Genomic DNA, 115,343 nt, shown 5'->3' with positions numbered 1-115,343 from the left:
TTTTCAGGGGATCCGGCAGGCAGAGGGCGGGAAAATCCCGCCCTGCACACCTCTGGGCTTAAGCTTTGCGGACGAATTCCGACTTCAGGTTCATCGCACCGATGCCATCAATCCTGCAGGAGATATTATGACCGTCGGCAGCCTCGGTCAGGCGGATGCCTTTCACCTTGGTGCCGCCCTTGACCACCAGCGACGATCCCTTGACTTTCAGATCCTTAATCACGATCACGCTGTCGCCGTCGGCCAGCACATTGCCATTGGCATCACGGATCGCGGAGTCTTCGGTCGCAGCGGCGGCATCGTTGCCGGTCCATTCATGGGCACAGTCAGGGCAGTTCCACAGCGACCCGTCGTGATAGGCATTTTCCGACCCGCACTGCGGGCATGTCATTTCGGCATCCATCTTTGTGACTTTCAGCGTATGGTTCGTGGGCGGAACCGTGAGGCAGACTGCCCGGTTCCTGCGGTATCCCTGCGTAAAACATGGTTTCCGCCGCCACGTCCAGCCTTAAAATCACAACAGGCCGTCAGCGCAGGCGCCCAAGCGCCCGTGCCTCCCGCGGGCTGATCCCGAACTGGGCCTTATAGGCCCGGCTGAACTGGGCCTGATCGCTGAACCCCCAGCGGTAGGCAATATCAGCGATCGTCTGATGATTGGCCGGATTGCGCAGGGCTTCATTGCAGGCGTGCAGCCGCTGTTCACGGATCCATTGGGTCACGGTCTGCTCACTGCGGTGAAACAGCTGGTGCAGATAGCGGACGGAGATCCCGCAGGCATCCGCAATCGCCTGCGGGTTAAGATCCGGGTCATGCAGCTGGCGGCGGATATAACTCTCAATCCGTCGCAGATGAGCAGTCCGGACACAGGACTGATTGCTTTTCAGCGCCCGGTCATCCGCCTCAATCGCCAGTGCCAGCAAATCAACCAGCTGTTGCCCGATGGCAGCACGGCCATCCTCGTTCAGCTCGGTCAGCCGGGACGGCACCAGCCGCAGAAAATCGACGAACAGCGCCCCGACCCCTTTGCTGGCGTCAAACCCAAGGGCACAGAAGCGGTCAGGCTCGCGGATGTGGGCGCGCAGCACCGGTGCGGGCACCTTTAGCACCAGCAGACTGTTATCACCGCGATGGCTGAACTCGTAGGGTTCATGACTGCGCTGCAGGATAAAGCCGGACGGCGTACAGTGTACGTCATGCCCCCCTTGCGAGAAGTCAATCTCGCCGGTTTCCGGCACCGTGACCAGAAACTGCTCATCCCGTTCCTTAATCAGATGGCGACGGTCCCGGGCATAGCGGATTGCCGAGGACTGATGCCGCGACAGTGACAGACTGCCAAGGGAATCCACCGCCAGACTGGCGTTGAAACGCTCCGGCAGCGGAATATCCAGTTTCAGCGGAAAATAGGTCAGGGCAATGACCTGCTCCCAATAACGGCCACGGGCATAGCCCGGGCTTTCCGCGGTACTATGGCGTATTGACATGACTGTGTGCCTCCCCAGGCAAACCCACCCCCCGTCTTTTTCCGGCGGACGTTTCCGGACTCCCCCTGTGGGCCACTTATGAACTGCAGCCTCTGTAACAGGGTTCCTCGACCGTTTCCGGACAGCGTGCGCCAGCATGCACGTTCCAGACAAGGGTAAATCAGAAAAAGCGCATCCACGGTCCGGAAGACCCCTCCGCCGGACCGTGGATTGCACGCTGCCTGTTATGCCAGAACAGCGTCTGCCTGCTGGGCCCGCGCGGCCGCAGCACTCCCCATACGGGTCAGTAGATAGGTGCCGGAGACATGCAGCGTCGCCTGCCAGCCGGGCAACAGAACCACGTTGGTGGTTGCTTCCTCGATAATCGCCGGACCGGCGACATGGTTGCCACCAAGCATCTTCGCCCCGTCATACACCGGGGTTGCCTGCCAGTCGCCGTCACCGCCGAACAGGGCCGGACGCCTGCCGGTCAGGGCGGCCCCGGCATCGCTGCCGCCGACCGCCAGATCGGGCAGGCGCGGCTTGGAGACGTGACCGATGGCCGTGACCTCAAGGTTGACCAGTTCCACCGGGCTATGCGGTTCGCTGTAGGTGTACAGATCCTCATACCGGCGGTGGAAGGCTGCCAGAATGGCCTGTACCCGCTCCCGGTTCAGCGGCCCGGATGGCACCTCAACCGTGCATTCATGCACCTGCCCGAGGTAACGCAGCTCAACACTGCGGCGGAACTCGATTTCCCCTTCGCTGAAACCATCAGACATCAGGGCGGTCCGGCCCTGCTCCTCCAGCTCCTCAAAGCGGGCAGTCAGGCGGGCCAACACTTCGGCCTGTTCCCCGTACACACCATCCAGACGCAGCGGCAGCGAGGCCAGATAGGTGTACTTCATATCCGAGATAATCTGCCCGAAGGCGCACAGCCCGGAGGCAACCTTCGGCACCAGTACGGTGTCGATGCCCATTTCATCCGCCAGCGCGCAGATATGCATCCCGGCGGCCCCACCGGCGCAGATCAGGGCGAAATCGCGCGGGTCATAGCCCCGCTCAATCGACACCCGGCGGATCCCGTTGACCATATTGATGTTAACGATGGTGGACATGCCATGGGCCGCTTTTTCCACCGAAATACCGAGCGGGTCGGCCACATCACGGCGGATCGCCTCAATCGCCGCCTCGCGGTTGAGGCGGATGCTGCCGCCAAGGATGCGGTCAGGGTTGAGGTAGCCCAGCACCAGATTGGCATCGGTGACGGTCGGCTTGACCCCGCCCTTGCCGTAGCACACCGGCCCCGGCATCGCCCCGGCACTTTCCGGCCCGACTTCCAGCATGCCGAGATCATTGATGCGGGCGATGGAACCGCCCCCCGCGCCCAGTGTCTCCACCTGAATCATCGGCACACCGATACGGTAGCGCAGGAAATCGACGTTTTTGTTCAGGTTGGTCTGGCCGTTCCGGGTCAGGGTGATGTCAAACGACGTGCCGCCCATGTCAACGGTGATGACATTGTCGATCCCGAACGGCCGGGCGACGAACAACCCCGCCTGCGGGGCCGATGCCGGGCCGGAGTTGATGGCGTTGACCGCCCGGGTGCGCATGGTGCCGCCCACCGCCAGCCCGCCGTTGGACTGGAAGTACCGCACCGGGTGCCGGGCCCCGATCTTCTCAAAATATTCGTCGATATGGGACACATAGCGCCCCATCACCGGCGACAGATAAGCATTGACCACAGTGGTGGAGGTACGGGTGTATTCCCGGATCTGCGGATAAACTTCGCAGCCGGTGCAGATGAACACATCCGGCAGCATCTCACGCAGGATTTCCGCCGCCCGCAGTTCGTGGGCCGGATTGGCCACCGACCACAGGAAGGAGACGGCGACGCTCTCCACGCCCTCACGGCGGAACAGCTCTGCCGCCGCGCGGATCTCCGCCTCGTTCATCGCCTGCCGGACCGAGCCGTCAGACAGCACACGCTCGTTCACCGGCACCCGCAGACGGCGCGGCACCAGCATGAAGGCCGGGGGATAATCCGCATCATACCGGAAGCCTTCTTCCTTATGACCAAGGCGGATTTCCATGCTGTCTTCATGACCGGCGGTGCACAGCAGACCAACCTTGACGCCCTTCTTTTCGATCAGGGCATTCAGGGCGACAGTGGTGCCGTTGATGTACAGATCGGCCTCACCGATGATGGTTTCCACCGGCACCCCCAGCGCGGCGCTGATCTGAGCCAGACCGTTGCTGATGGCGATGGTGCCGTCCTGCGGCGACGACGGCGCCTTGAACAGATGAATCTTGCCCGGATATTCGGCAAGGATGAAGTCGGTGAAGGTGCCGCCGGCATCAATGCCCAGACGATATTTACCCTGCATGATCAAATTCCTTTTTAAGACTGGGCGGTCGGTCAGGCGGCGGCGCGCAGCGCCTGCGTGGCCAGAACATCGACGGCAAACGTCACCGGATCCAACACCACCCCGTATTCCAGACGGGCGGCCTCAACCGTCACCAGACCATCCCGGACATCGAGCGCGACGGCATCGGCCGGACGGGTGAACGGATTGCCATAGCCGCCGCCGCCCGGGTTGCGGTTACGGACCCGCTCGCCGGGGCGGATAGTGGTGATCAGGTTTTTGATATGCTCCTCCCGGGTGCCGTCCGCCCGGGTGATGGTGATGCGTCCCAGCTTGGGATCCAGCAGCGCATTGCGGGCCCCGGCCGTGCCCTGGGTCGGGATCTGGCGGCCTTCACCGAAAGCCACCACGGTCATGTCATGGCCGATCGGCTCCACTTCCCAGTCGGTGCCGCTGCCGCCCCGGTAGCGCCCGGCCCCGCCGCTGTCGGGGATCAGGCCGTAGCGGTGAACGATGATCGGGTAAGAATGCTCCAGCAGCTCAACATCGCCTGAGGTCAGCGCCCCGAAGCAGCACAGCGGCCCGCGCGAATGCCAGCCGTCCATCGCCTGCGTCGCACCGGCACCGGAAATGATCGAGGCCAGCACCATCGTCACATACTCATCCCCGGTGCGCGGATCCCGCCCGGCGATATTGATGCCCGAGGCATGGCCCCACGAGGCGGACACCCGTTCCGGGGCGGCCTTTTCAAAAGCCAGACGCACCGCATCGGTCAGTGTTTCCATCGGTGTGGTGGTGCAGTTGACGTGCGGGGCCGGTTCCTTGGCGTTGCACAGGGTGCCATGCTCGCCCAGATCAACGGTGACACAGCGGTACAGCCCTTCGTTATAGGGCGGCGGCAGCTGGGCAAACATCATCAGGCCGAGGTAGATCCCCGACATCGAGTTCCCGGCGTAGGAATTGATGAAATAGGGGATCTGCGGCGGGCTCTTGATGGCAATGTGGCAGGTGTCAGCCTTGATGGTGATGGTGGCGGAGATTTCCATCTCGCCAAACCCATGCCCGGCATCTTCCAGAACCGCCGTGCCGGTGTAGAGGCCGTCCGGGACAGAAGAGATCAGGCTGCGCATCTGGCGGTCCGCCATCGACTTCAGCTCTTCAATGCAGGCCCGCACGGTTTCGATGCCATATTTATCGAGCAGGGCAATCAGGTTGCGCTCTCCGACCCGGCAGGCCCCGAACTGGGCGTTCAGGTCGCCTTCCTGATCGCGGCGGGCCCGCATGTTGGTCAGCAGAAGGTTGATGACGTCTTCCCGGCGGCGGCCACGGTCCCACAGCTTGACCGGGGGAATACGCAGGCCTTCGGCATAGATTTCGGTGGCATTGGGGTTGTACCCGGCGGGGACCGGACCACCGATATCGGTGAGATGGCCTTTGCACACCGTCCAGAAGACCAGCTCACCCTGATAGAACACCGGCTTGTACATGCAGCAGTCAATGATGTGGCTGCCAGCATAGGCCGGGTCGTTGTGATAGATCACATCGCCGTCGTGGATGTCATCGCCAAAAAAGGCCGATACCGCCTTCATCGCCGGAATCAGTGAGCCCATGTGGATCGGAATGTCCTGCCCCTGCAGGATCATTTCCGGGTTGGCATCAAACAGGGCGTTGGAATAATCATGGGCCAGATTGAACACGCTCGACCGGCCGGTCTTTTCCAGCGTGACGGTCATTTCGCGCTGCGCGGTTTCCAGCGCGCCGCGTACCACGGCAAGGGTGATCGGGTCCACCGAACCCCGGGTCTTCGGAGCAGTTGACATAAAAGCCTCCTGAAGGGCTGATTTTTTTGTTTGGAATAGAACGATGCTAATGGGTCTGCGGCGGGTTCTCTTGCCGCCCAGCGCATGGCGATTTGTTCACCAGCGCGTTCAGCGGCTGCCCCGGAAGCGGTCAAGTGCCACGGCGGCCACCACCACCACCCCCAGCACAATCATCTGTACGTTGCCATCCACCCGGGTCAGGTTCATGCCGTTGGACAGGGCGGTGACAAACACCGCCCCCAGCACCGCCCCGGTGACACCCCCGGCCCCGCCGCGCAGACTGACCCCGCCGATCACCGCAGCGGCAATCGATTCCAGTGTCAGCGATCCGCCAAGGCTGGGTTCACCAGATCCGGTGCGGGCCGTCAGCATCACCGCCCCCAGCCCGGCCAGCAGGGCACACAGGGTATAGGCCCCGATCAGGGTTAACCGCACCCGCACCCCGGCGACTTCCGCCGCCCGGGGGTTCCCGCCGGTCAGGTACAGCGAGCGGCCAAACACCGTCCGGTGCAGCAGCAGGGCCAGCCCGCCGGTACACAGGGCCGCGATCAACACCGGGGCCGGAACCCCCAGCACCGCCCCGCTGTAAAACAGGGTGGTCAGACCATCCGGAACCCCGGTGACCGGACGCCCCCCCGACAGGGTCGAGGACAGACCGAGACAGATGTTCAGCATGCCGAGCGTGGCAACGAACGGATTAACCCGCAGTAGGGCCACCACCGCCCCGTTGACCAGCCCGATTCCCCCGGCCAGCAGCAGGGCAACGGCAACACCCGCCCCACCCCCAAAACTGACAGCGGCCAGCGCCGCCGCCACACTGACCGCCGAAGCGGCCATGCCGACCGACAGATCAAAGCCCCGGGTCAGCAGCACCACCGTCTGCGCCAGCGTGAAAACAATCAGATAGCTCGACTGTTCCAGCACATTCAGCAGATTGCCCGCCGACAGGCTGCGCGGCTCGACGGCCGAAAAACCGGCCAGCATCACCGCCAGCGCCAGCGGCAGGGCCAGATGCGGGATCATCCCGCGCAGAGAAAGCTGATCAGACACGGACCCGTCTCCGTTTGCCAAGTTCGTCCAGAGCGACGGCTGCGATCAGGATCACCCCGAGCACCACCAGCTGCGCCTTGCTGTCGACCCGCGACAGGTTCATGGCATTGCTGATAACGGCCAGAAACACCGCCCCCAGCGCCACCATCTCCACCCGCCCGGCCCCGCCGCGCAGGGACACCCCGGCAATCACCGCCGTGGCGATGCTTTCCATGGTCATGTTAAGGCCGCCAAGACTGGCCTGACCGGACCCGATCCGCGCCGTCAGCAACAGCCCGGTCAACGAGGCCAGCACCGCGCAGCCGACATAGGCCGCGACCGTCCAGCCCCGCACCGCCACACCGCTGACCCGGGCCGCCTGCAGATTGCCGCCGACCGCCCGCAGGGCCGGACCGGCCAGCGTATGGCGCTGCATCACCGCCACCGCTCCCAGCAGGACCACGCTGACCACCAGCGCTGACGGCAGCCCCAGCCACACCGCCCGGCCAAAACCGGACACAAACCCATCCGGCAGCCCATAGACCGGGATCCCGTTGGTCAGCAGCAAGGCCACCCCGGACGCCGCCGACATGGTGCCCAGCGTGACCATAAACGGCGACACCTTCAGCACGGCGACGCACAGGCCATTGACCAGACCGACCACTGCCCCGGCCCCCAGACCCGCAGCACACCCGGCTGTCACCGCCAGCGCCGGGGATGCCCCCGAAGCCGCCACCCCGGCCATCGCCGTCGCCCCGACGGTGGACGACAGGGCCACCACCGCACCGACGGACAGGTCAAAGCCGCCAACGATCAGAACCAGCATCTGACCGGAGGCCACCACGGCAAGCACCGAAGCCGTACGCAGAATATTGAGAAGATTGACCGCCCCCAGAAAACGCGGCTCGGTCAGTGCCAGCACGGCAACCAGCGCCACCAGCAACAGCGGCAGCAGACCGATCCCGGCCACGGCCAGCATCAGACGGTCAGAAAACTGCTGCGGCTGGGGATGGTGGGAAGGCAGATGCACGCTCATGCCACATCCTCCTGAAAGAAACAGGCCAGAACCTGAGCTTCGGTGATATCCGCGCCGGTCAGCTCGGCGGCGATATGGCCGCGGTGCATGACGTAGAGGCGGTTGGACAGGTGCAGCACCTCCGGCAGGTCAGAAGACACCAGCACGACCGCCGCCCCATCACGGACCAGATCCCGCAGGAAGTCATAGACCTCAGCCTTGGCGCCGACGTCGATCCCGACGGTCGGTTCGTCAAACAGAAACACCTGTGTCGGACGGGTCAGCCCCCGGGCCAGCATCACCTTCTGGCGGTTGCCCCCCGACAGAGTGCCGACCGCCCGTTCGATGTTCGCAGGGCGCAGCCGCAGCCGGTCCATCGTCGCCTTAATAAACGACCGCTCCTGCCCGCGGCGGACCACCCCCCTCTGACGGTCCAGCGCCGCCATCGAGGCATTTTCACGGATCGGACGGCCCAGCGCCAAACCTTCCGCCACCCGGTCAGAGGGGAAGTAACACACCCCCGCCGTCAGGGCCCGGGCCGGGCCGGACGGACTGTAAGCCTGCCCTTTCAGACGGATTGATCCGCTGCTGACCGTCTCCAGACCATAAACGGCGCGGATCACCTCACTTTTGCCACAGCCGACCAGCCCGGCGATGCCGGTGATCTCACCGGCACGGGCGATCAGCGAGACATCCTCGACCGTGCGGTTGGCCAGCGTCAGGCCGGACAGCTCCAGCAGGGCATCGCCGGGGGCATGGGGGATCTGCGGATACAGAGCCTCCATCTTCCGGCCGGTCATCAGCTCAACCAGACCGTCTTCCGTCACCCCGGCGGCATCAATGCTGGTGACGGTGCAGCCGTCACGCAACACGGTGATGCGGTCCGCAAGCCGGATGATTTCCCGCAGACGGTGCGAGACATAGATGATGCCCACCCCCTCCGCCCGCAGGCGGTCAACCAGAGCAAAAAGACGCTCGGTTTCCGCCTCGGTCAGCGAAGCGGTCGGCTCATCAAGGATCAGCACCTTAACCGGGTCCATCAGCGCCTTGGCGATTTCCACCATCTGCTGATGTGCCCGCGACAGATCGCCGGTCCGCTGGCGGGGGCTGATGTCAAAGCCCAGATCGTCCAGCACCGCCTGCGCCCGCAGCCGCATCGCCCGGCGGTCGAGAACACCAAGGCGATGCCGTTCCCGCCCAAGAAACAGGTTTTCTTCCACCGTCAGATTGGGGGCGAGCGAAAACTCCTGAAATACCGCGCTGATTCCGGCCTGCCGCGCCCGCTGCGGGGTCAGGCCGCGCACCGGCTGACCATCAAGGCAATAGGTGCCGCCATCGGGGCCAAAGCTGCCGGCAATGATGTTGATCAGGGTCGACTTGCCCGCCCCGTTCTCGCCGAGCAGCACATGCACGCTGCCCGCCGTCAGGGTCAGGCTGGCATTCCCCAGCGCCCGCACCCCGCCGAACCGCTTGCCGATGCCGGAGAGCATCAGCAGCGGCGGGGCTTCCGCCCCCGGCCCGTCCGGACCGGGGGTGAAGCCGCCGTTATGACTGTCAGCCATGACCTTACTGGGTGGCTTTGACGGAGAACACCGGGCGCCACGACGCCGGGGCCAGCACCAGCCCCATGTCGATCGCCTTCATGGTATCCTGAGTGATCACCGCCGGAACCGGCTGGGCAAAAGCCATCACCGGCTGTTTCTGCAGCGCCCTGACCGCCATATCAATCCCGACCCGGCCCTGAAGCACCGGATACTGGGTGGCGAACCCGATGATTTTTCCGGCATTCAGGGCATCAAGCATCGCCTGATTTTCGTAGGTGGACAGGATCATCACATCCTTTTCCCGCCCGACTTCGGCAACTGCCCCGATCGCAGCCTCGGCGGTCGGGGCGGTGCCCCACAGTACGGTCAGATCGGGATAGGCCTGCAGGGCATCCTGCACCAGCTGTAGCTGGGCATTGACGCCGGTATCCCCGAAACGGGTATCCAGCACCTCAACCTTGCTATCCTTCAGGCTGTCCTTGAAGCCCTGCGCATAGGCCTCGGCCCAGCCCGACCCGGCAGGCCCCGGGAAAGCGACGACCTTGGCCCCATCCGCAGCCTTACGGGCCAGATAGCGTCCGGTCTGGCCGCTCATGGTCGGAAAATCGACAAACATCTTACCGGTTGTCTCGGCATTCTGGATCGGGTTGACGGTGCCGATCACCGGGATCCCCTTCTTCCGCGCCTCGGCGATTTTCTGGGCCAGACCCGCTTCAGAAATGGCGCCGACCACAATGGCATCCGCCTTGGCCGCCACGCAGTCATCAAACTGCGACAGCTGGCGCGGCAGGTTGGAATAGCCACCCGCCTCATACAGGGTCATCGAAACATTCTGGCGCTCAGCCTCGGAGGCCACACCATACGCCACCGCCACCCAGAAGCTGTCCTTCAGGTGCGGAAACAGCACGCAGATGTTCCACGGCTTTTCAGCCCGGGCAAGGGGCTCATACTTCGCCAGACGGCGGCTGGGGCCAGAGGCATCGACCACCTCAGCCGACCATCCCTGAGTATTTTTCTGCCCCGGAGTTCCGGTCTGCGCCTGCGCGGCAGCGGGCACCGCTGCCAGAAGGGCAGCCGCCATAAAAAGAGTCTTGTGCATCGGAACCAAATCCCTGTCTGGCTGGCGCTTGGCGGTCTCTGCCTGCGCCAGCTCGGTGATATTTTGAAGAAATGCGGGCCCCTCCCGGCCCGCCACCGGACCTGAGACAGGAGCAACGGCGGGAGACATCGCCGCGTCCGGCGGGTGGTTCAGGCCCGGGAGAGACCACGCATCAGGGTCAGCATGCGGCCCCGGCCCGACAGCGGTCTTGTTTGTCAGAGAACAGACTGTTGTGCCCGGAGGCATGGCCGGGAAAAGCGGGCTGGCACGCACTTTTCCGGGGCCCCTGTCAACTGTGGAAACAGCGGATGCCTCTTGCGGCTATCATCCATTCTCGTTTCAGATGTATCAGGGTATTCTACTGCCGGGGACAGAACAGGATAAGCGGGGGGGCACCCTTGGGAATGGACTTTAACCGCACCGCCATCAGCGCCGTGCGGGCCGGATCATCCGTACTGCGGCAGATGGTGGCCGGACTGACCGTGACGCTGCCCCTGCTGGTGGCTGGCCTGACCGGCACCGCCGGACAGGCCGCCGAGCCGGCACCACAGCCGGTGAAGATCGTCTATATCTCCAACATGCCGGAGATTTTCCCGGCTCAGGGGGAGCCGGGGCTGATCCGTGCCGCCGCCGTCCTGTCCGCACTGCGGCGCGGGCCGGTGCCGGTGCATTTCATTCACGGCGGCGATTCGCTTGCCCCCAGCGCGCTGGCGGCATTCGATTACGGCGCTCATATGATCGACATCCTGAACGCGATGGAACCGACGGCGATGGCCATCGGTAAACGGGAATATTCCTTCGGGATGGACGAGCTGATTCTCCGCTCGGGGGAAGCCAACTTCCCGATGATCGCCTCCAACGTTATCGACAGCCGGTTCGGGCGGCGGCCGGAAGGGCTGGCGGAAACCCTGCTGCTTGATCTGGGGGGGTATACACTCGGCATTCTCGCCACCGTCAACCCCAGCGTGACCTACAAATACAACATGCCGCTACTGAAGGTGGAGCCGGTGCCCGACGCCATCCGGCGGCAGGCTGCCGATCTGCGGCGGCGGGGGGCCGACATCGTGCTCGCCCTCAGCGAAAGCCGGATTGAGACCAGCGGCAACGACAATCCCGACGAGGAACTGGTGCGCGACGGCTCGGTCGATGTGCTGATCGAAGCGGTGATCGACGAAAACAGCGCCACTCCCCTCGGCAACGGTCTGCTGGTGCGCAACGGTGGCGATACCAGCCCGCTGGCGGTAATGACCGTTCAGCCCCGGCGCGGCGCGGATGGCAAAGTCCGCGGCTGCCTCTGCAGCGTCGAAATGGTGCCGCTGGACGGCGTGACCCCGGACCCCGAGATCCAGCGGCTGGTGGCGTCCTACACCGGGCGCCTCGCCACCCTGCTGGATACCCCGGTCGGCGTCTCCTCCACCCCGCTTGATACCCGGCGAGATCTGGTCCGCAGCCGGGAAACCGCCTTCGGCAATCTGGTCGCCGACGGCATGCGGCAGGTGCTGGGGGCAGAAATCGCCCTTGCGAATGGCGGCTCGATCCGTGGGGACCGCCAGTATCCGGCGGGGGTAGAACTGTCGCGCCGCCACATTCAGGCTGAGTTGCCGTTCCGGGAGCATGTCGGCCTCTACGGGGTGACCGGGGCGCAGATTCTGGGCGCGCTGGAAAATGGCCTGAGCAAGATTGAGGACCGCTCCGGGCGGTTCCTGCATGTCTCAAATATGGTGGTGCGCTTCAACAGTACCAGTCCGCCGGGAAAACGGGTGGTCTCGGTCGAGGTGATGGGCCAGCCGCTGGACCCGCAGCGGACCTATAAAGTCGCCCTGACCCGCTTTGTCGCCGATGGCGGTGACCAGTTCAGCACGCTGGCCGGGGCCCCGCGCCTGACCCATGACGTCAACCGCCGCCTGCAATGGGAAGTCCTGTCAGAATACATCAGCAACCGGAAAACCGTCGCCCCCGCCGTGGAAGGCAGACTGATTGACCTTGCGCCCCCTGCCGCCCGAAAAACGGACTGATCCATGTCAGCAGTGCCGCCGCCTTCCGTTCCCCCGCTCTCCCCGCCGGAACGCCCCACCCGCCGGGTGTCCCGCCGGGTGGTACAGGGCCTGCTGTCGATGGGGGTGTTCCTGATCGCGGTCTCCGGACTGGCACTGTATGACCTCGGGCGCTTCCACCGTGAGCTGACCAGCCTCGCCCATTCCGCCCTGCCGCAGATGACCATCGCGTCAGAGCTGTCCTCGCAACTGCAGCTGCTGGTCAATCAGGTCGAACGCCTGTCAGCCGCCGATACACACCCGGCACGGCGGATCGCGCGCGAGGACATCGACCTGAAGTTTCACCGGATCAAGGAATATGTGACGCAGGTCGAAACGGTGGAAGGGGCGCAGACCCTTGCCAACCTGCTGACCAGTCTGGAACAGACAGTCGCGGATCTTGATGCGCAGGTCGCCCGGCGGATTGATGTGGCCGCCGGGGTTGACCGGGCTCAGACCACAGTCTCGGGCCTGTCAGACTCCCTGAAAGGCCTGACGGAAGACACCCTGTCCTTTCCCCCGGCGGGAGGCCCCGCGCCGGGGCCGGAATCCCTGCGCAGTCTGGTGATCTGGATCAGCACACTCGACGGAGTCAGCGGGCAGGCGGTGCGGGCCAGCCGGATGCAGCGGCTGGTCGATATCCGCCAGTCAGAACAGCAGGTCCGGCAGACCCTGAACGGGCTGGACCAGTACCACCAACAGGTTCCTCCGGCGATTGCCGCCCGCCTTGGCGGGATCGAAGAACAGATGGAAGACGCCCTGTTTGCTGACGGCGGCCTCTATCCGGCACTGGTCGAAAGGGTCCGGGTCAGCAGCCGGGCCGCCGGGCTGGGCAGCCAGACCCGGCTGCTGGTGGAAGAGGTCAGCAAACTGTCCCGCGATATGTTCGCCACCATCACCGCCCGTGCCTCGGCCAATGCCACCAGCCTGTGGAATGAAGTGGAACGGCAGGCGGTGATCCTGACCATTCTGGCCATTGTCGCCGTCGGGGCTGCTGTCGGGGTTTATTTCTATTTCCGTCATTTTCTGACCAACCGTCTGTCGGCCCTGAATGACGGGGTTCTGGGCCGGATCGCCGGGCGGACCACCCGCATTGATGACGGCGGTCAGGATGAAATCTCGGCCATTGCCCGCTCAATCACCTACTTCCTGTCGGAAATCAGCCGCCGTCAGGAGGATGTGGAAACGCGGGAACGGCAGTTCCGCTCGATGGTGCAGGGGTCGGTACAGGCGGTTCTGGTGCTGTCGGCGGACCGGGTGCTGTTCGCCAATCCGGCCTTTTCGCAGATGTTCGCCCTGCCGGACCCCGCCGAGGCGGTACCGGTGCGCGACCTGCTGCCCGACGCGGTGTGGCCGCTGGTCAATGCCCCGGCGGATGCGTTCGCTCAGGGGGCACAGATTCTGGACCGCCTGCCCGCCCGCCGGGATGACGGCAGCAGCCTGTGGGTGACCATTGCCGTCAGCCCGATCCACTGGCAGGGGCAGGAGGTCCGGCAGATCACTGTGCTGGATGTCACCCAGCCGGTTCTGGCAGAAGCAACCCTGAAGGAAGCCCGCGACCGCGCTGAAGAAGCCGCCCGCATCAAATCCCGCTTCATGGCGACCATGAGTCATGAAATCCGCACCCCGATGAATGCCATTCTGGGCCTGTCCCACCTGACCCTGAAGACCAGCCTGACCGCCCAGCAGCGCAACTATCTGAACAAACTCCATTCCTCCGCCGGGGTTCTGCTGGCGATCCTGAATGACATCCTCGACTTCTCCAAGATCGAGGCCGGAAAGATGGAACTGGAAAACAAACCGTTCGATCTGTCGCGGGTGCTGGATACCCTGTCGACCATCGTTGCCCTGCATGCCGCTGATAAATCGCTGGAGTTCCTCTACGATATCCCCGCTGATGTCCCGTATCATCTGCGCGGTGACGCCCTGCGGCTGGAACAGATCCTGCTCAATCTGACCAACAACGCGGTCAAATTCACCGATCAGGGGGAAGTGGTGCTGGCAATCCGGGTCATCCACCGCCACGAGAACCGGGTTGAGCTCAGCTTTGCCGTCCGCGATACCGGCATCGGCATCCATGACAGCCAGCGTGACCGCCTGTTTGCCGCCTTCGCGCAGGCCGACAGCTCCGCCACCCGCCGCTTCGGCGGAACCGGACTGGGACTGGCGATTTCCCGGCAGCTGGCGGAGATAATGGGCGGCAGCATCACCGTCACCAGCACCTACGGCGCAGGATCAGTGTTCACCCTGACCCTGCCGCTGGAGCTGGCGGAACCCCCGGTGAGCGAAGAGACAGCCCCCCTGCCGCCGGATCTGCCGGTGCTGGTGGCGGAAGACAACCCGACCGCCTGCGCCCTTCTGGTCTCTCTGCTGACCGACCTTGGCGTACGGGCCCTGCCTGCCGGAACCCCGGCTGAAGCCCTGCAGCAGCTTCCGGCAGCCGCAGGCGGGATCATACTGGTCGATAAAGGGATGACGGACTCCTCCGGCACGCAGCCGCTGAGCCGGACCCTGCAACAGCACAGTCAGTCCATGACCAGTCCGCCCCCTCTGATTCTGCTGGGCTATCATGGCCACGATGCAGACGAAGAGCAGCCGGAGACGCTGGCCCGGGCCGGTATCCGCATGGCCCTGCACAAACCGCTGGACCGCAGCACACTCCGTCTGGCCCTGCACGCCGCCCTCACCGGGGGAGCCGGTGCCCTGCCCCCTGTGCTGCCGCAGGATGCCGATCCCGGCCCGCTGCTGTTACAGGGGGTCCATGTCCTGCTGGCCGAAGACACGGAAATCAATCAGCTTGTCGCGCGGGAACTGCTGGAATCCGCCGGGGCCACGGTTGATGTCGTCACCACCGGGCTGGCCGCTGTTGAACGGGTCCTGCATAGCCCGCAGCCGCCGGATGTGGTGCTGATGGACGTGCAGATGCCGGAAATGGACGGCGTGGAAGCCACACGCCGGATCCGCCGTGTCCTGCCGTCCGCCGTCCTGCCGATTCTCGCCATCACCGCCCATACCGCCGATCTCGAATATGCCCGCTGCGTTGAAGCCGGGGTCGATGACTATCTGATGAAGCCGGTGGCCCCTGACCGTCTGATCGCGGCGGTCCACGCAGCCCTGCGTCAGCGCCCCGCACAGGCAGCCCCCGCAGACCGCGCACCGCTGCCGTCACCGACAGCCCCGCCAGTGTTGCCTGAGAGCATCGGACCATTTGACCTGACCGCAGCCCGCCTGTTCACCGACGGACGGGAAGATCTTCTGACACGGCTTCTGCTCTCATTCCGTGACCGTTTCACGCCGCTTCTGACACGGCTGACCGCTGCAGATCCGGGGGACCGAGACAGTCTGATCCGGGATGTTCATTCCCTGAAGTCTGCGGCACGCACCCTCGGCAATACCGCCCTGGGGGATGCCGCCGCCATTCTGGAAGACACCCTGCAACAGCAGGATGGCGGAGATGGGGCGGCGGCTGACCACTGTCATGCACATCTGAAACAGGCCCTTACGGCCCTGAGCGCCCCCCTGCCCCCGGCACCGGTTGCTGCTGCCCGGAGTGAAAGTTCCGGGCAGCAGCCCCTCTCCGGCACCCTGCCCGACAGCGTCATCGAACAGCTGACCGGCCTGCGTCACCAGATCAGCAGCAACCGCCTGACCGCGCGCAGCACCTTTGCCGATCTGCGCCCGGTTCTGTCCGCTGCCGGACTGGCGGATGAAGACCTCGACGGCATTCACGCCGCGCTGGACAGCCTTGATTTCAGCGCTGCCACCACCCTCCTTGACCGCCTGATGCCCCCGAAGAAAGTTGCCTCATGACCCTTCCGACCGTGCTGATCGTCGATGACGAGCCCCACATCATTGATATCGCCAGCGGGGTCCTGTCGGCAGACTACGACCTTCTGTTCGCCCTGAACGGCGACCGGGCCATTGAGCTGGCAACCGGCCAAAGCCCGGATCTGATCCTGCTGGATGTCACGATGCCGGGGCGGGATGGTTTTGATGTGTGCCGGGCCCTGAAGCAGCACCCGGACACCGCCTCCATTCCGGTGATCTTTGTCACCGGGCGGATTGACCCCGAAGACGAAACCCGGGGCCTCGAAATCGGGGCGGTGGATTACGTCAGCAAACCGATCACTCCGGCAATCCTGCGGGCCCGGGTCCGGAACCATCTGGAGCTGAAGCAGATCCGCGACCATCTGGCCCGTCTGGCCATGCGGGACGGCCTGACCGGGCTGTTCAACCGCCGTCATCTTGACCAGACCCTGCAGCAGGAATGCGAGCGGGTCGGCCGTGGGGGAAAAGACCTGAGCCTGCTGATGATCGATGTTGATCACTTCAAACGCTATAATGACAGCATGGGCCATCAGGCCGGTGATGACTGCCTGCGCCATGTCGGCGCGGCCCTGCAACGCCCGCTGCACCGGAAGACCGATCTTGCCGCCCGTTATGGCGGCGAGGAATTTGTCGCGGTTCTGCCTGCCACTTCTGCCGGGGAAGCCTTCCGCATGGCCGAGGCGATCCGCCTCAGCGTCTGGGATGCTGCCCTGCCACACCCGGACAGCCCCTTTGGCCGGGTCAGCCTGTCTGTCGGGGTCGCCACCGTCAGCGGTGGCACCCGGGTTACCCCGGATGGTCTGCTCGGCAGGGCCGATGCCGCCCTCTACCGCGCCAAAGCCGAAGGCCGGAACCGGAGCGTTGCCGCCTGAGACAAAAAAGCCCGTCCCGTCAACGGCGGCAGGAACCGCTGACGGAACGGGTACAGGAGGAAACAACGACCCGGAGCGACGGCCGGGGAAGAACGGCGTCCGGTCACAGACCCTTGAATACCCGGAACAGGCCGCCCGGACCTTGCCGCCGGATAAGTCCGGCAATCCGCCGGTCTTGTCGCAGGGTAAACTCTGCCCCTCGCTCATGGTGTACGTCACAGTACGCCCCAGAATTGAAAATCAGCGGCGATCCGAACACCCTTGACGATGGTCAAGTGATTTACCCGGGATTAGGCGGATGCTGGCGTCAGCACCTTCCCCGGAGCCGACCAGCATGGGCATCAATCTCGATCTGTTATCGGAACAGGCAATCCTCGGCGCGGCCCTGACCCGGCTCAGCCCGCTGGGCACAGCCCAGATGGCCGATGAAGACACCGTCCTGTACCGCGAAGGCGAGCCCCTCGACACCCTTTATCTGGTGCAGGACGGATCGGTGATGACCGAAGTGGCCCTGATCGCCGGATGCCCCGGCACCGCCACCCCGGTGGATATTGCCGGGCGCGGCGCGGTCCTTGGGCTGTCTGATCTCGGTGACGGTCTGCATGGCGAAACCGCCCGGACCCTCTCCCCCTGTCGTCTGATCCGCCTGAGCCCGGCACAGGTCAACACATTGGCCGGATCCTCCGCCGAAACCGCCCTGCTGCTGGTCGGGCTGCTGTCTGTCGGGCTGCGCCACCGTATCCGTGCCATCTCCGATCAGCGCAGCCTGAGCGCGCGGGGGCGGCTGATGGCGTTTCTGCTGTCGCTGATGCCCGGTCGCCGGGGCGGGGCCGTCACCGTCCGCCTGCCGGTCAGTAAAACCACACTGGCCGCCCATCTCGGCATCACCCCGCAAAGCCTCAGCCGGTCCCTGCGCAGTCTGCGCGATGACGGTGTCACCGTACGCGGCCCGCTGGTGACAGTCGCCGATCCGGGCGGCCTGCGGCTGGCAATGGAGGCTGAACGCGATGTCGCCTGAAATCAGGCCGCCTGCTGCCATGCCTGCCGAAGACAGCTGCTCGATGGGGGGCCTGTTTGAGACCGATGTGCTGGACATCCTGATGGACCGGTCCCGCCGTCTGCGCCTGATCCCCGGCGACTCGCTGTTTTCGCAGGGGGATCCGGCGGACAGGTTTTTTCTGATCCGCGACGGCAAGGTCCGGCTTTACACGCTGGAGTCCGGCGGCGGCGAGGTCACGCTGCATGTGTTCGGCCCCGGCGACTTCTTCGGGCTTCCGGCCATGCTGGGGCTGCGCCATTACCCGGTGAACGGTGACGCGGTGACAGCAGCGGTGGTTGATGTCATCACCCGCAGCACCCTGTTCGCCCGGCTGGAGGAAGATGGCGGCCGTCTGGCCCCCCTGCTGGTCAGCCTTGGGCGCCGTCACCGCACCATGACCCGCGCACTGGCCGAACTGAAGGGGATCAGCGCCTTCCGCCGGGTCTGCCTGTGGCTGTGGCGCGAGCTGGAAAAAGCCATGCCGGAGGCCGGGCAGCACCCCCCGGGCACCCCGGCGGCGATCCGCCTGCAGGTCCCGCATTATGTCATCGCCGGGGCGGTCGGCCTGACCCCGGAGAATTTTTCCCGCGCTCTGCGCCGTCTGGAAAAGCTGGGCATCCACCTGCACCGGGGCCACCTGACCATCACCGACACCACTGCCCTGAAACATCTGGCTGAAACCGAAGCCCCATCCTGAAATCCCGGCACCCGGAAGCGGTGCCCGGCCATTTACCATCCATCATGGAGGGGTTTTGGCGAAGGGAACAGGGTGATGCCGTTAAGCCCACACAGACAGGGGATTATGATGACCATGTTTACAGGTTTAAAAGGGGCGGCAGCGTCGCGATCATGGGGGGTGTTCGGGTCCGTCGCCGTTGCGGCACTGCTGGCCTTCGCCCCCGCCGCCTCTGCCCAGACCGCCCCCGCCGCCCCGGCTGAAGCGGCCCCGGTGCCGACGATGACCCCGGAAGAGTTCGCGCAGGCCAAAGACATCTTCTTCCAGCGCTGCGCCGGCTGTCATGGCGTGCTGCGCAAAGGGGCGACCGGCCCCAATCTGGAACCGGCCCGCACCCGCACCCTGGGCCTTGAACATCTGGAAGCCTTTATCAATTTCGGCAGCCCCGCCGGGATGCCCAACTGGGGGACATCCGGCGAGCTGAGCAAAGAGCAGGTCAATCTGATGGCCCGCTACGTCATGCAGGACCCGCCGCAACCGCCGGAATGGGGCATGAAGGAGATGAAGGCCTCGTGGGAAGTGCTGGTAAAACCCGCTGACCGCGTGAAAAAGAAGGAAAGCACCCTCGATATCGAGAATCTGTTCTCCGTCACCCTGCGCGACGCCGGTCAGGTTGCCCTGATCAACGGCAGTACCCACCAGATCGAAAAGATCATCCCGACCGGCTACGCCGTTCATATTTCCCGCATTTCCGCCTCGGGCCGCTATGTCTTCGTCATTGGCCGTGACGCGCGTATCGACATGATCGACCTGTGGCCGAAAGAACCGACCAAGGTCGCCAGCCTGAAGGTCGGGCTGGAAGCGCGCTCGGTTGAAACCTCCAAGTTCAAGGGCTGGGAAGACAAATACGCCATCGCCGGCACCTACTGGCCGCCGCAGTACGTGATCATGGACGGCGAAACGCTGGAACCGCTGAAGATCTCCTCGACCCGCGGCATGATCTACGACGAGCAGAGCTATCACCCGGAACCGCGCGTTGCCTCGATCCTTGGGTCTCACTACCGGCCTGAGTTCATCGTCAACGTCAAGGAAACCGGCAAGGTGATGATGGTCGATTATTCCGACCTGAAGAACCTGAAGACCACGGAAATCGAAGCGGAACGCTTCCTGCATGACGGCGGCCTCGACAGCTCTGGCCGGTACTTCATGGTGGCGGCCAACGCCCGCAACAAGGTGTCAGTGATCGACACCAAGGACGGCAAACTGGTCGCCAACGTCGAAACCGGGGCAACCCCGCATCCGGGGCGCGGTGCCAACTTCGTCCATCCGAAGTTTGGTCCGGTCTGGGCCACCAGTCATCTGGGCGATGACGGTATTTCGCTGATCGGCACCGATCCGAAAGGCCATCCGAAGCAGGCGTGGAAAGTGGTGGAAACCCTGAACGGTCAGGGCGGCGGATCGCTGTTCATCAAGACCCATCCGAAATCCGGCAACCTGTGGGTTGATACCCCGCTGAACCCGGACGAAAAGGTCTCGCAGTCGGTTGCCGTGTTTGACATCCGCAGCCTCGATAAGGGGTTTGAAGTGCTGCCGATCGCCGAATGGGCCGATCTGGGCGAAGGGGCCAAACGTGTCGTCCAGCCGGAATACAACAAGGCAGGCGACGAGGTGTGGTTCTCGGTCTGGAACGGCAAGACCCAGAAATCGGCAATCGTGGTCGTTGATGACAAGACCCGCAAGCTGAAGACGGTGATCAAGGATGACCGGCTGGTCACCCCGACCGGCAAGTTCAACGTCTTCAACACCCAGCACGACATTTATTAAGGGCCAGACAGACTGCCGGGGGGCGGTTTGCCCCGCCCCCCGGACTTCTTTCCGCTGATTTTCCGTGATTTCTCTGATGGGGGACCTGACAGATGCATGGCTTTCCTGCGCATGATTTTGGCGTGGTGTATCTGGTCGGGGCCGGTCCCGGCGACCCCGATCTGCTGACCGTGCGGGCGGCCCGCCTGCTGGAGACAGCCGATGCGGTGGCCCATGACCGTCTGGTCTCTGACGGGGTTCTGTCGCTGCTGTCCCCCACCGCTGAACGGGTGTTTGTCGGCAAACGCCCGGGACGGCACCACTGTACGCAGGACCGTATCAACACGGTGCTGCTTGATCTTGCCGCCCGCCATAAAACCGTGGTCCGCCTGAAAGGCGGGGACCCGTTCGTTTTCGGGCGCGGGGGCGAGGAAGCTGAATTTCTGGCCGCGCACGGCGTGGAAGTGCGGGTGGTGCCCGGCATCACCACTGCCGCCGCCTGCGGGGCGCTGTGCGGCGTACCGCTGACCCACCGCGGACTGGCCACCGGCGTCCGCTTTGTCACCGGTCACTGTCAGGCCGATGCGCCGCTGTCCCTCAACTGGGCCAGCCTTGCCGACGCCGACACCACACTGGTCGTATACATGGGCCTGCAGACACTGCCGCAGATTGTTGCCGGTCTGACCAGCCACGGCCTGAGCGGTGCAACCCCGGTGCTGGCGGTGGAAAACTGCTCCACCCCCCGGGAACGCCGCCTGAAGACCGTGCTGTCGGACTGTGTCGGGGATGTTGCCCGCGCCGGTCTGGAGCCGCCGACCCTGTTCATCATCGGCCGCGTTGCCGCAATGGCGGATGCCCCGGTCCTGCCGGGTCGGATCCTGCCGGATCCGCAGGCGATGCCGTCACCGCGCCCGGTGCTGGCAGTGGTCAACGGATGGGGCCCGTCATGATCCCCCGGCGGGCGGGCACCGCCGCCGCTCTGGCCACCCTGACGGCCCTGATCTGGGGCAGCACCGCCGCTGCCGAACTGCCCCCGGCCCGCAAAGCCGAACTCGCAGCCCTGCTGACGCAGGATTGCGGGTCCTGCCACGGACTGACCCGCCACGGCGGTCTTGGTTCTCCCCTGACCGCCGAGGCCCTACGCGGACAGGATGATGCGGTGCTGGCCACCATCATCCGCGATGGCCTGCCCGGCAAACCGATGCCGCCATGGGGGCCCCTGCTGTCCGGTCAGGATATCGACTGGCTTATCCACCTGCTGCGGGAGACACCGCCATGATCCGCCGCCTGCTGTTGTCTGCCACCGCCGCCCTGCTGCTGTCCGCATGCTCCACCGCCGATCCGTCCGGGCCGTCTGTTGCCGGCGCGTCTCTCCGTGGGACCGGAGGCCTTGGGGTGGTGATTGAACGGGCCAGCGGACAGGTTGCGGTGGTGGACCGCCTGCAGGCGACCCGCCTTGCCACCATCGGCGGGCTGGGCGACCTCAGCCATGCCTCGGTGGTGTTTGATCCGACCGAACGCTATGCCTACATCTTTGGGCGCGACGGGGGCCTGACCAAAGTCGATCTGCTGCGGCAGGTGATTGACCGCCGGGTGATGCAGTCCGGCAACTCCATCGGCGGGGCAATTTCCGAAGACGGCACCCTGATCGCGGTGGCCAACTACACCCCCGGCGGGGTCAAGGTGTTTGACGCCACCACGCTGGAGCTGGTCGCCGACATCCCCGCCACCGAAACCGGGGATGGCACACGGTCAAAGGTGGTCGGACTGGAGGACGCCCCCGGCAACCGCTTTGTCTTCAGCCTGTACGACACCGGCGAGACCTGGATCGCTGATTTCTCCGCTGACCGCCGGACCCCGCGCCTCACCCGGTTCCCGGATATCGGCCACCAGCCTTATGACGCTCTGGTCACCGAAGACGGGCGCTGGTACATCGCCGGACTGTTCGGCGAAGACGGTCTGGCAAAAATCGACCTGTGGCACCCCGAGCGTGGTGTGACCCGGATCCTTGATGGCTACGGCAAAGGGCAGCAGCCGCTGCCGGTCTATAAGATGCCGCATCTGGAAGGCTGGGCGGTGGCAGGGTCTCTCGCCTTTCTGCCTGCCATCGGGCGGCATGAGGTGCTGGTGATCGACACGGCCAGCTGGAAACAGGTGGCTGCCATTCCGGTCGCCGGTCAGCCGGTGTTCGCCATGGCCCGGCCCGGCGGACGGCAGGTGTGGGTCAACTTCGCCCTGCCCGATAACGGTACGGTACAGGTGATTGATGCCGAAAGCCTGACCGTCACCGACACCCTGACCCCGGGCCCGGGGGTCCTGCATATGGAATTCAGCCCGCGCGGGGACCGGGTGTGGCTGTCGGTACGCGATCAGGACCTGCTGCGGGTTTACGACACCGACAGCCGCCGCGAGATCGCCACCCTGCCTGCGGATAAACCGTCCGGGATCTTCTTCACCCCCCGCGCCCACCGCATCGGCCTGTGAGGACTGCCAGCATGGCCCCTGTTGACCTCAGCCCGCTAGAAAAAAGCCTGCTGGACATCGCCCAGCGCGGTTTTCCGCTGTCCCCACGCCCGTATGCCACGCTGGCCCGGCAACTGGGGACCACCGAAGACGCCGTACTGGCCGCCTTCCGGTCCCTGCAGACGCAGGGCGTGGTCGGGCGGATCGGGGCGGTCTGGGCCCAGGGGGCGGTCGGATCAAGCTGCCTCGCCGCCCTGAAAGTCCCGCCCGCCCGGCTGGACGCGGTGGCGGCCTGTGTCGGGGCACATCCTGAGGTCAACCATAATTACGAACGCGATCACCCGTGGAACCTGTGGTTTGTGGTGGCGGCCCGCGATGAGGCCGCGCGCGAGGCGGTGCTGGATTCCATCGCCGCCGAAACCGGGCTGCCGCTGCTGCGCCTGCCGATGGAACACGGACACCACCTTGACCTTGGTTTTGCCATCGACTGGTCGCCGTCCGCCGCCATAAAGGAGAACCGGGCATGACCACCGTTTCCGCCGCCCCCCTGCTGGATGATCTTGATCTGGCACTGGTTGATGCACTGGGCACCGGGCTGCCGCTGACCCACCGCCCTTACGCCGGTCTGGGGGCTCCGCTGGGGCTGAGCGAGGCTGCGGTCCTGTCCCGTCTGACCCGTCTGCACGAGACCGGGGTGATCCGCCGGTTCGGCGCAATCGTCCGTCACCGCGAGGTCGGATATCACGCCAACGCGATGTGCGTTTTTGATGTCCCCGATGACCGGGTGGCAGACGCCGGGGCCCGTCTGGCCACCCGCCCGGAAGTCACCCTGTGCTACCGCCGCCGCCGCCAGCGCCCGGACTGGCCCTATAATCTGTTTGCGATGGTCCATGGCAAACAGCGGGATGAGGTCGGCGCCCGGGTCGAGCGGATGGTGCGCGAGTGCGGTCTGGACAGGCTGCCCCGGGCAGTTCTGTTCGGGGTCCGCCGCTTTAAGCAGGGCGGCGGCTGCTACGGTCGCCCACGGACGGCCACCCCGGCGGAGAGCCCGTGATGAGCGACACCGCCATGGAATACGACAGCATCGACCGCGCGATCATCAATGGTCTGCTTGACGGCTTTCCGCTGTCATCCCGCCCTTATGCCGATGCGGCGGCATCTCTGGGGATCACGGAAGAGGCCCTGCTGACCCGCCTGCGCAGCCTGCTTGAGCGGGGCATCCTGACCCGGTTCGGCCCGCTGTTCCGCCCGGAAAGCATCGGTGGTCTGGCAATCCTCGCCGCCCTGTCCGTCCCGGCGGAGCGCTTTGACGAAGTGACCGCCACCGTCAACGCCTACCCCGAGGTCGCCCATAACTATCAGCGCGACCACCGCTGGAACATGTGGTTCGTGGTCGCCACCGCCACCCCGGACCGGGCGTGGGCCGTGCTGGCCGAGATTGAGGCCGTCACCGGCCTGACCGTGGTGGCCCTGCCGAAGGAACACGAATTTTTCCTCGATCTGAGGCTGACGGCATGACCGATGCACATCTGACCGATCAGGCCCTGATTGCCGCCACAGAAGGCGGCCTGCCGCTGACCGCCACCCCGTATGCCGAGATTGCCACCCGCCTTGGCGTCAGCGAAACGGCCGTGACGGACCGCCTGCGCGCCATGCTGGCCGATGGCCGGATCCGCCGCATCGGCGCGGTGCCCAACCATTACCGCCTCGGCTACACCGCCAACGGCATGACCGTGTGGGATGTCGCCGATGACCGGGTGATGGATCTGGGCGCGGCAGTCGGGCAGTTGCCGTTTGTCTCGCACTGCTATCTGCGGCCCCGGGTGCCGGGGCTGTGGTCTTACACCCTGTTTGCCATGGTCCATGGCCGCAGCCGGGCCGAAACCGATGCCCATGCCGCTGCCATCCGCGCCCTGCTGGGCGATGCCCTGCGGGCCGGAGAGATCCTCTATTCCACCCGTGTGCTGAAAAAGACCGGGATCCGCACCGCCGGACGGCAGCCTGTGAAGGAGACATCCTGATGTTCCGTCTGTCCCGCTATATGAAAGATCTGGTTGCGACACCGGAGAGTGCCGCCACACCGCAACGCCGCCCGGTTCTTCTGGGTTCCGGCCCGGTGGTGATCTGGAACCTGATCCGCCGCTGCAATCTGACCTGCCGCCACTGTTACAGTTCCTCCGCTGATACCGATTTTGCCGGGGAGCTGACAACGGCGGAGGTCTTCCGGGTGATGGATGACCTGAAAGATGCCGGGGTCGGCGTGCTGATCCTGTCCGGCGGGGAACCGCTGCTGCGCCCGGACATTCACATCATCGGGGCACGGGCCAAGGCACTGGGGTTTTATGTCGGCCTGTCCTCTAACGGCACGCTGATGGATGCTGCCGCCGTCGGTGCCATTGCCGACACCGGCTATGATTATGTCGGCATCAGCCTTGATGGCATGCGCGAGACCCACGACATCTTCCGCCGCCGGGCCGGGGCCTTTGATGCCTCGCTCGCCGGGCTGCGGGCCTGCCGGACTGCCGGGATCAAGACCGGGCTGCGCTTCACCATCACCGAACACACCGCCCGCGATCTGCCGCGCCTGCTGGATCTGGCGGCGGAAGAAGCGGTCGACAAACTTTATTTCTCCCACCTCAACTACGCCGGGCGCGGTAACCACAACCGGGCGGAAGACGCCCATCACCGCCTGACCCGGTCGGTGATGGACACCATTCTTGACCGCTGTCTGGCCGACACACTGGCCGGAAGCGGGCGGGAATACGTCACCGGGAACAATGATGCTGACGCCCTGTATATGCTGCGCTGGGCGGAAAAACGTTTTCCCGCCCGCCTTGCCCGGCTGGAACAGACCCTGCGCCGCTGGGGGGGCAATGCCTCCGGGGTTGGTATCGCCAATATTGATAACCTTGGTATCGTGCATCCTGACACCATGTGGTGGACCCACGCCCTGGGGTCGGTCCGGGACCGGCGGTTCGGCGATATCTGGGCCGATACCTCAGACCCGCTGATGGCCGGGCTGAAACAGCGGCCCCGCCCGGTCAGCGGGCGCTGTGGCCAATGCCGCCATCTGGCGATCTGCAACGGCAATACCCGCACCCGCGCCTATCAGCTGACCGGTGACCCGTGGGCGGAAGACCCGGGCTGTTATCTGACCGATGCCGAGATCGGCCTGACCGCAGCCCCGGCCCCGCGGATACAGGTCCTGCCCTTTGGGGCGACACCCCGCCCGGCCCCGATCACCGGGGCCGCCTCCCTCTCAGGCCTCACCGGCGGGGAGGTCCGCCCATGATCCGCCGCTGCCTGTCTGCCGCCGCCACCCTGATCGCCCTGTTGTCGGCAGCGCATGCCGAAGAGCCCGACCCCGCCCGGCTGTATACCCAGCACTGTGCCGCCTGCCACGGCGGTGACCGGCTGGGGGCCATCGGGCCAGCCCTGCTGCCGCAGAATCTGGAGCGCCTGAAACCGGCGGACGCGGTGGACGTGATCCTTCATGGCCGCCCCGCCAGTCAGATGGCCGGATTTGAAGGGGTGCTGACCCGGCAGGATGCCGAAGCGCTGGCCGGATGGGTGTTCCGTCCCCCGGCCACCTCGCCGCACTGGGGGCTGGAAGAAACCGCCGCCAGCCGCACCGTCTTCGTTGACCCGGCAACCCTGCCTGCCCGCCCGACCCACACCGCTGATCCGATGAACCTGTTTACGGTGGTGGAAAGCGGTGATCACCATGTCTCGGTGGTCGATGGCGACCGCTTTACGGTTCTGGACCGTTTTCCCAGCCATTTTGCCCTGCACGGCGGGATCAAATATGACCCGACCGGGCGCTTTGCCTATATGGTCAGCCGCGATGGCTGGGTTGATCAGTATGACCTGTGGACCCTGCAACGGGTGGCAGAGGTGCGGGCCGGGATCAATACCCGGAACATCGCCGTCTCCGCTGACGGGCGGTGGCTGGCGGTGGGGAATGCGGTTCCGGCTTCGGTGGTGATTCTGGATGCGCGCGACCTGTCGCCGCAGCGGGTGATCCCGGTCTCCGCCAGCGGGCAGGACAGCCGGGTTTCAGCCGTCTATACCGCCCCGCCGCGCCACAGCTTTCTGGTCGCCCTGAAGGATTTGCCGGAAATCTGGGAAATCCCCTATGACAAGCCGGTCAAACCCTATTACCCCGGTCTGGTCCATTCTTACGAACCCGGCATGGTCGAAGCCCTGAGCGTGCAGGACGGGGCTTTTTCCACCCGGCGGATCAAGCTGGAGGATTATCTCGACGACTTCTTCTTCGATCAGTCCTACCAGCACGTGATGGGCGCGGCCCGGACCGGGGCCAAAGGGCAGGTGGTCAACCTGAGTGTCGGGCGCAAAGTGGCCGACATCCCCCTGACCGGCATGCCGCATCTGGGGTCAGGCATCACCTTCGACTGGAACGGCATCCGGGTGATGGCCTCGCCCAATCTGAAGGAAAACAAGATCACCGTCATCAGCATGACCGACTGGTCACTGGTGAAGGACATCCCGACACTGGGGCCGGGGTTTTTCCTGCGCGGTCATGAGAACAGCCCCTACATCTTCGCCGATGTGTTTTTCGGCCCCAACCGCGATGCCGTCCATGTCATCGATAAGCAGACACTGGACATCGTCAGAACCCTTCGTCCGGCACCGGGCCGGACCGTCGCCCATGCCGAGTTCACGCAGGACGGCCGCTATGTGCTGCTGTCGCTGATGGAACAGGACGGAGCGCTGATCGTGATCGACGCCACCACACTGGAAGAAGTGACCCGCCTGCCGATGCGCCGCCCGGTCGGAAAGTACAACGTCGCGAACAAAATCCGTTACGAGGAAGGGACCAGTCATTGATCCCGGAGCAGATCCGGCCCCGTACGGTGCCCCATACAGTAATTGTTGCCGCCCATGGCCCGGACCGTGGCAGCGCCGACCCGACCCGGCATCTGGCCGGAAGGCTGGCGGAAACGCTGGCCCGGCGGGCCGGGCAAGGCGTGCGACAGGTCCGGCCCGCTTTTCTGCGCGGGACCGGTCCAGACCTGCTGCCGGATGTGCTGGCAGCCCTGCCAGCCGGAAGACCGGTGACGGTGCTGCCGCACTTTGCGGCGGATGGCACCTTTACCCGCAGCATCATCCCTGCCCGGATCCGCGAAGCCGGATCCCACCTGACCGTCACCGCCCTGCCGCCCCTTGGCACCGCGCCCGCCATACACGATCTTCTTACAACGGCCCTGCGGGTACAGCCGGGATCAGACCTGCTGCTGATCGGCCACGGCAGCACGGACCAGAACAGCCCCTCCCCCCTGACCGCTCTGGCGGAATCCCTGCGGGCTGCCGGTCACATCCGACGGGCGGCAGCCGTGTTTCTGGAGCATGCGCCCCGCCTGCAGGACTGGCGGGCGCTGGGACTGGGGCCCGACATCATCATTGCCGGGCTGTTCGCCGGATATGGTCGCCATGTCCGTCACGATCTGCCCGCTGCCTTCGGCCTGCCTGAGGACAGCCTCCGCCATCACAGCAGCCACCGCATCGCCGGTCATCACCTGACCTGCCTGCTGCCGCTGACCGATGCCGCCGCCATGGCCGGTATCGCCGCCGATCTGCTGACCGCCGCATAATCCATAATCCCGAGCAGACCGCTCAGCCACTTACCCGCTGTCAAGGAGGGCGGTCGCCACCGCCCCTAGTGTGGGGTCTGGCCGTCGATGGCCAGAGGGGGCGCGCGCCCCGGTACCCTGCCAGCCCGCTGCCTTACGCCAGCCAGCCAGCCCCGGGGCCGGGGGCCGCTTCGCCGTCATCGGCCACAGGCCAAGCACAATGGGGAAGCGCGACATATGTCCGAACGACTCACAAAATCGGCGGCCCGCAATATCTTTTACGGGGGCACGCTGTTCTTTCTGGCGATTTTCATCGCCTTGGTGGCACACAGCCACGCTTACATCCTCAACACGTCGTCTAACAACGACCGCCTGACAGACGCGGTCGTGCGCGGCAAACACGTGTGGGAAAAGAACTCCTGCATCAACTGCCACACCATCATGGGCGAAGGCGCTTACTTCGCCCCGGAAGTGGGCAATGTCTGGGTCCGTTACGGCGGGAAGGAAGATCCCGAGTCCGCCCGTGAGGCACTGAAAAACTGGTTTGCCGCCCAGCCGACAGGCATCGAAGGCCGCCGCCAGATGCCGCAGTTCAACCTGACAGAGCAGGAAGCCAACGACCTGATCGACTTCCTGAAGTGGACCAGCGAGGTCAACACCCAGAACTGGCCGCCGACCCCGGCCGGCTGAGGCACCGTCAACACGCCACAGCCGCACCCACCGGTTTTAGCGGGGAGAGAGAAAACCATGAGTTACCAATCCCAGAGGGTTGCCCTCTATTACTTCGCAGGGGCCCTGACCCTGTTTCTGGTACAGGTCGCCGTCGGCGTTCTGGCCGGAACGGTCTACGTGATGCCCAATATCCTGTCTGACCTGCTGCCCTTCAACATCATCCGCATGATCCACACCAACGCCCTGATCGTGTGGCTGCTGATGGGCTTCATGGGGGCCACCTATTACCTGCTGCCTGAGGAAACCGAGACGGAACTGCACAGCCCAAGGCTGGCAATCGCCCAGTTCTGGATCTTCTTCATCGCCGCACTGGTCACCGTGCTGGGCTATGTCCTGCGCATCCACGAAGGCCGGGAATTTCTGGAACAGCCGCTGCTGATCAAGGTCGGCATCGTGATCGTGGCCCTGATGTTCCTGTACAACTGCACCATGACCCTGCTGAAGGGCCGCAAGACCGCCGTTGCCAACGTGCTGATGCTGGGTCTGTGGTTTGTGGCGATCTTCTTCCTGTTCGCTTTCTACAACCCCGGCAACCTGTCGCTGGACAAGATGTACTGGTGGTGGGTCGTCCATCTGTGGGTGGAAGGCGTTTGGGAGCTGATCATGGCCGCCATTCTGGCCTATCTGATGATCAAGCTGACCGGCGTTGACCGCGAGGTGGTGGAAAAGTGGCTGTATGTGATTGTCGGCCTGTCGCTGTTCACCGGCATTCTCGGCACCGGCCACCATTATTACTGGATCGGGACTCCGGGATACTGGCGCTGGATCGGGTCGGTGTTTTCCACCCTTGAAGTCATCCCCTTCTTCGCGATGGTGATCTTCACCTTCTACATGATCTGGAAAGGTGGCCGGAAGCATCCGAACAAGGCAGCCCTGCTGTGGTCGCTCGGCACCGCCGTCATCGCCTTCCTCGGCGCCGGGGTATGGGGCTTCCTGCACACACTGGCCCCGGTCAACTATTACACCCACGGCACACAGGTCACCGCCGCCCATGGCCATCTCGCCTTTTACGGTGCCTATGTGATGCTCAACGTGGCGATGATGACCTATGCCCTGCCCCATCTGCTGCGGCGTGACGTCTATAATCAGGCCCTGAACATGTGGGGCTTCTGGATCACCACCGCCGGCATGTGCTTCATGACCTTTACCCTGACCTTTGCCGGGGTGGTGCAGACCCACCTGCAACGCGTGATGGGCATGAACTACATGGAGGTACAGGACCAGATCAGCCTGTTCTTCTGGTACCGCCTCGGCTCCGGCGTTGCCGTGCTGATCGGGGTGATCCTGATCGTTTACAGCCTTGCCGTTCCGGGCAGCCGTCTGGCCAAGATCGCCAACGGTGAGACCCGGCCTGCCGAATAATCCCGGACCCATCTTCCGCTCCGGGCACCTGCCCCCGACACCTGCCGGTTTTCACGGCCCGGTGGATGTCGGGGGCCCTTTTCCGCGAGGATGCCATGCCTGACGCACCGACCCTTCACCCCACTGCCATCGCCGGGGATGCCCCGTTCTACCTGCCGCAGGGCGGCGAAGTCAGCCTGTTTGAACAGGCCCAGCACCACCGCCTGCCGCTGCTGCTGAAAGGGCCGACCGGCTGCGGCAAAACCCGCTTTGTCACCCATATGGCCGCCCGTCTCGGCCTGCCGCTGTATACGGTGGCCTGCCATGATGACCTGACCGCCGCCGACCTGACCGGGCGCTATCTGCTGAAAGGCGGCGAGACCGTCTGGGTCGATGGCCCGCTGACCCGTGCCGTCCGCGAAGGCGGCATCTGCTATCTGGATGAGGTGGTCGAAGCCCGCAAGGATGTCACCGTCGTGCTGCATCCGCTGACCGACGACCGCCGGATCCTGCCGCTGGAACGGACCGGCGAACTGCTGGAGGCACCACCCTCCTTCATGCTGGTGGTCTCTTACAACCCCGGCTACCAGAACATCCTGAAAAGCCTGAAGCCTTCAACCCGTCAGCGGTTTCTGGCCTTTGATTTCAGCTATCCTGCCCCTGACCTTGAGGCCCGGGTGGTCGCCAGCGAAAGCGGCGTCGATGCCGACACCGCCGCCATGCTGGTGCGTCTGGCCGGGCGGATCCGTGGCATGGCCGGGGCAGATCTGGAAGAAGCCGCCTCCACCCGTCTGCTGGTGTACTGCGCGATCCTGATCAAAGCCGGGCGCCCGCTGCGCGACGCCGTGCGCGCCGCCATCATCGAGCCGCTGTCCGATGACCCCGCCGTCAAAGCCGGGCTGAGTGAGGCCATTGCCGCCCTGCTGGGCTGATCTGCCCCCTATCCTGACCACAAGCCGGAACCGAACATCATGTGGCACTTTCTGGAACTGGAAGAACAGGTCGGATGGGGCTGGCACCGTCTGGTCGGCACCTGCCCCAGCTACCCGTCGCATCCACAGGCGGCGGTGGAGCTGGCAGAAATCCGCGCCATGCTGGCCGTCTTCTTCCGGGGGCTGGGCGGATCAGCGGCGGTGGAACTGTCCGCCTCCGGCGCAGAGGAAAGCGGTCACCGCCTGACGTGGCGGCAGCGGCTGGGCATGGCGGCGGAAACCCTGCCGGTCTCCAGCCTGTCAGAAGCAGCCCTGCGCCTGCCCGACCGGATCGACCTGTTCCCCGATGCCGACCAGAACCGCAGCCTGTACCTGTGGCTGGCGGCGTTTTTTGCCGCAGCGAAACCCCCGCAGCCGGACCACGATGAAGATCTGCTGCGTCGGGATCTGCGGGCCCTGATCCGGGCCAGAGCCACCACGGCGCGGACTCTGGCCGCCTATCCGGGCCTGCGTGATCGCCACGCCACGCTGGCTGCCGCAGTTGCCGGAATCCGCCCCCGCCGTCCGCTGTCAGAGATGGAAGCCTTGGTGGAAAGCTGCGTCAGCGCCCTGCTGCGGGGACAACGCCCGGCGGCAGGTGGCGGGGCCGCCCTGTATGATCTGGTCAGCGCCGGGGATGAAACCGCCGTGACGGCCTATCGCGCCCCCCGCCGGTACCGCCCGTTCCTGCCGGTGCCCCTGTGGGGCGAAGTCCGTCCGCATGTCACCCAGTCCCGCCCGTCATCGGCAGAAACCGGGGAAGACGGCAGCGGCGACAGCGGCGGGGATGACCGCCGGAAACGCAAGGCCCGCCGCAAAACACAGGATCAGGCCGACCGCGATGACCCGATGATCCTCAACCGCATGGAAAAGATTCTGATGCTGGCCGAAATGGTCAACGTCAACCGTGGGGATGATGACGACGACGACCAGAACGCCCGCAAAGCTGCGGATGATATGGAGGAAATCACTGTCTCCCCTCATAGCAAAAAGACGGCGGCACGGATCCGGCTGGATCTGGATCTGCCACCCGATGCGGTGACCGGCGGGGCGCTGACCGGCGGTGGCACCTATCCCGAATGGGATTATCGCCGCGCTATACTGCTGCCCGATCACTGCCGGGTGATGACCGGCCCCGCCACCGAAGAAGGTGGCGACTGGGCCCCGGATGAAACCGCACGCCGCCTGATTGTGCGGGTCCGACGGCAGTTTGAGGCCCTGCGCCCGCGTCTGATCACCCATCGCGGGCAGGCCGATGGCGATGATCTGGATCTTGAGGCCCTGGTACGGTCCCGCGTTGACCTGCACGCCAACGGCAGCGTCAATGACCGCGTCTATCTGAAAACCCGGGCCAGCGCCCGCGACCTGTCGGTGGCGGTGCTGATGGATGTCTCGCTGTCCACCGATGCCTGGATTGATAACCGCCGGGTGCTGGATGTGGAGAAAGAAGCGCTGTCAGTCTTTCTGTCGGGCCTGAATGCCTGCGGGGATGAAAACGCGGTGTTCACCTTTACCTCCCGCCGCCGGGACTGGGTGCGGGTGCAGACCGTCAAAGACTTTGACGAACCGTTCGGCCCGGCGGTGCTGCGGCGGGTGGCAGCCCTGAAGCCCGGCTATTACACCCGGATGGGGGCAGCAATCCGCCATGCGGCGGCACAGCTGGAAAAGCGCCCGCACGGACGGCGGCTTCTACTGGTGCTGACCGACGGCAAACCGAATGACATTGATCATTACGAAGGCCGCTTTGGGATCGAAGACAGTCGGCACGCAATTCTGGAAGCCCGCCGTAAGGGGCTGGCGGTTTTTGGCGTGACCATTGACGCCGAGGCACGGGATTACTTCCCCGCGCTGTTTGGCCGGGGCCGTTACGCGATTGTCAGTGATCTGTCGCGGCTGTCTCAGGCCCTGCCCCGGCTGTATCAGGGGATTGCCGCATGACTGCGCCTGACAGGGATAGCCCCCCCGAAGAAACCGGGGGAGAAGCCGCTGATTGGGGGGCCTTGTCCGCCCTGCCCGGCAACCCGTTGATGTGGATCCTGATCCTGTCGGAGCTGGCGGTGTTCGGGGCCTTCCTGATCGGGTTCACCGGGGCGCGGATTGCTGACCCCGGCGGCTTTGCCGACAGTCAGGCTCTGCTCAGCCGGGTTGACGGTGGCCTCAACACACTGGTGCTGATCACCAGCGGCTGGATGGCAGCCCTGGCCGGGCGTGCCAGCCATGACGGACGGCAGCGGGCCTGCCGGGGCTGGCTGCTGGCGGCTCTGGCGCTGGGGGCCGTGTTTCTGGCGGTCAAAGCCGTGGAATACAGCGGCAAGGCGGCGCTGGGAATCGGGCTGGAAACCAACACGTTCTTCACCCTGTATTATCTGATCACCGGCTTCCATGCCCTGCATGTGGTGCTGGGAATGGTGATTCTGGGCATCGGCATCTGGCGCCCTGCCCGCGACACCGTCGAAACCGGCACCGCCTTCTGGCACATGGTCGATCTGATCTGGGTGCTGGTCTATCCGGTGATATATCTGGTGCGCTGACAGGAGCAGACAGGATGCCGTCCCCCGACTTTACCCCACCGCCCCCACGCCGCCTGTTTATCGCCTGGCTGCTGCTGGCCGGTCTGACAGTCACCAGTCTTCTGGCCGGTCTGGATGGCTTATCCCCGGCCTCCACCGCCAGCCTGACCCCGGCAGCGGTGGCATCCGTGCTGCTGGCAACGGCGCTGAAAGCACGGGAAATCCTGCGGGTCTACCTTAACCTGCGGGCCTCCACGCCCGGCTGGCGCGGAACACTGACCGCTTTTGTCGTGGTGATCATCGCTGGCGTCGCCGGGGGACAGGCCATCATTCTGACCCTGCACTGACCGGGGCAAACAAGACCCTTCAACAGAAAACAGGGGGGCACCTGAGGCCCCCCTGTTCCGTCTTACTGAATCCGTCTTACTGAGTCCCGTTTTACCGGTCGCCCAACGCCCCAAACACGGCCCCGATCCCCCCCAGTAAGGCCGCAGCCACCACGGCCCCTAACAGCATATCCGCCCCGGTCATCACCGGGGCCATACCGTCAGCGGGCAGGGCTTTCAGCAGGGCGATCATCCCGCCCCACAGCAATATCGCCACCCCAACCCCAAAGCCACCGATGACCACGGCAAGGGGGATCCGTCGCTTTGCCGGGGTCATCGCTTTTTCTCCGCATCCAGCACCACCTGCAACGGCACCGGCTCTGCCGGGCCAAGGGCGGCCATGACCACACCATCAGCCCCCAGATGCAGGCCGGTCACCCCGCGCGGCTTGGTCATCAACAGACGCGAGACCGCAGCCGGATCAACGGCCCCAATCAGACTGTACCCCCCGACCTGACCGGTCAGACAGGCTGAGGCCGAGGCAACATCCATATCGTGGGTTTCCACACGGAACCCCTGTCCGGCCAGTTGCCCGGCCCAGTCAGCAGCCTCGGTCCGGCAAGACGCTGCGGCAGTAACGGCAACCCGGGGAACCTGCACCATAGAGGCCGCAAGAACCCCCATCCAGACAGCGGCCCCGGCAACGGGCAAAAGCGGCAACAGACGCATGGCGGACTCCTCCCGGTGGTCATACTCCGCCGATCCTGCCTGCCGCTGCGGTAAACAGCCCTGACGGCGGTCAAGTAGAGGGAAAAAGGAACCCAGATAGCCCCGATGGCACCCCAGACCAAACGCAAAAAACCCCGGTCGCTGTGACCGGGGTTTTTGCCGAAGGCTTTGGTGAACCTTCAAAATATGGTGGGTACACAAGGATTCGAACCTTGGACCCGCTGATTAAGAGTTCGCGGACCATCCGGAAGCAATGACCTACGGGAGCCCCCATTGGCCCACCTGCTCCTACGCTTGCCTGGCAGGCAACCAGCTTTTCGGATCGGAGGAGCCGGAGATACCCGCAACAGGCCACATACGCCTCCGAAGCATTGCAGGCGGGACCAGCTTAACATCCTGTCCGGTTTTCGGGGGCCATTTCTGCCCCCTACAACATGCTTGCCGCTCAAACAGATTATTTACGTGGCTTGTACTTTTCAGAATACTGGGCCGCTCGCTTTTGTGCCTCAGCCAGCTGAGGCGGCGAAAGCTTCTCTGCCAAACCATCGCGTGCAGATATAATGGAAGATTGATCTGGGACGCCGCTGGCAATCGCGACTGAGAGCCATGTGTAAGCCAGGCTGTAGTTTTGGGGTACGCCCTGGCCCTTCTTATACATGAGCCCGAGGTTGTGCTGGGCGGCAGCAAGACCCTGCTCGGCAGCCTTGCGGGGCCAAGTCACCGCCTGCTGGTGATCCTGGGGCACACCCTCGCCCTTGTAATACATCCCCGCGAGGGTGTTCTGAGCGATGGCATCGCCCTGCTCGGCAGCCTTGCGATACCAAGCCGCCGCCTGCTGGTCATCCTGGGGTACACCCTCGCCCACGGAATACATGGCCCCGAGGTTGTACTGGGCGTCAACATCGCCCTGCTCGGCGGCCTTGCGGTACCAGGCCACCGCCTGCTGGTGATCCTGGGGTACGCCCCGGCCCTTCTTATACATAACCCCGAGGGCATTCTGGGCGGCAGCATCGCCCTGCTCGGCGGCCTTACGGTACCAGGCCGCCGCCTGCTGGTGATCCTGGGATACGCCCTTGCCCTCGTAATACATGGCCCCGAGGGTGTTTTGGGCTTCAGCATCGCCCTGCTCGGCGGCCTTGCGGAACCAGGTCGCCGCCTGCTGGTGATCCTGAGGTACGCCCTCGCCCTTCTTATACATGACCCCGAGGGCGTACTGGGCATTGACATCGCCCTGCTCGGCGGCCTTACGGTACCAGGTCTCCGCCTGCTGGTGATCCTGAAGTACGCCCTCACCCTCCTTATACATGACCCCAAGGTTGTACTGGGCGACAGCATGGCCCTGCTCGGCAGCCTTGCGGTACCAGGCCGCCGCCTGCTGGTGATCCTGGGGTACGCCCTTGCCCTCGTAATACATGCGCCCGAGGGCGTTCTGGGCGCTAGCATCACCCTGCTGGGCGGCCTTGCGGTACCAGGTCGCCGCCTGCCGGTAATCCTGGGGTACACCCTCGCCCTTCTTATACATGATCCCGAGGTTGTACTGAGCCCCAGCATCGCCCTGCTCGGCGGCCTTACGGTACCAGGCCGCCGCCTGCTGGTGATCCTGAGGTACGCCCCGGCCCTTCTTATAGATGAGCCCGAGGGCGTTCTGGGCGCCAGCATCGCCCTGCTCGGCGGCCTTGCGGTACCAAGCCACCGCCTGCTGGTGATCCTGGGGTACGCCCTCGCCCTTCTTATACATGAGCCCGAGGTTGTACTGGGCGCCAGCATCGCCCTGCTCGGCGGCCTTACGGTACCAGGTCGCCGCCTGCTGGTGATCCTGGGGTACGCCCTCGCCCTTCTGATACATGAGCCCGAGGTTGTACTGGGCGCCAGAATCGCCCTGCTCGGCGGCCTTACGGTACCAGGTCGCCGCCTGCTGGTGATCCTGGGGTACGCCCTCGCCCTTCTGATACATGAGCCCGAGGTTGTACTGGGCGCCAGAATCGCCCTGCTCGGCGGCCTTACGGTACCAGGTCGCCGCCTGCTGGTGATCCTGGGGTACGCCCTTGCCCTCGTAATACATGTACCCGAGGATGCTCTGGGCGGAGGCATCGCCCTGCTCGGCAGTCTTGCGGAACCAGGCCGCCGCCTGCCGGTGATCCTGGGGTACGCCCTCGCCCTTCTGATACATGACCCCGAGGGCGTACTGGGCGTCGGCATCGCCCTGCTCGGCGGCCTTACGGTACCAGGCCGCCGCCTGCTGGTCATTCTGGGGTACGCCCTCGCCCTTCTTATACATGAGCCCGAGGTTGAACTGCGCGACAGCATGGCCCTGCTCGGCGGCCTTGCGGAGCCAGGCCGCCGCCTGCTTGTGATCCTGGGGTACGCCCTTGCCCCCGTAATACATGGCCGCGAGGGTGTTCTGGGCGTCAGCATCGCCCTGCTCGGCGGCCTTGCGGAACCAGGCCACCGCCTGCTGGTGATCCTGGGGTACGCCCTCGCCCTTCTTATGGATGAGCCCGAGGGTGTTCTGGGCGGAGGTATCGCCCGGTCACTCTTGAGCTTGGATGGTGACCGATGCGCAGCCGACGGCCAAAGCGACTGTTAGGACCAGCAGACTTGTTCGGGCAGCGAGGGGCAGGGAGTGCATATCCGCATCCTTGGTTGGAAAGGTCTGCATCTGAACACCAGTGCGGGAAAACTGCAATGGGACTCATAGGGGTAGAGAGGGGGCCCCGGATAATCGGACAGGATGAGAAGAAAATCCCGACCGCGAGATCCCGTGGTGCTGGAAGCAGCGATGCAGGGCGCTCCGGGTCAGCTTCGGAATGGCCTCGTCGATGCCGCCAACATCGCCGGACGGCTGGCCGCCCCGCTCCTGACAGCGGCGGAATAGGGGGAACGGCCCACAGGGGCCGCTCCCCGCCCTTCCCTTTTTTCCCCCGGACCACCGTTTCGGGGACACGCGGGGGACCAAAAGCAAAAGGCCCGGTCGCTGTGACCGGGCCTTAGGCCGAAGGCTTTGGTAAACCTTCAGAATATGGTGGGTGCACAAGGATTCGAACCTTGGACCCGCTGATTAAGAGTCAGCTGCTCTACCAACTGAGCTATGCACCCATACTCGCCGACGTTGCCGTCGAGGAGGCGGTTTATAGGGGGTCCGCCGTCCTCTGGCAAGCCAAAAATGCGGCCTGCCTCACTTTTTTAAAAAACACCGCTCTCACCGGTCGGTCAGTCGTCAAACCCACCGCTGCGGCTGATCTGTACATCGCGGTGGACATGCACACTCATCAGCACCCCGAAACCGATCATCAGGGTCATCATCGCCGTTCCACCATAAGAGATCAGCGGCAGCGGGATCCCCACCACTGGCAGCAGCCCCATCACCATCGCAATGTTAATGAAGACGTACAGGAAGAACGTCGTGGTGACCCCGATCGCCACCAGCCGCCCGAAGTGGTGGCGGCATCGGGCCGCAATATAAAACCCGTAGGCAAGGATCAGGACATACAGCCCCAGCAGGGTAACCCCCCCGACCATCCCGAACTCTTCACCCAGCATGGTAAAAATGAAGTCGGTCTGATGCTCCGGCAGGAAGTCGAGATGGCTCTGGGTCCCCAGCATATACCCTTTCCCGAAAACCCCGCCGGACCCGAGTGCGATTTTTGACTGGGTGATATGATACCCGGTCCCCAGCGGATCGCGGTCTGGGTCAAGGAATGTCAGCACGCGGTTTTTCTGATAGTCGCGCAACATCTCCCAGACCACCGGCACCGCAGCCAGCCCAACCGCGCCGACAGAAAAGAAGATCCACAGCGGGACCCCGGCGACCAGAAACAGCACAACGCCGCCCATCATCAGCATCATCGCCGTCCCAAGATCGGGCTGCTTGAGCACCAGCACCGCTGGCATCGCAATCAGCAGTGCCGGGGGAATCAGGAACGAAATCCGCCGCACCGTATCAACATCAGCGCCGTGGAAATACCGGGCCAGCGTCAGCACCAGCGCGATCTTCATCAGTTCTGAAGGCTGGAGCTGGAACAGCCCGAGATCGACCCAACGCTGCGCCCCCATGCCGATGGTGCCCTTGACCTCCACCGCCACCAGAAGCACCAATGCCACCGTATAAAACGCGTAGGCATAGCGCATGAAATGCCGGATATCGATCATCGACAGAAACAGCAGAAACACCACCCCAACCCCGAAGCGGATCATCTGCTTATCTGCCCAGGGGGACAGGTTTCCTTCCGCCGCCGAATACAGCATCAGAAAGCCGACCGATGCCACCATGGTCACCAGCAGGATCAGGGTCCAGCTGATGTGCCACAGTTTTTCAGTCAGGGTCATCTCGCCTTTGCGCAGGCGGGTGGAGCGGAAGCCCATTGCCTTACCTCTCCGTCTTCAAAGATGCCGTCACCGCCGAGGCCGGGGAATGACGGGCCGGATCCAGCTTAAGCGTTTCAATCATCACCCGGCGGGCAATCGGCGCCGCCACGGCAGAGCCGCCGCCGCCGTGCTCAATCACGCAGGCCACCGCGTAGCGCGGGTTATCGTAGGGGGCAAAGCTGACAAACAGCGCATGGTCGCGCCGTTCCCACGGCAGATCCTCGTTTTTGATCACCCCGGTATCCCGTTCCGCCTTGGAAATGCGGCGCACCTGAGCCGTGCCGGTCTTACCGGCCATCTGCCCCAGCTCTTCCGGCAACCGCACCTTCTGCGCCGTCCCGCCGGGGCCGTTCACCACTTCCCACATACCCTGCTGCACGATGGACAGGTGCTGACGGACCACACCAAGGTCTTTGGGAGGCTTCAGATCAGCCGCACTCAGGCGTGGGTCACGGTTGCTCTGACGGACCAGTGTCGGCTTCACCGCCAGCCCGCCATTGGCAATCCGGGCTGTCATGACCGCCAGCTGCAACGGTGTGGTGGTGATGTACCCCTGCCCGATACCGGCCACCAGCGATTCCCCGGCGTGCCAGACGTCATTCATCACCGCCCGCTTCCAGTTGCGGTCCGGGATCAGGCCCCCCTTCTCACCGGGCAGATCAATGCCGGTAACGGAGCCAAGGCCAAAGCGGCGGGCCATGTCGGCAATGCGGTCGATCCCCAGACGGCGGGCTACTTCATAGAAATACACGTCGCAGGAATGCTTCAGGGCGTTGACCATATCAACCGAGCCGTGCCCGCCCTTTTTCCAGCAATGGAACTTGGCATTCCCCAGTTCATAATGACCGGGGCAGGACACCGTCTGTTCCGGCCGGATCACCCCGGCCTCCAGCGCGGCAAGGGCCACCACCATCTTGAAGGTCGACCCCGGCGCGTATTGACCGGCGATCGGCTTGTTCGCCAGCGGCCCCTTCGGATTGCTGACCAGCGTCTTCCACTCCTCGCTGCTCAGGCCCCGGGTGAAAGCATTGGCGTCATAGGCTGGCTGAGATGCCATCGCGAGGACTTCGCCGGTCATGACATCCATCACCACCACGGTGCCGCTTTCCTCGCCGATGGCGTCAGCCGCCACCCGCTGCAGACGGGTATCAATCGACAGGGCCAGCTCAACCCCGGACTCCCCCTCTTCCCGCGACAGTTCACGGATCACGCGGCCGACCGCGTTCACTTCCACCTGGGTATTGCCGCCCTTGCCCCGCAGCACCCGGTCGAACTGACGCTCCACCCCCGCCTTGCCGATACGGAATCCCGGAAGCTGCAACAGCGGATCCGTGCTGTTGGCCAGATCATCTTCTGACACCGACGACACATAGCCCAGAATATGCGAGGTGTTTTCCCCCAGCGGGTAAACCCGGGCCAGACCTTCATCAATCTGCACCCCGGGCAGATCGGGGGCGTTGACCTGCACCGCCGCCATTTCTTCCCACGTCAGGTTTTCACGCACCGGCACCGGCACAAAGCGGCGTTTGCGCTTCAGTTCCCGCATCACGCGGTGGCGGTCGGTCTCGGTCAGGGTGATGATTTTTGCCAGCCGGTCGAGGGTCGCATCCAGCTCCTTCACCTGCTCTGAGACGATCAGAACCCGGAAGTTCTGGTGATTGATCGCCAGAGGCACCCCGAAGCGGTCAACAATCCGCCCGCGTGGTGGCGGCAGCAGACGCAGGTTGATGCGGTTTTCTTCCGCCAGCGTATGATAGCGGTCTGCCTCAATCACCTGCAGGTAATACATGCGGGCGACCAGAGACGACAGCATCAGGGTCTGCGCCCCGCCCAGCAGCACCAAACGGCGGGAAAACAGCTTGCTGAGATCAGCATCGCGGCGGGAATTGCCGAGAGAGGACGACATTCCTTACACCTCCCGCAGAATGGCAAGCTGAAACCGGGCCATGATCCACGCCACCACCGGATAAAACGCCACTGTCATACCATAGGTCGCCAGCACCGCCGCCCCGGACGGAACACTGATCTGCACCAGCGCCACCGCCATCCATTTCGCGACAGCGGCAGCAGCGGCAACCAGCAAAAAGGCCCACCACGTCACGGCAAAGCTCTTCCCCCGGAAAAACTTGGCCTGCGACATCACGATGCCCTGTGTCACCAACAGCGAGATCGGCCCGGCCCCCAGCGGCGTGGCTGCCAGCATATCTTCCAGCAGACCGATCAGAAACACGCTGCCGTATCCCATCAGATCCGGGCGGTAAACCGCCCAGTAATAGACGGAAATCACCGTCAGCATCGGACTGATGCTCATAAAGTCCGGCAGCCGGGTCGGCACCATCGACACCAGCATCAGGATCAGGGTCAGCACCAGCGGCAGCTGATGCCGGGATACCCCGTTCATGCGTTGCCAGAAACTCGGTTGCATGCCTTGTCTTTCCGTCCGTTAACGCCACACCACCCCGCAGGGTCAGCGCAGCTCGCCAGAGGTGGCCGGACGCGACGCGCCGGGGTCGATATCGGTCAACACGCCCATCAGGCCGTAATCGACGATCCGCAGATATTCCAGCTTGTCGCGCTGAAAGTAGGGCTCAACCCGCACATCGCCGTCATCGACCGACGTGACGATCCCGACCGGCAGCCCCGGCGGAAAGGCACCGGCATCGCCGGACGTGGTCACCCGGTCACCCGGCTGCACCCGGACCTGCGAGCGCAGATACAGCAGGCGCGGACGCTCGGTATTATCACCGGCCAGAATCGCTCTGGCCCGGGCATTCCCGACCGAAACCGGAATCCGGCTGTTGATATCGGTCAGCAGCAGGACACGCGATGAACGGTGCCCGGCCTCGATCACGCGGCCAACCAGCCCTTCACCGGAAACGGCGGCCTGTCCCTTTTCCACCAGTTCGCGGGACCCGGCTGTGACCAGCAGAGAATGGGCAAAGGCCCCGCCGGTATCGGCCACCACACGCGCCGTCACAAAGCTGGCGCGGGGGCCGGGAACGAAATTCAGCAGACCCTTGAGGCTGTCATTCTCCGCCTCCAGCAGGCGGGCCGCCGTCTGCCAGCGCAGCAAGCGGGCGTTTTCATCACGCAGACGGCTGTTTTCTTCGCGGATCGCCGTCAGTTCACGCAGATTATCCATGACGGCGGAAACCGTGGAAGCAGGCTGCGACAACAGACTGGCCACCGGCGTCACCGCATCGGACATGAAGGTCCGCACCCGCTCCACCAGCATGGTGTCGGCCTTGCCGATCAGCATCAGGGCAAAAGATGCCACCACCAGCACGATGAAAGCGAACCGGCTCACCAGCATCCGCAGGTGATTCAACCGGTTTGGATTGGGGGTCGTTTGTTTCACGGAAACCGCAGATCCCAAAAACGTGGATGGAGCCCTGTTCCGGCCCCGGAGCTTTTCCGGGGCATAAGCCGGACTCCCGCGCCGCACACTATACCGTCAATGCCGCCACGAGAAAACCATCACCCCCATGTCCCCCGCCGTTAAAACAGGGGAACCATCGGGAGCAACACCCGAAAACGGCACGGCCCGGGATCCGCATGGATGCGATCCCGGGCCGCCCCAAGGCCAGTGGTCGGACCGGAAATGTGATCCGGTCCAGCCGCTTAGTACATGGAGGTCAGGACGTTCCGCAGCTTCTTCATTTCTTCCAGCGCCCGACCGGTGCCCAGCGCAACGCAGGACAGCGGATCATCAGCGATGGAAACCGGCAGGCCGGTGGAGACACGCAGAACGTAATCAAGGTTCTTCAGCAGGGCGCCCCCGCCGGTCAGCACGATACCCTTGTCGACGATATCTGCAGCCAGTTCCGGGGCGGTGTGTTCCAGCGCCACCTTCACGGCTTCAACGATCTGCGACACCGGCTCGGCAAGGCTCTCGGCGATCTGACGTTCAGAGATGATGAGTTCCTTCGGAACCCCGTTCATCAGGTCACGGCCCTTGATCTCGATGGTGCGGCCTTCGCCTTCGGCCGGCGGGCAGGCGCAGCCGATATCCTTCTTGATCCGCTCGGCAGAGCCTTCGCCGACCAGCAGGTTATGGTTGCGGCGGATGTAAGCGATAATGGCTTCATCCATCTTGTCGCCGCCGACACGCACGCTGCGGGCATACACGATACCACCCAGCGACAGCACGGCCACTTCGGTGGTGCCGCCACCGATGTCAACCACCATGGAGCCGGTCGGCTCGGTCACCGGCAGCCCGGCACCGATGGCAGCGGCCATCGGCTCTTCGATCAGGTAAACACGGCGGGCACCGGCGGCTTCCGCCGATTCCTGAATCGCGCGGCGCTCAACGGCGGTGGACCCGGACGGCACGCAGATGATGACCATCGGGGAGGCAAAGGACCGACGGTTATGCACCTTGCGAATGAAATGCTTGATCATTTCTTCGGCAACTTCGAAGTCGGCGATCACACCGTCGCGGAGCGGGCGAATCGCCTGAATGTTGCCGGGGGTACGGCCCAACATCTGCTTCGCTTCATCACCGACGGCCAGAACCTGCTTCTTGCCCTTCACTTCGGCAATCGCCACGACCGACGGCTCGTTCAAGACGATCCCCCGGCCCTTCACGTAAACCAGCGTGTTAGCGGTACCAAGGTCAATCGCCATATCGGCGGAAAGCCATCCGGTCAGCCTCGAAAACATTATGCCTCACTAAAAGCCTTGGGTCGTTGTACGCCGGCGCTGGTTTCGGTCCGGCTTTGTTGGGTCGCGATCCTGTCCCCCGGCGGCATCAGGCGTCACCCCTGTCGCCATGACACCGCGGGATGCAACAGGCCCGGAGACACAAAACCCGGACCTGTCACCGTTGCTGTTATCTTCCGGTGCAGCGCGAAACTCAAGCGGAAACGGGGGCCGGAGCCGTCTTTTCGCGCTTGGTCAGCAATTTGTTCAGGGCGGTGACATAGGCACGGGCCGACGCCACCAGCGTATCGGTATCCGCGCCCTGCCCGATCACGGTTTTGCCGTTCTCTTCCAGCCGCACCGTCACCTCGGCCTGCGCGTCAGTCCCCCCGGTCACGGCATGCACCTGATAGAGCTGCAGCCGGGCTTCATGCGGGAACAGCGCACGGATTGCCTTAAAGGTGGCGTCAACCGGCCCGTCGCCGCTTTCCTCGGCCCGGGCGCTCTGCCCGTCGATTTCCAGCTCCAGCGTGGCCTTCTGCGGGCCCTTCGATCCGGCAATCACTTCCAGAGACTGGAAGCGGATATGGTCGTTGGCGCGGGCCTCATCATCGACAAGGGCGATGATATCTTCGTCGAAGACATCCTTCTTCTTGTCGCACAGATCCTTAAAGCGCTTAAACGCCTCGTTCAGGGCATTATCGCCCAGCTCATAGCCCAGTTGCTTCAGCTTATCGCGGAAGGCATGACGCCCCGAATGCTTGCCCATCACCAGAGACGACCGGCTGAGGCCGACGCTCTCCGGGGTCATGATCTCGTAGGTGGCGGCATTTTTCAGAACGCCGTCCTGATGAATGCCGGACTCATGGGCGAAAGCATTGGCCCCGACAATCGCCTTGTTCGGCTGCACCACGAACCCGGTGACGGTCGAAACCAGCTTGGAAGCCCGGGTGATCGCCTCGGTCCGGATACCGGTGGTGAACGGCATGGCATCGTTGCGGGTACGCAGCGCCATGACGATCTCTTCCAGCGCCGCATTCCCGGCCCGTTCCCCCAGACCGTTGATGGTGCATTCAATCTGGCGTGCCCCGGACCGGACCGCCGCCAGAGAGTTGGCAACCGCCAGCCCGAGGTCATTATGACAGTGCACCGAAAGAATCGCCTGATCGATGTTCGGCACCCGGTTGATCAGCATGGCGATCAGCGCGGCATACTCATCCGGCACCGCATAGCCGACGGTGTCAGGGATATTGATGGTCCGCGCCCCGGCGGCAATCGCGGTTTCCACACAGCGGCACAGGAAGTCATGCTCGGTGCGGGAGCCGTCTTCCGCCGACCATTCAACATCGTCCACCAGATTGCGGGCCAGCGACACGCTGTCGTGAATCGCCTGCACAACCGCATCAGGCTCCATCTGCAGCTTGTACTTCATGTGCAGCGGGCTGGTGGAAATAAAGGTATGGATCCGCGACAGTTCCGCCGGGCGGACTGCTTCGGCGCAGCGCTCGATATCGGCGCGCACGGCCCGGGCCAGACCGGCGATGCGGCTTTTCTTCACCACCTTCGCCACGGCGTTGACCGCCTCGAAGTCACCTGCCGAGGCAATCGGGAACCCGGCCTCGATCACGTCGACACCCATATCTTCCAGCGTCTGGGCAATCCGGACCTTTTCGTCCAGATTCATCGATGCGCCGGGCGATTGCTCGCCATCCCGCAGGGTGGTGTCGAAAATGATAACCCGGTTCTGTTCCATAACACTCGGCCTGCTGATCAGATGGGAAAAGGCGGCGGGTGGCATCACGGCACCGCAGACGGAGTAAAGTCGTCGCCGGACCGGGCCGAGTCAAGCCCCGATCACATGCAATCCGCTAACCACATGGGGTTGCGAAACCGCGATCAGACCTTATCCTGAAGAGACTTATCTTTTCAGGATCTGTCGATGCTCTCCCAGTCTCCGCCCTCCCGCCCGGGGGACAAACTGCCAGTCTTTGCCGTGCTGACCGATACGGCCACCCTGTTGCAGGCCCATGCCCGGCTGGTGCTGACCATTACCCTGCCGACAGCGGTGATGATGCTGGGGGCAACACTGGCCGAGGCCGCCGGGACCAGCGACTTTGTACAGCAGGTGTTTTTTATCGTCGGCCTGTGGCTGGGGGTCGGGGCCACGGTGCAGCAGGTGCGGGTGGGGGCGTTTGGCCCCGGTGGCGTGCCGGACCCGAAGAATGACCCGTTCCGTGTCGGCAAGCGCGAAGTACAGGTGTTTCTGGCCATGCTGGCCATCCTTGCCCTGCCGCTGGGCATGACCCATCTGGCGGCCCAGCAGGCCGGAACCGGCACCGGGGCCAGCAGCCTGATCCTGCTGCTGGCATCCCCCCTGCTGCTGTTGCTGGGAATGCGGCTGTTCGTGATCATGGCCGCCTGCGCCTGCGACCACCCCGACCCGATCCGCGCCGGCTGGCATTACGGTCAGGGCAACAGCTGGCGGCTTGCCGGTATCGCCCTGCTCATCTCAATCACTTTTATGCTGATCTTGATGGTGGTTCTGGCCTTTGCCACCGGCTTCGCGCCCAAAGCGGCAGAAGGCGGGGTCGCAACCGTCGGTACGGTGATCGCACAGTGCCTTGTCACCATCGCCCAGCTGGCGGTCACAGCGTTTGCCAATATGGCCTGGGGCGTCACCCTGCGGCGCCTGATCAGCATCCGGCCACACCGGATCGACACCGAGGTGTGATCCCCGGCAGTGTGATTCCCGGTGCCCTCCGTGCTGCCTGCGGCGGTCACTTCAGCAGAAAGACCGCCGCAAACCCACCGACCAGCAGGGTCAACCCGCCCCAGAACACCTTATAGAAATGCCGGTCCATGATCGCGCGGGCCTGCGGGCCGAAGGTCTTGAACAGCCACGCCACCACGAAAAACCGCGCCCCCCGGGTCAGAGCGCTGGCGATAACGAACACCAGCAAATTCATATCCGCCACGCCGCTGGCGATGGTCACCAGCTTGAAGGGGATCGGCGTCAGGCCCTTGGCAACGATGATCCACGCCCCGTAATCAGCGAAACCCTGCCGGAACGTCTCAAACGCCCCCTGCAGCTTATACAGTTCGATGATCGGTTTGCCGATCCACTCATACAGGCCAGAGCCGATGGCATAACCCAGAAGCCCCCCAAGGACGGACATCACCGTACACCACAGGGCAGCCCGCATCGCCCGGTGGGGGGTTGAGAGCGCGATGGCGATCAGAATCGGATCGGGCGGAACCGGAAAAAACGAAGCCTCGGTGAAAGAGACACCGCCAAGGGCCTTCATGGCGTGCCGCCCCTCGGCCAGCCGCAGGGTAGCATCATAAAGGCGGCGCATCAGACCGGGGCGCGGAGTATCAGAGGCAGGCATCTCAGTCATCGAACAGGGTTCCTGTTTCGCGAAAGCATAACGGAGGCGGACACTACCGGATCCGCCCCCGACACGTCAAACAGACCGCAGACCAGCCGGTCAGCGGGACAATCCGGCGGCGACCTCAGCCAGCCGGGAGAAGGGGTCAGCATCCCCCGGCAGGGTCAGCGCCCCGGCCCGGCGGACCCCATCCCGGCCAAAACGTTCCCGCACAAATTCCAGCAGCCAGTCCTCTCCCTGCGTCCGGCGCCGGGCCTCCCGCAGCGGCTGCTGCGCCTGTGCGTGCGCATCGATGGTCTCAATCGCCTCGTCCAGACCCTCGCCCCGCATCGAGGACACCAGCAGCACCGGGATCTCCCAGCCGCCTTCCTGTTCTGACAGCGACAGGGCCCCTTCGACATCGGCCCGGGCCCGGCGGGCCTCGCGCTCCATGTCCGCCTTGGTGACCAGCACGATATGCGGGATTTCGGCAATCCCGGCCTTCATGAACTGCAGGCTGTCGCCTGATCCCGGCTGAACACAGAAGATCACCGTATCGGCCACCCGGACCACATCGGTTTCTGACTGCCCGACGCCGACCGTTTCAATCAGCACCACATCATACAGGGCCCGCATCAGCACCATGGCCCCGACGGTCAGCTCCGCCAGACCGCCAAGGCGGTCCCGCGCGGCCATCGAGCGGACAAAAATCCCCTGATCCTCGGGGTCGGTGCTCAGGCGGGTCCGGTCGCCCAGCAGGGCCCCGCCGGAGCGCCGCGACGACGGATCAACCGCAATCACCCCCACCGTGCGGCCCCGCTGCCGCCAGCCGGTAATCAGGGCATTCAACAATGTGGATTTGCCGACTCCCGGCGGACCGGTGATGCCGACCACATGGGCCCGGGGCTGGCGATAGGCTTCCGCCAGCAGGGCCACCGTTTCCGGGGCCTCCGGCTTTGCCTCAATCTGGGCCAGCGCCCGGGCAAGGGCGGCCTTTCCGCCACCCTTCAGCCCGTCGAGCGTCATCTTACTTCTGCCCTTCCGCCGCCTTGCCCAGCGCCGCCTGAGCTGCCGCCAGACGGGCAATCGGCACCCGGAACGGTGAGCAGGAAACGTAATCCAGACCGGTCTGTTCGCAGAAATGGATCGATGCCGGGTCCCCGCCATGTTCACCGCAGATGCCCAGCTTCAGCCCGGCACGGGTCTTCCGGCCCCGCTCAGCGGCAATCTGCACCAGTTCCCCGACCCCATCCTGATCGAGCGAAGCGAACGGGTCTTTTTCATAGATCCCCTTCCGCTGATAGGTCTCGAGGAAGTGCGCCGAGTCATCGCGGGAAATGCCCAGCGTGGTCTGGGTCAGGTCATTGGTGCCAAAGCTGAAAAACTCGGCACTTTCGGCGATTTCCCCGGCGCGCAGGGCGGCCCGCGGCAGCTCAATCATGGTGCCGACCGCATATTCCAGCGTCACGCCGGTTTCCCCGAACACCTTACCGGCAGCCGCATCGACCACGGCCTTCATCAGGTCCAGCTCGCGGCGGGTCGCCACCAGCGGAATCATGATTTCCGGCACCACGGTCTGCCCAGTGGCCTTCGAGACCTGCACCGCCGCCTCGAAGATGGCGATCGCCTGCATCTCATAGATTTCCGGGTAGGTCACCCCAAGACGGCAGCCACGGTGCCCAAGCATCGGGTTGCTTTCCGACAGGGCGGTGGCGGCAGACCGCACGGCTTTAATATCCACTCCGGCCGCCTCGGCCACCTCGCGCATATCCTCTTCCGTATGCGGCAGGAACTCATGCAGCGGCGGATCCAGCAGGCGGATTGTCACCGGCAGACCCTGCATGATGGTGAACAGCTCGACAAAGTCCTCGCGCTGATACGGCAGCAGCTTTTCAAGGGCCTGACGGCGCCCGGCCTCGTCCTGTGCCAGAATCATCTGGCGGACGTGGATGATACGCTTCGGGTCGAAGAACATATGCTCGGTCCGGCACAGGCCGATACCTTCCGCCCCGAAAGACCGCGCGGTGCGGGCATCGGTCGGGGTTTCAGCATTGGCACGCACCTTCAGGCGGCGCACTGCGTCGGCCCATTCCATCAGGGTACCGAAATCACCGGTCAGCTCCGGCTGGATGGTCGGCACTTCGCCGAAGATCACCTGCCCCGAAGACCCGTCAAGGGTGACGGTGTCTCCCTCTTTGATCTCCCGGCCCAGAATGGTCATCACCTTCTCGGCGTAATTGATCCGCACACTGCCCGCCCCGGCAACGCAGGGGCGGCCCATGCCACGCGCCACCACGGCGGCGTGACTGGTCATGCCACCACGGGAGGTCAAAATCCCTTCCGCCACATGCATGCCGCCAATATCTTCCGGGCTGGTCTCGATGCGGACCAGAATCACCTTCTCCCCCCGGCGGGCCCAGTCTTCGGCGTCCTCAGCGGTAAACACCACCCGCCCGGAAGCCGCCCCCGGGCTGGCAGGCAGGCCGGTGGTCAGGATGGTGCGCGGGGCGTTGGGATCCAGCATCGGATGCAGCAGCTGATCCAGCTGGGCCGGATCAACACGCAGCACCGCTTCCTGATGAGAAATCAACCCTTCATGGGCAAAGTCGATGGCAATCTTCAGGGCGGCGGCAGAGGTGCGCTTGCCATTGCGGGTCTGGAGCATCCACAGCTTGTTGCGCTGGATGGTGAATTCCATGTCCTGCATGTCGCGGTAGTGCTTTTCAAGCACATGGCGAATGCGGTCAAGCTCAACGAACATCTCCGGCATGGCTTCTTCCATCGCCGGCAGCGTGGAATGGTTGCGGTCCTTGCCGATCACGGTCAGATGCTGCGGAGTCCGGATCCCCGCCACAACATCTTCGCCCTGCGCGTTGATCAGATACTCGCCGTAAAACACGTTTTCGCCGGTTGACGGATCACGGGTGAAGGCGACACCGGTGGCGCAGTCATCCCCCATATTGCCAAACACCATCGCCTGCACGTTAACGGCGGTGCCCCAGCTTTCCGGGATGTCGTGCAGACGGCGGTAGGTGATCGCCCGCTGGTTCATCCAGCTGGAGAACACGGCACCGACCGCGCCCCACAGCTGTTCCCGCGGATCATCGGGGAACGGACGGCCAAGCTTTTCCTGCACCTTGCCTTTATAGGCCCCGACCAGTTCCTTCCAGTCATCGGCCTGCAGCTCGGTATCAAGATCATAGCCACGGTCAGACTTCAGTTCTTCCAGCAGCTCTTCAAAGTGATGGTGGTCAATGCCCAGCACCACGTCGGAATACATCTGGATGAACCGGCGGTAGCTGTCCCAGCCGAAACGGGCATCGCCGGAGGATGCAATCAGACCGGCAACGGTGACATCGTTCAGGCCGAGGTTGAGAACGGTATCCATCATCCCCGGCATCGACGCCCGGGCCCCGGACCGCACAGAGACCAGCAGCGGATTCTTCGCATCGCCGAACCCGGCCCCCATGATCTGTTCGATATGGGCAATCCCGGCCTCAACCGCCGCCGTCAGCTCCACCGGATACTGGCGGCCGTTGGCATAGTAGTGGGTGCAGACTTCGGTCGTGATGGTAAACCCGGCGGGCACCGGCAGGCCGATTGCTGACATTTCAGCAAGGTTGGCACCCTTCCCCCCCAGAAGGTTCTTCATCTCGGCCCGCCCTTCGGCACGACCGTCTCCGAATGTATAAACCCACTTGGACATGTCTGTTTCCTCATTAGAGCATCGGACGCAAAAGTGGACTCCGGCTTTGCGTAAACCGATGCGACACATCAAATCTTCAGGCTCTTCCCGCTGAAGAGGCCCTCAGCCGGAGGGGCCTGAAGCTGGCCTTAGGGCAGCGCCCCACAACGGAAGACCGGGCCGGTACGCCCGGCTTCTTTACATCCATCCGGGCACCGCAGCGGCCCCCGGATGGAACAATGGCCGGGACACACCGCCCCGGCCATCAGACCTTATCCCTCGACTTTGGCGAAGTCGGCAATCGGCCCCATCACCGCGCCAATGGCCGACAGCAGCCTCAGGCGGTTGCGGCGCAGGGCAGGATCCTCAGCGTTGACCGTCACCTTTTCGAAGAAGGCATCGACCGGGCCGCGCAGGCCGCTCAGCGCCGTCATCGCCGCTTCGAAGTCTTCCGCCGACAGGGCTGCCGTCACCTGCGGGGTAATTGCCGACAGGGTGGCGTGCAGGGCCTTTTCCTCGTCCTGCGTCAGCACGGTGGCATCCACCGTGCCGTCATGCGGGCCATCCTTCTTGTCTTCAATACGGACGATGTTCATCGCCCGGCGATAGGCGGCCAGCAGGTTGGCACCGTCTTCGCTGCCCAGCAGGCCGGACAGGGCCTGTACCCGCTTCAGCAGGCGGACGAGATCATCTTCGCCCCCCAGCGCGAACACCGCCGAGATCAGATCGTGGCGGACGCCCTGCTCCTTCAGGAACACCTTGAGACGGTCGGCAAAGAAATCCAGCAGATCGCCCGGGATCGCCGCCTTATCGGCGCTGAACGGAGCGGTATGCCCGGCCACAGCGGCAGAGAACACCGGCAGCAGCGGCAGGCGCAGACCGTTTTCCAGAATCAGACGGATCACCCCCAGCGCCGCACGGCGCAGAGCGAACGGGTCTTTCGAGCCGGTCGGCTTTTCGCCGATGCCCCAGAACCCGGCGAGGGTATCAATCTTATCCGCCAGCGCGACACAGACCGACACCGGCGCGGTCGGGCAACGGTCCGACGGGCCGAGCGGGCTGTAGTGATCAGCAATGGCTTCAGCCACCGCCTCGGCCTCGCCATCGTTGCGGGCGTAATAGCGGCCCATCACCCCCTGCAGCTCGGGGAATTCCCCGACCATGCCGGTGGACAGGTCAGCCTTGGCCAGTACCGCCGCCCGGTCCACCTGCGCCGCATCGGCACCGATGGCCCCGGCGATCACCGCCGCCAGAGCCCGGATCCGCTCAACTTTTTCAAAGTCGGTGCCCAGTCTGGCGTGGAAAATTCGCTCCTTTAGCTTTTCCACCCGGCTGTCGAGGCGCTGCTTCCGGTCCTGATCCCAGAAGAACTTGGCATCGGACAGACGGGCCCGCAGGACGCGTTCATTCCCGGCGATGATCCGGGCGCCGTTGTCGTCGGTGATCATGTTCGACACGACGATAAAGTACGGGGCCAGCGTACCGTCGGCATTGAGGGTGGAGAAGTACTTCTGGTGGGCGCGCATGGAGGTGGACAGCACCTCGCCCGGCACATCCATGAAGGCGTCGTCGATGCGGCCCATCAGCAGCACCGGCCACTCGACCAGTCCGGCGACCTCGCGCAGCAGCCCCTCATCGGGCTTTACGGTGACGCCCTTGCCGGACGCAAGGCGGATCGCCTCTCCGGCAATCAGCTCCATCCGCTCTTCCGGATCGAGACGGACCTTGGCACCGCGCAGACCGGCGGCATACTCCTCAAAGCCGGTGACGGAAAAGGTTTCCGGCCCATGGAAGCGGTGGCCCCGGGTGGTGCTGCCCGCGACACGGTTGGCAAACGCCACCGGCACCACCTGATCGCCGAACAGGCACAGAATCGACTGCAGCGGACGGACCCACCGCTGCGGCTTATCCGCCCAGCGCATGGATTTCGGCCACGGGAAGGCGGCCAGCGCGCCTTCGATCACATCCTTCAGCACCTCGACCGTCGGACGGCCCTTGGTCTCGACGGTGACGAACAGGAAGGTCCCCTTCGGAGTTTCGCGGCGTTCGCACTGATCCAGCGTGACGTTATTGGCGGTCAGGAAGCCCTGCAGCGCCTTTTCCGGCGCATCGGCGCGCGGGCCCCGGCGTTCTTCCGACACATCCGGGGTCGCATCCGGCAGCCCGTCGAGGGTCAGCACCAGACGGCGCGGGGTGACATAAGTCTTGCCCGCCAGCCCGTCGAACCCGGCTTTAGCCAGCCCGTCGCGGACCAGACGGTCCAGCGCCTCGGCGGCACCGGCCTGCATCCGGGCAGGGATTTCTTCAGACAGCAGTTCCAGCAGCAGAGATTTGGTCATTGGTCTTATCCTTCCGCCTGCTGATCGAGATGGCCGCGCGCGGCCAGCCAGCCTTCACAGCATCCCTTGGCCAGCGCCCGCACCCGACCGATATAGGCTGCGCGTTCGGTGACGGAGATGACGCCGCGGGCGTCCAGCAGGTTAAAGCGGTGCGATGCCTTGATGCACTGGTCATAGGCGGGCAGCGGCAGCCCCGCCTTCAGCAGCGACTGACATTCAGCCTCGGCATCCTTGAAGTGCTGCAGCAGCATATCGGTGTCGGCATGGCTGAAATTGTGGTGGGAGTATTCGACCTCGGCCTGCTTGAACACATCGCCGTACGTCACGCCCTGACCGTTGAAATCAAGATCATAGACGTTTTCAACACCCTGAATGTACATGGCCAGACGTTCCAGCCCGTAAGTGATTTCCGCCGGGACCGGATTACATTCAAAGCCGCCGACCTGCTGGAAGTAGGTGAACTGGGTGACTTCCATGCCGTCACACCACACTTCCCAGCCAAGGCCCCAGGCCCCCAGCGTCGGGCTTTCCCAGTCATCCTCAACAAAGCGGATATCATGCTGCAGCGGATCAATCCCCAGCGCCCGCAGAGAGTCGAGGTACAGCTCCTGAATATTTTCAGGCGACGGCTTCATGATCACCTGAAACTGGTAATAGTGCTGAAGCCGGTTGGGATTTTCGCCATAACGGCCATCGGTCGGGCGACGCGACGGCTGCACATAGGCCGCGTTCCAGCGCTCTGGACCCAGTGCCCGCAGGGTGGTGGCCGGGTGGAAGGTCCCCGCCCCCACTTCCATGTCATAAGGCTGCAGGATCACGCATCCCTGATCCGCCCAGAACTGCTGGAGCGTCAGGATCAGCTGCTGAAAACTCTTCGGCTTGGCATCGGCCATGGAGACGGTTCCGTCTGACTGGATATGAAGACAATAAAGACTGGGCTGAAAGCTAGCCGCCCGCCCCCCGGTCCGTCAACTTAGGAACGCCACCGCCCACCCGCAGAATCTGTTCGGCTTCCGGGGTAAAGGTGCCGTCAGCGCGGTGCAGCACCACGCCCGGGTGCAGGGTCAGCGGGGCGCGGCTGCCCTTGCGCCCGGTCACCAGCACCCGCTTTGCCGCCACTCCGGCTTTCGGCCACAGGGGGATCACCGTCAGGGCACCGATCTTACCGTCCGCTGACAGCGCCGCCAGAATATCCCCGGCGCGGTCAGCCCGGTGGACTATGGCAAGCTGCCCCTGCGGGGCCAGACACCGCACACAGAAAGATAGCCACCGCGCCAGCGGGACCGCTTCCATATGCGCTCCGGCCCGTCCGGCTTCCCGCGGGGAAGTCCCGGGGCCATGATACGGGGGATTGGTGATCACCCAGTCAAAAGCGCTGCCCGGCACCGGGGCCGGACGGGCGGTGACATCGCCTTCGATCACCTCGGCCCGCCCGGTCCAGCCGTTGACGGTCAGCATCCGGCGGGCCAGCGCCGCATGGGGGGGATGAAGTTCCAGCCCGGCACCCGTCATACTGGGACAACGGGACAGCACACAGCCCAGTGCCGCCCCGGTGCCGACGCCAACATCCAGCACCCGGCCCTGCGCCTCTTCCGGCACACAGGCTGCCAGCAGCACCGGGTCAATCGCCACCCGGTAACCGTCCGCCGGTTGCAGCAACCGGAACCGCCCCGCCAGCAAAGCGGTTTCCGTCACCCCGGAGTCGTCAGCGGTATCAGCCATGGACCTTCATGAAATCCGAGCAGACCCGCCGCGCCTGTTGTTCCTGATCGGCATGGACCATCAGCCGCCGGGCCACCAGCCCGGTACAGCCCAGCGCCGTGCTGGAACAGTCATCGAGAATCACCGTATCGATGCGGTTGACCGTCAGCTCAACTTCCAGTGCGGAGAGCAGGACCACATCATTGGTTCGCAGAATTTCGATCATGCCCGCTCCTCCTCATCGCTTTTATCTGCCTGCCGACCGGCCCGGCCTGTGATCCGGCAGACACAGCCGCACAGGGATTGACGCACGGCACTGTCACGACTCCGCCATCACAGGGGCTGGCATGGCTTTGCGGCTTGACCGCACCGGGGGCCGAAACCTATTCTCCGGACGCCGGACGCCCGGGTCTCCGCAGGCTGCGCGGCGCTCTGTACTGTTTATTGTATCAGGAATAGCCGTGACCAGCACAGTTTCTGCCGCCCCCGCTTCCGCCGCCCCGCTTACCGGAACCGACGCCCTCAACCAATTGGTTGATCTGGTGGCCGCCGACATGCTGCGCGTTAACGAAACCATTATCGCCCGCATGCACAGCCCGGTGGCGCTGATTCCGCAGCTGGCCGGTCATCTGGTTGCGGCAGGCGGCAAGCGCCTGCGCCCGATGCTGACGCTGGCCGCCGCCGATCTGTGCGGCTACCGGGGGGATGATCACGTCAAGCTGGCGACCTGTGTGGAATTCATCCATACCGCCACCCTGCTGCACGACGACGTGGTCGATGAAAGCCTGTTGCGCCGGGGGCAGGCCAGCGCCAATGCCCTGTTCGGCAACAAGCCGAGCGTGCTGGTCGGTGACTTCCTGTTCTCCCGCGCTTTCGAGCTGATGGTTGAGCCGGGAAACCTGAAGGTGCTGGAGATTCTGTCCCGCGCCTCCCGCGTTATCGCCGAAGGCGAGGTGCAGCAGCTGATCACCGCCAATGATATCGCCACCAGCGAAGCCTCTTACCTCGAAGTGATTCAGGGCAAGACAGCCGAACTGTTTGCCGCCGCCTGTCAGGTCGGCGCCGAAGTGGCAGGCAAAAGCGGTGGCCCGGCCAAAGCCCTGCACGACTATGGCATGGCCCTTGGCATCGCCTTCCAGCTGGTTGACGACTACCTCGACTATTCTGCCAATCAGGAAAAGCTGGGCAAAACAGTCGGCGACGACTTCCGGGAAGGAAAAATCACCCTGCCGGTGATTCTGGCGGTCGCACAGGCTGATGACAGCGAACGCGCCTTCTGGACCCGTACCATGGAAGCGCTGGAACAGACCGACGCTGATCTGCCGGAAGCCATGCGGCTGATGGAACAGTACGGCACGCTGCAGGCGACCATTGACCGCGCCCGGGCCTATGGCGATGCCGCCAAGGCCAGCCTTGACCAGTTCCCCGATGGGCCGATGAAGCAATCCTTGATCGGGATCGTCGATTTCTGCATCGAACGCGCCTACTGATCCCAGCCAGACCCCGCCCGACCCGGCGGGGTTTGCTTTTCCGGGGCGATGCGAGCGGAAAAAGGCAAGCCGTTTTAAAAAATCTGAAAAAGAGTCTTGCACCAATGGCGTCAGAGCGGTATAAAGCCGCCCTCGACGCCGACAAACGGCGAAGAAAATCCGCTCAATCAATCTGTTAAACAGACTGACAGAAAGTGGAAATCCCGATACCGGAGTGTAGCTCAGCCTGGTAGAGCACTGTCTTCGGGAGGCAGGGGCCGGAGGTTCGAATCCTCTCACTCCGACCAATTAACCCCGTCAAGTCACTGACTTGGCGGGGTTTTTGTTTCTTACCCACAAAAACTCTCCAAAATCTGCAGTCTTTCTGAAACCTTCTCTTGCGCAGATCGACTGGGGGCGCTATAAAGCCGCCCTCGACGCCGCTAACGCAGTGAAGAGAAAATAAAAATCCGCAATATCAACTGGTTGCAAAGCCAAACAGAGACAGCGGATATCCCGATACCGGAGTGTAGCTCAGCCTGGTAGAGCACTGTCTTCGGGAGGCAGGGGCCGGAGGTTCGAATCCTCTCACTCCGACCAATTAACCCCGTCAAGTCACTGACTTGGCGGGGGTTTTGTTTTCATTCTTCTTCATACGAAAATCAGAGCAACCCTGACTCTGCGGTTACTCATATCCACAAATCTGAAGAACCAATAGAAAAATAGGGATCTATACATTCCTAAACATACAATAAAGCCTCTATCACCATATATCTTTAGGCATAGTTTTCAGACACTTCCCTCCCCCTCTTACGCCCTTAGGACCATTGACCACAAATTAAAAAAGGCCAATGGTGCGCGTAACAAAACTGAAGTAATCCGGCACCCCACAGAACACCGGGCCGGGCACAAGAGCAGCGGACCGGGTCTAGAATATCCCCCTGTCTGCTGACTGGGGATAAGCATGAAACTCCGACTCACCCTGTCGTGGCGCATTGCCGCCATCGTCGTCCTGACTGCCCTGAGCGTGGCAGCCGCCGTCACCGCCGTAAATACGGTTCTACTGACCCGTGACGCGGAACGACGCGCCAACGATGCTCTGGAACTGGCCATGCGGGTCGCATGGAAAGAGCTGAAAGACATCGGCGGGCCGGTGTTTATCGAAGATGGACAGATGCGGGCCGGAGAGGCCCTTCTGAACGATAACAATGCCATCCCCGACCGGATCTCTGCCGTCACCAAAGGCGTTGCCACCCTGTTTATGGGGGACCGCCGGATCGCCACCAGCATTCTGAAGAATGATGGCAGCCGCGCAATCGGTACCACTCTTGACCGAAACGCCGCATACGAATCAGTCCTGGTCAAAGGGCAACCGTTCCGGGGGACCGTTGATATTCTCGGGCAGGCCTATATCGTCGGGTACGACCCGATCCGTGACCGCAATGGCACTGTAATCGGCATCCTGTTTGTCGGGCAGACCACCGCCGAATTCTACGCCCCGATCCGCCATACGCAGATCATCGGCGCTCTGTTCGGCCTTGGGGCCAGCCTGCTGGCCTTGACCACAGCCCTGCTGCTGGCCCGCCTGTGGCTGACCGGACCGTTGCTGAAAATCCGCGCCTCTATGTCTGGGATTGCAGGCGGTGACCTCCATGCCCAGGTCCCGTTCCTGAAACGGCAGGATGATCTGGGTGACATGGCCCGGGCGCTGGAACAGTTTCGCGAGAATGCTGAAGAAGCGGCCCGTCTGCGGGCAGAACGGGAAGAACAGACCCGTCTTGCCGCTCAACAGCGGCGGGATGACCTGCTCGCGCTGGCAGCCTCTCTGGAAGAACGGGTCCGGACAGCGGTTTCGTCCCTCAAAGGATCAGGCTCAGCCCTGTATGAAACTGCAATCACCCTTAGCTCCACAGCCGATGATACCACCACCCACAGCGAGACAGCTCTGTCAGGAACGGAAGAGGCCTCTGCCGCCGCTGAGATGGTCGCTTCTGCCGGAATCGAACTGACCACCTCAATCGACGAAATTGCCCGCCAAAAGCAAAAATCTGCCGCTGTAGCCCGCTCAGCCGTCGAAGATGCCGCCACTGTCAGCCGTGAAATCGCCGAACTGTGCGATACTGCTAACGAAATCGGGCAGGTCCTGCAGCTGATTCAGGCCATTGCCAGCCAGACGAATCTTCTCGCCCTTAATGCCACCATTGAAGCCGCACGGGCCGGAGACGCCGGAAAAGGCTTTACTGTGGTTGCCAGTGAGGTCAAGGCACTGGCCGGACAGACGGCGTCCGCCGCGCAGGACATCAATACCCGTATCACCTCGGTACAGGCTGCCAGTCAGGCGGCTGCCGTTGCCGTCGAGCGGATTGTCGGCATCATTAACACGCTGGAAGAGCTGTCTGCCACCGAAGCCGGCGCCATTGAGCAGCAGCGCGGCGCTACCGAAGAAATTGCCCGCAACGTTGAGCATGTCTCGGTCGGTGCCCGCGATACGGCCCGCAGCATTTCCGGGGTGGCAAGCATGGCCCAGACCACCCGGCAGCTGTCAGAAACCGTTCTGTCCGCCTCCGGCTCCCTGCTGGAAGAAAGCTCCGGACTGGAGCGGGAAGTCGACAGCTTCCTGACCTGGCTGCGGGATCAGGCGATGGCAGAAACCGCCGAACAGCAGCCCGGAACCACATCCGGAACTGTTGTGACCTTGCCACAGACGGCCATAGGCCACCATCAGCCGGAACAGCCCCTGTTACGGGCTGCCTGAGCCCCAAAGACCACAGACGCCCCGCGGGTGACCTTCGGGGCGTCTTTTTTATGATGCTCCAGCGACAGCCCAAGAAAAAATCCCCCGGACACGATCGTCCGGGGGATTTTGTTTTCTTTCGGGAGAAGGGCCTCAGTTGATACCACTCAGCCCCTGATTCCGCAGTCGCTCCTGATAGCTGGCGAGGAAGGACTGGAAGTTTTCCGCCTGCTTGATCCGGCTGGCAATGGTCCGGTAATCGATCAGGCCCCCTTCCGGGGTGGTGGTGATCAGATCAAAGGCATTGGCAAACGGTGTCTTTTCCATCGCCCCGATATAGCGGCGACGCAACTCAAACACCCCTCGCTCGTTCTGCCCAAGGGTCAGGGCCGTGGCCCAGTCCAGCAGCATCCGGGCCTGATTATCGGTCAGCGTCAGGTCCGCTGCCGGTTCCGGCACCAGACGGGAGAACACTTCAGCCACCTTCGGCCAGTTGCGGTCTTTCCAATAGATTTCCGCCCGCAGCAAATCCGCTTCGCGGCTGTCATCGACCTCAAGCAGATCAATCGCATCGGCGCTGCGGCCCATATCGGCCAGAGCCCGTGCCATCAGACGCTGACGCTGACGCTCCAGCGGGGCTGGTGTCGTTTCAGGGCTAGAAGTCTTCAGCAGCGACTCAACAGCCTTCTGCGGTTCACGGTTCAGCAGGTAGACCAGCCCAAGCCGGGTTCCCACCTTCACCTTATCCTGCCCGTTCAGACGGAACTCAATCTGGCGGTCAAGCAGGGCCGCAGCCTGCGGCAGCAGATCCACCCCGACCAGACGGTCAGACAGGCGGCGGATCATCTCATCCCCCTTCGGGCCAGCCGGAGTCAGCTCGCGGAATTCTTCATACAGTGCAATTGCCCGAATCGGCGGCAGTGCATCAGCCGCCCCGTCAAAGAACAGCTTCTCGAAGGTTTCCCGCATCCGGTTCGCGGCAATCACCGCTTCCTTACGGTCTTCAAAATACGACGCCGCCTGCTGCCAGACCCGCAGGGCCTCGCCGTAATCCTGCTTCTGGGTGTACAGATCCCCCAGCTGCATCAGCAGCTTGAATTCAAAGTCACCGCCACGCCAGGCAAACCGCAGACTTTCCAGACCGTCAATCAGCTTATCCAGCGTCAGCTCTTCCAGACGGTTGCGCAGCATCAGCGCATCATAGAGAGCCATCGCCCGGTAATAACGGTCTGTGGTTTCGGCCACCTGATCGTAGGTATTCAGCGCCTGATCAAAATTACCGCGCAACTCTTCCTGCTTGGCCGACAGATAGCCGATCGCCGCCAGTTCATGCGCCGTGTTATCCGGCACCTTGGCAGCCGTCAGAAACGTATTGGTGCCCAGGTCATCCCCGGCAGCGACTGAAGCCGTCGCCGCCGTCAGAGCCAGAGGCACCTTGACCCGGCGCGGATAGGAGCCAAGCAGGGCCCCGTACTCCCGCATGGTCAACGCCTGCAGGGCCGGAGAGCCCATTTCCGCCAGAGCCGCCGCCCGCCAGAATGCCGCCTCCTCCACGCCGGACAGGCTGGAATGGCTCAGGTCATCAACAGCCTCGCCATAACGGCCCATCGCGTAGTTAGACACCCCGCGCAGGGCCCGGACCGGGGCCGTCTGTTCGATTTCCGGCTGGTCGGCCACCATCGTCCTCAGAACGCCCAGAGCCTCAGCGGCAAACCCATGCGCAAAGAAGAAGCGGGCCAGATCAAGACGGGCATTGGTCCGCCGCCCACCGGGGGCATTCGCCACGGCAATCTGGAGGAGCTGGCGATTTTTCAGGAAGTCGGACTCCGGTCCGTGCATCCAGGTATCAATATCCAGCACACGGTGCAGGTTGGTCTTGGTCCCCACCGCGGCCAGCGTGCGCATCTGCGTCAGATCCGGGGAGAAGGTCAGACCAATCCCCGGCTGGGTCATTTCCACACCGCTGCGGCTGGAATTGACAACAATGCCGTCGGTGTGCGGCTCGACCAGAATCCCCTGTACCGTCACCGGCAGATCAAGATCGGGGTAGCGGAACGTCGGGAAGATCCCGCTGCCGGTCGGCACCACGGGCACAGCAATAAAGCGGTCACCGACTTCAGGGTCTTCCAGCACCATCGCCCGGCCCGGGTCCGTCACCTGCACCAGCAGGCGCGGGCCGACCGGGCTCTTTGACTGGGCTTCCACCGGCAGCGGCCGGGCCGGACGCGGGGCCTGATTCATCAGGTCAACCACCCACAGCTGCCCTTCCCGACGGACGGACGGATTAAAGCCGGGCTCAATCAGCATCCGCACCACGGTCGCCGTTTTACTCGGCAGCTGCTCCGCATGCAGGACCAGTCCGCCGCCAAGACGCTTCAGCAGACCAAGATCGACCTCAGACGGGCGGTCAAACACTGCCCATAACCAGCCGCCGCGCCAGAAGACAGCGGCACCGGTCGGTTCGTTCCACGGAAAACTCAGGCTGGCTACCCGCGAATCGCTGGCCTGCGGCACCGGCTGCAGCGGCGGCCCTGCCAGCGGCTCGCTGCCATCGGCTTCCTGCGCCGGAGCCGGGGGCGTCGGGTTCCCCGGACCGGGGCGGTTCATCCCCAGTTTGTCGCGCATCAGCTGCTCCAGTGCCGCAGCAGCCGGGCTGATTGCCGGCGGCTCTGCGGACTGCGCAGCGCCGAGCGCGGCCGGAGGCGTCACGGGCGCAGCCGGAGCGGGCGTCGCGGGGGGGACCGGAGCTGGAGCCGCAGCCGGTTGAGCGGGCGCCTCACCAGCGGCCGGGGCCGCCGCGACCTGCGGTTCCGCCGGGGGTGTCTTCGGCGTCGCCAGACCATTCGGGGCTGTCACATCAACCTGCACCCGGGGTCCGGTGGCAGAATGACGCATCTTCCCCTGCGGCGGGGTCGGAATATCAACCACCAGCGTCTTCGGGGTTGTCGTCGCGCTAAAGCCCTGCATCGCCTCCGGCAACTGTGCCCGGACTGCCGCCACATCGACAACCGCCGGGCGCTGGAAGGTAAACCGGCTGCGGTCCGGCAGCAGCTCAACCCGGTACTTGGTCTCTTTCGGCCAGTCAAACGTGATCCGGGCAGCACCCTGCTGGTCACTGACCGTCACCGGCAGAGTGTTCCCTGCCGGTTTGGCAGCCTTCGGATCAGCCGGTTTACTTTCGGCGGGTTTCGCCTCAGCCGGTTTGGTCTCTGCGGGCTTGGTTTCCGCCGGTTTCGGCTCAGCCGGTTTGGCTTCGGCTGCTTTCTGCTCCACAGGCTTCGCCGCCGGAGGCTCAGCCTCCTCACGGGTTTTGCGAAGATCGAGCACCACCGACTTCCCAGAGGTAAACGCCTTCGGGGCGAAATCCCCCTTCAGATCCAGCGTCACCGTCTTCCGGTCCGGGCTGAGACTGGCCCCGGACACATACTCCTTCAGGCTGCGGACGACCTTAGACGGGTCATCCTGCACCGGCTGATCAAAGGTGATCAGCACCTTGCCTTTTTCTACCGAGGCCGAATAGCCGACGGTGCCTTTCCAGTCGAACACCACCCGCCCGTAATCTTTGTGGGGCGCCGAGCGGATCTCGGCCGCCACAGCGCTGCCGAACCCCAGCCCCCCGGCCAGAACGGCAACAAACACCCCGAGTCGAAGGCTGGTAACAGCCCGCAGATGCAGGCTGAGAGCCCCGGTACGGCAAGCTGCCGGGTGCCGGACAGAAAAACGGGTAATCGCAGGAAAACGGACCGGCGACATCAACCCTCCCTCCCCGGCAGAATCAGAAGATCAACCCGCCGGGCCAGAGCCGCCACCGACCCTGCGGTGTCAGACGCCGTAGAGGCCCCCATCGCGGTAGCAGGTAACGGCTTGCTGTCACCATAGCCGAGAATCAGCGGATGACCCGGGTAGCCTTTAGAGACCAGTAACGCCGCCACCGAAGCAGCACGGGCCAGTGAAAGCTCCCACGCGGACAAACCGGACGGAGACAGAGGCAGCGGTTCCGCATGACCGGCAACTGCAACACGGTTGGCAAGCCGGGACAGAACCGACGCCAGTTCGCCCACCGCAGCGGCGGCCTCCGGGCGGGGCATAGTTTCGCCGGGCGAAAACAGAAGATCACCGGGGAGAGAGATCACAAGCTGGCCTTCCTGTTCCGTCAGCAGCATATCCTGCAGCGCCGGCGACTGCGCCCGGGTCTGCTCCAGCACCAGCCGCAGATACGACAGGTTCGACGCCGGGGCAGTGCGCGCCGCCGTCATCGCCGGTTCCGGGGCAGGCCGCAGATCGACCCGCGGCTTCACATTATCCGGATTCAGGGTCTGGGTAATACTGCCCACCGCCGCCGCCATTTCCCGCGTGCGCGGAGATGCCGTAGCATAGAGCATCAGAAAAAACACCAGAATCAGCAGCATCAGATCACAGAACGTCAGCACCCAAGCGCTGCCCAGCCCCCCTTGAGGGGACGTTGGCCGTCTGGCAGCAGTGATGAAGACCTGTTCACTCATAATGCTCTGACCACATCCCTGTTACTCACACAGACCGCCCCGGTCGTCTGTACCGGACAGCGGGCAGAACTGCGACCGAAGCCGCAGGGTATACCGCAACTCCACCTTCCCCCGGTACAGCCACGTTTTCTCCGGTCTGCCAGAACCGGGTTTTCTCAACGACCGCCTGCCCGCAGACGGAACACCAGCCGGATTTCGTCCGGCAGACCGGGGTCAACACCAACCGCAACAGTCTGCGGAGACGCGCCGCTGCCAATGATCAGACGGGCAAAGGTCCCGGCCCGGGCCAACGCCAGCGTCATCCTCGCCCGGCTGACCTGCCGGGCATCGGCCCCCCCTGCCTCCAGCACCGGCTCATCGGTCCCGGCAGGTTGAACGTTGCCAACCATATCACCGAGCAAACTTTTCGTGGAATCGTAATCGGTTCCAACCCGAAATTCCATCTCGTAGGTAAGACCCGGCGGCGGTGACGCCAACAGTGCCACCAAACGATCAACAAGTTCTTCACGACCGGGGCGAATACGGGCATTTTCAGAAAAAAACAAGGCATCAGCCCGCATCCGGGCCTCAAGAACATCATCGGCCAGCATGACCAGCGTTGCAGTCGGAACCGCCACCGAAATCGCGTCAGCCAGTTGATGCTGATAAGGGGACTGCGGGACCTCGTGCCCAAGCGGCAGGGCAAGACTGCGGGTTCCCGGCAGATAGAGCGGCGTCACCTGCGCCTCAGCCCCCTGCGACAGAGACGACGACGCCTTGCCACGGGCCGACGGCGGATCCTGAAAATGCCGGGAAACGCTGGTCATCACAGATGACATGCGGATGGGCTCATTCTGCGACAACGCATAGAGCACGATGAAAAAGGCCAGCAAAATCACAAAAACAGACAGGTACATCGTAATAATAGTACGCCCCTGCGACTCGGCGGGAGTCACAGGGGCGTCAGACGCTGTTTCTGTCTCTTTGGGATGGACCGAAAAGTACACCGGACCTCACGCTTTCCCAGCCATCAAAATCATGCTGAGCAGCATCCCGCAGGACTCTTAATTATTTGTCAAAGCTGGCAAGCAGCGCGTCAATGTCATCCTGCGCCATCGCAGACGCCGAAGACTGCGGGCCATTCAGAAGCGCCGAGTCGTCCGCACGGTCACCAACAGCGGCAGACTGCTGACGGCCATAGTTTCCTGCTGCCTGTACATCCGTCGGCCCGGAAGCCGCCCGGGCCGCGGCCAGTGTTTCCGGATCAAAAGCCTTAATCAGGTTATCGACTCGGTCTTCGATGCTTTTCAGCATCCGCACCACTTTAGTAATGCGCTGACCGGTCAGATCCTGAAACGAGCAGGCCTCATAAATCATTGTCGTCGCATCGGTCAGACGGCTGGAGGCATCACCCCCGATCTCGCTGGCAACAGCCTCAACGACCTCGGTGGCATCCATGATCGCCCCGGTCGCATTTTCTGTCGCCTGCACGATGGCATCAAGCTCATCAGCGGCGGTCGGCAGAAACTCTTCCCGGATGTCGGTCGGGTTCAGAGAGGCGATTTCCTGCTTTGCCTGCTGGATATAACGGGAAAGCCCTTCGAGTTCCTGATAGAGCCTCATGTCCTCAGCTGAAAGCTCACCGCTGAGAGACCCCAGAATGTCCCCGACGATCAAACCGATCCGGTCAACGGGAACAGCATCCCCTTGCCTGCGGCGAATGTCGGTAACACAGTTAGCAATCGACGCCTGAAGCCCCGACCCCGGAGCAGCACCATTAGCAGACATCACGACCCTCCCAGAAGTCCCGGCTTCTGCCCCCCGCAGAAACCGGCATCGGACCCAATAAGCGAAAGGTTAACCCGCTTACGGGCTCAGTACCAGTCTCTTAAGCTGATGGGATCCCGTAGCTTTACATACAAAAATTAGAATAAATAAAATTTACTGCCCGCCCACCGTACATTGGTCCGGGCACACTCAAGAAGAAAGCCTGAAATAATAACAGCGGCAGAGGGATATTCCCGCTGCCGCTGTCTGCGTTCCGTCATGCCGGATCAGAAATCGCCGAGGACGCTGACCATCTTCGACTTCAGGGTTTCCGCATTGAAAGGCTTAACGATGTAGTTCGACACACCGGCTTCCTTCGCCGCGATCACGTTCTCGGACTTGGATTCCGCAGTAACCATGATGAAGGGCAGAGACTTCAGCTTTGCATCCGCACGCACTTCGCGCAGGAGCTGCAGCCCGGTCATCGGCTCCATGTTCCAGTCGGAAATCACCAGACCGTAAGTCTGGCCAGAACGCAGCTGCTGCAACGCCATGCTTCCGTCGGTGGCTTCGTCGATATTGTTAAAGCCAAGTTGCTTGAGCAGATTGCGGATGATGCGCAGCATCGTCTTATAATCATCCACAATCAGGATGTTCATATTCTTATCGACAGCCATCTGACACTCCGTTCATGACAGCCCTGAGGCAGCCATATCTTCTGCAGAACACAGTTCCGCCTTGTTTTTAAAAGAGTCAGGGGGCCACACGCAACCCCTTTCCCCACTCAACCCCCCAAAACCGCCCCCTCACTGACCAGGGAGTGGAATTTTGTGGCGCTTGCTCAATTCGGCGGTGAGGGTCCGTGCTTTTACCGGATCCATCGCGGCCAGAATCGACGCAGATTTCGCTTCCTTCATGTTTTCCATGATCGTGAGAAGAATGTCCATCTCAAGATCATTGAAAATTGCAGCAGCATCAACCGGCTTCATTGCTGCGTAGATTTTCACCAGCTGGTTGATTCGCTCCAGTTCCTGCGCGTCATGCTTCTTCAGCAGGTCGCTGATGGTATTTTCAAGCGTACGCATATCAGCCACCTTAGTGTCAATACGCTGTTCCGCCGCTTTCAGCAGGTTTTCGCGGGTCTCCAGTTCCCGCTCCCGCTTATCCATCACTTCCCGGCGTTCCGCCAGCTTCTGCAGCACGTCAATTTCAGTCTGGGTCAGGTTCACCGGATCCTTCAGCGGGTCACAGGCGGCACCGGCCGTGATTGAGGTCGGCCCGGAAGAGGGTGCCCCCCCTCCTTCCGTCGCCTGCGCAAGCTGTACACGCGGGCCCGATGCCGCCGCCAGCATCGCCGCAGGGGGCGACGTCAGGGGCGATGGCCCCGCCGGAAGAGCTGTTGAGGCCTGCTGGGCGAAAGCCTGATTCTGCCCCACCTGTACCGAGCCGGGCAACGACTGCGCATCCTGCCACAGGCTGCCCAAACGGGCCGACAGCATCAGGACTGCAGCAAAAATCACCAAGGGCAGCAACCGGACCCGGGGACTGCGCGCCATCACCACGGCAGGGGCAGCCTTTCCGCCCTGCAACGGTGACGACAAGGGAGCTTCGCCGTCAACACTGACCATGCCGATACCGGACAGGGCGACACCTTCCGCGCCGTCACCCCGGGCAGGTCGAGCCCCTCCGGCCTTCTGGCCGGACCGAGCACTGTCATTCCGGGGCGGTATCTGCTTCGCCATTCTTGCGTCCTGTCAGGTGTACCTGTCAAACCCAGCGCCGTCTTACCCCGACTCGGGGCGATCCGGCAGAAAAAATCAATCCTCAGCGCGCAGACTGTAGCGCCCGCAGCAGTTCACGCTCTGCCTCAGACCGCTCATCATCCCCGAAGGAAACCTTCGGTGAAGAAGGACCGCTCGCCGGAGCCTCCGACGCCAGGGCCGCCCCCAGGGACGGGGCAGGAGACCGGGCCGGACGAGCAGTCGGGGCGGGCGGAGCCGCAGTCCGGGTTCCCGACGGGCGGGCAGCAGGGGCCTGCGGGCGGGAGGGTGCCGGAGCGGAGCCACTGGCCATTGCTGATGGCCGGGGCCGCAGTTCAGGCGCCGCCGTCAGCGGCACTTCAGCAGCGGCAGCTTTGGTCGCAGCGGCCACAGCCTCCATCGCCACCCGCTCAGCGGCAGCGGCAGCACTTTCAACATCCATGAAAGCCGGGGGCGTCGCCGCCCGACCGGTGCTGACCGGTGCCGGTGCCGTCGGCGGAGTCGCCCCGGCAGGCGCCGGAGCATGATCCCGGGCGTTGCGGACCGCCCCTTCCAGACGGTCAGCGGCCTGTCCGGCCCGCTCCACCATAAAAGCAAGGTCATCCCGCAGCAGCTGGGCCCGCTCGACCCGTTCCTGCAGGGCTTTGGAGGCTTCTTCACTGGCTTTGCGCAGACGCGGGATCCCGCTTTCGGCACGCAGGGTCGCTTCATTGAAGGCAGCGATCAGACGCCCCAGCTCCTCGCGGTTTTTCCGCAGGGCAGACAGACGGCTGTTCAGGATGACGGCGAAGACGATCGTCGGCACCAGCAACGCCACCACAACGACATCAAGGATGAGCGAAACGGTCATGGCATCAACCCTTTTGCCGCTTGATCTTGCTATCAACGCGGATCGAAATATGGTTCCCCTTACGCCCCATCTGCCCCACGAACAGCGGCACATCGCCGCAGCGCATCTCCACCGGTGAATTCGGGCCGGCATTCAGCATGATGCGCGAGCCGATCTGCAGATTGAGAATATCCTTCAGCGGCAGGGTCTGCTCATCCAGCACCGCCTCCAACTCCACCTCGGTGAACCACATCTCTTCAGCAAGGTGGGTTTCCCAGATCGAGTCGCGACCGAACTTTTCCCCCATGAACATCTGCAGCAGCAGTTCACGGACAGGCTCCAGCGTCGCATAGGGCAGCAGAAGTTCCAGCCGGCCGCCGCGGTCTTCCATGTCAATCCGCAGTTTGGCAACGATGGCGGCGTTTGACGGACGGGAGATCGTCGCAAAACGCGGATTCGTTTCCAGGCGGTCAAAGCGGAACGTCACCGGAGACAGCGGATCGAAGGCAGCGGACAGATCCGCCAGCACAACGTGAATCATCCGCTCCACCAGATTGCGTTCAATCGTGGTGTAGGGGCGGCCTTCAACACGCATCGCCGCCGTACCGCGCCGCCCGCCGAGCAGAACGTCCACGATCGAGTAGATCAGGGCGCTGTCGACGGTCATCAGCCCGTAGTTATCCCACTCTTCAGCCTTGAACACCGTCAGCATCGCCGGAAGCGGGATGGAGTTCAGATAATCGCCGAAACGCAGGTTGTAGATATTGTCGAGGGAGACTTCGACGTTGTCAGAGGTAAAGTTACGCAGCGATGTCGACATCATGCGGACCAGACGGTCGAACACGACTTCCAGCATCGGCAGGCGTTCATACGACACCAGTGCCGAGTTGAGAATCGACTGGATACCGGTCTTTTCAAACCGCTCGTCATCAGAATCATCGAACCCGAGAAGGCTGTCGATTTCATCCTGATTGAGAACACGGGTGCTTTCCCGGCCCGAAGAAGACGGCGAGGGGAAGTCGGCAAACTCCTCGACGCCACCACCACCACCGCCGCCCAGCATGGCTTCCCATTCTGCGGCCATGGCATCGGCGTCGTCGATATCACCGCCATCGCCGCCACCGGGTGCAGCCGCAGCCCCACCGCCGCCATTGCCGCCTCCGGCCATGGCTTCCCATTCGCGCATCAACGCTTCTTCGTCTTCTGCGGTTCTGGATGCGTCCTGTGGCGTTACCATTGTGTCATCCTCATCATCCGGCACCCCGCCCCTCCCCCCGGCCTGCACTGAAAGGCAGCGCCGGGCGGGCGGGCCGGGTTACTGGATCAGCATTTCCTTGAACAGCACGTCATTGACCTTGGCCGGACGCACCGCCGCGTTCACCCGGACCAGAAGCTCTTCGCGGAGTCGGTAGATACCGGCAGCCCCCTGAAGATCTTCCAGACGCAGTTCACGCAGATAGATCTGAAAATTGTCGATGATGCGGGGCATCACGGCCTCAACCGCCGGAACATCAGCGCCATTGGCCAGTTCCAGACTGATGCGGATCTTCAGGAAGGTACGCTTGCGCCCCTGCCCGTTGATATCCACCAGCATTTCCGGGAGGTCATAGAAGATGGTTCCCTGCACCTGACTGGGCCCGGTCGGCGCGCCGGACGAAGGCTTCGGCGCCTCCGCTTCAGCCGCCGGGGCGTCCTGCTTTTTGCCGCCAACCACCGAATCGAGCAGACCGGCGAAATAGGCCCCGGCAAGACCACCGACCAGCAGCAGCACAGGCAGAACGATCAGGATCAGCATCTTCTTCTTTTTGGCAGCACCGCCGCCGCCGCCGTGGCCACCGCCATCGTCGTCGTCGTCGTAGTCTTCTTCAAGATCTTCAGCCATGCTGATCCCCGAATGTCTGTCTGTGTCCTGCGGCCACCACGTCCGGCCCTGCCCTCTGGCATCAAGATCCCGGACGCCGTCGGCAACCGCTTCGGCAATGCGTTTTATGTACGTGCCGGACCTTCCGCGCGTCTGCCTGTCGGCATAAACGGCGCAACACCCCGCGACTGCGGATCCGGCGCCCCGGACCCATAGGTTCACAGTAGACATCAACTGTTAAGAATGGGTTAGAGAGATCACCCGGCAAAACCTTCCCACATTCGCCAGATCTTCGATCCCTCACAGCAGGAAGGGGATGAAAACACCTTTCAAATATCCTTCAATATACTGTTTTTATTCAATAAAAATAACTATGGCACGATTCATGCTTTCCCACCAGGCAGCCCCGCTGACGGCGGGAGCCAAAGTTAACCGATCGGGTGATGGACCTGCGCCATGGAAAATACCGGATACATCGCACTGTCTCGCCAGACCGCCCTGTGGCGCCGCATGGATACCATTGCGAACAATCTGGCCAACATGAACACCTCGGGATTCCGTGGGCAGGACATGATGTTCACTGATTATCTGGTGCGCACCCCCAACACAGACTCGGCCTTCCGCGATCAGGTCCGGTTTGTGCAGGACATCGGCCAGGTCAATGACCTGACCCCCGGCCCGCAGAAAAGTACCGGCAATGCCATGGATCTGGCGCTGCAGGGCGATGACACTTTCTTCGCGGTCGAGGCGTTCGGCGGGGAAAAATATACCCGGTCCGGCGGCTTCACTCTTGATGATCAGGGCAAACTGGTTACCCGGGACGGCAGCACCGTTCTGTCTGATGCCGGAACCCCGATCTTCATCGCCCCGAACGAATCGCGTTTCAACGTGTCAGAAAGCGGGACCGTCAGCACCGAAAACGGCGTGATTGCCAAGCTGAAAGTGGTGCGCTTTGACAATCCGCAGGCCCTGCGGCGCGTGGGCTCCACCCTGTGGGAAGCCAACACCGACCAGACGGCACAGCCTGCCCCCGAGGCCCGGGTGGCACAGGGATTGCTTGAAGGATCCAACATCAACGGGGTGGTCGAAATGACCCGGATGATTGATGTTCAGCGGTCTTATCAGCAGACCCAGAACATCATCGACCGCGAGGATGAACGGATCCGTAAGACGATCGACATCTGGACGCGCCGGTCGGTCTGATCCGCTCCCCCGCCCTACGGTACTTAAGATTCGGCATCCCCGGCGATGCCGCGTGAAACAAGGAAGAAAGCCATGCGGTCCCTGAATATCGGCGCCTCCGGCATGCTGGCCCAGCAGACCAACGTGGAAGTGATTTCCAACAACATCGCCAACATGAACACCACCGCCTATGCCCGGCGGCGGGCCGAGTTCAGCGATCTGCTGTACCAGAACATCCGTCGCCCGGGCTCCACCTCGGCGGACAACGGTGCGATCGTTCCGGCAGGGGTTCAGCTCGGTCTCGGGGTGAAGACCAATGCCGTGTACCGCATCAGCGAGCAGGGCAGCATGACCTCCACCGAAAATCCGCTGGATATCGCGGTGCAGGGCAAAGGGTACTTCCAGATTCAGCGTCCGGACGGCACCACCGCCTATACCCGCGACGGCTCCTTCCAGCTCAGCCCGGAGGGCCAGATCGTCACCCATGACGGCTATACGGTGCAGCCTGGCATCACCATCCCGCAGAACGCCGTTCAGGTGACCGTTAATGCGTCCGGCGAAGTGCTGGTCAAGCTCGACGGGCAGGTCAACCCGCAGAACGTCGGTCAGCTGCAGCTGGCAACCTTCGCCAACGAAGCCGGCCTTGAAGCCATCGGGCAAAATCTGCTTATCGAAACCCCGGCCTCCGGCGCTCCGGTAACCGCGGCCCCCAGCAGCGCCGGATTCGGCACCCTGCTGCAGGGCTTCCTTGAGACCTCCAACGTCAACGTGGTGGCAGAAATTACCGAGCTGATTTCTGCCCAGCGCGCTTACGAAATGAACTCCAAGGTCATCAAGAGCTCTGATGAAATGATGGCGACCCTTAATCAGGTGAAGTAAGGCTTGTTGACTGACGGCTACATTTCCTGAGACCGGAGTATCCGACCATGACATTCCACCGCCCCCTCCGCTCCGCCCTGCTGTCCTTCGCCCTGTCCGCCCTGCTGTGCGGACAGGCGGCGGCTGCCGGTTCCAGCGGCCCGGTGGCGGCGGCGGCCCCGGTCGATGTCAGCGTGCCTCAGATCCTTCAGGGCACCGCCTACCGCGAACTGACCGCCACCGACTCGGCCACCGTCACCCTGCGACGTGCCACCGCGATCTCCGGCGACGTGGTTCGGGTTGGCGACCTGTTCCAGTCCACAACAGGGAAAGCCCTGCCGCAGGAACGGGAAACGGTGATGGCGGCCCCACTGGTCGGTGCCCCGATCATTCTGGATGCGGTGCGGCTGTCAGACATTGCCAAGCGCTTCGGCCTGATCTGGACCCCCGGACAGGCCAACGAATCGGCAACCCTGACCCGGGAAACCACCACCATCGGCAGCACAGAAATTATTGCCGTGCTGCGGCAGGATCTGGTCGCCCGTGGCATGTCGGAAGACGCCGAGGTCGAACTGACATCGGGCCTGCAGACCGCAACGATCGCTGCCGGTGAGATGGGCAATATTGCCGTGGTCGACGCCAATTTCGACCGCCGAACCGGTCGTTTCGCGGCATTGGTCCAGACCGGCAGCGGCAACGGTGATACTAAAAAGCTGCGGCTGGCCGGGCGGGCGGTCGATACCATCACCGTCCCGGTCCTGTCCCGCGCCCTCGGCCGGAAAGACGTGATTCAGGTCGAAGACATCCAATGGACCCGGATGCGCAGCACCGAGCTGCGCGACGGCACCATCCTTGATCCGGAACGCCTGATCGGCCAGACCGCCAAGCGCCCGCTGCGGGCGGGCGACCAGCTGATGCTGCAGGATATCGAACGCACCGTTGTCGTCACCAAAGGTCAGCCGGTGGTGATGGAGCTGGTGACCCCTTATATGCGCCTGAGCGCCAACGGGGTCGCCCTTGAGCCGGGCGGCGTCGGCGATGTGGTGCAGGTGCGTAATCCGCAAAGCAACAAAGTTGTCTCCGGCGTGGTCACCGGCGCTCATCAGGTCCGCGTCACACCGCTGGGTCAGGTTGCGTCGGCACGCTGACCCCTATACTCTGCTGTCCGATTCCCTGCCGACTGAAAGCGCAGCCGTCAACGGAGCATTTTTGCCCCCTGCAACCGGGAAAAAGATTCCCGGCTAACTGGCATAACCGTTGCATGCTCTTTTGGTAAGATGCTCAGACCGGCCACCCGGAGAAGCCCCATGTTGCGCATGACCGCAAAGCCCGCGCACCGCGCAGGCTCTACCCGTAAAATCGCCGCCCTGCTGTGCGTTGCCACGGCCCTCAGCGGCTGCAACACCCTGCAACGGCTGTCAGAGGTCGGGGATGGCCCCCAGCTATCTTCGATCGAGAATCCGGTGCAGAAACGGGATTACCGGCCCGTTTCCCTGCCGATGCCCGCGCCGGAAATGTCGCAGCCCAACCCCAACAGCCTGTGGCGTCCCGGGGCCCGCGCATTCTTTAAAGACCAGCGCGCCGGGCAGGTCGGGGACATCCTGACCATTATCGTCAATATCCAGAGCGAAAAGGCGGAACTGGACAACGCGACCTCCAGCTCCCGCAAGGCCGGTGAATCGCTGGGGATGCCGAACATGTTCGGGCTGGAAGCCTCCGCCGCCAAAGTCTTGCCTGACGGCGTGAACCTGAACAGTCTGGCCTCGGCCAATTCCTCAGGGTCACATTCCGGTACCGGATCCATCAAACGCGAAGAGACCATTAAGCTCCGGCTTGCCGCCGTGGTGCTGCAGGTGCTTCCCAACGGCAATCTGGTGATTGCCGGGCGTCAGGAAGTCCGGGTCAACGCCGAGCTGCGTGAACTGGCAATCACCGGAGTGATCCGCCCGGAGGACATCCGGTCTGACAACACCATTGACTGGGATAAGATCGCCGAAGCCCGGATCAGTTATGGCGGGCGGGGGACGATCTCTGACGTGCAGACCCCACGCTACGGGCAGCAGATTTTCGACATTATTTTCCCGTTCTGATCCCACAGCTCCCAGACCAGCCCCCTGTCCGCCCCGCCGGACAGGGGGTTTTTCATGATAGGGTCTGTCTCCCCACAAACAATAATGTCAATCCAGACCACATTGGCGCTTTCCCCTTTCCGCCCCGGCGGAACAGGCGCACACTTCTGACGCTGGTCAAAGGATCAGCGCTCCGGCGACAAAGACCGGGTATTCTGGAGAGGAGAGGGGCATGACCTCCTGGGACGACTACAAAGCAGAACGTGAAGGGGAAGCGCTGGCGCTGGTACTGGCCGCCGATGCCATTCACGCTGCCAATGAAACGCAGGACGAAACCCGCCTGCAGTCCGCGCTGGAGCATAATCTACAGCTGTGGCTGGCCTTTAAGGCCATCAGCCTCAATGAGAAAAGCATCTTCCCGGAGAATACGCGGGAAAGCATTATCCGACTCGCCGACTTTGTCAGCTCCGAATGCGTGCGGATGCTGAACGGCAAGCCGTGCGACAATCTGCAAACCATCGCCGAGATCAATCTGCAGATTGCGGAAGGACTGCTGGAAGCCCTGAAGCGGACCGAGCAGACCATTCAGGCCCCCGTGCCGAACTGACCGCCCATCGCGGCACCACAATCACAAAGACCCGGATCTGTCACCACAGATCCGGGTCTTCGCACTCTCAGGACGGACATTTCCCGAAACCGGGCACTGCCTCAGTCAGAACGGTGTGTCCGCTCCATCCGCTCATGACGCTCCTGCGCCTCGATCGACAGAGTGGCAATCGGCCGCGCTTCCAAGCGGCGAAGCGTGATCGGCTCACCGGTTTCTTCACAATAGCCGTAGGTCCCGTTTGACAGGCGCTCCAGCGCCGCATCAATCTTGGAGATCAGCTTCCGGGCCCGGTCACGGGTCCGCAGTTCAAGGGTACGGTCCATTTCAGCAGAAGCCCGGTCGGCAAGATCGGGTTCCTGCAGACCACCTTCCTGCAGATGCTCCAGGGTTTCTTCGGATTCCCGCAGCAGTTCCTGCCGCCAGCTCAACAGTTTCTGCCGGAAATACTCCCGCTGCAGATCATTCATGAACGGCTCGTCATCGGACGGGCGGTAATCGGGGGGAAGGGTGACGGTCATAGCAGTCATTGATTAAAAGCCTCCCAAATCCGGCGGGGACTATAGGCGGCAGTGGTCACATTCGCAAGTCCGCAGTGTTGACAATGCGGCTGAACCGTGGATTTGACGCGATTTCGTCACACTTCAAGGGAGCCCGGCGCTAACCCGCCCCGGTATAAGACCATGAAACGACACGCCTGAGTACCCAAATCCTCCGTTCAGGTATTGCCTCAGGCCTACCGGCTCACCGGAGACAACAGATCACCGGCGGTTCAGCTTTGCCAGCTCCACTTCGGCCCGCAGTTCAATCTCATCCAGCACCGCCGCCAGCCGGGGGTCGACCCCCGCTTCGCGCCGGGTTCGGGCCAGATGGGCCAGAGAGGCAAGATTCTCTTTTGAGACCCGCCCTTCGAGTACCCCTTGCCGCAGATCTTCAAGATGATCCAGCAAGTCTTCCGCCCGCTGCATCATCCGCTTCCGGGCCGTGCCACCGGCATCAGGATCGACCGACTGCATTGCAAGAATGCTGTCTATTCCGGCCAGCGTGACCGGGGCCTCGACCGAGGCTGGCCCGTTGTCTTCAACAGACCCGAGATGCCGGGAAAATCCGCCTCCGGCAGCGCGGCCCTTTTCAGCCCGCTTCGACGGAGGAGTCCCGCCAGAACCAACACCGGAGATTTTCATAATCCTGACCGCCTTCAGCCATAATACCGCCCCCACCACCGAGCACCGAAGCAGGTGTTCGCAGCGGGGATATGATCCATGACTGAAGATTCTAAGATCTTGATCGGCCCCATGAAAGAGGAAACTCCGCTCCCCGGCCCGGCATATTTTGCCGACCGGATCCACGGGGGATGGAGACACCTTCAGACCGACCCTGAGGACAGGGCCGCAATGGTTTATAAACACTTTGCTTTTAACAATATGGCATAGCGTTCGCATAGAAAGTACGCGCCCGTGATGCCCCGGCAGATTCCGACCGGTGCCGCCACCGGCCCCGGGAGTTCCCGGAGCAGTCTGAGTGAACACCCTGCCCCTTCGAGAGAAAGCCCCTGTCCATGACCGGCATCCGCACTTTCCTCACCACCCTGTCCCGTCCCCGGTTCCTGCGCCTGCGCGCCGGAAGCGGTCTGGCACGGGCCGTAGCGGTGGCCGTGGTGGTGACCGCGGCCCTGTTCGGCGCAGATCTGGCCCCGGCATCAGCCGCCCCGTCGCGGATCAAAGACATCGCTGATGTTGAAGGCATCCGCGACAACATGCTGATCGGCTACGGTCTGGTGGTCGGCCTGAAGGGCACCGGCGACAACATCGACAATATGGCCTTCACCAAGGAAAGCCTGATCGGGATGCTGGAACGGCTGGGGGTCAACACCCGCGGCTCCAGCCTGAAGTCGAAAAACGTCGCCGCTGTGATGGTCACCGCCAATCTGCACGCCTTTGCCCGGCAGGGGTCCCGGATTGACGTAACGGTTTCTGCACTGGGCGATGCCAAAAGTCTGATGGGCGGCATGCTGCTGGTGACCCCGCTGATCGGTGCCGACGGGGAAGTTTATGCCGTTTCTCAAGGTACGGTCCAGGTTGGCGGTTTCGAAGCCTCCGGTGCTGCCGCCACCATCACCAAAGGGGTGCCGACCGCCGGGCGGATTCCCAGCGGAGCGATCGTTGAACGGGAAGTGCCGTTCGAACTGGCCTCGATGCAAAGTGTCAATCTGGCGCTGCGGAACCCTGACATCACCACCGCCACCCGTATTGCCGAAGCGGTCAATGCCTACATGGGCGCCCTGAGTGCCCGTGCGTCTGACCCCGGCACCGTACAGGTGGCTGTCCCCCCCGGGCGGTCACTGGTGGACCTGATGACCGAGATTGAACAGCTGCGGATCGAGCCCGATATGCAGGCCCGCGTGGTGATCGACGAGACCAGCGGCACCATCGTCATCGGCGACAACGTCCGCGTTTCCCGCGTGGCCATTGCTCAGGGCAACCTGACCATCAAGGTGACTGAGACCCCGCAGGTCAGCCAGCCCAATCCTTTCTCCACCACCGGGGAGACTGTCACAGTGCCCCGGACCGATATTCAGGTTGATGAACAGGCTGACCGTAAGCTGGCCGTTGTTGACGGCGGCGTCAGCCTGCAGGAAGTGGTGAACGGCCTGAATGCCCTTGGCATCGGCCCCCGTGACATGATCACCATTCTGCAGGCGATCAAAGCATCCGGTGCGCTTCAGGCCGAAATCGAGGTGATGTAACCATGACGACCATGACATCAACCCCCCTGTCCGCCTCTGGCATGACCTCCGGCGCTGATGCGCTGGGTACGGCCCGCAGCCGCTCGCGGGCGGCATCGGCATATGGCAACGCCACCGCGCAGACCGGGACGGACAGGTCACTGGACGCCACCCGTCAGGCCGCGCAGGAGTTCGTGGCCTTTTTCGCCTCGCAGATGATCCAGCCGATGTTTGAAGGCATCAAGACCGACGAAATGTTCGGCGGCGGTGTCGGTGAAGACAGCTGGAAGAGCATGATGATTGATCAGTATGGCAAGGAGCTGGCCCGTCAGGACGGCCTCGGCCTGACGGATCAGGTGATGACTGCCATGCTGGAAGCTCAGGAAAAAGCCCGGAACTCCGGCACGACCGCGCCGGGCACCCCGCCTGCCGCATCCGAGAAGGAGGGTATGGAATGACCCGCATCACCCGTTCTTCCGGCACCCCCTCCCGCCCCGCCACCCGGGGCGCATCCGGCCCGGCAAAACGTGCCGGACAGAGCAATGCAGCCGCCCCGGCCGCCAGCGCGGAATCCCCGGCAGTAACCCATACCCCGCAACCGCAGCCCCGGACACGGGGGCAGCAGGCACCGGCAGCCCCGGTGATTAAACTGCCGGAAGGCGACCGTGCTGCCGCCATCCTGTTTCTGGTGGAAGAGCTGACCCACCTGCTGACCGAGGAAAATGACGTTCTGGAAGCCCGCAGCTTTGATGTGCTGCGGGAGGCCCTGCCCCGGAAACAGGCCCTGACCCGGGCCTATACTGAAATGGTACTGGGCCTGCGGAAAGACCCGGAACAAGTCAAGGAACTGGCCCCGGAGCGGCGGGAAGCCCTGCTGGCCGCCGGTGAAAAACTGGACAACACCATGCAGCGCAACGAACTGCTGCTGCGGGCCAATATCAATGCCATCAACAGCTTTATGGGCACCATCACCTCTGCCCTGCGGGAAGCGCAGGAGGCTCAGGCTGCCGCCTACAGCGACCATGGCAAGATGGACAGCAAAAATGTCACGGCCAGAGCGCTGGCCGTGGCCCTGAATAAAGAACTCTGAGCGACCGCTCCCCGACCCGGCAGGAAAAGACCGGCAGTTTCTGGAAATCGGTTTGACGCGGAACGGTACGGCAAGGAAGAAGAACAATGTCCCTTAATCTGGCACTCAACGCAGCGATCAGCGGGCTTCTGACCTCCCAGCGCGGGCTGGACTCGGTGTCTCACAACATCGCCAACGTCAATACCGTCGGCTATTCGCGCAAGATCTTCACGCCGGAAAGCGTCACCCTCGGCGGGTACGGGGTCGGGGTCCAGACCAGTGAAACCCAGCGCCGGGTCGACGAAACCCTGCGGAAGAGCCTGTGGGCCTCCGGCGGGCAGTCGGCGCAGCTGTCAACGGCCAACACCTATTACAAGCAGGTGCAGAACCTGTTCGGCGCGCCGGGCGATTCGACATCCATCGCACACCGGATTTCCGATCTGGCAGCCCAGTTTGAACAGCTGGCGCTGAACTCTCAGAATCCCTCCCTTGCCGATCAGACAATCCGCAAGGCCACCGATATCCAGAACGCTTTTGCCGACCTGTCGAACAAAATTCAGGCCATGCGGACCAATGCCGATCAGGAAATCGGCAATGCGGTGTCGCAGGTGAACACCTATCTGTCGAGCATCGCTGACCTGAACCAGAAGATCTCGCTCGCCAAAGCCACCGGGCAGGGCGCGGCGGACCTGCAGGATAAGCGCGACGAGCTGATGAAGGGCCTGTCGCAGCTGATGGATGTGTCCTATTACACGCAGGAAAGCGGGGCGATCACCATCTTCACCGCATCCGGCACCACCCTGCTGGACAACACTTTCCGCAAAATTGATTACGCCCCCACCGCCAACGTCGCCCCATGGGACAGTTTTGCCGGTGGTCAGTTCTCCAAGATGACCATCGGGGCAGACGATATCACCGATGATATCCGGTCCGGCAAGCTGCGGGCCCTGATTGACATGCGTGACAGTGAGCTGCCCGCCCTGCAAAGCCAGATCGATCAGCTGGCCGATGTCATGACCAAAAGCCTGAATGCGGCACATAACCGCGGCACATCTTATCCGGCACTCAACACATCCATGATCGGCAGCCGGACGTTCATCAAGACTGCCGGTAATGCCACCCAGACCATGAAGCTGACCTCTGGGGATGTGAACCTGACCATTTTCAATGCCGATGGCAGCCAGGCGGCAACCACCAGCCTGAATACCATCATGCAGAATGCGGCACTGGCCCCGGCCGGGGCTCTGGCCTCCAACGGGCCGTGGACCATGGATCAGGTCGCCGGAAAAATGCAGAGCTGGCTGCAGTCAGAGGGTCTGACAACATCGACGGTCGCCGTTGATTCCAACGGTAAGTTCAATATCCAGATTAACTCCACCGGCAAAGGTCTGGCCTTCCGCGACCAGAAGACCAGCGCGATCGGCTCCGATGCGGCAGACGTCAGCATCTCCTTCGATTCCAATGCCGACGGGACCGGCGATCAGACCGTGAAGGGGTTCAGCAATTTTCTGGGCCTCAACGATGTTTACGGCAGCAGCCAGAAAAACTGGCAGTGGGAATCCGACGTTCTCGATTCCACGTACACCTCGCCGCAGGCAACCACGCTGTCTTTCTCTTCTGAAGGCAACGGCCTGAACTTTGGCAGTGTTCTGGTGATGTCCGGGGATACTCCGGCCCAGATCGCCGCCCGGATCAACAATACCGCCAGCCTGTCCGGCAAAGTGAAAGCCTCAGTGGTGCCTGACGGTAATGGCACCCGCCTGCGGATCACCAATCTCGACGGCAGCGATATGCAGGTGACCCGGACCGGACCGACCAGCGCGGGATGGGATGCCCTTGGCCTTGATCCGTCAAAGGCCGGTTACGCCCAGACGATGAAGGTCGCCGACAAGCTGACCGTCAATTCCAACATGCTGCAGCGCGGGGCCTTGCAATTCAACGCCAATACCGGCGCTTATTACGTCTCTACCGGGGATAATGCGATCGCCAATCAGATGGCCGCCGCCTTTACGTCCCTGCAGAGCTATGAGAATTCCGGGGGCCTCAGCACCGGCCAGCTGCGCCTGACAGACTATGGCGCGGCAATCATTTCCAACGCCGCCGGGCGTGCGGCAGCGTCTAAGACCGCAACCGACTACCAGACCAGTCTGACCGAAGCGCTGTCGACCAAAGATTCGGAAATCAGCGCCGTCAATCTGGATGAAGAACTGTCACAGCTGATGGTGTTTGAACAGTCCTACGCTGCGGCGGCAAAAGTGATTTCGACCACCAAACAGATGTTTGACGTCCTCAACGACATCATCCGCTGATCTTTCCGGCCATCACCGGCCTTGTTAAACTGATGCTGAAGACTCCCCCGGAGGATACCCCATGACCCGCGTCACTACATACGCCTCCAATCAGATCATGCTGAGCCGTATGCTGGAACTGCAATCGCGGCTGAATGACACGGCCCTTTCGGTCAATACCGAGCGCAAGACCCAGGTGTATTCCGGTCTGGCGCCGGAGAGCTTCCGGCTGGTCAATCTGGAAACCCTGCACACCGCCACCGACAACTACGCCGCAGGCAACAAGGCTGCCGAAGTGCGGGTGAAAGCGGCATCCTCCGCCGTGGAAAGTGCCCGGAAATCGGTCTCAGACTTCCTCGGCAAGCTGCAGGACTTTGCTAAATTCCGCACGGATACCCCCACCCCGGAATATCAGGCGCAGATCACCAGCATCCGCCAGCAGGCCGTGCAGACCCTGTCGACCGTTCAGGCTTATATGAACTCTGATATCGACGGGATGTTCCTGTTCTCCGGCGGCAAGACCGACACATCGCCGGTGTCTCTGCCGAGCGGCAGTCTTGCGGCATTTGAGGCTGTCTATAACGGCGGCACCGTCACCTTCCCGGAAACCCGGGCCTCTGATCTGTTCAATGCTGACTTCCGTGACCTGAAGCTGCAGTTCTCCAACCGGGCCGCTTTCCCGAGTGCCACGGAAAGCCGGGGCATCATTGAAATGGATACCGGTGCCGGGGAAACCAAGAAATTTATCACCGGCAGCCTGAACAACACCAGCGCCATCACCTATGCCAGCACCGTGCCCGATCCTGTCGCCGGGGTGTCCGAAGGCTCTCTGTCCTCCACCGCATTCGGGGCGTTCAGCACGCTGGAACGTGGGATGACCCTGCTGATTGACAGCGGCACCGCCGGGAACGACGGCGTCTATACGGTGACCGAAGTCTCTCAGGATGGCCGGTATGTAAAGCTGACCCCGCCGCCGCCGACCGTCGCCACCGATGCCGCGGGCGGATACAACATCAAAATCGGTGTCCCCAACGGCACTGTGGTCGGAATTGAAAACTCCACCGGCAACAATGCCCCGGTGACGGTCCGCTGGCCGGCGAACGGGTCGATCCCCGCAGCCGACATGACCAAAATCCTGAACGGTGAGATGCTGTATACCACCCCGACCTTTGGCACCACCGGGGCCCAGACCAATGTTAACGTTGTCAGTTCCGGCTATTATCAGGGCGATACGCTGTCCCTGACCCACCGGGTTGATGCCAGCCGCACCACCACCACCAGCGTCACCGCACAGGATGGTGCTTTCGAGAAAGTGATCCGCGCCCTTGGCATGCTGGGGCAGGGCTTCCCCAGCACCGGCAACACCGCCAACGATATGACGGAGTTTTATCGCCGCCTTGATAAAAGCGTTACCCTGATGAGTGACGCCGTCACCCACAGCATCAGCGTGCGGGAAAGCAGCAGCGATCTAACCATCGTACAGACCACCCTTGGCCTGACTCAGGTTGAGCTGAACAACGCCCAGAAAAGTGCCAGCACGTTCCTGTCATTCCTGGAAGGCAGCATCGCAGATATCGCGAATGTCGACCTGACCACAGCCGTCACCAAGCTGAATGATGACCAGAGAGCCCTGGAAGCCGCCTATCAGGTGATGGGCCGGGTCAGCAAACTGAGCCTGAAGGACTACATCTGACGGTCCATCCGGCGTCAGGGCGGCCAGCTGAAAAGCGCTTTCAACACAAGGGCTCCCTTCCCTGTTGAAAGCGCTTTTCCTTTTAAGACGTGACGCGTCAGGACGCCATCTCTGGCCCAAAAACATCCCGGATCACCGCTGCGGAGTATGGGATGAAGGCGTCATAAGGGAAGGTCATCAGATCACTGAGGGCGATGACCGAGATGTCCGAATATTCCGGTGTCTTCGCGGACAGTCTCATTTTCAAGTCCCGGACAGAGATATCCGTCTGGATCCGATAGACAAAATCGTAAATCCCATCAGCACACATAATGCCGACCGGATGGTCTGCACAGCGGACTTCACTCTCCTCCAGCAGAAGCTCTTCCCGACATTCCCTGATCAAGACATCCCGCGGTGCGGTAGAATCCAGTGTCCCCGACGGGGCGACCTCCCACAGGCCGGGATAAAGGGCAACGGAGGCTCCCCGCCGCCCGATCACAAGCCCTTCAGGGCAGGTCAACATCCCCGTCACCCCGAGGGACGCCACAGTGAGGGGCAAAGAAGGATCGGTCCGGGCGGCAAAAAATTCCCGGTACCGGCGCTGTTCAAGAACCACCTCGGTCGAGGAAAGTTCGGCAAGGGCATACACCCGGCCATCGAACATCAGGCTTCCCTCCCCTCTGCGCTGCAGGGCCTGCTGCCAGAGAGCATCCACGGCCTCCTGCACAGAGGATGGTAAAGGCATCGCCGGGCGCTCCCTGATAATCACGGGAGACGAAAAGGCCGTAAACCGATATCCTTTTTGCTCTTTTTCCATCGTCGCCTTCTGACCAAGCCTGCCGCAGGAACAGTCTCAACAATTGAGGAACCGTATGACTCAGGGCAATCCCACTGTGCGCTTTTCTGTCTGCGCCTCAAAAGAAGAAGAGGCCCGGCTTATCCTGTCATGGCGGAACGATCCGGAAACCCTGCGCGCATCCTACCATCAGGATGCCAAAAGCTGGCCCGCCTTTTGGGACAGCTACGCCAGAACCATCGTCAAGGCAGAGATCCCGTCAGTTCTTGCCTCCATTGACGGCAAACCGGCGGCTTTCCTGCGCTTTCGCCCCCATCAGCATCCTGACGGCCTGTCGGGGATGTGCGTTGATCTGTCGGTCGTCTTGGCACCGGAGATGCGGGGGCAGGGCTTTGGAACGGTCATTCTCTCCGAGATTCTGCCCTATCTGCGGGATCGCGGTGTCGATTCCGTCATTGCGGATGTCCGCCGTGACAATGTGGCGTCGTACAAGGTCTTCAAGGCGGCCGGATATGGCGAGCCGGTGGCGACTGAACATCGCGTTGACGATACCGGCGAGGTTGTCGCGATCTACCGCTACACGGTTGAGCTGACATCCCCCCGCTGGCGGCGGGGCGGTGTCTATGTCATCGCAGAAGCGGGATCAAACTGGCGGATGGGGACCCCGGCCCGGGACATGGCCATGGCCAAAGCCCTGATTGATGCGGCGGTACAGGCTAAGGCGGACTGCGTTAAGTTTCAGACCTACCGACCTGAGACGGTATATGTCAGCAACGCGGGAAAATCAGACTACCTCGCTGATGCCGGTGTTAAGGAAGATATCTCGGCGATCTTCTCTGATCTGGCAATGCCTTACGAGATGATTGAGACGCTGGCTCAGTACTGTCGCTCGAAACAGATCGATTTCATGTCCACAGGGTTCTCCCGGCAGGACTTTCTGCAGATTGACCCCTATGTGGCGATCCACAAAGTCGCATCCTACGAGTCAAGCCATCCCCGGCTTCTCGAGCTGTGCGCCAAAAGCCAGAAGCCTTTGGTCCTGTCCACCGGGGCCGCCACGGAAGAAGATATTGCCTGGTCCGTCCAGTACTATCAGGAACAGGGCGGCACTGACCTGTGCCTGATGCAATGTACCGCCAAGTATCCAGCCCCGCTTTCAAGCCTTAACCTTGCGGCCATCCCGTATCTGCGGCAACGCTTCGGGGTGCCGGTCGGGCTTTCTGACCACAGCCGAGACCCGGTCATCGGGCCGGTCGGGGCCGTTGCGCTTGGGGCCCGCTGCATTGAAAAGCATTATACGCTCAGCAATGCCCTGCCCGGCCCTGATCACAGCTTTGCCATTACCGCCGACGAACTGTCTCTGATGGTCTCGCGCATCCGCGATATGGAAGCGGCCCTGGGCCAGAAGGGCAAGACTGTCCAGAAAGACGAGCAGGAGCTGCGGTCCTTCGCCCGTCGGGGCATACAGGCGATTTCGGAGATCCGACCGGGGGATGTCCTGCGCGAAGACATCAATGTCGCCATCCTCCGTCCGGGGAAGCAGACACAGGGCCTGCATCCGAAATGGATGGACACCCTGGAAGGTAAAGCAGCCACCCGCGCCATTCAGCCCGGAGAGGGCGTACAGACCGGAGACTGGGCAGAATGACACCCTCACCCGGCCTCCTTCTGGATTTTGACGGCACTCTGGCGGATAGCATCAGCGGCCTGCGACAGGCTTATCAGTCTTTTGTGACCGATCATGGCGGCACCCCCAGCGACGCGGAATTCGAGACCCTGAATGGCCCTTCCCTGCGGGAAATTGTGGCCAGACTTGCTCTGGCCCACACTATTGCCGCCCCCCAAGCCGATCTGCTTGCCGATTACCGGGCCCGTATTCAGTCCGCCTCCGGATTCTACCAACCCGCCTATGGCGCGGAAGCCCTGCTGCAAGCCGCACAGGACACAGGCTACCGCATTGTTATTGTGACATCCGGATGGCGGCAACATGTCAGGGCGTGGCTGGACCAGAACGGCCTGCTGCATTACTTCGAGGGCATCATCGGGGCAGAAGACGTTACGGCGACAAAGCCCGCTCCCCAGCCTTATCTACGGGCGCTGTCCGCATTCAAGTGCAGTCCCGAAGCCTCTCTGGCAGTAGAAGACAGCCGCAATGGGGTAACGGCCGCAGTGTCTGCCGGGCTGAACACCTACATCATCGGTCAGTCCAGCCTCAACAGCCAGATAGAAAAATCTCCCCTGTTTAAGGGGAGACTGAACAGGCTGTATGACCTGCGGGAGATCCTGTTAAACGGGAAGACTTAAACATACCCCGCTGATATCGCCTTCTGGCCCTGCCGGAAGACGGTATCAGCGGGCATGCTCTTTGCGTCAGGCCGTCACCTTGTAGATCGCGTCAAAGAGCTTGGCGCCCTTGGTCCCGGAAGAGGCAGTCTTCAGCAGATTCGCATACGACAGCTGCGTCACCGCAGACGAGTCGAGCGCCTGCAGCAGCACGTTAGCCTGCTGCTGAAGGGTCTGCTGCATTTCCTTAGCCTGCTTCTGGGCGTCTTCCTGAATCGACATCCCTTTGGCATCCAGCTCATCCATCGCTGCTTTTGCGCGGATATCATAAAAGTCAGCAACGTCAGCCATGCCCTGAAAACGGGCAATCTGGGTATCCAGAGTCGCGGCAAACTGCTCCAGATCCTTCAGGGCACGGTTACGCCCATCCTGCGTCGCCAGACCTTCGTAATACCAGACATCCTTCAGCGGCAGACCCGACGATGTCATGGTCGCATTGTTATAGGATGTCGGAGTCGCGGTATCAGGACCGATCGTAAAATTAACAGAACCATCCGGGTTAATTGCGTCCAGCCTGACGCCATTCGTCAGATTGGCTGCCATATTCTGTTCTTTGTCACCACGATACAGCTGCAGGATGTTCTGGCTTCTGTTCACTTTCCAGACATCTGTTCCCGAAACCAGACTGTACTTCGGTGCCAGATCGCGACCAAACTCGATCTGCTCTGCCCCAGTCGTGCTAATCTTGTAGCTGACAGAATTGTTCTTGGCGTCCCCTTCGGCCAGCAGCGCAGTACGCCCCTGGGCACTGGTCAGCGACGAAACAACCGACTTAACGTACGACTGAAAAGTCGACGCATAGCCTTTGTACATATTGGGGTCTGTGGTGATGTTCGCCCGGTTGATCATGCCGCGCAGACCGCTGATCATGCTTTTTGCGGACTGCAGGGCCGACACCGCCGACTCGAACTGCGGCTTCGCCTCGCCGATAGAGGAGCGCACGCTTTCCCACTTACTGCGCTCAAGCCCCATCATCGAGACTTTTGCATCCGTCTGATCAGCAATCATCTTGGTGGCGGCAGTCGCACGGGCCTGAATATTATTCTGTAACTGCGTCCGCAGCATGCTGGAGCTGCCGAATGTGTCATTCAGGGTCTGCGTCGTCGCGAAAACCATGAGGATTCTCCTCTCAGAAAGGGGCACCTCTCTTTAAGAGAAGCCTAAGTCACAATACCACAGAACACCTGCAGTAGAAAAGCAAGTCATCGGCAACAGGCCCCGGGGCCCGGAGCATTTTAAGTAAAATCAGAAGCGCACCTGTCACCGGAAGATCTTAAGCGTTTAAAACAAGACCATATTTTCCGTCTAACCGGCACCTGAGTAACCGGAAAATACCATAGACACAGATCTGTCTGCACAGCCACCAATCACGGCTTCACTCAAAGTAGGCGATCGGCCTGAACGGATTATCCGGAAGCTCACACCATTGCACAAATGCATCATGGCAAGTCTGCCCAATAAGCTCCGCACAATTGAGAATCGCCGACTTCGCCTCTTCAAAAAACTCTCTCGCATGCTGCTCGTCGTCAATCCGGGTCCCAAAATACGCCGAAATACGCACCATTGAGCGAATCGAGGTCTCCATCACCAGACAGGCCGGATCTTTCGCTGCAATCAGCTGCTGCAGGAGGCGATGGACATCTTCATACAGCCGACGGTACGGGGATGCCCCATACTCAACCGCAGAGACAACATCCTTGAGCTGCCTCACAAACTCTCCGGGAGCCTTGAGGACCACATCAGCTCCACGCTCACGGAGCTGATCAGCCAGATCGGAAGGCTTATGCGTCTCCAACTGCGCCCGGATCAGCGTAAAAACCTGCTGCTTCGTCATCGCAGGCTTTGGCAACTCAATGTCATAGGAGTCGAGAGGGGTAAAACCGTCAACTTTAGCACCGTCAGAGCAGTTGAAGCGCTCCCCGGCATGGTAGAACGACCCCATGAGACTCAGATAGTGTCGGCAGAGATCAAACAGGTGGGTTGAGTAAATTGACCCGCCAAAATTGCCCGGCAGAACACGGTCCCGCGACTTTTTCCACCGCTGATCCGAATCCTCGGGCGCCAGCAATGTATTGCTGTGATACACAGAGCCGCTGGCATGGTGACGGCTGGCATCCTTACTGCCACAGTCACAGCCAAAGAGATAGATCGACCCAAACCCGAGACGGATCAGAACGGACAGGGCTGCATTGGCAACAAAGGGGAAGCAGCCGTACTGGGCCTCACTCGGTGACGAGAAGAGGTAGGTGCTGCTCAGGCCAGCCCTGAAATAAAACCATGCTTCGGCAAAGTGGGATGCAACCCCCGGAATAATCGACGTGGTCGCGGCCAGAATGATTTTCGACAGATCAAACTTGCTGGCGAGATCATCAAGAACAACTTTGGTCGCCGGAACGTTCTCATTCTCGACATGAATATCGGGGGTGATCCCGGCCTTCAGCAAGATCCCCAGCGATGTTCCGCAGGACACAATAATCGCCCGGTCAGAAAGCTCCTTCACCCGCTCAATATCAGCATCGAGGGAAGGGCCAGCAGCGACAATAAACGCCGGGATGCTCTTCCGGATGAAGCCGGTTTTCTTCATAATAAAACCGGGCGTCTGCAAGAGATTCCGCGTTGTATTACAAAGCATGTTCAGCTCATCCTCAAAGAAGCCGGAAGAGCCCGACTCGGCAATGAGGATTTTTCTGACAAGCCTGAAGGTATCTTTGATATCGACGGAATAATAATGAGGGTGAATTGTCGTCCCCTCAATAAATTCAGGCCCGGCCATCCCTGCCAACCACCTGATACGCTCAGACGCCTCCTCCGGGCTAAGCCCCCACAGCACCGTCACCTCGACCTTGCCGTCGGCTTTCCGCTCCAGCAGCTCGTGCCAGTTGGCAAAATCAAGGCTATGTTTAATAAACTCCAGCGTCGGCTCGTAAATGATGAAATGCTTCACCTCCTCTAAACTGGTCAGAGCAGGAATATGCAGACCCAAGCCAACACCAAGAATAATCGAAAAGTTAAACTCTTTCCTTCTTTTATCAGAAAGAACAATTTTATTCTTATCAATAAATTCCTGCACCTGATTGACCATCGGAAAAATGGCTCTAGTCGGATTACAGTGCAGGATATTACTAAAAATCAGCTCTCCCGGGTCTCCGGGAATATCGGCCATCTGCCGCTCATTCCAGGACTGAACCGGCTCCGGATACAGAGAAGCCCCGCCCAGATCAATATTGACCGGAACATCGCCATCCCAGACCACGGTTGAAAAAGGCGCAAGGTCGGATAGTGCTTCCCAAAGGGCGGGCAGGTGATGCTGAATGGCCTCAGCATTGCGGTCATACAAAGAGAGACTGGTCATTCTGAACCCTGTCAGGAGAGCGTCGACAGATGAGCGCGTACAGCACCTTCAATCCGGCTGGCATGACCGGCAAGATCAAACAGATCTGCCCCGGCCAGAAGTCCTGCAGAATTTTGCCTGAAGGCTGCCCGTTCATCCTGCGCATCAACCCAATGCCGGACCATGGCAGGCAGGTCACTCATCGTCTCAGCCACGCATGACTGTAGCCCGAGAGCCCGCAGGGTTGCCGCAGGCCCCTGCAAATGGCGGGCAGGCGGGGAAACCGTCAGACAGGGAACCCCTGCCGCCAGAGCATCAACAACCCATTGGGACGACGGCGAACCATGCGGCAGCACCAACAGAGTGCTGTTCTGGCAAAACTCAAGACCGGACACGACATCGACAGCATCGACCCGGTGCGCCAGACCAAACGTACCAAAACGGTTGAGCAGGCTGGCCCGCGCCACCTCAAGATCATAGCCGCGGTTCTGCACCAGCAGGGTCACCTTCGGCAAGGATGTCAGCGCCACAGCGAGCGAGGCCAGAATCTCGGGGTCAAAATCACGGAAGTCGCCGGCCAGCCCGATCAGAACATCCGCCCCGTCAGATACCACGGAGGGAACTGGATCCTGCGCCTGCAGCAACGGGAGAGACAACGCGCTGCCAACCGTCTCGGGGAAGAACAGATCCAGATACGGCAGATCAAGCGGATCCGGCAGCCGGCTGATCAGCCCCTGACAGGGCGCGATACGATTGCACAGCAGAGACAGGGCCTGCGGATAGCGCAGATCACCGGTGACAATCAGGGCATCCGGCGTTTCGGTGCCGATAACCCGGGCCAGTGTCCGGTCAGACAGACCGCTGACATCAACCCAGGACTGGACCGCGCTCTTATAAACCTCGTTATGGAAGGCACTGAGCGGCCCGATACCAATCCCCACCACGCGACAGGCCGGGGCGGTATGGTGACGCAGAATATCAGCCAGCACAGTCTGTTCCGCAGCGGAGCGCAACGGATCAAGGAAGTAAGCCAGCGTCAGCGTCTCATTGCTCATCGTCGGCATCGCGGGCATCAGCGGGGCCCCTTTGACACCCTGACGGACCAGTTCCGCCAGACGGTGCTGCCGCTCCTTGATTTCCTGCGCCAGAACCGTCGGATCTTCGAGCATATGATTCAGGGCAAAGGCGTGACGCCCGACATCAGCAGAGTCATGAAGGGTCGAGCGGAACAAGGCATTCGCGCTTCTGAAATCGCCAGCCTGATGCAGCAAGGCCGCCATCAAATCAACGATCTGCATATTGTCAGGGTGTATCACCCGCGCGGCCCGAAGCATGTTCAATGCCGCATCAGCCTCATTAGCCGCAATCAGGCAGCGGACGACACCGATCAAGGCGCCCAACGCCTGGGGGAAGAACGACAGATGCATGCGGAAGCACCGCTCTGCATCCTCAAGCATACCGGACTGCAGCAGCAGCTCCCCCTTCTTCTCAAAGGGGGCTTCGTCAATTTTAACAAACTCAGCGGCAACATCAGGAAGGTGCGGAACCACAAACTCTGTAATCCACGCCTCATCACTGGGGACACTGGCATTCAGCAGTTTGAGGAAGTAGGCCGCATTCTCAAAATGCCCAACGCGGGATCCGCAGACCGACAGAATCTGACAGGTCTCTGAGCGATCCGGATTAAGGTCATGTGCCGCAAACGCATACTCCCACGCCCGGTCCAAAGCCCCCCGCTGCAAACACGCCAGTGCAATCAGCAGGTAACAGGCCTCAAGCTGCTCCTTCGGCGCATCTTCAGGCAACGCATCGATTTCCGCAGCAACGGCATCCTCAAGCTCCCCAAAGTTCACACCATCCTTGTTAAAGAACTTACGAAAGTGATCTATCGAGGAGAATGAGTTTGCCATTTTTACATCCAACAATCACACGGGCTTGACGCAAAGCAGCAGGCGCACCCTCTTTCCGGAGCCTTAGGCTTCAGAAGGCGTTGCCTGTACCTGGCCCTGGGCTTCAGCAGAGCTTTCGGCGGCACTGGAAAGGCCACGGCTGATTTCGCGGTTAATGCTGATCAGGCTGTCGAGCAGAGAGGTTTCTCCCTCCGACAGGAACCGCACAGTCTGCTTGTCCACAAACGCAGCGAGAGACAGCATATTGGCGCGGATCTCGGTCGGAACCGGACAGGTCGGCTCCAGAAGGTCAGCCTGCAGGATGGTCCAGAGGCGCCAGTTCAGGCGTACCGCAGCACGAAGAGCGTCCGCATCGCCCGATGTCTGCGCCGTCTTGATCCGCACCGCAGCCTGCAGCAAAGCCCAGGCCTCAGTTCTTTGCGGATTTCCAGCCTCAATCGGGGTGTCGTAGTGTTTCAGCAAGGTTTTGTTCGACATTCCGGAGTACCTCTCCTTCGTGAGCAATCAGCTTCCGCGCAGTCTTCATAGCCTGAAAAATATGGCCGCCCTGAACCTGCTGCTGGATTTCGTCAACGATCGGCCGCGCACTGGGGGCAGCGTCAGCATAGGGTTCCACAAAGCGTTTAAAAATAGCTTTATACTGCTCTGCCTCTTCAGGAAAAATATACAGGCACTGCAGGGCATAATAAATGCGCGTCGCCGGGGTACGGGCATCATCCGGCTGCATGATATCCTGATCACGAAGAATGGATGCAGGATTATGCACAATAAGGGACGCCGCACGCCCCGATGCATTTTCAATGACTGCGCCATTGATCAGGATTTTCTGGGACGGCTTAATTTGTATTTTCAGGGCCATACCCTATCCTCCAAACACCAAAATACAGGAAGGGGCAGGATTTTACGCCTGTTTTCCACCACATCCGACCATACAAGGCACAGAAGCGCCCTTTACCTATAAGCCTATATAAGCACGGCACCGTGTTCTCAAAAGAAAAAAAGCCGGGATTTTCATCCCGGCTTTTATAGGTAACAGAACGCCAGATATTAACGGAACAGACCGAGAATACCCTGCTCCTGCTGGCCAGCGAACGACAGGGACTGAATGCCCAGCTGCTGACGGGTCTGCAGAGCGAGGAGGTTTGCGCCTTCCTCGTTCAGATCAGCCAGAGTAAGCTTGTCAGAGCCTTCGCTCAGCACGTTGGAGTACGTCTTCGTGAAGTCGAGGCGGACCTGCAGAACGGCAACAGAGTTACCGAACACAGACGCCTTCGCGCGGACGTTGGAAATGGTCTGATCCAGCTTGGCAATGGCGGCATCAGCTTTAGCGTTGAAATCAGCCTGATCAGTCGCAACACTGAGCGTCACAGCCGACAGACCAGGAGCACCCACAGATGCTTTCATAAGGCCGAGAGCCACCAAGAACTTACTCTTAACACTGCTGCCAGCAGCAGCGTTAGCAGTAACACCGAGAGCACTGTTACCACCGGAGGCCCTGTACAGACCCACGGAAGCCTTGAAATCGACCCCCTGTACAGTCAGCTTCGAGTCAGTCTTATCAGAGAAAGTGACCGTCAGCTTCGCAGCCGTCGAGTTCAGCAGGTTCTGACCCTGATAGCTGGTATCCTGCACCAGTTTTTCAATCTGCTTGGCCAGTTCGGCAATCTGCTTACCGTTTTCAGCGCGGGTCGCCTTATCGGCAGAACGGGACGCGTTGACAAGACCCTTCATCTGACCGAGGAAGCTTTCGATCTTGTCGGTTGCAGCAACCGTCGCTTTCAGAGCGGAAACGCCCTGATCGATCGAGTCTTTACGGGCAGTCAAGTCAGTCGCGCGGTCGCTGAGGGACTTAGCGGAGAAAAACTTCAGCGCATCGTCCACAACAGAGTTAACAGACTTACCGGTGGAAAGGCGGCTCTGGGTCCGCTTCACCATATCTGCGGTGTTCTGCAGGGCCATCAGGTTGTTGCGGCTGGCAGAGGTAAGGGTAATATCAGCCATAATACTGCTCCGTTTCTCAGAGTATGAAGACCCATTCCTTCTGAATGGGCTCTGTTCAGGACTCCCTGAACGAATCAAATCATACAGCAGGAATATTGCCTCCGCAACGGAAACGATATGCCCCGGTCAAAAAGCCGTGACGAAATCTTAACCACACCGGGGCAACCTTATGCCCTGCCCAGAAGGTCGGGGCCGGGCCGCCACAGGGATCGAAAGGGTGGAACGGACCACGCGCAGAAGCCACCCCGCGCCCCCGCGTCACGGGTCGCATCAAACGGAGAAGAGAATGATTTCCAAGGGGTTTGACATCATCCGCAATTTCGGTGCCCAGATGCCCGATCTGGACGGAAAAGAGATTCTGGTCACCGGGGGGACCGGATCGTTCGGCAAGATGTTCATCCAGACCGTCCTGGAACGTTACAAGCCGCGACGCCTGATCGTCTTCTCCCGCGATGAGCTGAAGCAGAGCGAGATGGCCCAGACCTTCTCGCCGGAACAGTACCCGTGCATGCGGTATTTCATCGGCGACGTCCGCGACCGTGACCGTCTGGAAATGGCAATGCGCGGGGTCAACTACGTCATTCATGCCGCCGCGCTGAAACAGGTTCCCGCAGCCGAATACAATCCGATGGAATGCGTGCGCACCAATATCGGCGGTGCCGAAAACGTGGTTTCCGCCGCCATCCGCTGTGGCGTGCAGAAAGTGGTCGCCCTGTCGACGGACAAGGCAGCCAACCCGGTCAATCTTTATGGCGCGACCAAGCTGGCCTCTGACAAAATCTTTGTTGCAGCCCGCCACATTGCCGCCGGCACCACCACCTTCTCCGTGGTGCGCTACGGCAATGTCCTTGGCTCGCGCGGCAGCGTGGTCCCCTTCTTCCTGCGACTGATCGAACAGGGCGCGGACAGCCTGCCGATCACCGATGACCGTATGACCCGCTTCTGGATCACGCTGGAGCAGGGGGTCGATTTCGTTCTGTCCTCCCTTGCGCAGATGCAGGGCAGCGAGATCTACGTCCCGAAGATTCCCAGCGCCAAGGTCACCGATGTCGCCCGATGGCTGGCCCCGCATCTGCCCCAGCGCCTTGTCGGCATCCGCCCCGGCGAAAAGCTGCATGAAGCGATGCTGACGGTTGACGACGCCCGCTCGACGTATGAGCTGGATGACCGCTATGTCCTGCTGCCCGCCCCGGTGCATTCCGACAGCCCGCGCCTTGAATATGCTGGCGGACACCCGGTCTCGGAGGATTTCTCCTATACCTCCGACAAAAACCACGAGTGGCTGACCCGCGACATTATGCTGGATCTGGTCCGCCAGAAATTCCCCAAATACGCAGGGCTGCTGCCATCATGACCGGACAGGCCTTTCTCCCGTATGGGCGTCAGGATATCTCCGAAGACGACATCGCCGCAGTCAGCGCGGTGTTGCGGAGCGACTTCCTGACCACCGGCCCGATGGTGGACGCCTTCGAAGCCGCACTGGCCAGCCGCGTGGGCGCCCCCCACGCGGTTGTCTGCGCCAACGGCACCGCTGCCCTACATCTGGCACTGGCGGCCCTGCGGCTTGAGGCCGACGGTCGGGCCTGTGCCATTGTCCCCAGCATCACCTTTGTCGCCACGGCCAACATGGCACGGGCTGTCGGGCTGGAAGTGGTGTTCTCCGACGTCGACCCTGACACCGCCCTGATGACCGCAGACACCCTTGCCGAAGCCTTTGAACGGGCGAAACTGGCCGGACTGACCCCGAAGGTGGTTCTGCCGGTCCACTTCGCCGGTCAAAGCCCGGACATGGCGGCTCTCGCGGCACTGGCCGCCGCAGAAGGCTGCGTCATTATTGATGATGCCGCCCACGCTGTCGGCACCGTCTCCGCCGGGGGTTATCCCGTCGGGGGAAGCCCCCACGCCGTCATGACCTGCTTCTCCTTCCATCCGGTCAAGACCATTGCGATGGGGGAAGGCGGCGCCGTCACCACGCGGGACCCGGCTCTGGCTGAAGCCCTCAGACGGCTGCGCGGCCATGGCCTGACCAGAGACCCGTCCTGTTTTGAGAATACCGAAGACGCCTTTACCGATGGCGCGACCAACCCCTGGTATTATGAGATGCCGGACATCGGCTTCAATTACCGGGCAACGGATCTTCAGTGTGCGCTTGGCCTGTCGCAGATGAAGCGGCTGGATACCTTCATTGCCCGGCGCGCAGCCCTGATCGCCGAGTATGGTGAACGGCTGAAAACCCTTTCACAGCACATCACCCTGCTGCCGCCGCAGCCCGGCCAGACTCCGGCGTGGCATCTGGCGGTTGCCCTGATTGACTTTGCCGCAGCCGGGATCAGCCGGGCCGCCGTGATGGCGACCCTGCGGTCACACGGGGTCGGCACTCAGGTTCACTACATCCCGGTTCACCGCCAGCCCTATTATACCCGCCGCTGGCCTGATCTGACCCTGCCCGACGCTAACCGGTACTATCAGCGGTGCCTGAGCCTGCCGCTGTATCCGGCCCTGACCGCAGAAGATATGGACCGGGTCTGTCACGCCCTGACAGCAGCGCTGCGGGGTCCGTCATGAGCCGCACCGTCTGCATTGTTCAGGCAAGACTGTCCTCCACCCGGCTTCCGGGGAAGGTCCTGCTGGATCTGGGCGGAAGGACCGTCCTGAGCCATGTTCTGGAACGCTGCCGCCATATTCCCGGTGTTGCGCAGGTGGTGTGCGCGGTCCCGGATCTGACGGAAGACGACCCCGTCGCGCAGGAGGCTGAACGCCTTGGCTTTTCTGTGACCCGTGGCCCACGGGATGATGTTCTTGCCCGGTACACTCTGGCGGCCCGCCAGAGCGATGCCACCACCATCATGCGGGTGACCAGTGATTGCCCCCTGATTGACCCTGCCGTCTGCGGGCAGGTTCTGGCGGCGTTAACAGACGGTATTGATTACGCCTGCAATAACATGCCGCCCAGTTTTCCCCACGGTCTGGATGCTGAGGCAATGAGCCGTGAGTGGCTGGAACGCGCCTATGCGGAAGCAACCGCCCCCGCACACCGGGAGCATGTAACCCCATACATCCGCACCCACCCGGACAGCCGCAAAGCCACCGTCGATGGCCCCGGTGCCCCCTTTGCCACATGGCGGTGGACGCTGGATTACCCCGAAGACATCGCTTTCCTGCGGGCCCTGACCCCCTACATTCCGGCTGGCCCTGACGGTTTTGGCTGGAAAACGGTCGCTGATCGCGTGCAGCAGCACCCGGAGCTGGTCACCATCAACGCCATGCACCACCGCTGACGTTCAGCAAAAGCGGGCTTCGGGCCTGGATGAGGAAAAGATCAAGGGCGGGCCTGTCAGTGTACAGGCCCGCCCTTGATCATCGTATCTTCCCGACAATACCCCGCCCTTAAGGGACGCGGATCATTCAAGAACCAGCGTCACCCACGGCTTCAGACGGATCCGACGCTTCAAGCGCAGCCCCTGCATCTGATAAGCGGAACGGACCATCGTTTCCTGACGCTCCAGCAGACCGGCAAGAATCACCCGGCCACCGGGGGCCAGCGCAGCGGACAGTTCCCGCGCCATTGAACACAGCGGACGGGCCAGAATGTTGGCGCAGATCACATCATAGGGGCCATTTTCCTGAACAGCGCGGGTCTTGAAACCGTCGCCGGGGAAAATCGTCATATGATTCGACACACCATTGCGCTGCGCATTGAAGCGGGTCACCCGCACGCTTTCTTCATCAATATCGGTGGCCACCACCGGAATCTTCCAGCGCTTGGCCATTGCCAGCCCAAGAATCCCCGAGCCGCAGCCCATATCGAGGCCCTTCCCGAGGCCAGTGGCAATCGGGCCGCCTTCCTTGCCGATCTGGTCCAGCGCCAGCAGGCAGCCATAAGTGCTCTGGTGTTCGCCTGAACCGAAGGCCGTCGCGGCATCCACCAGAAGCGGAATGCTGCCAACCGGGGCCCGGTCAGTCCAGTGGGAGCCATGAACAAAGAAGCGGCCAGCCCGGATCGGCGGGAAACTCTGCAGGTTTTCAGCCAGCCAGTTCCGCGGGGCTTCATGCTCAACGGTCAGATCCGGTTCAGGAATCCCGGCAACCTGTGCCGCCAGCGACAGCGCGGCCGTCACTTCTGCCTGATCGAACGGCCCATCGGAATAGGCGTCAACCATCCACAGACCATCCTGCGGACCGCCATCTTCAATCAGAAAGCACAGAAACGCGCCAAAATGCGGCTCCAACGCCGTTTCGTAGGCCTCCACCGCGTCCTTGGGGATCACGAAGCGCAGACGGTAAACGTCCTGAGCCTTTTTATGCGCCATTCCTGCAGTTCCTTCCTGACCGTAGCGGACCGTCGTCAGGCGGTTTTTACCAGCCCCGGCCCTGCCTGTCTTGTGGTTTTAACAGCGTTCCGACGCCAGACCATCCAGACAGCCGCCACGCCCCACCCAAACGGGCAGTAAGGCAGAAGCCATGCACCAAATGCGGGGAGCCCGTGCAAAATCTGCGCTCCCGCAGCGCCAGAAACCGCGTAGAGTGGCAACAAAGGTCAGTAAAGCTGACTTAATCATTTTCAGGAGACCTGAGATGTCCCAGATCCAGACCCCGTCGAACACCGTCTCCGCCTATCAGGCTGCCACCGCTGCCCGCGGCGCCATGGCCGGCAGCTTCTTTTCCACCTTGTCCCGCTGGCTGCGCGGCAAAGGCTGATCCCGCGCCCCCTGCCCCGGCAGGCGACCAGAACTGAAAAGATCAACCCCGCTGACCTATCCAGTCAGCGGGGTTGATTTTTTACGGCATCGCAGTCAGACGGTCAGGCTGCGGTCTCGCGCAGCAGACTGCTGTGGGCAAACGCACTTTCAAAATCGACCGCCATGCGGATTTCGCGCAGCGGGCGCACCCGGCGGATCGATTCTTCGTACAGAGGATGTGCCTTATAGGCATCAAGGGCCTCGTAGCTGTCGAACTCGCCATAAACGATCACGTCGATTTCTTTCGACAGTCCATCGCGCTTGGAGTTAAACGCCACTTCAAAGTGGTGCGACCCCGGGATGTCCCGCAAAATCGACAGGCCCTCGCGAATCACCTCCACGTCAGCCTGATCTTTGGCGCTGAACAGCACAATGTGACGGATCACCGCTTTTACTCCTCACAAACGGCACGGACCCGGAATCCGCTGCCGCAACGTCGGTGGGGCATCCCGCCCCGGTTGCCCCGGAGATGCACCTTTCCCACTCTGCCGTCAAGGGAAAGGGGGGCAAGACAGGACAGTGACGCCCCCGTGGCGCTTATGGGTCAGTGCTGACAAAACTGTCGATGACCTTTTTGCGACCAGCCTTATCAAAGTCCACCTCCAGCTTGTTGCCATCCACCGCACAGACGCGGCCATGACCAAACTTCTGGTGAAAGACCCGGTCCCCGACGCTGTAACCGTCCTGATCCCCCCGCGAGGTCTCACGGGTGGAAACCTGCCATGTCAGTCCTTCCCGTTCCCGGAATGCCTGCTTCCGCTGATCCCAGCCGCTGGATGCATTGCCCCCGTCCCAGCTCGACCAGGCTTCACGCTGGCTACGGCCACCGCCGATCAGGCCGACATCGGAGTCCTCTTCCTTAAAAGTCTCCGGCACCTCGCCGATGAAGCGGGACGGCACACACATCACCCAGTCGCGGAAAATCCGGCGCTGGGAGGCATGGGTGATAAACACCCGCTTACGGGCCCGGGTCAGACCGACATAGGCGAGCCGCCGTTCTTCTTCCAGAGCGGACACCCCGCCTTCGTCAAGAGCCCGGCGGTTCGGGAAAACCTCTTCCTCCCAACCGGGTAGAAAAACGGTATCAAACTCCAGCCCTTTGGCGGCATGCAGGGTCATCAGCGTGACCGCATCGCCGGTTCCTGCCTTGCTGTCGTTTTCCATCACCAGAGAAACATGCTCCAGAAACTCTGTCAGGCTGTCGTAATCCTCCAGCCCACGGATAAATTCCTGCAGGTTTTCAACCCGGCCCGGTGCCTCAGGGCTCTTATCTTTCTTCCACATCTCAAGATAGCCGGAACCATCAAGGACGGTCGCCGCCAGCTCTGACGGATCCATGCCGCCCCGCAGGGCAGCCCATTCATCAATCGCCTCGACAAAGCCGCGTAACGCTGCCCGGGGCTTGGCCTTCAGTTCATCAGTCTCCAACAGGGACCGTGCAGCCTGTAATAACGGGCAGCCCAATGCCCGGGCGGACAGATGGATGGTCTGCATCGCCGCATCCCCCAACCCGCGTTTTGGCAGATTGATGATGCGTTCAAAAGCCAGATCATCCGCCGGTTGCTCAATAAGCCGCAGATAGGCCATCGCATCCCGGATTTCCTGCCGTTCATAAAACCGCAGCCCGCCGATCATCCGGTATGGTGTGCCGGTAGTGATCAGGCGTTCTTCAAATTCGCGGGTCTGGAATCCGGCGCGGACCAGCACTGCCATTGAGGACAGCCGCTCGCCGCGACGGTGCAGGCTTTCCATCTGCTCCACCACGTGCCGGGCCTCCGCCGGGCCATCCCAGACACCGTAAACGCGAATCGGCTCGCCGTCTTCCGTCGCCCCGGCGGCGCGCAGATCCTTCCCCAGGCGACCGGTGTTGTTGCGGATGACCGCTGACGCAGCCCCAAGAATCGTCGGGGTCGAGCGGTAATTCCGTTCCAGCCGCACCACCTGCGCACCGGGGAAGTCATGCTCGAAGCGCAGGATGTTGCCAACTTCCGCACCGCGCCAGGAATAGATCGACTGATCGTCATCACCGACGCAGCAGATATTGCGGTGACCCCGCGCCAACAGGCGCAGCCACAAATATTGCGCGGTATTGGTATCCTGATACTCATCCACCAGAATATAGCGGAACTGGTCCTGATACCCGGCCAGCACATCGGCATGATCCCGCAGGATCACCAGCACATGCAGCAGCAGATCGCCGAAATCACAGGCATTCAGGGCTAACAGACGCGCCTGATAGGCGCGGTACAGGTCGAGCAGCCGGCCACCGGCAATATCGCCGGTCGCTTCCTGCCCCGGCACCTGATCCGGGGTCCAGCCTCGGTCTTTCCAGCGCTGGATCACCCCCATGACCATCACCACCGGCCACTTTTTTACATCGACCCCGGCCTCTTCCATCAGGGCCTTGAGCACCCGGCTCTGGTCATCGCTATCCAGAATACTGAACCCGGACTGCAGACCGACCTTGTCAGCATGCTTACGCAGCATCCGCAGGGCCAGCGCATGAAACGTGCCGAGCCAGACCTGATCCGCAGCAGGGCCAATCAGCGTACCGACCCGCTCCCGCATTTCTTTCGCCGCCCGATTGGTGAAGGTCACGGCCAGAACCCGCCACGGCTGCGCCAGCCGGGACGCCACGATGTGGGTCAGGCGGGTGGTCAGCACCCGGGTCTTTCCGGTTCCCGCCCCCGACAGCACCAGCAACGGGCCTTCGGTGATCGTCACCGCCTGCCGCTGTTCCGGGTTCAGGCCGGTCAGCCATGGGGGATCCACCCCAACCGGCGGCGGCGGGGGCGTGTAGTCTTCAGTCAGGTCAAAGGCGTCGTCCATCATGCCGGTACTATAGGGGCTTCCCGAGAGCGACACAGCAAAAAATGCGGACAAAAGAAGAACGGGGCCGCTTTTGACGGCCCCGCCTTCTCCTTACTCCCTTCCCGCAGCCTCAGGCAGGTCAGGTTGATGTCTTGATGAACCGGTCCCATTCCCCCGACAGACCTTGCGTGCGGCCGTCCAGCAATGATGCCGTTTCCGCCAGCGTTCCGGTGTGGGAGCTGGTCCGGGTGATGCTGCCCCGCATTCCCTCCAGCCGCTCCACCACCGTCCGGGTCCGTTGCGATGCCACGGTAATATGTTCCACCATCTCGCGGGTGGCTGCCGACTGCTGTTCCACCGATTCGGTAATCGTCGCCGCGATCTGTTCAATGGCACCGATGGTGCCGGACACCTCATCATTCACCCGGACTGCATCCATTGCCGCCTTCTGCACGGCGGCAATCTGGGCGGCGATATCTTCCGTTGCCTTGGCCGTCTGCTGGGCCAGCCCTTTCACCTCTTCCGCCACCACGGCAAAGCCTTTTCCGGCATCACCGGCGCGGGCCGCCTCGATGGTTGCATTCAGAGCCAGCATCTGGGTCTGCGAGGCAATTTCGGTGATCATGCTGGTAATCTCACCGATGCGGTGCGTCACCTCGGCCAGACCGGACAGGGTCTCACTGCTGCGCTGCGCCCCCAAGGCCGCCTCTGCCGCAATTGCCGCAGACCGGCCGACCTGAGCGCTGATTTCGCCGATGGAGGCCGCCAGCTGTTCCGCCGCCGCCGCCACAGACTGCACGGTTGCCGAGGTATCTTCCACCATCCCGGAAACCGACACTGTCTCCGTCGTCGCCTCTTCGGCAAAGGCATTCAGGGATGCCACAGCATCAGAAACATTGCGCACGTCACTCAGCACGCCGTCAATGGTGGTCCGGAAGGTATTCGACAGGCGTTCCTGCGCCGACACAACGGTCCAGATCACCATGGTGCTGACATGGCTGCCGGACTGATCGTGCAGGGCGCTGAGACGCTGATCAATGGTCTCCTCGCCAATATGGACCCGCTCCCGGTCCGGCAGGGCCGCAGCCTGCGTCACCCGGCGGATGATGCTGTCGCCGACACCCGGCAGGGCACTGACCGGACGACCGGTCAGATCCGCCGGATCACAGGGCAACTGCGCCCGCATCTCCTGCAGGACTCCCCGCATGGCGCGGTTGAAATACGTGATCGTCCCATCCTGTGACGAACAGGTCAGGATGTTGATGGGCATTTCCTCCAGCATATCCTGCAGCATAAAGGCCCGTACCGTCACAGCATGCAGATCACCCAGCGCCACCGACATCGACCCGATTTCGTCACTGCGGGCAAACGCAGGCATCCGGCTGCTGGTATCACCACGGGCCAGACGGTCCACCGACTCCGCCAACCGTGACAGCGGATCCACCAGCCGACGCTGAATGAACACCTGCACCCCGACAAAGATCACCCCGACCGCCGCCAGAGACAGCACCAGACTGAGGATGGCCACCCGCCACGCAGCCCGGTCGCGGGCCTCCAGCTGGGTTTCCGCCGTATCCAGAACCAGACGGTCGAACGCATAAGCCGCCTGAATCACCTTGGGGGCCAGCTCTGCAATTTCAGCGGCATCCTTTTTGAGAATCCGCGCCGCACCGATCGGCAGCCCCAGCGCCTCAGCCATCGCCGGTTCCTGCGGCTCAGCCTTGGCTTTCAGGGTTGAGGCCAGAAAATTCGACTGCTGAACAAACGCCTTCGCCGGTTCTTCTAAAACCGGCACCAGCGCCGGGGCCGTCGCCGCCACTACGGACATCGCCTGATCGACGGACTGCAGGGCGTTTACGATCACGCCTTCCGCCTTCAGGATCTCCATATTCCCTTCCGATGTGATCATCTTCCGGGGTGCAGCCTTGAGGTAGAGGTCGGTACTCTGCCCCAACAGTTTGGCGACCTGCGGGGTGCGGTCCAGCGTCACCGCCATCAGGGCGGAAATCTCCGGGTTTGCGTCAGCACTGATGCCTGACAGATTTGCAGCGGTGCGCCGGGCTTCCGCGACAGCGCCGCGCAGGGCAAACAGAGTATCGGGGTTCGCCTGTTTCTGCCAGGCCTCCACCGCCGCCGCCGCTTTGGTCAGGCTGTCGCCGACCCCGTTGAGCCGGGTGGACTGGGCAAGAGCATCGGCCTGACGGGCGGCCAGCTCATCTTGCGTGGCCGCCGGTGCGCCGGTCAAATTCAGGGCGATCCCCTCATCGACGGATGACAGCCATTTTAAAATAGTAAGGCCATACAGCTCCCGCTCTGTATCCTTCACCAGAGTCATTTTTTCATTCAGCAGCAGGCCGAGAAAAATGACGGAGGGGATGAGAAACAGAACATTAACAACGGAAAGCTGGCCCCTGAGCTTCATTTTTTTGAGCATGGGTATCCCCGGTTCGGTCCGGCTTTTAGCGTGCCGGTAAACGTTGACCGACCCGGCGCATCCTCCTTACGCCCGATCTGTCTGCCATTCCTGCGATAGTGGCCGAAACAGGCAGAGAACAACAAGCACAAGGAGGATTAGGCAAAAAGACTATCAAATATACTTTTTCTGGCATTATCTTCTAAAAATGTAAGGACTTTATTCAATAAGTAACCCAATTCCCGCAATTAAGTGGGGAAATACCCTGCGCGGATTTTGCAAAACCTAAGGCTTCATGCCGATTCGCGGGGCCTTTTCGGTCAGAACCAACCAATTGGTGCAGGGCCGGTAAAGACACAATGCTTTTGGATGAAAACATACAAAAAATGCCACCCTGTAAAACCAGGGTGGCATTTTTTTGAGTTCAGCAATCCGCTTTCTCTAAACCGCGCCGCGACAGAGGAAGCAGACCGGATCAGGAAGGCTGCTGGGCCTTCATCTGCTGGATCTGCAGACCGATCAGGTCGTTCAGACGGTTGACCGTGACCGACGGATCCGACAGGGCCGCAGAGTATTCCGAGCGATAGGTGATCGCCATTGACACCCCTTCGACAATCAGATCAACGACCCGCCAGCCGTCTTCGCGCATCCGGAGGCGCCAGCGCACGGACAGAGGCTTTTGACCTTCGGTCTGCTCAACCACCGTATCGACATAGGCCCCGGAGTCGCCATCAGCCTGCACCCCGGTGACAGCCAGCTTCTGACCGTTATAGTCCTTGAAGCGGCGGGCCCAAGTATAAACGTTCAGTTCCCGGAACTGATCAACGAAACGGGCCTGCTGCGCCGCATCGGCATCCTTCCAGGACCGGCCAAGGACAAACCGGGAAATTGAAGGCATGTCGAAATAGCGGTCAAACAGGGTCCGGAAGCGGGCAATTTTTTCCGCCTGCGGGACATTAGCCCCGACCACTTCACGGACGCCTTCTTCGGCCACTTCCGCGACCAATGCCCGCGCCTTTTCAAGATCCGCCGCCGAGGCAGACGAGCTGTGCAGTGCCGTCATCACCGACACCAAGACCACAAACACCGGAGCAATCCAGCGAATCCAACGCATCATGAGACAGGTGTTCCCGCAGTGCTGATCAGAAAAGAAGAAACCGCGAATCCGACCGGGATCTTCCCTTGATCATGTTTACATAACCAAACAGTACAGCACCAGTGTGCCGCAAAATGTGGCATCCCGATGATCACTCCCAGCCTTACCGCAAAAGAAGGCCAGACCGAACGCAACCGCCCCCCGGCAAGCCGGAGGGCGGTCAGTCAGATCCCGGTAAGATTACTGGGTCTTCGGAGGATCCTGGAAGTCAAAGTCGGATCCGTCAACCCCGCTGCCGTATCCACCCGGCTGATTGCTGATCTCCGCCGCACGCCGCTGACGGTACATGCTGCGCAGGGCCACGTAAGTATCCAGCGACGACCGTTCAATCTCGTTGATCGGGTCAATCAGGCTGGCCCGGGCATCAACCACCGTCAGGCCGGTCCGGGTCCACTGGAACTCATCCCAGTTTTTGGCAGCAGCGAGAATGCGGACCGGATCCATTGCCCAGTCGACCGCACGACCGACAGCATCACGGGCATTAGACGGGCCAAGCAGGGGCAGGACGATATAGGGGCCTTCATCAACACCGGCCACCGCCAGCGTCTGACCAAAGTCCTCATCATGGCGCTTAAAGCCCATCGGCGCCGCAATGTCATGCAGACCGGCCAGACCCCAGGTCGAATTGATCAGGAAGCGCATGAAGGTGCTCCATGCGCGGTCCCATTCGCCCTGCATCAGATCGTTGGCCAGCACCACCGGGCTCGCCAGATTGCGCAGGGTATTGCCAATGCGTTCCTGAATCGGATCCGGCAGACCATCGCGGTAAGCATAGGCCAGCGGACGCAGCAGAACGTAATCAACCGCCTGATTGACTTTGTAAACAGCCCGGTTCATCGGTTCCAGCGGGTCGTTTGCCCCGTTGTCACCATTGGCGCAGGCCGTCGCCGTCAGAAGGACGGTGCCAAGCAGGGCCGCGCGCAGGCCACCCTTGCGCCAGCGCCGCAGCGGAAGGAAAGCAGCGGCAAAGCCAGAAGCGCGGTGAGACATTTCTTGGCCCATCAGCGGTTGATCCATTTGTTCGTGTATCCCTGTCTCTCTAATCCGGGCACAGGCTCTGACCTTTGAAAACCGGTTGGGCCCGGTCAGCAAGCCGGACACCCACACCGCAGATCACACCTACACCGCCAACGCCTGCGGGCCTGTCCCTTTAATCAGGCCCAAAGACGCTGTCACCCTAATCCAGTTTCACACAACATCTGCCGGGGACACACCTGTGCCGCACGCAGACATTCAATCAAGCATCGTTTGTGCAGACTTTCCGCCGTAAACCCGGTGCCAGCCCACTGTGACCTTTACCCCAACGGGTACCACACAATGGTTAAAATTTCCAGCAGTCCAACAGTTCCGCCGACGGTGAGAGCCGCATTAGTGTGGCGGATATTGGCAGAGATGCCCCGGCAACGCCAGTTCCTTTATCAAGAAAGCTGCATTGCAAAATGTCAGGGGCGGGTCCACAGGGCCATCGCCAGATCCTATTCAGACATTCCCCTTTTCCTCATCAAAATTCCACTGGACATATCCAGATATAAAGATATCTTTATGTCCATAAGAAACATCCCGACCACACCGGAACCGATCATGGAAACCGTCCTTGCAGGACTCCGCGCTGCCGGAGAAGAAACACGCCTGCGCCTGCTGGCCCTCTGCGCCCAGGGCGACCTGACCGTGAGCGATATGTGCCGGATCGTCGGCCAGAGCCAACCCCGGATCTCGCGTCACCTGAAAGTGCTGTGTGATACCGAGCTTCTGGAGCGCTTCCGCGAAGGAAGCTGGGTGTTCTACCGTGCTGCCCGCACCGGCACCGGTGCCATCCTGACCCGCCATATCCTCAGCCTGATCCCGGCAGATGACACTGTACTGAGTGCCGACCGCGCCCGGATGGATCAGGTCCGGGAAGAGCGGGCCGAAGCTGCTGCCGCCTATTTCCGGGACAATGCAGCCAACTGGGATGCCATCCGGTCCCTGCATGTCGACGAGCGGGAAGTGGAACAGGCCCTGACTTCCCGGCTGGGAGGAGAGCAGATCCGCCATCTGGTCGATATCGGCACCGGCACCGGACGGCTGTTGACGCTGCTGGGGCCGCAGGCCGATCAGGCGACCGGCCTCGACCTCAGCCGTGAGATGCTGGCCGTGGCCCGCGCCGCATTGGACCGTGACGGCCTGCGCCACTGCGTGGTCCGCCCCGGCGATATGTATGCCGTACCGCTGCCCGATGCCTCAGCCGATCTGGTGACCATCCATCAGGTTCTGCATTATGCTGATCGCCCCGCCGCCGCGATTCAGGAGGCGGCCCGGGTGCTGGCCCCCGGCGGACGGCTGGCGGTGATCGACTTTGCCCCGCATGATCTGGAAGACCTGCGGACGCAACACAACCACCGCCGTCTTGGCTTTTCCGACGCAGAGGTCACGGCATGGTGCGCCCATGCAGGCCTGACCCTGACATCGGCTGAATCCCTTGCCGGTCATCCGGCATCCGGCCATCCCCTGACCGTTGTCCTCTGGTTGGCTGAAAAAGCCGCCTGAACACCGCCCCCACTCTTATCCGTCTGAAGACTGCCGTCCCCCGGAGACCCCGACCATGACCGATACCCAGCAGGCCGCGATCACCAAGCCGATCGAAGTCAGCTTCGAATTCTTCCCGCCGAAGACCGAGAAGATGCAGGAAAGCCTGTGGACCTGCGTCAAGCGGCTGGCGCCGCTGGCACCGTCATTTGTCTCCGTCACCTATGGCGCCGGGGGATCAACCCGGGAACGGACCCATGATACAGTCACGGCGATCACCCGTGACATGGGCATTCCCGCAGCCGCACACCTGACCTGCGTTGCCGCCACCCGCGAAGAGGTCAATACCGTCGCCCGGGAATACTGGAACGCCGGAATCCGTCATCTTGTCGCCCTGCGCGGGGATCCGCCGGATGGCGAGACCGATTACGTCCCGCATCCGGGCGGATATGCCTATGCCGCAGATCTGATTGAAGGCCTGAAAGCGGTGGCGGATTTCGAGATTTCTGTAGCGGCCTATCCTGAGGTCCACCCCCACGCCCTTTCAGCACGCGATGACCTCGACAACCTGAAGCGTAAGATCGACGCCGGGGCCACCCGGGCCATTACCCAGTATTTCTTCGACGCCGACACCTACCGCCGCTTTGTCGACCGGGCGCAGGCTGCCGGGATCGGGGTGCCGATCGTGCCGGGCATTCTGCCGGTGACCAACTTCGCGCAGGTGGTCAAGTTCTCCCGCGCCTGCGGCACCACTGTTCCGGCCTGGCTGCGCGACCGCTTCGAAGGGCTGGATGATGATCCGCGCACCCGTGAACTGGTCGCCGCCACCACCGCAGCCGAGCTGTGCGAGGATCTGCAGAAAGATGGCGTGCGGAATTTTCACTTCTACACCCTCAACCGCGCTGACCTGACCTACGCAATCTGCCATATTCTCGGCGTCCGTCCGCAGCGCCCGGCTGCCGTCTAATTCTGTCTTTCCCAGCGTGTTATTTCCCCAGTAAGGACTCCCTGTGATGAGCGATTTCCTGACCCACCTGAAGGACCGCGTGCTGTTGTGCGACGGCGGCATGGGGAGTCTGGTGCAGGCGATGAACCTGTCGGTTGATGTTGATTTCGACGGCAAGGAAAACTGCACGGAAGTGCTGAACCTGACCCGCCCCGACGTCATCCGCTCCATCCACGCCCGCTATTACGCGGCGGGGGCTGACATGGTGCAGTCCAACAGCTTTGGCGGCAGCCCGCTGACGCTGGAAGAGTTTGAACTGGGCAGCAAGGCGTTTGAGATCAACAAGCGCTCGGTGGAAATCGCCCGTGAAGCGGCGGAAGAGTTCGCCCACGACGGGCGCACCCGCTTTGTGCTGGGGGGCATCGGGCCGGGCACCAAGCTGCCCAGCCTCGGCCACATCGACTATGACACGCTGGAAAGCGGCTATCACATTCAGGCTGCCGGTCTGATCGCCGGGGGCTGCGACGCCATCCTGATCGAGACCTGTCAGGATCCGCTGCAGTTCAAGGCGGCGGTCAACGGCAGCAAGCTGGCCCGCGAACAGGCCGGAAAGCACATCCCGATTCTGCTGCAGGTGACGGTGGAAACCACCGGAACCCTGCTGGTCGGCACCGACATCGGGGCTGCCGCCACCATCGCCCATTCTCTGGGTGTTGACGGCATGGGGCTGAACTGTGCCACCGGCCCGGCGGAAATGGCTGATCACGTGAAGTGGCTGTCGGAGAACTGGCCGGGCCTGATCTCGCTGCAGCCCAACGCCGGGCTGCCGGAACTGCGGGATGGCCAGACCTATTACCCGCTGACCCCCAACGAGCTGGCAAGCTGGCACGAACGCTTCCTGAAGGAAGACGGGGTTAACATTCTGGGCTCCTGCTGCGGCTCGACCCCGGATCATACTGCGGCAGTCCATGCCATGCTGACCCGGGTCGGCAACGGCACCCGCCCGGCCCCGGCCAAGCGCAGCCACCACTGGGTGCCCGCCGTGGCATCCCTGTATGGCCGTGTTGAGCTGCGGCAGGAAAATGCCTTCCTGTCGATCGGGGAGCGCTGCAACGCCAACGGGTCGAAGAAGTTCCGTCAGCTTCAGGATGCCGAAGACTGGGACGGCACCGTTGCCATGGGCCGCGAGCAGGTGCGCGAAGGCTCCCACACGCTGGATATCTGCACCGCCTTCGTCGGCCGCAACGAAATCCACGATATGACCCAGGTGGTCAGCCGCATGCGCGGGGCGATTAATGCGCCGCTGGTGATCGACTCCACCGAAACCCCGGTGATCGAAACCGCCCTGAAGCTGTATGGCGGCAAGTCCATCATCAACTCCATCAACTTTGAAGATGGCGAACACCACGCAGACGAACGGGTCAAGCTGGCCCGGAAGTTTGGCGCGGCGGTGATCGCCCTGACCATTGATGAAGTCGGGATGGCCAAGGATTGCGAAGGGAAGGTGCGGATCGCCAAGCGCCTGCATCAGTTCGCCTGCGTCGAACGCGGCCTGCCGTCCAGCGACCTGATGTTTGACCCGCTGACGTTCACCATCTGCACCGGCAACGATGACGACCGCCAGCTGGGTCTGGAGACCCTGAATGCCATCGAGCAGATCGCCCGCGAACTGCCCGAATGCCAGATCATCCTTGGCCTGTCGAACATCTCCTTCGGCCTGAAGCCGCTGGCCCGTCAGGTGCTGAACTCGGTGTTCCTGCATCACGCTGTACAACGCGGCATGACCGGGGCGATCGTTCATATTTCCAAAATCCTGCCGCTGCACAAGATCCCGGCGGAAGAGGTGCAGGTGGCTGAAGACCTGATCTTCGACCGCCGCCGCGACGGCTATGACCCGCTGCACGCTTTCATCGCCCTGTTCAAGAACCGGGAAGGCGGGGCCACCACCAAGCAGGCCCTGCCGACCACCATTGAAGAGCGCCTGAAGCAGCGCATCGTTGACGGTGACCGGCTGGGGCTGGAAGAGGACCTCGCCAAGGCGATGGAAACCTACAGCCCGCTGGATATCATCAACACCCTGCTGCTGGATGGTATGAAGGTGGTGGGCGAACTGTTCGGATCCGGCCAGATGCAGCTGCCGTTCGTGCTGCAGTCGGCGGAAACCATGAAGACGGCCGTCGCCTATCTCGAGCAGTTCATGGAAAAGGCAGACGGGCAGGCCAAAGGCACGCTGGTGCTGGCGACCGTGAAGGGCGATGTGCATGATATCGGCAAAAACCTTGTCGATATCATCCTGACCAACAACGGCTACCGCGTCATCAATCTGGGCATCAAGCAGCCGATCGCCTCGATCATTCAGGCGGCGAAGGAACACAAGGCCGATGCCGTCGGTATGTCTGGCCTGCTGGTGAAGTCGACCGTCATCATGAAGGAAAATCTGGAAGAGATGGCCCGTCAGGGGCTGTCAGTTCCGGTGATGCTGGGCGGGGCAGCCCTGACCCGCGCCTTTGTCGAAGAGGACTGTGTCAAAGCCTATGCCAACGGCGGCGACACCGGACTGGTGGCCTACGCCCGTGATGCCTTCGACGGCCTTGATCTGATGGCGAAAGTTGTCGATGGCCGCTTTGGGGACCATGTGAAGGACGCCACCGTCAAACGCGCCCAGCGTCCGTCCCGCCGGTCTTCCAACGAAAACATGGCAGCCCCGGATGTGCAGTCGATCACCCAGCGCCCGGTGGACTGGGAAGAGATCTCGCTGCGCCGTCAGGAACTGGCACAGGCCAACGACATTCCGGCGCCGCCGTTCTGGGGACCGGCTCTGGTGGAAAACGTGCCGCTGAAGGCGCTGGTGCCCTACATCAACGAAGTGATGCTCTATCAGTTCCAGTGGGGCTTTAAAAAACAGGGCCGCGACCGCGATGAATGGCGGACATGGGTGCAGCAGGACGTCAAACCGATTCTCAAGCGGATGCTGGATCTGTGCGAAGCCGATGACATCCTGCAGCCGAAGGCCGCCTATGGGTACTGGAAGTGCGCGAGCGACGGCGACGCCATCGTGCTGTTTGCCGACGATGCGCAGGGCAATGAGAAGGAAGTCGGGCGCTTCGCCTTCCCCCGCCAGCCGTTCAAGGGGGGCCTGTGTCTGGCCGACTTCGTGCGGGAAGCCGACAGCGGCCAGCGCGACGTGATCGGCCTGCAGGTGGTGACCATGGGCGAACGGGCCTCGGATGTCGCCCGCGACTGGTTTGCCGCCAACCGCTATCAGGATTACCTGTATCTGCACGGCCTGTCGGTGGAAATGGCCGAGGCGATGGCGGAATACGTCCACAAGCGCATCCGCGCAGAACTGGGCTATGCAGGGGAAGACGCCCGTGAGATCCCTGATCTGCTGAAGCAGAACTACCGGGGCTCCCGCTACTCCTTCGGCTATCCGGCCTGCCCCAATCTGGCCGATCAGGCGCTGCTGCTTGACCTGCTGAAGGCAGACCGGCTGGGCCTGCGGATGAGCGAAGGCGACCAGCTGCATCCGGAACAGTCAACCAGCGCCATCGTCCTGCATCACCCGCAGGCGAAGTACTTCAAAGTCTGATCCGATCCCCGGCATTGCCGGTCAGCGTCCCCCCGGTGCAGCCTGCACCGGGGGGATCGTCTTGGCGAAGACTCCGGAAGAAACCCGGGCAACCGGGCTGTCCCCGATGATAATCCGGTTGCCGCTGTCCCGCCGACACGGCAGGATGACGCCCCTTTCCTCCCCCTCAGCGAAAGATCCGCTATGCTGCGCCGCTTTCTGTCCCTTGCCTGCGTCGGTCTGTTCTGCACCCTTGCTGCCTGCGGCGGTGTCCCGGAAGACGGATCCTCGGCGGCGGAATGGCGGAGTCTGGCAGCGGACGCCGCCGAGGACCGCGCGTGGATCGAAGACCGCCAGAAAGAAGCCCGCGACATGCACACCCGCGTCCGGCAGCTGATCGGCATCGTCCCGGAAGAGCAGCCGAAGTTTAAGGCGCTGGTTGATTTCTACGTCCGCCTCAGCCGTCAGGAAGATGCCCTGTCAGAGGCTGTCTCTATCTACGATCCGGTGCTGGAACGGATCTGGACCGGACGCGGCTTCCCCGGCATCGATTCGGCCCGGGCCGCTCAGGCCAGTGCCCTTGCCCGGGCGAAAGCGCCGGGCCAGCAGATCGAGACCCTGCGCGAAGAATTCAAGACCCTGTCAGCCGACAGTCAGTGAGCAAAAGCCCGCCTGCCGATCCGGCTTCCGTTCAGGGAAAAATTCCGGTAATCTGTTAACGAATGGTAAAGGTTTTTGCCGCACACCCCATGCGGGGGATATTGGTCTGGATAGACACAATTATGGCGTCCGGATCAGGCAAGCAGGGGACAAACCGTCGTTGACCACCGATGTTGACCACATCGCCGGGGCTGCGGAGCCGTTAGACCGCGCCCACGGGTTTTCGCAGCAGGTTTTGCGTAGCCTGCAGGCACTCGGGCTGCCGCCGAGCCCGGAAAACTATGCGACCTGGTATCTTTATGCCTCCGGGGCTCACCGGCTGTTGTCTGACGAGATCGACAACCACCTTGCCGTCCATCACACCATCAGCAGCGAGGCCCTGCGGTCCCTGCATGACCGTCACCTCGGGACCCTGAAGGAAACCGAAGGGCTTGAGCGGGTTTCCGGCGGCCTCGACAGCACCCTGAAATCCCTGTTGATCCATATCGGCCATGCCGGAGCCTCGGCGGTGCAGCACGGGCAGACTCTGGGGACCCTGAGTTCCGCCCTTTCCCACGCCGCCCCCCCGGATCTGTCACATCTGGTCCGCAATCTGATCACCGAAGCCGAACGGATGGCCAAGCTGAACCGCCAGCTGGAAGAACGGCTGAACCAGTCGGCACGAGAAATTGCCCGTCTGCGCAGCGATCTGGAGTCCGTACGGCTGGAAGCCAATACCGACCCCCTGACCGGCCTGAGCAACCGCCGCGCCTTCGAGCGGGTGGTCAGCGAACGCCTGCTGACCCACGACGGCCTGCTGCTGCTGATGCTGGATCTGGATCACTTCCACCGCTTCAACGAGCAGTACGGTCACCCGGTCGGGGATCAGGTGCTGCGGTTGGTGGGGCGGACGGTACAAACCCTGATTCCGTCCGGCGGTCTGGCCTGCCGCTACGGCGGGGAAGAATTCTGCATCGCCCTGCCGGACTGCACGCCTGATCAGGGGCGGGAGACTGCCGAGCTGCTGCGTACCACCCTGTCGACCCGTGCCCTGCGAAACCGCCGGACCGGCGATGTTCTCGGCAACCAGACCGTCTCGATCGGCCTTGCCGCCCACCGGCCCGGCGAGAGCCAGCATGGCCTGTTTGAGCGGGCCGAAGCAGCCTTGCTGAACGCCAAGTCACAGGGCCGGAACCGGGTATGCAGCGCCGAAGATCTGCTGGATGACCTTGAGGTGGTGATGGAGCAGGTCTGACCCCTGCCTCCGCGTCCCTGCCCCCTCAGACTGAGCTGAGCAGCATACTGGTTTCGCTGTTTTCGATACCGTCAATGGTCCGCACCTCACGCAGAACACGGTCGAAGTCGGTCAGACTCTCCGCCCGGATTTCGGCGATAAGATCCCATGCCCCATTGGTGGTATGCAACGACACCAGTTCCGGCATCCCCCGCAACTGCCGGATCACCGCCGTGGTTGACCGCCCCGCCACCTGAATCATCATGATCGCGCGGATGGCCTGCGTGTCGTAATCCTGCCGGAACCGGACCGTAAACCCCAGAATCGCGCCCGATTCCATCATCCGGTCCAGCCGCGTCTGAACCGTGGCCCGCGAAACCCCAAGGATCACCGCCAGCTTGGAAACCGGTGCCCGCCCGTCTTCCCGCAGGGCGGCAATCAGGCGACGATCAAGGTCATCAAAGATGTGCATCTTACAAAATGCTCACTGTCATTATGCATATTATACAAATATGTCGCTCTTTCTTTCATCTTTCAACATTGTTGAGACACTTTGAAGGTCCGTACACTTTTCTCAATATCCAATGACGGAAATGGGAGACGTCATCATGGTCCGCTATGTCGGTGTTGAGAATATGGTACGGCTGGTGAAAACCGTCGGTGTCGAGGCGTGGCTGACCGGACTGGCAGCCGTTATCGAAGAAGACTTCCGCCGCTGGCCGTCGTTTGAAAAGACACCCCGCATTGCCAGCCACTCCCGCGATGGCGTGATTGAGCTGATGCCGACCACCGACGGGCGTCTGTACGGCTTCAAATACGTCAATGGTCATCCGAAAAATACCCACACCGGCCTGCAGACCGTCACCGCGTTCGGCGTGCTGTCTGATGTTGAGACCGGTTATCCGGTTCTGCTGTCGGAAATGACCCTCACCACAGCGCTGCGGACAGCCGCGACCTCGGCAGTGGCAGCCCGGTATCTGGCCCGCCCCGACTCCTCGGTTATGGCCCTGATCGGCCTTGGTTCGCAGTCAGAATTTCAGGCGCTGGCATTCCGGACCCTGATGGGTATCACCCGCCTGCAGGTGTTTGACATCGACCCGGCGGCGACAGAAAAGTTCGTCCGCAATCTTGGGGCGGCTGGCTTTGACATCACGGTTGCCGCCAGCACGCAGGACGCGGTGCAGGGGGCCGACATCATCACCACCGTCACCGCCGACAAGCAGATGGCAACGATCCTGTCTGACAATATGGTCGGGGCCGGTGTCCATCTGAACGCGGTTGGCGGCGACTGCCCCGGCAAGACCGAACTTCAGGCCGATATTCTCCGCCGTGCCGACGTGTTTGTTGAGTTGCCGGAACAGACCCGGATTGAAGGCGAAATCCAGCAGATGCCTGCCGATTTCCCGGTCACCGAACTGTGGGAAGTGATTACCGGACAGGCCACGGGCCGCCATTCGCCCCAGCAGATCACCTTGTTTGACTCGGTGGGATTCGCGATTGAAGACTTCTCGGCCCTCCGCTTCCTCTACAGCCAGCTGAATGGCACAGACTGCTATGAAGACATCGACCTGCTGACCGAGCCGGAAGACCCGCGTGATCTGTTCGGCCTGCTGTCCCCTGCCCAGCCCAGCGGTACCCCCAACGGCCTCGCCGCCTGACGCCCCGGAGCCCCCTGACCATGAAAGCAATTTACTCTCCGCTGCACAGCCGTCACGATGGCGGCATGGAACTGCACCGGGGTGAACTGGTTCCCTGTTACGAAATGCCGCGCCGGGCAGACTATATCCTGACAGCGGTCGAGGCCGCCGGGCTGGAAACTCTGCCACCCCGCCCGTTTCCGCTGGACACGATTCTGAAGGTGCATGACGCCGCCTTCGTCGAGTTTCTGCGCACCGCTTTTGACCAGTGGAAGGCAATTGGCAAAGACGGCTTCATGCTGCCCAGCGGCTTTGCCGCCCGTTCGATGCGGCAGGATGTGATCCCGCCGGGTATCAACGGCAAGCTCGGCTATTACTGCTACGATGCCGGAACCCCGATTGTCGAAGGCACGTGGGATGCGGTGCTGGCGTCAGCCCATTGCGCCCTGACCGCAGCGGCACTGGTGGCCGATGGGGCGCACAGCGCCTATGCCCTGTGCCGCCCGCCGGGGCACCATGCCGGGGCCAGCACCTATGGCGGATACTGCTTCCTGAATAACGCCGCCATTGCCGCCCAGTCTCTGCGCGATCACGGCT

97 protein-coding genes, 3 tRNA genes and 2 pseudogenes are annotated in these 115,343 nt (G+C 62.3%); 50 read left to right on the top strand and 52 right to left on the bottom strand.

The genetic code is table 11. The features are described 5' to 3' along the window. Positions 1-58 precede the first annotated feature (58 nt). The 8 genes from G365_RS0115960 to torT form a co-directional block, all read right to left on the bottom strand. Positions 59-403 (bottom strand): zinc ribbon domain-containing protein YjdM, encoded by a 345-nt coding sequence (locus G365_RS0115960; RefSeq protein ID WP_019646537.1) that lies wholly within the window; start codon positions 401-403, stop codon positions 59-61. A 124-nt stretch (positions 404-527) separates the two neighbouring features. Continuing rightward, on the bottom strand, positions 528-1,481 hold the full coding sequence (locus G365_RS0115955) for an AraC-like ligand-binding domain-containing protein (RefSeq protein WP_019646536.1): 954 nt from the start codon (positions 1,479-1,481) through the stop codon (positions 528-530). Positions 1,482-1,705: 224 nt separating this feature from the next. Further along, positions 1,706-3,847: a caprolactamase subunit alpha gene (capA, locus tag G365_RS21970; RefSeq protein ID WP_019646535.1), complete on the bottom strand. Its 2,142-nt coding sequence runs from the start codon at positions 3,845-3,847 to the stop codon at positions 1,706-1,708. Between the two features lie 32 nt (positions 3,848-3,879). Next, positions 3,880-5,646 carry a caprolactamase subunit beta gene (capB, locus tag G365_RS0115945; protein ID WP_019646534.1) on the bottom strand — a complete coding sequence of 589 codons (1,767 nt, stop codon included), beginning with the start codon at positions 5,644-5,646 and terminating at the stop codon, positions 3,880-3,882. Positions 5,647-5,754: 108 nt separating this feature from the next. After that, a complete protein-coding gene (locus G365_RS0115940; RefSeq protein ID WP_019646533.1) occupies positions 5,755-6,696 on the bottom strand; it encodes an ABC transporter permease in 942 nt (313 codons plus the stop codon). Further along, the gene (locus G365_RS0115935; protein WP_019646532.1) at positions 6,689-7,711 is read right to left on the bottom strand and encodes an ABC transporter permease; all 1,023 of its coding nucleotides are present in this window, start codon (positions 7,709-7,711) and stop codon (positions 6,689-6,691) included. The genes G365_RS0115940 and G365_RS0115935 overlap by 8 nt, the downstream gene beginning before the upstream one ends. Beyond that, a complete protein-coding gene (locus G365_RS0115930; RefSeq protein WP_019646531.1) occupies positions 7,708-9,252 on the bottom strand; it encodes a sugar ABC transporter ATP-binding protein in 1,545 nt (514 codons plus the stop codon). Before G365_RS0115930 ends, G365_RS0115935 begins: the two co-directional genes overlap by 4 nt. Before the next feature lie 4 nt (positions 9,253-9,256). Further along, positions 9,257-10,333, bottom strand: a complete 1,077-nt coding sequence (gene torT, locus G365_RS0115925) for a TMAO reductase system periplasmic protein TorT (protein ID WP_026345418.1) — start codon at positions 10,331-10,333, stop codon at positions 9,257-9,259. A 404-nt stretch (positions 10,334-10,737) separates the two neighbouring features. Between torT and G365_RS0115920 the strand changes: the two genes are divergently transcribed. From G365_RS0115920 to G365_RS0115845, 16 genes are all read left to right on the top strand, one after another. Next, entirely contained in the window at positions 10,738-12,348 is a 1,611-nt protein-coding gene (locus tag G365_RS0115920) for a bifunctional metallophosphatase/5'-nucleotidase (RefSeq protein ID WP_019646529.1), read from the top strand. 3 nt (positions 12,349-12,351) lie between these two features. Beyond that, complete coding sequence (locus G365_RS23145) at positions 12,352-16,176, top strand: hybrid sensor histidine kinase/response regulator (RefSeq protein ID WP_019646528.1); 3,825 nt, start codon at positions 12,352-12,354, stop codon at positions 16,174-16,176. Continuing rightward, positions 16,173-17,066 (top strand): diguanylate cyclase, encoded by an 894-nt coding sequence (locus G365_RS0115910; protein WP_019646527.1) that lies wholly within the window; start codon positions 16,173-16,175, stop codon positions 17,064-17,066. The genes G365_RS23145 and G365_RS0115910 overlap by 4 nt, the downstream gene beginning before the upstream one ends. A 298-nt stretch (positions 17,067-17,364) precedes the next feature. Next, on the top strand, positions 17,365-18,084 hold the full coding sequence (locus G365_RS0115905; protein ID WP_081628592.1) for a Crp/Fnr family transcriptional regulator: 720 nt from the start codon (positions 17,365-17,367) through the stop codon (positions 18,082-18,084). Beyond that, positions 18,074-18,802: a Crp/Fnr family transcriptional regulator gene (locus G365_RS0115900; protein ID WP_019646525.1), complete on the top strand. Its 729-nt coding sequence runs from the start codon at positions 18,074-18,076 to the stop codon at positions 18,800-18,802. The genes G365_RS0115905 and G365_RS0115900 overlap by 11 nt, the downstream gene beginning before the upstream one ends. Before the next feature lie 114 nt (positions 18,803-18,916). Next, positions 18,917-20,605: a cytochrome D1 domain-containing protein gene (locus G365_RS0115895; RefSeq protein ID WP_456091357.1), complete on the top strand. Its 1,689-nt coding sequence runs from the start codon at positions 18,917-18,919 to the stop codon at positions 20,603-20,605. 92 nt (positions 20,606-20,697) lie between these two features. Then, a complete protein-coding gene (cobA, locus tag G365_RS0115890) occupies positions 20,698-21,534 on the top strand; it encodes a uroporphyrinogen-III C-methyltransferase (protein ID WP_019646523.1) in 837 nt (278 codons plus the stop codon). Further along, positions 21,531-21,863: a c-type cytochrome gene (locus G365_RS0115885; RefSeq protein WP_019646522.1), complete on the top strand. Its 333-nt coding sequence runs from the start codon at positions 21,531-21,533 to the stop codon at positions 21,861-21,863. Before cobA ends, G365_RS0115885 begins: the two co-directional genes overlap by 4 nt. Beyond that, positions 21,860-23,068 (top strand): cytochrome D1 domain-containing protein, encoded by a 1,209-nt coding sequence (locus tag G365_RS0115880; RefSeq protein WP_019646521.1) that lies wholly within the window; start codon positions 21,860-21,862, stop codon positions 23,066-23,068. The genes G365_RS0115885 and G365_RS0115880 overlap by 4 nt, the downstream gene beginning before the upstream one ends. Positions 23,069-23,079: 11 nt before the next feature. Then, on the top strand, positions 23,080-23,574 hold the full coding sequence (locus tag G365_RS0115875) for an Lrp/AsnC family transcriptional regulator (RefSeq protein WP_019646520.1): 495 nt from the start codon (positions 23,080-23,082) through the stop codon (positions 23,572-23,574). After that, positions 23,571-24,101 carry a siroheme decarboxylase subunit beta gene (gene ahbB, locus G365_RS0115870; protein ID WP_019646519.1) on the top strand — a complete coding sequence of 177 codons (531 nt, stop codon included), beginning with the start codon at positions 23,571-23,573 and terminating at the stop codon, positions 24,099-24,101. Before G365_RS0115875 ends, ahbB (G365_RS0115870) begins: the two co-directional genes overlap by 4 nt. Continuing rightward, positions 24,101-24,565: an Lrp/AsnC family transcriptional regulator gene (locus tag G365_RS24140; protein WP_019646518.1), complete on the top strand. Its 465-nt coding sequence runs from the start codon at positions 24,101-24,103 to the stop codon at positions 24,563-24,565. The genes ahbB (G365_RS0115870) and G365_RS24140 overlap by 1 nt, the downstream gene beginning before the upstream one ends. After that, positions 24,562-25,068 (top strand): siroheme decarboxylase subunit beta, encoded by a 507-nt coding sequence (gene ahbB / locus G365_RS24135; protein ID WP_019646517.1) that lies wholly within the window; start codon positions 24,562-24,564, stop codon positions 25,066-25,068. The genes G365_RS24140 and ahbB (G365_RS24135) overlap by 4 nt, the downstream gene beginning before the upstream one ends. Further along, positions 25,068-26,339 (top strand): heme d1 biosynthesis radical SAM protein NirJ, encoded by a 1,272-nt coding sequence (gene nirJ / locus G365_RS0115855; protein ID WP_019646516.1) that lies wholly within the window; start codon positions 25,068-25,070, stop codon positions 26,337-26,339. Before ahbB (G365_RS24135) ends, nirJ begins: the two co-directional genes overlap by 1 nt. Then, positions 26,336-27,895: a nitrite reductase gene (locus tag G365_RS0115850; RefSeq protein ID WP_019646515.1), complete on the top strand. Its 1,560-nt coding sequence runs from the start codon at positions 26,336-26,338 to the stop codon at positions 27,893-27,895. Before nirJ ends, G365_RS0115850 begins: the two co-directional genes overlap by 4 nt. Before the next feature lie 26 nt (positions 27,896-27,921). Next, positions 27,922-28,659 (top strand): CbiX/SirB N-terminal domain-containing protein, encoded by a 738-nt coding sequence (locus G365_RS0115845; RefSeq protein ID WP_169545172.1) that lies wholly within the window; start codon positions 27,922-27,924, stop codon positions 28,657-28,659. Positions 28,660-28,689: 30 nt separating this feature from the next. Here the strand turns inward: G365_RS0115845 and G365_RS23935 are convergent, their stop codons facing one another. Further along, positions 28,690-28,875: a hypothetical protein gene (locus G365_RS23935; protein WP_155976323.1), complete on the bottom strand. Its 186-nt coding sequence runs from the start codon at positions 28,873-28,875 to the stop codon at positions 28,690-28,692. Between G365_RS23935 and G365_RS0115840 the strand changes: the two genes are divergently transcribed. The 6 genes from G365_RS0115840 (at position 28,876) to G365_RS21960 (ending at position 34,539) form a co-directional block, all read left to right on the top strand. Next, positions 28,876-29,328, top strand: a complete 453-nt coding sequence (locus G365_RS0115840; RefSeq protein WP_019646513.1) for a c-type cytochrome — start codon at positions 28,876-28,878, stop codon at positions 29,326-29,328. A gap of 57 nt (positions 29,329-29,385) precedes the next feature. Continuing rightward, positions 29,386-30,732 carry a cbb3-type cytochrome c oxidase subunit I gene (locus G365_RS0115835; protein ID WP_019646512.1) on the top strand — a complete coding sequence of 449 codons (1,347 nt, stop codon included), beginning with the start codon at positions 29,386-29,388 and terminating at the stop codon, positions 30,730-30,732. Between the two features lie 95 nt (positions 30,733-30,827). Continuing rightward, on the top strand, positions 30,828-31,643 hold the full coding sequence (locus tag G365_RS0115830) for a CbbQ/NirQ/NorQ/GpvN family protein (RefSeq protein ID WP_043742748.1): 816 nt from the start codon (positions 30,828-30,830) through the stop codon (positions 31,641-31,643). A 39-nt stretch (positions 31,644-31,682) separates the two neighbouring features. Continuing rightward, positions 31,683-33,620 carry a nitric oxide reductase activation protein NorD gene (locus tag G365_RS0115825; protein WP_019646510.1) on the top strand — a complete coding sequence of 646 codons (1,938 nt, stop codon included), beginning with the start codon at positions 31,683-31,685 and terminating at the stop codon, positions 33,618-33,620. Continuing rightward, positions 33,617-34,213 carry a cytochrome c oxidase subunit 3 family protein gene (locus G365_RS0115820; protein WP_019646509.1) on the top strand — a complete coding sequence of 199 codons (597 nt, stop codon included), beginning with the start codon at positions 33,617-33,619 and terminating at the stop codon, positions 34,211-34,213. Before G365_RS0115825 ends, G365_RS0115820 begins: the two co-directional genes overlap by 4 nt. Before the next feature lie 14 nt (positions 34,214-34,227). After that, positions 34,228-34,539 (top strand): cytochrome C oxidase subunit IV family protein, encoded by a 312-nt coding sequence (locus G365_RS21960; RefSeq protein WP_019646508.1) that lies wholly within the window; start codon positions 34,228-34,230, stop codon positions 34,537-34,539. Positions 34,540-34,630: 91 nt separating this feature from the next. Here the strand turns inward: G365_RS21960 and G365_RS0115810 are convergent, their stop codons facing one another. The 11 genes and pseudogenes from G365_RS0115810 to G365_RS0115760 form a co-directional block, all read right to left on the bottom strand. Next, a complete protein-coding gene (locus tag G365_RS0115810; RefSeq protein ID WP_019646507.1) occupies positions 34,631-34,855 on the bottom strand; it encodes a hypothetical protein in 225 nt (74 codons plus the stop codon). Then, positions 34,852-35,247: a DUF411 domain-containing protein gene (locus tag G365_RS0115805; protein ID WP_019646506.1), complete on the bottom strand. Its 396-nt coding sequence runs from the start codon at positions 35,245-35,247 to the stop codon at positions 34,852-34,854. Before G365_RS0115805 ends, G365_RS0115810 begins: the two co-directional genes overlap by 4 nt. Positions 35,248-35,701: 454 nt before the next feature. Beyond that, positions 35,702-37,696: an SEL1-like repeat protein gene (locus G365_RS21955; RefSeq protein WP_019646505.1), complete on the bottom strand. Its 1,995-nt coding sequence runs from the start codon at positions 37,694-37,696 to the stop codon at positions 35,702-35,704. Next, positions 37,673-37,753 (bottom strand): annotated as a pseudogene (locus G365_RS24645) (SEL1-like repeat protein); the annotation flags it as partial. The gene G365_RS21955 and the pseudogene G365_RS24645, both read right to left, overlap by 24 nt. Positions 37,754-38,267: 514 nt before the next feature. Then, positions 38,268-38,343, bottom strand: a tRNA-Lys gene (locus tag G365_RS0115790). 114 nt (positions 38,344-38,457) lie between these two features. After that, positions 38,458-39,609: a rod shape-determining protein RodA gene (rodA, locus tag G365_RS0115785; protein WP_019646503.1), complete on the bottom strand. Its 1,152-nt coding sequence runs from the start codon at positions 39,607-39,609 to the stop codon at positions 38,458-38,460. A 4-nt stretch (positions 39,610-39,613) separates the two neighbouring features. Beyond that, positions 39,614-41,518 carry a penicillin-binding protein 2 gene (gene mrdA, locus G365_RS0115780; RefSeq protein ID WP_019646502.1) on the bottom strand — a complete coding sequence of 635 codons (1,905 nt, stop codon included), beginning with the start codon at positions 41,516-41,518 and terminating at the stop codon, positions 39,614-39,616. A 3-nt stretch (positions 41,519-41,521) separates the two neighbouring features. Continuing rightward, positions 41,522-42,037: a rod shape-determining protein MreD gene (gene mreD, locus G365_RS0115775; protein WP_026345416.1), complete on the bottom strand. Its 516-nt coding sequence runs from the start codon at positions 42,035-42,037 to the stop codon at positions 41,522-41,524. Between the two features lie 42 nt (positions 42,038-42,079). Further along, positions 42,080-42,925, bottom strand: coding sequence for a rod shape-determining protein MreC (mreC, locus tag G365_RS0115770; protein ID WP_019646500.1), 846 nt, complete (start codon positions 42,923-42,925; stop codon positions 42,080-42,082). 308 nt (positions 42,926-43,233) lie between these two features. Then, positions 43,234-44,274 (bottom strand): rod shape-determining protein, encoded by a 1,041-nt coding sequence (locus G365_RS0115765; protein ID WP_026345414.1) that lies wholly within the window; start codon positions 44,272-44,274, stop codon positions 43,234-43,236. 193 nt (positions 44,275-44,467) lie between these two features. Next, a complete protein-coding gene (locus G365_RS0115760) occupies positions 44,468-46,006 on the bottom strand; it encodes a 2-isopropylmalate synthase (protein ID WP_019646498.1) in 1,539 nt (512 codons plus the stop codon). A gap of 186 nt (positions 46,007-46,192) precedes the next feature. Here G365_RS0115760 and G365_RS0115755 point away from each other — a divergent pair, with 186 nt between their 5' ends. Further along, positions 46,193-46,984, top strand: a complete 792-nt coding sequence (locus G365_RS0115755) for a hypothetical protein (protein ID WP_019646497.1) — start codon at positions 46,193-46,195, stop codon at positions 46,982-46,984. A gap of 46 nt (positions 46,985-47,030) precedes the next feature. On the opposite strand, the gene G365_RS0115750 is transcribed toward G365_RS0115755, so the two are convergent. The 7 genes from G365_RS0115750 to G365_RS0115720 all read right to left on the bottom strand — a co-directional run bounded on the left by G365_RS0115750 (position 47,031) and on the right by G365_RS0115720 (position 55,572). Then, positions 47,031-47,651, bottom strand: coding sequence for a YqaA family protein (locus tag G365_RS0115750; protein ID WP_019646496.1), 621 nt, complete (start codon positions 47,649-47,651; stop codon positions 47,031-47,033). Positions 47,652-47,741: 90 nt separating this feature from the next. After that, positions 47,742-48,647, bottom strand: a complete 906-nt coding sequence (gene meaB / locus G365_RS0115745; RefSeq protein WP_019646495.1) for a methylmalonyl Co-A mutase-associated GTPase MeaB — start codon at positions 48,645-48,647, stop codon at positions 47,742-47,744. Between the two features lies 1 nt (position 48,648). Then, positions 48,649-51,327, bottom strand: a complete 2,679-nt coding sequence (gene ppdK, locus G365_RS0115740) for a pyruvate, phosphate dikinase (RefSeq protein ID WP_019646494.1) — start codon at positions 51,325-51,327, stop codon at positions 48,649-48,651. 251 nt (positions 51,328-51,578) lie between these two features. After that, complete coding sequence (gene glyS / locus G365_RS0115735; RefSeq protein WP_019646493.1) at positions 51,579-53,645, bottom strand: glycine--tRNA ligase subunit beta; 2,067 nt, start codon at positions 53,643-53,645, stop codon at positions 51,579-51,581. A 5-nt stretch (positions 53,646-53,650) separates the two neighbouring features. Next, the gene (locus G365_RS0115730) at positions 53,651-54,538 is read right to left on the bottom strand and encodes a glycine--tRNA ligase subunit alpha (protein ID WP_019646492.1); all 888 of its coding nucleotides are present in this window, start codon (positions 54,536-54,538) and stop codon (positions 53,651-53,653) included. A 52-nt stretch (positions 54,539-54,590) separates the two neighbouring features. After that, positions 54,591-55,367 carry a tRNA1(Val) (adenine(37)-N6)-methyltransferase gene (locus tag G365_RS0115725; protein WP_019646491.1) on the bottom strand — a complete coding sequence of 259 codons (777 nt, stop codon included), beginning with the start codon at positions 55,365-55,367 and terminating at the stop codon, positions 54,591-54,593. Beyond that, on the bottom strand, positions 55,360-55,572 hold the full coding sequence (locus G365_RS0115720) for a putative signal transducing protein (RefSeq protein ID WP_019646490.1): 213 nt from the start codon (positions 55,570-55,572) through the stop codon (positions 55,360-55,362). The genes G365_RS0115725 and G365_RS0115720 overlap by 8 nt, the downstream gene beginning before the upstream one ends. A gap of 235 nt (positions 55,573-55,807) precedes the next feature. Here G365_RS0115720 and G365_RS0115715 point away from each other — a divergent pair, with 235 nt between their 5' ends. The 4 genes from G365_RS0115715 (at position 55,808) to G365_RS21950 (ending at position 59,570) form a co-directional block, all read left to right on the top strand. Beyond that, positions 55,808-56,836: a polyprenyl synthetase family protein gene (locus G365_RS0115715; protein ID WP_019646489.1), complete on the top strand. Its 1,029-nt coding sequence runs from the start codon at positions 55,808-55,810 to the stop codon at positions 56,834-56,836. A gap of 210 nt (positions 56,837-57,046) precedes the next feature. Then, positions 57,047-57,123: transfer RNA gene (locus G365_RS0115710), tRNA-Pro, on the top strand. Positions 57,124-57,338: 215 nt separating this feature from the next. Further along, a tRNA-Pro gene (locus G365_RS0115705) sits at positions 57,339-57,415 on the top strand. A 364-nt stretch (positions 57,416-57,779) separates the two neighbouring features. After that, positions 57,780-59,570, top strand: a complete 1,791-nt coding sequence (locus G365_RS21950; RefSeq protein ID WP_019646488.1) for a cache domain-containing protein — start codon at positions 57,780-57,782, stop codon at positions 59,568-59,570. 132 nt (positions 59,571-59,702) lie between these two features. Here the strand turns inward: G365_RS21950 and G365_RS21945 are convergent, their stop codons facing one another. The 9 genes from G365_RS21945 to G365_RS0115650 all read right to left on the bottom strand — a co-directional run bounded on the left by G365_RS21945 (position 59,703) and on the right by G365_RS0115650 (position 70,268). Beyond that, entirely contained in the window at positions 59,703-63,302 is a 3,600-nt protein-coding gene (locus G365_RS21945; protein ID WP_019646487.1) for a tetratricopeptide repeat protein, read from the bottom strand. Continuing rightward, complete coding sequence (locus G365_RS0115685) at positions 63,302-64,051, bottom strand: OmpA/MotB family protein (RefSeq protein ID WP_081628589.1); 750 nt, start codon at positions 64,049-64,051, stop codon at positions 63,302-63,304. The genes G365_RS21945 and G365_RS0115685 overlap by 1 nt, the downstream gene beginning before the upstream one ends. A gap of 155 nt (positions 64,052-64,206) precedes the next feature. Then, positions 64,207-64,869: a hypothetical protein gene (locus tag G365_RS0115680; protein ID WP_211217695.1), complete on the bottom strand. Its 663-nt coding sequence runs from the start codon at positions 64,867-64,869 to the stop codon at positions 64,207-64,209. Between the two features lie 229 nt (positions 64,870-65,098). Beyond that, positions 65,099-65,818 (bottom strand): protein phosphatase CheZ, encoded by a 720-nt coding sequence (locus tag G365_RS0115675; protein ID WP_051089911.1) that lies wholly within the window; start codon positions 65,816-65,818, stop codon positions 65,099-65,101. 266 nt (positions 65,819-66,084) lie between these two features. Beyond that, positions 66,085-66,474: a response regulator gene (locus G365_RS0115670; protein WP_019646483.1), complete on the bottom strand. Its 390-nt coding sequence runs from the start codon at positions 66,472-66,474 to the stop codon at positions 66,085-66,087. Positions 66,475-66,603: 129 nt separating this feature from the next. Next, complete coding sequence (locus G365_RS21940) at positions 66,604-67,539, bottom strand: MotE family protein (protein ID WP_019646482.1); 936 nt, start codon at positions 67,537-67,539, stop codon at positions 66,604-66,606. A gap of 82 nt (positions 67,540-67,621) precedes the next feature. Then, entirely contained in the window at positions 67,622-68,407 is a 786-nt protein-coding gene (locus tag G365_RS21935) for a DUF6468 domain-containing protein (RefSeq protein ID WP_019646481.1), read from the bottom strand. Between the two features lie 4 nt (positions 68,408-68,411). After that, positions 68,412-69,623 (bottom strand): flagellar motor switch protein FliM, encoded by a 1,212-nt coding sequence (gene fliM / locus G365_RS0115655; RefSeq protein ID WP_026345409.1) that lies wholly within the window; start codon positions 69,621-69,623, stop codon positions 68,412-68,414. Positions 69,624-69,701: 78 nt separating this feature from the next. Further along, complete coding sequence (locus tag G365_RS0115650; RefSeq protein ID WP_019646479.1) at positions 69,702-70,268, bottom strand: flagellar basal body-associated FliL family protein; 567 nt, start codon at positions 70,266-70,268, stop codon at positions 69,702-69,704. 435 nt (positions 70,269-70,703) lie between these two features. Between G365_RS0115650 and flgF the strand changes: the two genes are divergently transcribed. From flgF to G365_RS0115625, 5 genes are all read left to right on the top strand, one after another. Continuing rightward, positions 70,704-71,450, top strand: a complete 747-nt coding sequence (gene flgF, locus G365_RS0115645) for a flagellar basal-body rod protein FlgF (protein WP_019646478.1) — start codon at positions 70,704-70,706, stop codon at positions 71,448-71,450. A gap of 72 nt (positions 71,451-71,522) precedes the next feature. Continuing rightward, positions 71,523-72,308 carry a flagellar basal-body rod protein FlgG gene (gene flgG, locus G365_RS0115640; protein ID WP_019646477.1) on the top strand — a complete coding sequence of 262 codons (786 nt, stop codon included), beginning with the start codon at positions 71,523-71,525 and terminating at the stop codon, positions 72,306-72,308. A 47-nt stretch (positions 72,309-72,355) separates the two neighbouring features. Then, on the top strand, positions 72,356-73,435 hold the full coding sequence (gene flgA / locus G365_RS0115635) for a flagellar basal body P-ring formation chaperone FlgA (RefSeq protein WP_019646476.1): 1,080 nt from the start codon (positions 72,356-72,358) through the stop codon (positions 73,433-73,435). A 159-nt stretch (positions 73,436-73,594) separates the two neighbouring features. Further along, positions 73,595-74,377, top strand: a complete 783-nt coding sequence (gene flgH / locus G365_RS0115630) for a flagellar basal body L-ring protein FlgH (protein WP_019646475.1) — start codon at positions 73,595-73,597, stop codon at positions 74,375-74,377. Positions 74,378-74,588: 211 nt separating this feature from the next. Further along, positions 74,589-74,963 carry a flagellar biosynthesis regulator FlaF gene (locus G365_RS0115625; protein ID WP_019646474.1) on the top strand — a complete coding sequence of 125 codons (375 nt, stop codon included), beginning with the start codon at positions 74,589-74,591 and terminating at the stop codon, positions 74,961-74,963. A 101-nt stretch (positions 74,964-75,064) separates the two neighbouring features. On the opposite strand, the gene dksA is transcribed toward G365_RS0115625, so the two are convergent. Further along, positions 75,065-75,481, bottom strand: a complete 417-nt coding sequence (dksA, locus tag G365_RS0115620; RefSeq protein WP_019646473.1) for an RNA polymerase-binding protein DksA — start codon at positions 75,479-75,481, stop codon at positions 75,065-75,067. Positions 75,482-75,721: 240 nt separating this feature from the next. Next, on the bottom strand, positions 75,722-76,144 hold the full coding sequence (locus G365_RS24130) for a flagellar assembly protein FliX (protein WP_019646472.1): 423 nt from the start codon (positions 76,142-76,144) through the stop codon (positions 75,722-75,724). A 374-nt stretch (positions 76,145-76,518) separates the two neighbouring features. On the opposite strand from G365_RS24130, the gene G365_RS0115605 reads away from it, so the two are divergent. The 5 genes from G365_RS0115605 (at position 76,519) to G365_RS0115585 (ending at position 82,735) form a co-directional block, all read left to right on the top strand. Then, a complete protein-coding gene (locus tag G365_RS0115605) occupies positions 76,519-77,706 on the top strand; it encodes a flagellar basal body P-ring protein FlgI (protein WP_019646470.1) in 1,188 nt (395 codons plus the stop codon). Positions 77,707-77,708: 2 nt separating this feature from the next. After that, positions 77,709-78,143: a rod-binding protein gene (locus G365_RS21930; protein WP_019646469.1), complete on the top strand. Its 435-nt coding sequence runs from the start codon at positions 77,709-77,711 to the stop codon at positions 78,141-78,143. Continuing rightward, entirely contained in the window at positions 78,140-78,775 is a 636-nt protein-coding gene (locus G365_RS0115595) for a flagellar protein FlgN (protein ID WP_019646468.1), read from the top strand. Before G365_RS21930 ends, G365_RS0115595 begins: the two co-directional genes overlap by 4 nt. A gap of 86 nt (positions 78,776-78,861) precedes the next feature. Beyond that, positions 78,862-81,063, top strand: coding sequence for a flagellar hook-associated protein FlgK (flgK, locus tag G365_RS0115590; protein ID WP_019646467.1), 2,202 nt, complete (start codon positions 78,862-78,864; stop codon positions 81,061-81,063). Between the two features lie 61 nt (positions 81,064-81,124). Then, a complete protein-coding gene (locus tag G365_RS0115585; RefSeq protein ID WP_019646466.1) occupies positions 81,125-82,735 on the top strand; it encodes a flagellin in 1,611 nt (536 codons plus the stop codon). Positions 82,736-82,832: 97 nt separating this feature from the next. Here G365_RS0115585 and G365_RS0115580 read toward each other — a convergent pair whose 3' ends face one another. Next, positions 82,833-83,462 (bottom strand): hypothetical protein, encoded by a 630-nt coding sequence (locus tag G365_RS0115580; RefSeq protein WP_155976321.1) that lies wholly within the window; start codon positions 83,460-83,462, stop codon positions 82,833-82,835. A gap of 127 nt (positions 83,463-83,589) precedes the next feature. Here G365_RS0115580 and G365_RS21925 point away from each other — a divergent pair, with 127 nt between their 5' ends. Beyond that, complete coding sequence (locus tag G365_RS21925; RefSeq protein WP_019646464.1) at positions 83,590-85,161, top strand: GNAT family N-acetyltransferase; 1,572 nt, start codon at positions 83,590-83,592, stop codon at positions 85,159-85,161. Next, positions 85,158-85,817 (top strand): HAD family hydrolase, encoded by a 660-nt coding sequence (locus G365_RS21920; RefSeq protein ID WP_019646463.1) that lies wholly within the window; start codon positions 85,158-85,160, stop codon positions 85,815-85,817. The genes G365_RS21925 and G365_RS21920 overlap by 4 nt, the downstream gene beginning before the upstream one ends. A gap of 66 nt (positions 85,818-85,883) precedes the next feature. Here the strand turns inward: G365_RS21920 and G365_RS0115565 are convergent, their stop codons facing one another. From G365_RS0115565 to G365_RS0115540, 6 genes are all read right to left on the bottom strand, one after another. Further along, a complete protein-coding gene (locus tag G365_RS0115565; RefSeq protein ID WP_019646462.1) occupies positions 85,884-86,972 on the bottom strand; it encodes a hypothetical protein in 1,089 nt (362 codons plus the stop codon). Positions 86,973-87,231: 259 nt separating this feature from the next. Continuing rightward, the gene (locus tag G365_RS0115560) at positions 87,232-89,208 is read right to left on the bottom strand and encodes a motility associated factor glycosyltransferase family protein (RefSeq protein WP_019646461.1); all 1,977 of its coding nucleotides are present in this window, start codon (positions 89,206-89,208) and stop codon (positions 87,232-87,234) included. An 11-nt stretch (positions 89,209-89,219) separates the two neighbouring features. After that, entirely contained in the window at positions 89,220-91,097 is a 1,878-nt protein-coding gene (locus G365_RS0115555; RefSeq protein ID WP_155976320.1) for a tetratricopeptide repeat protein, read from the bottom strand. Between the two features lie 63 nt (positions 91,098-91,160). Continuing rightward, positions 91,161-91,574, bottom strand: a complete 414-nt coding sequence (locus G365_RS21915; protein ID WP_081628587.1) for a flagellar biosynthesis regulator FlaF — start codon at positions 91,572-91,574, stop codon at positions 91,161-91,163. Further along, positions 91,531-91,956 (bottom strand): flagellar biosynthesis repressor FlbT, encoded by a 426-nt coding sequence (locus G365_RS0115545; protein WP_019646458.1) that lies wholly within the window; start codon positions 91,954-91,956, stop codon positions 91,531-91,533. The genes G365_RS21915 and G365_RS0115545 overlap by 44 nt, the downstream gene beginning before the upstream one ends. Before the next feature lie 188 nt (positions 91,957-92,144). Then, complete coding sequence (locus G365_RS0115540; protein WP_019646457.1) at positions 92,145-93,098, bottom strand: flagellin N-terminal helical domain-containing protein; 954 nt, start codon at positions 93,096-93,098, stop codon at positions 92,145-92,147. A gap of 286 nt (positions 93,099-93,384) precedes the next feature. Between G365_RS0115540 and pseB the strand changes: the two genes are divergently transcribed. From pseB to G365_RS0115525, 3 genes are read left to right on the top strand one after another with little or no spacing between them, the layout of a single operon-like run. After that, on the top strand, positions 93,385-94,452 hold the full coding sequence (pseB, locus tag G365_RS0115535; RefSeq protein WP_019646456.1) for a UDP-N-acetylglucosamine 4,6-dehydratase (inverting): 1,068 nt from the start codon (positions 93,385-93,387) through the stop codon (positions 94,450-94,452). Continuing rightward, positions 94,449-95,663, top strand: a complete 1,215-nt coding sequence (pseC, locus tag G365_RS0115530) for a UDP-4-amino-4,6-dideoxy-N-acetyl-beta-L-altrosamine transaminase (protein WP_019646455.1) — start codon at positions 94,449-94,451, stop codon at positions 95,661-95,663. The genes pseB and pseC overlap by 4 nt, the downstream gene beginning before the upstream one ends. Next, on the top strand, positions 95,660-96,376 hold the full coding sequence (locus G365_RS0115525; protein ID WP_019646454.1) for a cytidylyltransferase domain-containing protein: 717 nt from the start codon (positions 95,660-95,662) through the stop codon (positions 96,374-96,376). Before pseC ends, G365_RS0115525 begins: the two co-directional genes overlap by 4 nt. Before the next feature lie 123 nt (positions 96,377-96,499). Here G365_RS0115525 and G365_RS0115520 read toward each other — a convergent pair whose 3' ends face one another. Continuing rightward, a complete protein-coding gene (locus G365_RS0115520; RefSeq protein WP_019646453.1) occupies positions 96,500-97,408 on the bottom strand; it encodes a 50S ribosomal protein L11 methyltransferase in 909 nt (302 codons plus the stop codon). A gap of 265 nt (positions 97,409-97,673) precedes the next feature. Between G365_RS0115520 and G365_RS24500 the strand changes: the two genes are divergently transcribed. Beyond that, positions 97,674-97,796 carry a hypothetical protein gene (locus G365_RS24500; RefSeq protein WP_019646452.1) on the top strand — a complete coding sequence of 41 codons (123 nt, stop codon included), beginning with the start codon at positions 97,674-97,676 and terminating at the stop codon, positions 97,794-97,796. Between the two features lie 103 nt (positions 97,797-97,899). Here the strand turns inward: G365_RS24500 and G365_RS0115510 are convergent, their stop codons facing one another. From G365_RS0115510 to G365_RS21905, 5 genes are all read right to left on the bottom strand, one after another. Continuing rightward, entirely contained in the window at positions 97,900-98,223 is a 324-nt protein-coding gene (locus G365_RS0115510) for a Dabb family protein (RefSeq protein ID WP_019646451.1), read from the bottom strand. Positions 98,224-98,374: 151 nt separating this feature from the next. Next, positions 98,375-100,666, bottom strand: coding sequence for an ATP-dependent helicase (locus G365_RS0115505; protein WP_026345405.1), 2,292 nt, complete (start codon positions 100,664-100,666; stop codon positions 98,375-98,377). A 121-nt stretch (positions 100,667-100,787) separates the two neighbouring features. Beyond that, positions 100,788-102,983: a methyl-accepting chemotaxis protein gene (locus tag G365_RS23140; RefSeq protein WP_155976319.1), complete on the bottom strand. Its 2,196-nt coding sequence runs from the start codon at positions 102,981-102,983 to the stop codon at positions 100,788-100,790. Positions 102,984-103,536: 553 nt separating this feature from the next. Further along, on the bottom strand, positions 103,537-104,178 hold the full coding sequence (locus G365_RS0115495) for an MlaC/ttg2D family ABC transporter substrate-binding protein (protein WP_019646448.1): 642 nt from the start codon (positions 104,176-104,178) through the stop codon (positions 103,537-103,539). Positions 104,179-104,397: 219 nt separating this feature from the next. Continuing rightward, positions 104,398-105,234: an MlaA family lipoprotein gene (locus tag G365_RS21905; protein ID WP_019646447.1), complete on the bottom strand. Its 837-nt coding sequence runs from the start codon at positions 105,232-105,234 to the stop codon at positions 104,398-104,400. 564 nt (positions 105,235-105,798) lie between these two features. Between G365_RS21905 and G365_RS0115480 the strand changes: the two genes are divergently transcribed. From G365_RS0115480 to G365_RS0115460, 5 genes are all read left to right on the top strand, one after another. Continuing rightward, entirely contained in the window at positions 105,799-106,743 is a 945-nt protein-coding gene (locus tag G365_RS0115480) for an ArsR/SmtB family transcription factor (protein WP_019646445.1), read from the top strand. 55 nt (positions 106,744-106,798) lie between these two features. Then, positions 106,799-107,689, top strand: a complete 891-nt coding sequence (gene metF, locus G365_RS0115475; protein WP_019646444.1) for a methylenetetrahydrofolate reductase — start codon at positions 106,799-106,801, stop codon at positions 107,687-107,689. Positions 107,690-107,735: 46 nt separating this feature from the next. After that, positions 107,736-111,257, top strand: a complete 3,522-nt coding sequence (gene metH / locus G365_RS0115470) for a methionine synthase (protein WP_019646443.1) — start codon at positions 107,736-107,738, stop codon at positions 111,255-111,257. 183 nt (positions 111,258-111,440) lie between these two features. Further along, positions 111,441-111,896, top strand: coding sequence for a hypothetical protein (locus G365_RS24125; protein WP_019646442.1), 456 nt, complete (start codon positions 111,441-111,443; stop codon positions 111,894-111,896). 160 nt (positions 111,897-112,056) lie between these two features. Continuing rightward, positions 112,057-113,130, top strand: coding sequence for a GGDEF domain-containing protein (locus tag G365_RS0115460; RefSeq protein WP_019646441.1), 1,074 nt, complete (start codon positions 112,057-112,059; stop codon positions 113,128-113,130). Positions 113,131-113,155: 25 nt separating this feature from the next. Here the strand turns inward: G365_RS0115460 and G365_RS0115455 are convergent, their stop codons facing one another. Further along, the gene (locus tag G365_RS0115455) at positions 113,156-113,581 is read right to left on the bottom strand and encodes an Lrp/AsnC family transcriptional regulator (protein ID WP_019646440.1); all 426 of its coding nucleotides are present in this window, start codon (positions 113,579-113,581) and stop codon (positions 113,156-113,158) included. Between the two features lie 136 nt (positions 113,582-113,717). Here G365_RS0115455 and G365_RS0115450 point away from each other — a divergent pair, with 136 nt between their 5' ends. Further along, complete coding sequence (locus G365_RS0115450) at positions 113,718-114,767, top strand: ornithine cyclodeaminase (RefSeq protein ID WP_155976318.1); 1,050 nt, start codon at positions 113,718-113,720, stop codon at positions 114,765-114,767. A gap of 20 nt (positions 114,768-114,787) precedes the next feature. Next, positions 114,788-115,343: pseudogene (locus G365_RS21900) on the top strand (histone deacetylase family protein); the annotation flags it as partial.

Source organism: Novispirillum itersonii subsp. itersonii ATCC 12639, assembly GCF_000381985.1.
In the GTDB taxonomy this organism is placed as follows: domain Bacteria; phylum Pseudomonadota; class Alphaproteobacteria; order Rhodospirillales; family Rhodospirillaceae; genus Novispirillum; species Novispirillum itersonii.
Note: the sequence above shows the minus strand (reverse complement) of the source record. Positions and strands in the feature narration are given on the sequence as shown.

Excerpts from the sequence above, each read along its gene's own strand:
- G365_RS0115960 (WP_019646537.1), bottom strand. The coding sequence starts at position 403 with ATGGATGCCGAAATGACATGCCCGCAGTGCGGGTCGGAAAATGCCTAT.
- G365_RS0115955 (WP_019646536.1), bottom strand. The coding sequence starts at position 1,481 with ATGTCAATACGCCATAGTACCGCGGAAAGCCCGGGCTATGCCCGTGGC.
- capA (WP_019646535.1), bottom strand. The coding sequence starts at position 3,847 with ATGCAGGGTAAATATCGTCTGGGCATTGATGCCGGCGGCACCTTCACC.
- capB (WP_019646534.1), bottom strand. The coding sequence starts at position 5,646 with ATGTCAACTGCTCCGAAGACCCGGGGTTCGGTGGACCCGATCACCCTT.
- G365_RS0115935 (WP_019646532.1), bottom strand. The coding sequence starts at position 7,711 with ATGAGCGTGCATCTGCCTTCCCACCATCCCCAGCCGCAGCAGTTTTCT.
- G365_RS0115930 (WP_019646531.1), bottom strand. The coding sequence starts at position 9,252 with ATGGCTGACAGTCATAACGGCGGCTTCACCCCCGGTCCGGACGGGCCG.
- torT (WP_026345418.1), bottom strand. The coding sequence starts at position 10,333 with ATGCACAAGACTCTTTTTATGGCGGCTGCCCTTCTGGCAGCGGTGCCC.
- G365_RS0115920 (WP_019646529.1), top strand. The coding sequence starts at position 10,738 with ATGGACTTTAACCGCACCGCCATCAGCGCCGTGCGGGCCGGATCATCC.
- G365_RS23145 (WP_019646528.1), top strand. The coding sequence starts at position 12,352 with ATGTCAGCAGTGCCGCCGCCTTCCGTTCCCCCGCTCTCCCCGCCGGAA.
- G365_RS0115910 (WP_019646527.1), top strand. The coding sequence starts at position 16,173 with ATGACCCTTCCGACCGTGCTGATCGTCGATGACGAGCCCCACATCATT.
- G365_RS0115905 (WP_081628592.1), top strand. The coding sequence starts at position 17,365 with ATGCTGGCGTCAGCACCTTCCCCGGAGCCGACCAGCATGGGCATCAAT.
- G365_RS0115900 (WP_019646525.1), top strand. The coding sequence starts at position 18,074 with ATGTCGCCTGAAATCAGGCCGCCTGCTGCCATGCCTGCCGAAGACAGC.
- G365_RS0115895 (WP_456091357.1), top strand. The coding sequence starts at position 18,917 with ATGTTTACAGGTTTAAAAGGGGCGGCAGCGTCGCGATCATGGGGGGTG.
- cobA (WP_019646523.1), top strand. The coding sequence starts at position 20,698 with ATGCATGGCTTTCCTGCGCATGATTTTGGCGTGGTGTATCTGGTCGGG.
- G365_RS0115885 (WP_019646522.1), top strand. The coding sequence starts at position 21,531 with ATGATCCCCCGGCGGGCGGGCACCGCCGCCGCTCTGGCCACCCTGACG.
- G365_RS0115880 (WP_019646521.1), top strand. The coding sequence starts at position 21,860 with ATGATCCGCCGCCTGCTGTTGTCTGCCACCGCCGCCCTGCTGCTGTCC.
- G365_RS0115875 (WP_019646520.1), top strand. The coding sequence starts at position 23,080 with ATGGCCCCTGTTGACCTCAGCCCGCTAGAAAAAAGCCTGCTGGACATC.
- ahbB (WP_019646519.1), top strand. The coding sequence starts at position 23,571 with ATGACCACCGTTTCCGCCGCCCCCCTGCTGGATGATCTTGATCTGGCA.
- G365_RS24140 (WP_019646518.1), top strand. The coding sequence starts at position 24,101 with ATGAGCGACACCGCCATGGAATACGACAGCATCGACCGCGCGATCATC.
- ahbB (WP_019646517.1), top strand. The coding sequence starts at position 24,562 with ATGACCGATGCACATCTGACCGATCAGGCCCTGATTGCCGCCACAGAA.
- nirJ (WP_019646516.1), top strand. The coding sequence starts at position 25,068 with ATGTTCCGTCTGTCCCGCTATATGAAAGATCTGGTTGCGACACCGGAG.
- G365_RS0115850 (WP_019646515.1), top strand. The coding sequence starts at position 26,336 with ATGATCCGCCGCTGCCTGTCTGCCGCCGCCACCCTGATCGCCCTGTTG.
- G365_RS23935 (WP_155976323.1), bottom strand. The coding sequence starts at position 28,875 with ATGTCGCGCTTCCCCATTGTGCTTGGCCTGTGGCCGATGACGGCGAAG.
- G365_RS0115840 (WP_019646513.1), top strand. The coding sequence starts at position 28,876 with ATGTCCGAACGACTCACAAAATCGGCGGCCCGCAATATCTTTTACGGG.
- G365_RS0115835 (WP_019646512.1), top strand. The coding sequence starts at position 29,386 with ATGAGTTACCAATCCCAGAGGGTTGCCCTCTATTACTTCGCAGGGGCC.
- G365_RS0115830 (WP_043742748.1), top strand. The coding sequence starts at position 30,828 with ATGCCTGACGCACCGACCCTTCACCCCACTGCCATCGCCGGGGATGCC.
- G365_RS0115825 (WP_019646510.1), top strand. The coding sequence starts at position 31,683 with ATGTGGCACTTTCTGGAACTGGAAGAACAGGTCGGATGGGGCTGGCAC.
- G365_RS0115820 (WP_019646509.1), top strand. The coding sequence starts at position 33,617 with ATGACTGCGCCTGACAGGGATAGCCCCCCCGAAGAAACCGGGGGAGAA.
- G365_RS21960 (WP_019646508.1), top strand. The coding sequence starts at position 34,228 with ATGCCGTCCCCCGACTTTACCCCACCGCCCCCACGCCGCCTGTTTATC.
- G365_RS0115810 (WP_019646507.1), bottom strand. The coding sequence starts at position 34,855 with ATGACCCCGGCAAAGCGACGGATCCCCCTTGCCGTGGTCATCGGTGGC.
- G365_RS0115805 (WP_019646506.1), bottom strand. The coding sequence starts at position 35,247 with ATGCGTCTGTTGCCGCTTTTGCCCGTTGCCGGGGCCGCTGTCTGGATG.
- rodA (WP_019646503.1), bottom strand. The coding sequence starts at position 39,609 with ATGGGCTTCCGCTCCACCCGCCTGCGCAAAGGCGAGATGACCCTGACT.
- mrdA (WP_019646502.1), bottom strand. The coding sequence starts at position 41,518 with ATGTCGTCCTCTCTCGGCAATTCCCGCCGCGATGCTGATCTCAGCAAG.
- mreD (WP_026345416.1), bottom strand. The coding sequence starts at position 42,037 with ATGCAACCGAGTTTCTGGCAACGCATGAACGGGGTATCCCGGCATCAG.
- mreC (WP_019646500.1), bottom strand. The coding sequence starts at position 42,925 with ATGCTGGTGAGCCGGTTCGCTTTCATCGTGCTGGTGGTGGCATCTTTT.
- G365_RS0115765 (WP_026345414.1), bottom strand. The coding sequence starts at position 44,274 with ATGTTTTCGAGGCTGACCGGATGGCTTTCCGCCGATATGGCGATTGAC.
- G365_RS0115760 (WP_019646498.1), bottom strand. The coding sequence starts at position 46,006 with ATGGAACAGAACCGGGTTATCATTTTCGACACCACCCTGCGGGATGGC.
- G365_RS0115755 (WP_019646497.1), top strand. The coding sequence starts at position 46,193 with ATGCTCTCCCAGTCTCCGCCCTCCCGCCCGGGGGACAAACTGCCAGTC.
- G365_RS0115750 (WP_019646496.1), bottom strand. The coding sequence starts at position 47,651 with ATGACTGAGATGCCTGCCTCTGATACTCCGCGCCCCGGTCTGATGCGC.
- meaB (WP_019646495.1), bottom strand. The coding sequence starts at position 48,647 with ATGACGCTCGACGGGCTGAAGGGTGGCGGAAAGGCCGCCCTTGCCCGG.
- ppdK (WP_019646494.1), bottom strand. The coding sequence starts at position 51,327 with ATGTCCAAGTGGGTTTATACATTCGGAGACGGTCGTGCCGAAGGGCGG.
- glyS (WP_019646493.1), bottom strand. The coding sequence starts at position 53,645 with ATGACCAAATCTCTGCTGCTGGAACTGCTGTCTGAAGAAATCCCTGCC.
- G365_RS0115730 (WP_019646492.1), bottom strand. The coding sequence starts at position 54,538 with ATGGCCGATGCCAAGCCGAAGAGTTTTCAGCAGCTGATCCTGACGCTC.
- G365_RS0115725 (WP_019646491.1), bottom strand. The coding sequence starts at position 55,367 with ATGGCTGATACCGCTGACGACTCCGGGGTGACGGAAACCGCTTTGCTG.
- G365_RS0115720 (WP_019646490.1), bottom strand. The coding sequence starts at position 55,572 with ATGATCGAAATTCTGCGAACCAATGATGTGGTCCTGCTCTCCGCACTG.
- G365_RS21950 (WP_019646488.1), top strand. The coding sequence starts at position 57,780 with ATGAAACTCCGACTCACCCTGTCGTGGCGCATTGCCGCCATCGTCGTC.
- G365_RS21945 (WP_019646487.1), bottom strand. The coding sequence starts at position 63,302 with ATGTCGCCGGTCCGTTTTCCTGCGATTACCCGTTTTTCTGTCCGGCAC.
- G365_RS0115685 (WP_081628589.1), bottom strand. The coding sequence starts at position 64,051 with ATGAGTGAACAGGTCTTCATCACTGCTGCCAGACGGCCAACGTCCCCT.
- G365_RS0115680 (WP_211217695.1), bottom strand. The coding sequence starts at position 64,869 with ATGTCATCTGTGATGACCAGCGTTTCCCGGCATTTTCAGGATCCGCCG.
- G365_RS0115675 (WP_051089911.1), bottom strand. The coding sequence starts at position 65,818 with ATGTCTGCTAATGGTGCTGCTCCGGGGTCGGGGCTTCAGGCGTCGATT.
- G365_RS0115670 (WP_019646483.1), bottom strand. The coding sequence starts at position 66,474 with ATGGCTGTCGATAAGAATATGAACATCCTGATTGTGGATGATTATAAG.
- G365_RS21940 (WP_019646482.1), bottom strand. The coding sequence starts at position 67,539 with ATGGCGAAGCAGATACCGCCCCGGAATGACAGTGCTCGGTCCGGCCAG.
- G365_RS21935 (WP_019646481.1), bottom strand. The coding sequence starts at position 68,407 with ATGACCGTTTCGCTCATCCTTGATGTCGTTGTGGTGGCGTTGCTGGTG.
- fliM (WP_026345409.1), bottom strand. The coding sequence starts at position 69,623 with ATGGTAACGCCACAGGACGCATCCAGAACCGCAGAAGACGAAGAAGCG.
- G365_RS0115650 (WP_019646479.1), bottom strand. The coding sequence starts at position 70,268 with ATGGCTGAAGATCTTGAAGAAGACTACGACGACGACGACGATGGCGGT.
- flgF (WP_019646478.1), top strand. The coding sequence starts at position 70,704 with ATGGAAAATACCGGATACATCGCACTGTCTCGCCAGACCGCCCTGTGG.
- flgG (WP_019646477.1), top strand. The coding sequence starts at position 71,523 with ATGCGGTCCCTGAATATCGGCGCCTCCGGCATGCTGGCCCAGCAGACC.
- flgA (WP_019646476.1), top strand. The coding sequence starts at position 72,356 with ATGACATTCCACCGCCCCCTCCGCTCCGCCCTGCTGTCCTTCGCCCTG.
- flgH (WP_019646475.1), top strand. The coding sequence starts at position 73,595 with ATGTTGCGCATGACCGCAAAGCCCGCGCACCGCGCAGGCTCTACCCGT.
- G365_RS0115625 (WP_019646474.1), top strand. The coding sequence starts at position 74,589 with ATGACCTCCTGGGACGACTACAAAGCAGAACGTGAAGGGGAAGCGCTG.
- dksA (WP_019646473.1), bottom strand. The coding sequence starts at position 75,481 with ATGACCGTCACCCTTCCCCCCGATTACCGCCCGTCCGATGACGAGCCG.
- G365_RS24130 (WP_019646472.1), bottom strand. The coding sequence starts at position 76,144 with ATGAAAATCTCCGGTGTTGGTTCTGGCGGGACTCCTCCGTCGAAGCGG.
- G365_RS0115605 (WP_019646470.1), top strand. The coding sequence starts at position 76,519 with ATGACCGGCATCCGCACTTTCCTCACCACCCTGTCCCGTCCCCGGTTC.
- G365_RS21930 (WP_019646469.1), top strand. The coding sequence starts at position 77,709 with ATGACGACCATGACATCAACCCCCCTGTCCGCCTCTGGCATGACCTCC.
- G365_RS0115595 (WP_019646468.1), top strand. The coding sequence starts at position 78,140 with ATGACCCGCATCACCCGTTCTTCCGGCACCCCCTCCCGCCCCGCCACC.
- flgK (WP_019646467.1), top strand. The coding sequence starts at position 78,862 with ATGTCCCTTAATCTGGCACTCAACGCAGCGATCAGCGGGCTTCTGACC.
- G365_RS0115585 (WP_019646466.1), top strand. The coding sequence starts at position 81,125 with ATGACCCGCGTCACTACATACGCCTCCAATCAGATCATGCTGAGCCGT.
- G365_RS0115580 (WP_155976321.1), bottom strand. The coding sequence starts at position 83,462 with ATGCCTTTACCATCCTCTGTGCAGGAGGCCGTGGATGCTCTCTGGCAG.
- G365_RS21925 (WP_019646464.1), top strand. The coding sequence starts at position 83,590 with ATGACTCAGGGCAATCCCACTGTGCGCTTTTCTGTCTGCGCCTCAAAA.
- G365_RS21920 (WP_019646463.1), top strand. The coding sequence starts at position 85,158 with ATGACACCCTCACCCGGCCTCCTTCTGGATTTTGACGGCACTCTGGCG.
- G365_RS0115565 (WP_019646462.1), bottom strand. The coding sequence starts at position 86,972 with ATGGTTTTCGCGACGACGCAGACCCTGAATGACACATTCGGCAGCTCC.
- G365_RS0115560 (WP_019646461.1), bottom strand. The coding sequence starts at position 89,208 with ATGACCAGTCTCTCTTTGTATGACCGCAATGCTGAGGCCATTCAGCAT.
- G365_RS0115555 (WP_155976320.1), bottom strand. The coding sequence starts at position 91,097 with ATGGCAAACTCATTCTCCTCGATAGATCACTTTCGTAAGTTCTTTAAC.
- G365_RS21915 (WP_081628587.1), bottom strand. The coding sequence starts at position 91,574 with ATGTCGAACAAAACCTTGCTGAAACACTACGACACCCCGATTGAGGCT.
- G365_RS0115545 (WP_019646458.1), bottom strand. The coding sequence starts at position 91,956 with ATGGCCCTGAAAATACAAATTAAGCCGTCCCAGAAAATCCTGATCAAT.
- G365_RS0115540 (WP_019646457.1), bottom strand. The coding sequence starts at position 93,098 with ATGGCTGATATTACCCTTACCTCTGCCAGCCGCAACAACCTGATGGCC.
- pseB (WP_019646456.1), top strand. The coding sequence starts at position 93,385 with ATGATTTCCAAGGGGTTTGACATCATCCGCAATTTCGGTGCCCAGATG.
- pseC (WP_019646455.1), top strand. The coding sequence starts at position 94,449 with ATGACCGGACAGGCCTTTCTCCCGTATGGGCGTCAGGATATCTCCGAA.
- G365_RS0115525 (WP_019646454.1), top strand. The coding sequence starts at position 95,660 with ATGAGCCGCACCGTCTGCATTGTTCAGGCAAGACTGTCCTCCACCCGG.
- G365_RS0115520 (WP_019646453.1), bottom strand. The coding sequence starts at position 97,408 with ATGGCGCATAAAAAGGCTCAGGACGTTTACCGTCTGCGCTTCGTGATC.
- G365_RS24500 (WP_019646452.1), top strand. The coding sequence starts at position 97,674 with ATGTCCCAGATCCAGACCCCGTCGAACACCGTCTCCGCCTATCAGGCT.
- G365_RS0115505 (WP_026345405.1), bottom strand. The coding sequence starts at position 100,666 with ATGGACGACGCCTTTGACCTGACTGAAGACTACACGCCCCCGCCGCCG.
- G365_RS23140 (WP_155976319.1), bottom strand. The coding sequence starts at position 102,983 with ATGACTCTGGTGAAGGATACAGAGCGGGAGCTGTATGGCCTTACTATT.
- G365_RS0115495 (WP_019646448.1), bottom strand. The coding sequence starts at position 104,178 with ATGATGCGTTGGATTCGCTGGATTGCTCCGGTGTTTGTGGTCTTGGTG.
- G365_RS21905 (WP_019646447.1), bottom strand. The coding sequence starts at position 105,234 with ATGGATCAACCGCTGATGGGCCAAGAAATGTCTCACCGCGCTTCTGGC.
- G365_RS0115480 (WP_019646445.1), top strand. The coding sequence starts at position 105,799 with ATGGAAACCGTCCTTGCAGGACTCCGCGCTGCCGGAGAAGAAACACGC.
- metF (WP_019646444.1), top strand. The coding sequence starts at position 106,799 with ATGACCGATACCCAGCAGGCCGCGATCACCAAGCCGATCGAAGTCAGC.
- metH (WP_019646443.1), top strand. The coding sequence starts at position 107,736 with ATGAGCGATTTCCTGACCCACCTGAAGGACCGCGTGCTGTTGTGCGAC.
- G365_RS24125 (WP_019646442.1), top strand. The coding sequence starts at position 111,441 with ATGCTGCGCCGCTTTCTGTCCCTTGCCTGCGTCGGTCTGTTCTGCACC.
- G365_RS0115455 (WP_019646440.1), bottom strand. The coding sequence starts at position 113,581 with ATGCACATCTTTGATGACCTTGATCGTCGCCTGATTGCCGCCCTGCGG.
- G365_RS0115450 (WP_155976318.1), top strand. The coding sequence starts at position 113,718 with ATGGTCCGCTATGTCGGTGTTGAGAATATGGTACGGCTGGTGAAAACC.